Below are 101,338 nucleotides of genomic sequence, written 5' to 3' on the forward strand. Positions count from 1 at the left end.
AGTGGCATACGTGATACTGCTCGAGTACTTGGAATCAGTCGAAATACAGTAGTAAGCACAATAAAAAAAAGCCAAGCAGATTGTCAAGGTCAATCCTAATTTTCAAGGAAAAAATCTCTCAGTCAGAATGGTTACACTCCTCCTGGTAATGAGGGCTATGGCTCTGGAAGATAGCGTGATCTAAATAACTGATTATCTGGTATTGCTAATTTAAGGTGGCTTTAGATTTTTACCTATTTGATGAATAGTATAAAAAACCAATAAATCTATAGTTAATTACCAATACTGATTATCTTTTGGAGTAATCCTCCTCCTTAATACAAAAGCTTACACCGTATTTTGGAGGAGCGATTTATAACTCTCTTCCTTAATACAAAGCTTACATTTTGTAGATGTGGCGAAAGGTAAATTATGACGAATAAGTTATACCAATTTGCAGAACGGATTTCACATAACCCGTTAGAATTCTTTGTTGTAGTGTCAATATATTCAGCATCATTTATTTATGTGTTGTATGTATTTTTATTTGACGTTTATAGTGTTTTTTTAATTATGATTATTTTGATAACGCAGATACTTGCTGTTTTCATGTTCTATTCGTTGCGACATATTTATTTTAAAATACTTGAATATGGAAGTAATGCAATAGATGTAAAAAAAAGAAAATGGTACGATGCAACCTATATGCATTATAAAAGCGTAACAAATAAAAAGTCTTTTTATTTGTCAATTATTTTGACTCCTTTAATTCTTTTTCTCTATTCTATTTCAGTAGTTTTTTTTAATGTTACGGATATTTTTCTTACTGTTGTTCTTTGGTTTTTTGGGCTGAGCATATCTTCTCTTTACGATTTAAAAAGTGCATTTTTTCAACTTAATAAATATGAAAAATATAGTCTGACAGAGAAGTAATAAAATGTCCCTATTCCGCTCCGAAGTTAGCGATAAAAAGCGTGACGAGAATTTTTTTGGCGATGTGGTTCTGATTCGCCCCATCTCTTTTTCAATATATACCGCGCTGCTCGTAATATTTGTAGTCGCGCTGGGTCTGTTTTTATACTTTGGTAAGTACGCCAGTAAAGAGACCGTTCAAGGGGTAGTGAACCCTCAGTCAGGGTTAGTCAAAGTCTATGCGCCGCAGCGCGGCATTGTGCTGTCTCGTGCAATTAATGAAGGCGATGAAGTCAGTGAAGGTGATGTGATCTATTTTGTATCAACAGAGCGCCATCTGGGTGGCGGTGAAAAAGTTCAAGCTCTGGTGGCTGAAGAGACAGAAAAGTCCATTGGCATCATCGAATCCCAGATTTCAGAACAAAAAACCCTGTCAAAACTGCGTAAAACAGATATTCAAAATCAACTCAAATACACCCGCCAGGAAATTACTTCAATTAAAAATGAAATTTCCCTGCATGAAACGCGTGTGGCGCTTTATGGCGGAGATGTGGTTCGTCTGAAAAAAATAGCCAAAGAACAATTTGTTCCTAAAACAGAATATACCAAAAGCTATCAGGTGCATCTGGATAGCCAAGTGGCGCTGGAGCAGCTCCGGCGAAGCCTTACCAATAGTATTAATAGAAGATGGCAACTATCCACTGAGCTTAAAAAACTGCCGGTTGAGCTTGATCAAAACATATTATCCTATGAAAAATCACTATCTGATTTGCGGCAGCGCCTTGCCGAAATTCGCAGCAACCAAAGCTATACCATCATCGCCCCCGCCTCGGGTCGAGTGACATCACTCATCTATAAAGTCGGTGATACGATCAAGCCAGAGACTCCGTTGTTAACCATTTTGCCCGCAAATGTGGCACTCAAAGCAGACCTTTATGTGCCGACACGCGCGGCTGGATTTCTGGAGGTGGGGCAAGAGGTGAAAATTCGTTTTGATGCTTTTCCCTATCAAAAATTTGGACTGCACGGCGGCGTTGTTGAGCAGGTTTCCAAAAACATCATCATTCCAGGTGAAGTAATGTTGCCGGTTGATGTTACAGAGCCTGTTTATAAGGTGTCGGTTACGTTGAATAAACAAACCGTCACCGCGTTTGGCCGTGAACACTATCTGCAAGTGGGTATGTTATTGCAAGGCGATATTGTGCGGCATCGTAGCCGTATTATTGATTGGGTGTTAGAGCCTTTGTATAGTTTGCGAGGGCGCGGCTGATGAAAAATCCGGTTGAGTTACTGCAATTTTCATTTCCATCAAAACGCCTGCCCATAGTCTTGCAATCAGAGCTGGCCGAATGTGGCGCTGCCTGTTTAGCAATGGTCTCTTCTTATCATGGGCATAAGATGAGCATTGAGGCGATCAGGCAATATTTGCCCAGTTCACTCAAAGGTTTATCACTGAAAGATATGATGCAGGCGGCAGGCAAAGTTCATTTTATGCCGCGAGCGTTGCGACTGGAGGTTGATGAGCTTTGTAATTTAAAGTGCCCTGCAATATTGCATTGGAATCTGGATCACTTCGTGGTGCTTGAATCCGTGCGTGGCAATAGCGTGGTGATTCATGATCCGGCGCGTGGCCGCAGAGTTTTATCGCTAAAAGAGGTGTCTGAATCATTCACTGGGGTGGCACTAGAGCTGACTCCGACCAATGAGTTTGAAAAAAAATCAGATATTCAACGAGTCAAAGTCACCGAACTATTAAAAGGAGTGACGGGTTTAAAGCGGGCGCTGCTTCAGATTCTATTGCTGTCACTGGTGTTGCAAGTCTTTGTTCTGGTCTCGCCATTTTTTATGCAGATCACGGTGGATCATGTGATTGCATCATCGGATGAACATCTGTTGATGGCGCTGGCATTAGGTTTTGGCATGTTGGCTTTGATACAGATGGCGGCAACGACATTGCGTTCCTGGGTAATTCTCTATCTGAACTCAACGCTGGATGTGCAGCTTTTAGCGAATATGTTGCGGCATTTACTGAGCTTGCCACTGGATTATTTTCAGAAACGGCATCTGGGAGATATCATCTCGCGTTTTGGCTCACTGCGCAGTGTGATCGGTCTGTTTACTCAGGGGCTGATTGCCAGCATTGTCGATGGCATTATGGCCTTGACAACATTGGTGATGATGTTTATTTATAGCCCTAAACTGGCATTCATCGTACTCGTTGCAGTATTTATTTATATCGTTGTTCGTGTTGTCACCTATCGTTTAAACGAGCAATACAAACAGGAGCTCATCGTACTTTCTGCAAAGGAGAGTACCAATTTTATGGAGACGGTTCGCGCCGTTCAAACGATCAAGCTGTTTTCAAAAGAGAGTCAGCGTGAATCCCTGTGGTTAAACAATTACTCAGCGTCACTGAATGCGGGCATTAAACTGGGTAAGTTAGGAATTATTATATCGGCCATAAATCAAACTGTTTTTCCCGTTGCAGGCATATTGATTGTTTGGGTAGGCGCTCAGGAGATTATGGCATCTGTTTTTTCAGTGGGCATGTTGTATGCATTTTTCTCCTATCAAGGTCAGTTTACAGGAAAAATTTCGGCACTGATTAATATGATTGTTGAGTTTAAACTGGCGGGGGTTGATCTGGAGCGTGTCTCAGATATTGTGCATGCCAAGCCTGAGCAACATACCGGTGAGTTGCTGGATTCAAAAGTTGGCTTGAAAGGTGAAATTGAGGTTAAAAACCTCAGTTATCGCTACTCTGAAAATGAACCGTATGTGTTTGAAAACCTGAGTTTTAAAATAGATTCTGGTGAAACTGTGGTGATCGTCGGTGCATCCGGTTGCGGCAAATCAACGCTTCTCAAGGTGATGTTAGGGTTGCTCGACCCTGCTTCCGGTGAAGTCTGCTATGACGGCAAAAATATTTCACAGTTCGATAAGTCAGCACTTCGTTCACAAATCGCTGCTGTGATGCAGGAAGACTGTTTGGTGGCTGGTTCAATCGCTGAAAATATCGCATTTTCAGACCCGCAAATGGATCTTCAGCGCGTGCAACAAGTGGCGCAGATGGCTGCCATTCATAATGAAATTGCACAGATGCCGATGGCGTATAACAGTCTGGTTGGTGATATGGGGACAACGCTATCGGGCGGTCAGAAACAGCGGATTTTTCTGGCCAGAGCATTGTATGTGAAGCCTAAAATACTATTTTTGGATGAAGCCAGCAGTCACCTTGATACAAATACTGAAAGCATGATTAATGAAACGATCAAAAAGATGCCGATCACGCGAGTTATTATTGCGCACCGACGCGAGACCATTGCTTTGGCTGATCGGGTGATTGATTTATCAGCACAAAATTCACCGCCATTCACGTCACCGCCTGGAGCAGTATAGTGAGAATACTTCAGGGTTTATTGTTGCTGTCTGTTTCGATGCAGAGTTTTGCCGCCGAAAATATTTTGGATGTTTATACGCTGGCACTGGAATCTGACCCTGAATTAAAGCAGGTTGAAATTTCCTATGAAATTGCAGTGGAAATGAAGCGACAAGACCGCTCGCCCTTATTACCAAACATTAATGTTAGCGCCAATACGACAGATAATTCTCAAAAACGCAGGTATGGTCTCTCTCAGTTTGATGGAGAAGAAGACTACAATAGTTATGGTTATTCTGTGACCTTAAATCAATCACTGTTTCGCTTTGAAAACATCGTTGCCTTTAAACAAGCCAATGATCGTATCAATCAGGCAGATGCTGAGTTAATTGCAGCGCAGCAATCTTTAATCATTCGAGTCTCGGAGCGCTATTTTGATGTGCTGGCGGCGCAAGATAATTTGCGCTTTATGGCCGCAGAAAAACAGGCGATTCAAAGACAGCTTAAGCAGGTTGAAAGTCGATTAAATGCCGGGCTGTCTGCCATTACTGAGGTTTATGAAGCAAAGGCGCGGCTGGATTCGACCATTGCCTCAGAGATTGAAGCGCAAAATCAGCTAACGAATAGCCTGGAATCATTGCGTAAAATTACAGACCAGTATCATGAAAAACTTATCCCGTTAAAAGAATCACTTGTTATGGACGCGCCGACTCCTGTTGGCACTGAAAAATGGCAAGCGTTAGCACTCAGTGATAATTTGCAGGTGGTTGCATTGCGCCATAATAATAAAGTATTGAGGCGAGAAATACGCAAGCAAAGAGCGGGCCATTATCCTGCTCTGGATTTGGTGACAAGGTATTCAAAATCAATTTCAGGGGGCGGTAATTTTGGCGATAGTGAAACTGAAAATCGTACGGTAGGATTGCAATTGAATATGCCGATTTACCTGGGCGGCATGGTGAGTGCGCGTTCGCGCACAGCAGTGGCGCAATACGAGCAGAATTTAGCGAAAATGGAAGCGACGATTCGGGAAGTACGAGGTCAGGCTCGGGAAGCGTATCTGGGTGTGATGGCAAGTATTGCACGAGTGCAATCACTACGGCAGTCGGTTGTTTCTTATCAACAGGCGCATATTGCAATAGAGGCGAGTTATAACGCGGGTATGCGCACCACATTTGATGTTTTACAAGCCAATAGAGAGCTGTATCGCGGCCAGCGTGATTATCAGCGGGCACGTTATGATTATGTTTTGAATAGCCTCAGATTAAAAGAATCAGCTGGGCAACTGTCGCTGTCAGATGTGAAACAGGTTAATTTGTGGTTGGAGTAAAGAAAGGTGGAAAGTAGTTAAGTGTATTTAGTAAGCTGTCACCGTAATCCACAAATCATAAAGTTGTTAGATGAGAAGTATAGGAAAATATTGAAAAACTTATCAATACTATCTATAAAGATATATCAAAAATATCTTTCTCCTTATAAAGGCTATAAATGCGCATATTATATGCTGCATAAAACAGATTCTTGCTCGGCATCTGTGGTAAATATAATAGAAAAAAAAGGAGTGTTTAAGGGGTGGTCAAATATAAAAAATCAATTTAATTTATGTGCGTTAGCATACGAAAAAATAAAAGAAGAAGATGAAAAAAATAAAGATAAAAAAAAAGGAGGGTGTCATCCTGCTGATTGTTTAGGATGTACACCACCGAGTCCTGTTTTTCACGTTAAAGTGTTAAAGAATATAAGCACGAAGTTGATCGGCTTCAACATACGTTGGCATTGAATTTGGCTGAGCATTGCAAAAAATTAGAGAGCAAAAGAATGACCTCATATCAAAGGCGTGTATTTTTAGAAATGTGTGTAACCTTATTGTTGACAATAAGTGGTCTACTTTACATGTATGGAGTTTTTGATGAAGCTTCAACAAGAGTCGGTGTGATAGTTATTGCGCTTATAGCGTATTTTCTCTGCGTTATTCCAACTTATTTTTATGTGAAAACTACTATTAATGAAAATGAGTTAAAAAAAATATAAAAACTGGATGAATTTTAGTTTAGCGCCCTGACCAACCCCAAGAAGCAAACCAGCTCCAAAGAGACCACCAATCGGGGCGGCCTGTTTCACAATCAGTATTGGCGGATGCATCACCAAAAACACTATTGATGCGGATGTTGTCAACAGCACTTGATGCACAATCAGCAATAATTCTACTATCTGTCCAGGATTGAACATCGCACTGTTGCGATGTACCGATATCGACAACCCCGGTTCCAGAACCCACCACATCCAGATAGCGGCTAAAACCAGATCCATCAATGGTGACGGTGCCGCTATTACAACTGACAGAGTTTATATTCACGACAGGAGTTACTACCAGATTGAGTGGGGCACTTGCAGAAGTTCCGTTCGCAGCACTAACGTTATAGTTGCCTGGTAGCAAGGTTGAGGGAATCTGCACTTCCATGCTTGTAAAAGAGAGATTCGTCGGCGTGACCTCGATGGTTGGGTTTTCACTGTTTATTGGAGTTAAAACAATTCGAGTGGAAATACCTTTCCCAGCTGTTGCCTCCAGATACCCCGTACCTGAAAACAATAGTATTGGGGATGTTCCTTCAAGTATTTTCGCCGTATTTATCTGTTCAATTTCGGGAAGGATCGGACCGAACAAAGGTCTCTCATCCGTAGCCTCGGTAACCATGGTAGACCTTGCGATGTTGCTGCCGCCCTCATGGCAGCCCATGCAGTCCCAGGAAGAACCGATATGTCCAAAAAACCGCTGTTCGCCGTAGCTCCATACGGTTCCATTACCATCTGAATCAGCCTGGATAGTGTGCAGCGAGGTTGGGGCATGGCATCGAACACAGCCTTGTAATGTATGGTTTGGCGGCGTAGCGTCATGACACAGATTGCAGGTATGTACTGTGCCACTACCTGGCTGGCCAAGCCCAGTTCCATGATGAGTTAACATGTTAGCGTTAGGGCCAGGTACAACTCTGCCTGTGACATCATCTGTGCCACCATTATGGCAATAGCGACAGCCCCCAGTTCTATTTCCGGTTGCACCAAAACCTCCATCACCAAAACCTGGATTAGGACTCATGGAAGGGATGACTCTCAGTTCCCATAATTCACCATTGGGATCATTGATCAAACTGCCGTGACAGGCGTTACACTCTGCCGCTTGTGCTTTTTTAGTTAGATGATGAACCGATGTAATTCCCGGTACTTGTTTATGACAGCTTAGGCAGTCTCGAAATTCAGGCTCGGTTGGTTCAAGTGCAAACTTGAAATATCCACCCAAGGGTCGGGATGGGTCTTCAACCCAGTCCACTAAGTGGCAGGTGATGCATTTATGGTTACCATCTGTGGATTTCTCGGGAAAGGGGGAGGCTGAATACGCTTCAATAGGGGTATCTACCCGAAGGTGATGTCTATCGGGTAAGTAACCAAGCTTGACGGGGGCGGGTGCTGTGTCAGGGTTGAAATGACAGCCGCCACAATCATTGGCAGTCATATTGTTTGATATGGCATCAGGCATACCAAGGTTTTGGTTGACTGGAGGAGGTGGGCTACTGGCCCAAGATGTAACAGAAACTGATGATACCAACAGCAGTAGTGTGGCAAATAGTTTATTAATCATGTGAATCCCCATTTGAAACAACAAAAAACGAATGGAAAAAATTATTATTTTTTGGCTATCTTCATGTATCGGTCGCGTAAGCCAAAAGTTGAGTAATTAGTGAAAAAAAAAGGGGCAATATCAATATTGCCCCTTTTTGATGAGGTTATCAGCCGAAAAATTATGGTGTCGGCTTGATTTCATCACTTTGTTGAGAATCAGCTGGAATTTCAATTTCACTACCGCTCTCAGGGGCTTCAATAAGTGGTGTTTCAGCAGGTTGTACGATCTCCGTTGACTCTCCCTCTATACTTTGAGCATCATCTGTTTGCCCGCCAATTTTTTCGACCCATGATGGTGCAATGGGTTTCAGCCATTCTTGAAGCGTTCCATTTTGCCAAAGCACTGTTCCACCACCACCTAATAGAGCAAAAATCACAATCAAGGTTTTCCAAGGGCGCTTTTTCTCAGCAAATGGATCTTTCATTGAGCGTTTTGCGCCTGCAGGAAGTTCTGCAACTTTGGTGAGTGATTTACCAAATGGAATATTTAGTTTGGCTCGTGTATTCACTGCCCAGCCGTTAGCATCAAGTATAGGGGCTAAGTTACGTTGTCTTAACTTCAGCCATGCGAGAAGCATTGAAGGGCCAGAGATTAATAACATCACACCGATAAGTGCGAGTGGCATCTGCCACCAGCTAAGCCCTAAAAATCCTGATAATACTGCGGCCAATGCTGCAGCAAGTGCACCAAGAGCCAGACCGATTGCGGCAAAGATACCTGCAAACTTTCCAATATCAAAAGCAGCGGGTGCTTTACCTGCTCCCGCCGCTGTATCTGTAATGCCAGATGCCGCTTTTGAGTCAATGGCTTTATCTCTTGATGAGGCCATTTTTTCGATTTGAGAGCCAATCATTTTAGCGACACGTTTGTAAGGTGACCAAAATGCTTGGCGAATACTGATGGGTTGTTCGATAAGTTTTACAATCGTGGCATCCCAGTCTTTATTGTCACGGTCATAAAAAATACCGTTTCTGCCCACCATCAAATGATCAGAATCACCATCAGTAAAAGCGGCTGCAATCGTCATTTTTTCATCACTGCCAGGGCGAGTACATTCACAATAAGCGATATAGACACGACTTGATGAGGCCATTGCACTGTGTTTTGCAATGTCTTCAACGTGAACGCAAAGATCGCAACTGCGTCCATCAAGGTAGAGCGTTCCTGCTTGAAAAATTGCCTTTTTATCTGGGTTGTAAAAATCAGCAAAAGAGACATAGTTACGTAATAAAACACTTAAATCACGATGATAACGTACCAGTCTGTCAACAGATGCAATGGAGTCAGATTCAGGTTTAAGTTCGTTGTCTGTTGCAATCAGGCTATTAATAGCAACTTGGGCATTGCTACTTAAAATTTCACGAATACGTTCAATACCCAGAGATTCAACTTCTGCCCCTTTTTTCTCTTTTTCCCAAGACTCATAAGCAGAAAATTTCCCGCTTATCGTTTGCCATTCGTCAAAGCTTAGATGTGACTTTTCACCAAATAGAGGGGCAATAATGTCACTGTTTAATTGCGTAACAGTATTTGCCCATGCAGGGTTAACCCCTTCTTTGAGTGGCAGAGGGCTATTTATTTTAATTCGTGCTAATGGCAGCCCGGCAATTTCTTCCATAGAGGCTTGCAAATCAATTTCAGCTAAAGATTCATATTTTGATTGTGCCGGGTTGAGTGGGGATGTGGCTGTTTCATCAAACTGTGCGAGCTGGCTGCGTGTGAAATAGTCATCCACTTTATTTTTGATCTTTTCAAAGGTAGTGGCTGCGGCGGCTGTTTTATCACCAAAAGGCAGGATATTTTTGGCATCCTCCTCCGCGACTTTCCACCAGTCAGAAAAGGCTTGAGCCGATTCAAAAAATAGATCAGTTTTTTCTTGTGAAATGCCATCTGCGCCACTGAGGTCTTTTTCAGCTTCCAGACAATCAATAATATTTTGAATGACTGTTTGAATTTTTTCTTCTGTTGCGGCTTCAACAGGTATAATGCCGTCACCATTAAAGTGCGTACCGGCAAATATCTCTTCAGTGTTTGAGGTATCTTCAGCCGTGATCGACTCTGCATCCGCTTTGCCGAGATTGCTTAAAATCTGTTTGGCTGACTGTAGGAGTTTCTCTCCTTCTTCAGTTTCGGTGTTAATGGCGGAGAGTGGTAACTCTTCTCTATTATTGAGAAGGTCATCCGGGTTTTTAAGCACAGAGACGGCCCATTGTACAGCCGCAAGAATTTCCGGGGCGCGGATGTGGCCATCGCCATCGGTGTCAATGAGATCCAGTGTGTTTTCATCAAACTCGATGCCCCGTGTTGGGCAGCTTAGAGCCGCCCATAGTTTTTGATCAAGCTTATCAAGTGAGGCGAGGTCATTGCCGTCCTTTAGCTGTACTTGGTCAAAGCCACCTAATCGTAAAAAACTCCAACGGTTTGTGTTGGAAAAATTACCCATGATTTATCTCCCATGATGATTTGATTAATGATTGAACTCTATATAACGTGTTGTTGAAGAAGAATAAGGGTTGTTACTTATTTTTGGGCTAATCAAAGATCCATATCTAAAACCGTTTGTAGATTGTGTGCCCAGATCTCATTTTTTATTGGAAAAGAACGGTTAACTTGAGCAATAACAAATGCATGCTCGGGTAATATGACTTTTAACGCTTCAAAAAAACCTTTTGTTAGTGTGGGTGCAGAAGAGGATTTTATCTCTATTGCAACCCTCTTCTTTCCCTTTTCCAGAATAAGATCTATCTCCGCACCGCTTGAAGAGCGATAAAAACTGGCATTATAGCGAGGAAATTTTTCCAATATTGAAGAGATTACCATGGCTTCAAAAGAGTTTCCTAAAGCGGGGTGACCAAGAAGGTCATTATAGGTTTCAATTCCCAACAGGCAGTGAATAATACCGGTGTCTCGGATGTATATTTTTGGAGATTTAACCAATCTTTTTTTTGTATTGCTATAAAAAGGTTTGAGCCGCCGAATAACAAAGGTACCTTCTAAAATATCTAAATAGTTTTTTATAGTGGGTGAGCTTACGCCCATAGAGGAGGCCAGCGTTGAGGCATTTAAAACAGAACCATTCAGGTGAGCAAGCATAGTCCAGAATTTTTTTAAGGTTTCCGCCGGAATATTAAATCCCAGTTGAGGAATATCCCTCTCTAAAAATGTTCTAATGTAGTTAATTCGCCAGTCAAAACTAATTTCAGATTCTAAGTGGTAACTATCCGGGTATCCGCCTTGTAGCCATAGCCTTTTGAAATCTTTAACTTCATAGGCTGAAAATGGGGATATTTCAATATAGGAGATTCTTCCAGCCAGAGTTTCTGAACTCTGTTTGATTAAATCTCTAGAGGCAGAGCCGAGTAAAAGAAGCTGCCCTTTGCGACCGCTTTGATCCAGATAAGATCTGAAAAATCTAAAAAGATTGGGGTACATCTGTACCTCGTCAATACAGATAAGAGAGCGATTGTTGGCCTCTAAAAAGGTTAAGGGATCTTGTAGTTTTGCAAGATCTCGGGGGTCTTCAAGATCAAGATAAATTGAGTTGTCAATTTTAGAAATGATTTTTTTGGCGAGCGTAGATTTACCTACCTGTCGCGCACCAAGAAGTGCAACACATGGGAAAGAGAGCAGGTGTTTTTTGATTATATCTTCTTTTTGCCGAGTAACGTAACTTTGCATATTTAAAGTTTAACATTAAATATGCAAAGTTACAGTATTGTTACTTACGCTTTCTTTTGTATCAGGTTGTTGAGTGAGTCAGGTATTTTTAATAGTTCTATTTGATCGCTTTTTATTTGCTTGAGTTCTTCGAGTAAAGCACCATGCTCGGTGTTGGTATTGCTCCACAGGGTTTGTAGTGAGCTATTTAATTCTTCTATGCCTGAGTGAATGCCTTGGTGCAACCCACACCCAGCGGCTGAGGCAAGTGATGGGCGAAGTTTACGTTGCAAAAACCAGGGAATCAACCAGGCCAGACCAATTAATAAACCGCTGTGTACAGCAAAATCAACACCCAAAAAAATATTATCTCCCTGAGTACCGCTGTAAAAACCAGTGACAACGTGATAAACGGCCCATACGGCGGCGGTAAGAGGCAGCAGGCCACTCAGAAAACCTGTTAATTTGTATAGTATTCGTTGCAGCAGTGTGCCTGGTTTGGCGAGTGCGGCTGTGATGTGAATTTCTATGGATTCATTCAGTTGTTGATGAGCCGTTGCTGTAAAGTGATTGAGTGGAGCCTGAAATGGGTGGTCAGGCAAGTTTGATTGACGCAAGCTGTTTTGTAGTTCAACGGCGATATCACTCATCAAACGGTCACTTCGTGCGGTACGCAGCGCATCAGTGAGTGTTTGTACGGACGGCAAAGGTGGGCTGCTCTGGTTTTTGCCCAACAGGTTTTGCTGGGTGGCTTCCAGTAAAAGTGATTGTTTAACAATATTGGCTTGGGTTTCAAGCAACTCTTGCAGCTTGGATAGCTGTGCCTCGACCGTGTTTTGCCATTGCTTTTGGTGGGAGTCCCAAAGCTCTTTTGAACCCATAGCTTTATGGAGATGGGCGACATGATTTTTAAAATCATCGGCTCGAGCCTGTTGGCTAATTTGCTGTAATACCTCTAGGCCGTGTGTCTGCAAAGCTTGGTTAATTGTACTTTCTAAACGTTGAAAATCATCTTTGTTTTTACTGCTATTGTGAATGTCTGAGCAGTTTGTACGCAAAATGGTCGGGTTTGAAAAGCCTGAACTCTGCAAACGATCATTGAAATCATCAAACTGTTCGTTTGTCCCTTCATCCCAGTGGTTCATAACAAACAGCCAGGCATGGCGATGGCCGCGTTGCTGTAAAAAATGCCAGCCAACATCATCTTGATAGCGCTCAGGGCTGACGACGTACACCAACCAGTCGATATAAGGCAGCCAGCTGAGAACTAAATCACGATTTTGGGTCGCAGTGCTGTCAATATCTGGCATATCAAGCCACGCGATTAAACGGCGACTGTCATCCTGATGATAGCTGATACTGATTTGCTCGGTGGGGAGCTCTTCGGGCAGTGGTTTAAGCTGATAATCTTGATGCAGATACAGCGTGACTTCGTGAGAAGTGGGGCGCTCTACACCGGCTCGTGCAATCGGTGCGTTAGCCAAACGATTCAATAAACTGCTTTTGCCGACACCTGTGCCACCAAAAAGGGCGACAATGAGTGGCCGCTGATGGCCTGCTTCAAATAGCTGCTCTGCATGTTGTTGTTCAATTTTATCCAGCGATAGCGCGTCTGCTTGATTGATCCAGCCTGCTTGCTGTGCTTGAATTGCCCAGGCTTTTAATTTTTCCAGTGGTTGTTGTTTATCATCATCAGGGTTCATTGAGCCAGTTGCTCCATCGCTTGTTCCGCTTTTTCCAGCTCTTCTGCGCTGAATTGATATAGGCCATCATTGGGCATGTTGGTTGTTAACTCTATGAACTTGGGGTTGAGTAATTGATCAATGATGTGGTGTTCTACTGAGGTGAGTTGCTTCTGCTTTAACTCTTTTTCTACACTCTTCATGTAATTACCGACAGCGCTTTCAGTAAGAAAAGAGGTAAAAGAGAGCACCGCAGGTGCGATGGCAAGATCATAAACATTGATGCCACCACTTTTGACTGCGAGTACAACAGCAGCCGCGTCTGTGGTGATGCGTGTGGCCCGCAGGCTGTTAAGTGCAACAGGGTGATCTTGCAGGTAGAGATAAAGTTTTTCAGCCGCCGCATCTATTTCAGGTTCAAAAGCCGTTAGATGACTTTTAATGGCATGATCAGCCGTTTGAATGATGGCCGATTTTTCTTGTTGTAATTGTTGGGACAGTGCACGGTGCCATTGTGCGCTTTGATCTGTGCCTGACCGCTGCTCCATTAAGTTATTTTGCAGAGCTCTTAGTGTGTGCAGCACCGCTTCATTAATGACGGCTGTTTCATTGTCGGGTGTGTTGTCCGCTGATTTTGACTGACGTTGTTCTTGCCATAGCGAAAATATTTTCCTGCCGGGCCAGGTGACGATCTGCCTGGCCGTGGAGAGTGTGCTGGCGATACCGGGAACTTCAAGCAATGCCAACAGCTGTATAATTGCTTTTTGTAATGTCTCAGAGTAGTGCGGGTTTTGCAGATAATCCCGATTATAAATTTCCAGCGTATCATTCGTTGCTTGTTTGACTTCGCTTTGCCAAATTTTTTCTGCCTTCACTTCCTGGCGAATGGGCGTAAGCCAGCTTTCCCAGTCACGTTGCAGGCTGTTTTTTAATGCGACGGATGATGAAATTTGTGGTGTGTTTGGCAGTGCATCATGAGCCTGTTTTCTAAGGTTTTGGCTGGCATCGGCCAAGAGTAATTCATCTGTCTCTATATATGGCAGTGTGACAACGGCTTCATAATTAATCTGCGCTGTTTCCAGTCGTTTTTTAACCGAAGATACGAGAATATCTGCCGCATCAGGGGAGGTTTTATTGATGCATACGATCAGTGGCCGATTGATTGGTGCAATTAAATCTAATGTTTGCCAGACTGTCTGATCGGCATATTTTTCTTTGCTGACGACTAAAACAATAAGGTCAGCGATGGCGCAGAGTTGCGGTACGGTGGTGCGATATTCACGCGAGCTGACGGAATCAAAATCAGGTGTATCCCAAATAATAGAGGGTTGGTTTGAAAAAACAGTTTCGGATGCTATTTGAACTAATGAGTAGCTGTCGAGTTGCTGGTTGCTAAGTTGCTCGGGAGGTAAACATTTCCAGTTGGGAAAGAGTTTGCCAATTGATGAGCTAATGGCTTCAGTGAGGTGCTCTGTTGTGAAACCCTGAGCATGACGAGTAAAGCCCGCGAGAGGGTTGGCTTTTGCAGCCTCTATACCGGCCAAAAGATTAACAACCGTGCTTTTGCCTGATTGGGTCGGGCCAATCACAGCCACTTGCAGAGGCAGTGGTTTGAGTTGTGGCCGCAATAGACTGTGTCGGAGTAGAGCATCTGCATAGGCGAGTGATTGTATCGACAAGCCTGTGATCTCTTTATTGTTATTACCGCTTTGCAACACATATGGGTGACGTGCTTTCAGTTTTAAAATGAAATGATAGAGTGCTTCTGTTTGCATGAATTAAAGTATGACGCATATTGTGGCAGTTAGGCAATTATCATACGAATTCAGGATTTGAAAATCGACGATTCATCAGGTATAGGCACTTTCAGGATTTGGGGTATAATAAAGGTTGTACGTTTTATATACTGAAAGTTTAACCAGACCTCATGAGCCTCGACTACCAATCTCTCGATACCTTACGCCAAAACCATCCTGCATGGCGTTTGTTGGCAAGTCCTCATGCCCCCTTAATTGCCAGTTTTTTGCAAACGGCCTATATTGCACCTAATGTTCGTGTGCTTGCTCAAGCCGATTTAACCGAAGCGTTGGAAGATGAGCTGTTTGCCATCAGAGAATTACAAGGTCCCGACAGTTTTCCTAAATCGGCAGCGGATTATTTGAATGACTGGGCAGCGCCAGAAAAAGGATGGCTGAGAAAGTTTTATCGTCAGGATTCCGATGAGGTTCAGTTTGACCTGACACCTGCCACAGAAAAAGCCATTGGCTGGCTGGAGTCTTTAAACGAGCGCAGTTTTGTTGGCACCGAATCGCGCCTTTTAACGCTTTTTGATTTACTCAAACAACTTCAAAAAGGTAGCACCGATGACCCCGAGGCGCGTTTGCAAGAATTGCAAAAACGCCGTGATGAAATTGACCGTGAAATCGCCCAAGTCAAACAAGGCAATATTGCATTGCTTGACGATACGGCTTTGCGAGATCGTTTTATGCAGTTCACCCAGCAAGCCAAAGAGTTGCTTTCTGACTTTAGAGAAGTTGAGCACAACTTTCGTGGGCTAGATCGCAGTGTGCGCGAACGCATTGCGCAATGGCAGGGAGACAAGGGAGAATTGCTGGAAGAAATCATGGGCGAACGTGATGCTATTGCCGGTTCTGACCAAGGCAATAGCTTTCGTGCCTTCTGGGATTTTTTAATGTCACCCACACGGCAAGAGGAATTTAGCGAACTGCTCGAACAAGTCCTGATACTGCCAGCCATCACCCAGCTTAAACCGGATTCTCGTACCCGCCGGATTCACTATGACTGGCTGGAAGCTGGCGAACATACTCAGCGCACGGTTGCCCGCTTGTCACAGCAACTCAGGCGTTTTCTGGATGATCAGGCGTGGCTGGAAAATCGGCGCATCATGAACATTCTGCAAGGTATCGAAAGCAAAACATTAAGCTTACGCGAATCACTTTTTTCAACTCAGATCGGCAATGAATTTATGTTTATTGATTCAGGCTCAGCGACCATCGACATTCCCATGGAGCGTCCGCTTTATACGCCACCGTTAAAAACCCGCATCGCCAATATTCGCCTTGAAAGCGGTGATGAAAAACTCGATTCCAGTATACTATTTTCTCAAATTGTTATTAACAAAGCCGCCATTGCTGGGCATATTCGGCAATCACTGCAACTCAAATCTCAAATATCTTTAACCGATCTCTGTCTTTCACGCCCAATAAAACAGGGCTTGGCAGAGTTAGTTGCTTATCTTGAATTGGCGGGCGATGATTCCGATCACAATCGATTCAAGTTTATTGTTGATGAGTCTATTGAAGATAAAATCAGCTGGCAAACAGCGGATGACAGTGACATTTCAACAACGCACTGCGCACGTTTACCTCGCGTTATTTTTTTAAGGTAGTTTGCTATGAACACCGCAACAGACGTTAACACTGAAAACACAACTCACCCCGACACTGCCGACTTGTCCGTGTTGTTAATCGCACTTTTAAAAGGTGTCATTTACCAAGACACAGACTCGGCTCGCTGGAAACAATTACTTAGCCTTCAAGCTCGTGTTCGTGATTATGCCGTGGTGCTGGGCTTGGAATTGATTTTGGATGAGTCAGAGGGCTATGCGTTTTTCCGCTCTCGAAAAAATGAGATTAATGACACAGATGACAACCCAATAGAAAAAACCGTTCCACGCTTAATTGCGCGGCGGCCATTGTCTTTTCCCGTTAGCCTGTTGCTCGCCTTGTTACGAAAAAAACTAGCCGAATTTGATGCCAGTGGTGGTGAAACCCGATTGATTTTATCTCGCGACGACATCATCGATTTAATGCGCATATTTTTACCAGACAGCAGCAATGATGCAAAACTCGTGGACAAGATAGATCAACACATTAACAAGGTTGTTGACTTGGGATTTTTACGTCGACTGAAACAAAACTCGTCCGTTCAATTAAAACATTACGAAGTACGGCGCATATTAAAAGCCTTTGTCGATGCCCAGTGGCTGGCAGATTTTGATTTAAAACTCGAACAGTACAAACAACAACTCATTGAGAAAAATGATGCCTAGTAAAGTTACTATAGATAGCCCAGGATTTAATTTTGTCGATGATGATACCTTGTCGGGCTTTCGTTTAAAACGTCTGGAGGTTTTTAACTGGGGCACCTTTGATCAACGTGTCTGGTCAATGAATCTTAATGGTAAAAATAGCCTGTTAACCGGCGACATCGGCTCTGGTAAATCCACATTGGTGGATGCCGTAACCACCCTGTTAGTCCCCGCTAATCGCGTCGCCTATAACAAAGCTGCCGGCGCTGACCATAAAGAACGTTCACTGAAATCTTATGTGCTCGGTTATTACAAATCTGAACGCAATGATAACTCAAGTAAAGCCAAACCTGTTGCCTTGCGCGATCATAATAATTATTCGGTTATCTTAGGCGTTTTTTACAATCAAGGCTATGATCAAACAATTACCTTGGCACAAGTTTTTTGGATGAAAGAGCTGCAAGGACAACCCGAACGTTTTTTTATCGGGTCAGAAAAAGAGCTGGGGATTGCAAAAGATTTTTCACAATTTGGCAGTGAAATAAAAGCATTACGCAAACGACTTCGCCAAAACCGCGTGGAAGTCATGGATCGTTTTCCACAATACAGCGCTTGGTTCAGACGGCGTTTTGGCATCGAAAACGAGCAAGCCTTGGATCTTTTTCATCAAACGGTTTCCATGAAGTCCGTAGGTAACCTCACGGAGTTTGTACGCGGACACATGTTAGAACCCTTTGATACAGGCTCACGCATTAAAGCCTTGATTGAGCATTTTGACGACCTGAGCCGCGCTCATGCCGCTGTACTTAAAGCTCGCCGACAAATCAACCTGCTGACACCGCTGGTCGATGATTGCGATGTGTATCAACAGCAAACAAAAATCGTGGCCGAGTTGCGCCAATGTCGGGATTCACTAAACGTGTATTTTTCCCATAATAAATACACTCTCTTAGCCCGGCGTATTGAAAAGTTGATTATTGAACTGGAAAAACACAAGAACAAGGTCAAACGTCTGAGCGATGTTCATCAACAACAAGTGGGACAGCAAGCCGAACTTAAACAGCAAATCGCACAGAATGGTGGCGACCGCATTGAGCGCATCAAATTCGATATTTCACAAAAAGGGCAAAGCCTGCAACAACGCCGATCAAAGTCGAAAAGATATGCCGATCTACTTAAAGCATTAGATATTACGCCTCAAGAATCAGATGCGGGTTTTATTCAGCAGCAAACCGAGCTTCAGGAAAAATCACAAAATCTCAAGAAAAACGAAGCGGATCTGGAAAACAAATTACAGGATATCAGCTATGACTTTCGACATAAAAATGAACTGCATGAGGCTCAGAAAAGTGAAATTGCCAGTCTAAAATCCCGTCGCAGTAACATTGATCAAAATCAAATCATTATTCGCACGGCGTTATGTGAAGCGTTGCAACTGGACGAAGAAAAACTCCCCTTTGCGGGTGAACTCATTCAGGTAAGAGAAGAAGATAAAGCCTGGCAAGGCGCGGCAGAGCGTCTATTGCGAAATTTCGGCCTGTCTTTGCTTGTGCCTGACGAGCACTATAACCAAGTTGCCGTTTGGATAGACAAAACGCATCTACGAGGTCGCCTGGTTTATTACCGTGTCACTGAAGCGGCCAATCAATCATTGCCTTCGTTGCATCCTGATTCGCTCGTTAATAAATTATCCATAAAACCCGACTCACAATTTTATCTTTGGCTGGAGCAGGAAATTGCTCGACGGTTTAACATTGCTTGTTGCGCAAGTACCGAACAATTTCGTCGAGAAAAACGCGCCATCACTCAGAGCGGACAAATTAAAAGTGGCGGTGGGCGGCATGAAAAAGATGATCGACACAATATTAATGATCGTAGTCGTTACGTATTGGGTTGGAGTAACAAAGATAAAATTGCAGCCTTGGAAGCTCAGGCAAAGCAACTGCAAAATCAAATTGCTGATTTGGCGAACCAAATCGTACAACAGCAAAGTCAAATTAAATCCCTAAAAACAGCATTGGACACCCTGAGCAAACTGGAAGAGTACCGTGATTTTCAAGAGCTGGATTGGCAGCCCGTATCACTGTCGATAGAGCAACTTAAAGACGAATTGCGGCAGCTGGAATCCGCCTCAAATTTATTGCAAACACTCACCTCAAAACTTGAGCAACTGGAACAAGCACACGAAACAACAATAACGCAGTTAGATGCGGCAAAAGATAATCGCTCTCGAACAGAGCAGAAAAAACAGGACTCAGAAACTCTATACCAAGAAATTCAGGTGTTTTTAGACAGTCCGGAAAGTTTGGCCAGTAAAAACTATTTTGATGCGCTGGATAATTTTCGCCAACTGGCATTGGGTGAACACACGCTCAGCATTGAATCTTGCGATAACAAAGAACAGGATATGCGAAAATGGCTGCAAGAAAAAATCAATGCTGACGACCAAAAAATCAGTCGCCTGCGTGATCGCATTATCAAGGTCATGTCGGATTACATTACGGAGTACCCACTGGAAACGCAAGAAGCCGATGCGGCCATTGATAGCGCGGAAGATTTTCGACAAATGTTAGCAAATCTGGCCGCCGATGACTTGCCGCGTTTTGAATCTCGTTTTAAAGAGTTACTCAACGAAAACACGATTCGGGAAGTTGCCAACTTTCAATCACAATTAAATCGTGAGCGGGAAACTATCCGGGAGCGGATCGAACACATTAACGAATCACTGACTCAAATTGACTACAATTCAGGGCGTTACATTCTTTTGGAGGCTCAGCCGACGCAAGATGCCGATATTCGTGATTTTCAGACCGAGCTACGAACATGCACAGAAGGTAGCCTTACCGGCTCGGATGACGAGCAATATTCAGAAGCAAAATTTCTGCAAGTCAAAAACATCATTGAACGCTTTCGCGGGCGTGAAGGGCTGAGCGATCAAGACAAACGCTGGACAAATAAAGTCTGTGATGTACGAAACTGGTTCACCTTTGCCGCGTCAGAACGCTGGCGCGAAGATAACAGCGAACATGAGCATTACTCTGACTCCGGCGGCAAATCGGGTGGGCAAAAAGAAAAGCTGGCCTATACCATTTTAGCCGCCAGCCTCGCCTACCAGTTTGGTCTGGAGTGGGGCGCAGTTCGCTCTCGATCATTTCGATTCGTGGTCATTGACGAAGCATTTGGTCGTGGCTCTGACGAATCCGCACAATATGGCTTGAAGTTATTCGAGCAATTGAATCTTCAGCTTCTCATTGTAACGCCGCTGCAAAAAATTCACATCATCGAGCCGTATGTTTCCAGTGTGGGGTTTGTGCATAATGATGCGGGGCGTGATTCTAAAATCCGCAATTTAAGCATTGAGGCTTATCAAAAGGAAAAAACTCAAGCCGCGCAGCTTGAAACGTAAATCGAACCATGCTCTGGACTCAAGCCAAAGACTTGCAAAAACAAATACAGCGCCTTTGGGATCGGGGCATTATTCTTAACAGTTTATTGTGTGACAAACCTGTCTTTCCCATACGTTTGTTATTAAAAACGCCCACTAGCAAAGAGCTGTCGGAAAACTTTGATCAAGTCAGGCAGTGGATTTCATCATTACAAGACATAAAAAGTTTACGTCTAGAAATGAAGACAATACAACATCGCATTCTCGGTGAAAACCAGGTTCCCGCAGCCATTTGGTTAGACAGTCTGGACGATGCTATCAAGATACTCCGCGTGAAAAATGACGTTCAAACATTCTCTGAGCTTATTGCGCTGACGAAAAAAAATCACCCCGCACTCATTGACTGGATAAAAAATCACTGCATAAAAACCTGGCAACTTGCCGAGGCATGGCCAAAACTACTTGATGTTATTGACTGGATAAAAAGAAACCCAAATTCCGGAATTTATCTGAGACAAGTGGACATTCCTGGCATTGATAGTAAATTCATCGAACATCACCGAAAGATACTGACAACATTATTGGATTTATCGTTACCTGACAGCGCCATTAAGCAGCACGCTACTGGAGCACGTCACTTTGCTCAGCGATACGGCTTTCAGGGCAAGCCCACAAGAGTGCGTTTTCGTATACTCGACCCAGACATTCAACTGATCCCCGGCAATTGTCAAGACTTGACCGTCAGTCATGCAGCATTTAGTCAGTTAGATGAAAACCCTCAAATCAAAACTCAACTGAAAACATTAATTATTACTGAAAATGAAATCAACTTTCTGGTATTTCCAGAAATGCAACATAGCATGGTGATTTTTGGTGCAGGTTACGGTTTTGAATTTTTGAGTAATGTAAGCTGGTTATCCCAATTAAATATTTACTACTGGGGGGATATTGACACGCATGGCTTTGCAATCCTGGATCAACTAAGGGCTAAGTTGCCACACACGACAAGTATTTTGATGGATGAAAAAACGCTGCTAGATCATCGATCATTCTGGGAGTTGGAGCATAAACCTTCAATACGAGAATTGACAAAATTAAGTCCAAAAGAAAATCAGCTATATCATAATTTGATAAATAATACTTTTGCCGACAAATTGCGTTTGGAGCAAGAGAGAATTGGTTATGCCTATGTATTAGCGGCGTTGACGGAAAAAATCGGTTGCACGCTTTAGCCGATCGGTTGTTCCTGCTATTCATTTTTGGCTAAAAAAGTGGAGGTATAGCTTTTAATAGAATAGACTTGATACTTACTAATAACCTGCTCATAATAATATTTCTTACCGCTATTCTTACTGGGGAATTAATATATGCTAGCTGCCACAGTAAAGCTCTCAAGCAAGGGGCAAATCGTTATTCCGAAGGATGTTCGTGATTCACTACATTGGGGAGTGGGTGTAGAGCTGGTTTTGTTGACAACAGAACATGGTGTTATGTTGCAAACCAAATCACCTGAGAAGAAGAGACTCTCGGCAAAATCTCTACGTGGGTTTTTACAACATACTGGTGAGCCTGTTTCAACCAAACAATTATGTCAGCCAGTCGAGTATGACAATGATCGCTTTTGACACAAACTTATTAGTACGCATCGCTGTTAATGACGACCATCGACAAGCTGAAATAGCAGAACAATTACTTGATTTAAATGAAATATTTATTTCACGGACGGTGTTGCTAGAAACTGAGTGGGTATTACGCTCTGTTTACAAAAATTCATGTAATGATATTGCTACATTTTTTGAAAATGCCTTGATGACCAAGAATCTTATGATAGAAAATTCTCTAGAAGTTGGTCACGCCCTTGAGTGGTATAAATTAGGTGCTGATTTTGCAGATGCTATGCACCTTTGCATTTGTGGAGAAAACAGACTCCACACCTTTGATATTGGGTTCTGTAAGGCCGCTCATAATCTCCGTATAACACCAGAATTTAAAGTTTTGTAAATCGACTCAACCCGTTGTTTTTACTCCTATGAAAAATAATCCGTCGAAACGCACATCTTTTGAGCGTCGTGCTGCTTTGCAAGCATTGATGCTAGCCAGAATCGGAATATGTCGTTATTTATGACTGAGGGGATATGGTGTAGAATTCCATAAAAATTTTAAATATTTAATTCAGGCAGTAAATTAATGACAAAAAAGATAGCCGTGTTACCGGGTGATGGAATTGGCCCAGAGATTGTGAATGAAGCCATTAAGGTTTTGGAGTGCCTGAGAGGTGACTTTGGCTTTGCAATGGATATTGAGCATGGATTGGTCGGCGGCAGTGCTTTTGATGCATCCGGCTCACCTCTGCCTGAGGCGACTTTGACGCTGGCAAAATCAGCGGATGCTATTTTGTTAGGCGCAGTGGGTGGTCATCAGTGGGAGCATCTTGATATTGCGGTTCGCCCTGAAAAAGGGTTGCTTGGTTTGCGCGCCGAGCTTGAGCTTTTTTCTAATTTACGTCCCGCCATTTTATATAAACAATTGGCGAATGCGTCCACTCTAAAGGAAGAGGTGGTCGCTGGGCTGGATATCATGATTGTGCGTGAGTTAACCGGCGGAATCTATTTTGGACAGCCACGAGGAATACGTACGCTGGAGAATGGAGAGCGCCAAGGATTTAATACCTTGGTTTATTGTGAATCTGAAATCGAACGCATTGCCCATTCTGCGTTTGAAATTGCAATGAAGCGTGATAAACGTGTCTGCTCTATTGATAAAGCCAATGTATTGGAATGTACAGAGCTTTGGCGTGAAGTCATGGAGCGAGTTGCAAAAAATTATCCTGAAGTGGCTTTGAGTCATATGTATGTCGATAATGCAGCCATGCAGTTGGTTCGTGCGCCCAAGCAATTTGATGTGATGGTAACAACCAATATGTTTGGTGACATTCTCTCTGATTGTGCTGCCATGTTAACGGGTTCAATCGGCATGTTGCCATCGGCTTCGCTGGATGCCAATGGTAAAGGTATGTATGAGCCTATTCACGGCTCTGCACCAGATATTGCCGGGAAAAATGTCGCCAATCCATTGGCGACAATTTTATCAGTCGCGATGATGTTGCGTTACTCCTTGAATGAGCCTGAACTTGCGGATCGAATTGAAGCCGCAGTCAGTTCTGTGTTGGATCAAGGCTTGCGAACAGCGGATATTTATACAGATGGTTCACGAAAAGTGAGTACTTCTGAAATGGGCTTTGCTGTTGTTGCGGCATTAAAAGTTTAATTATAGGTCAGTTGAAAATGAGCAAAAAATTCGATGTTGTGATTGTGGGCGCAACAGGTGCCGTCGGTGAGGCACTGTTGTCTATTCTTGAGCAGCGTGACTTTCCCGTAAACAATTTATATTTGTTGGCAAGTAAACGTTCGGCTGGGCGTGAGCTCACTTTTAAAGGAAAACCCATTGTTGTAGAAGACTTGGCTGATTTTGACTTTTCAAAAGCAAAAATCGGGCTTTTTTCAGCAGGAGGCTCTATTTCTGAAGTGTATGCGCCAAAGGCCGCTGCGAAAGGGTGTATTGTCATTGATAATACCTCTCACTTTCGTTATGACGATGAAATTCCATTAGTTGTGCCTGAAGTAAATCCGCATGCTATCGGTGATTATAAAAACCATAATATTATTGCAAACCCAAACTGCTCGACCATTCAGATGTTGGTGGCTTTAAATCCAATCCATCAGGCGGTGGGTATTACACGGATTAATGTATGCACTTATCAAGCGGTGTCAGGCACAGGCATTGATGCGATTAAAGAGTTGAATCAGCAGTCGGCCGCTGTGCTCGCAGGTGATGCTGTCTCATGCGATGTTTACCCCAAACAAATCGCTTTTAATGTATTGCCTCAGATTGATGTGTTTCTGGAAAATGGCTACACCAAAGAAGAGATGAAAATGGTGTGGGAAACGAAAAAAATATTTGAAGATGATGCTATTTTGGTGAATCCGACGGCGGTACGCGTTCCTGTTATTTATGGGCACTCTGAAGCAATTCATATTGAAACGCGCGATCGAATTAGTGCTGATGAAGTGACTGAATTGCTAAAAAAAGCGCCTGGTGTTGTTGTGCTGGATGAGCGTAAAGCGGGTGGTTTTCCCACTGCGGTGAGTGAAGCAGCGGGGGAAGATCCGGTTTATGTTGGGCGAATTCGTGATGATATTTCACATTCCCATGGTATTGATTTGTGGGTTGTGGCCGATAATGTTCGCAAGGGTGCTGCATTGAATAGTGTGCAGATTGCTGAAACTCTTATCAAAGATTATCTTATTTAGGGCGCTATAGTAGATAGTGAGTCCATGTTTGAATGAAAACAAGAGATGAATAAATTAATCTGTCGTTGCTGAATTGGTGTGGTGACTGGTTTTTTCGTAGAATACTGTGAGTAGTGAACAGAGTTCTAAGTAAATTACAGGCTTATGTTTCAGGTTCATAATTATTATACAACGACTTTATAACGTTGAGGTTAGCTTAAAGGGATGCAAATTAAACGCTTATTTCCTTGTATTCTGAGTGCATCAGTCGCTCTGGGTATGCTGTCATCTTCCAATGCGGTTGCTTTGGGTTTGGGAGATATCGAGGTTCACTCATCATTAAATCAACCTCTGGATGCAGAAATTAAACTGTTTTCACTGGATGAAGGTGATTTTAAATCATTAAGTGTAGAGCTGGCTTCGCCAGAAATATTTGATCGCAAAGATCTGGATCGGTTGGCTGTTCTGGGTAAACTTCATTTTGAGGTCACTCATATTGATGGCGAGCCCTATGTCATAGTACGTAGTGATGAGCCTATTATCGAACCTTTCCTTGATTTTCTTGTTGAAGTGAACTGGAGTCGAGGTCGACTGATTCGTGAATATACGTTGCTGCTTGATCCGCCTGATTTGACTACAGAAAAACCTGCGCCAGTAAGTGCACCTGCAACAACTCATGCGATACCTGTCAGACCGAAAGAGCGTGCCGAGCCTGTCAACGACAGACTTGTTATAAACGATGATGGCTCAATCTCTTATGGCGCAACGGAACGACATGACACTTTATGGAAAATAGCACTGGAGATGCGCCCAGACTCTTCAGTGAGCGTGTTTCAAGCCATGATGGCGCTTTTAAAAGCCAATCCTGAGTCTTTTTACAAAAACAATATTAACAGCCTTAAAGCCGGCTATATATTGCGTATTGATGATGTTGCTCGTTTTACAGCGATCAATAAAAAACAGGCAAGCGAAGAGTACACAATTCAAAGTCAGCAATGGCAAGCGATTAAGCAAGGCAAAGCACAAATTTCTGGAGAAAATACTCATAAATTACAGGGTGAACCTGATAGCACAGTTATTGCTGAAGCACCGGCAGCAAGAAAACCAATACAGCCAGCCAGGCTTGAACTAGCAGCACCTGATGATGGCGCTCTGAATAAGGCTGGAGGGTCAGCAGATGAGTTGTCTGCAAATATTGAAAGATTACAAAATGATTTAGAGTTGGCATTGCAGAGTAATGCAGCGACTGAAAAAGAGAATGCTCTGTTACAGAGTCGTTTGGTTGAGCTTGAAAACCAGATCAGTGAATTGAAGCGCTTGCTCAGTATTGAGTCAGGTGTGTTGTCAAATTTGCAAAATAGAGAAGCAGATGTGATCGCTACCACGTCTGATAACGAACAGATTGCGCAAACTCCAACAGTGACCGGCGAACCGCAGCAAGCAGCGACCCCACCAGTCACTTCTGTAGCGCAAGTAGATCAACAAAAAGAAGACGCAAAGCCCGAATCTTTTATTGGTGGGCTACTTAAAGATCCAACAGCACTTGGTTTAGTGGCTGGGGTTGGTTTAGGTTTATTGGCGCTGGGTGCGATTGTGGTGCGTCGGCGTTCACGTGATAATGAGTCACTTGATGATGATAGTTATGCTGAATTCACAACGCCACTCACTGAAGAGCCTGAAACAGACTCACGTGATATTTCAGCCAATGATAAGGGCGACGCTGCTACTGAAACTGTAACAACGACTGAGAAAACGGTTGATGCAGAAGAGGATATGCAGCTTGATTATGAAATTGATCCCATTGATGAGGCTGATGTATATATCGCTTATCGACGTTACCCTCAAGCAGAAGATTTATTGAAAGAAGCGATTCAGATTGATCCCGATCGAAACGAACTGCATGTTAAATTATTAGAAATTTATGCGGCAACGGGTGAACAGGATGCATTCATTGTACAAGCGGAGCTACTCAACGAATCAATAAGGCCTGGAGAAGATCGCTTGTGGAGTGAAGTTTCATCAATGGCTTCCAAGGTCTGCCCTGGTCATGCGCTATTCCAGAATGGTGAGCAAGCCGAGTTGCAACAGGAGGATGAAGCAACTCAGATGTTTAACTTTGATGCTAATGCATTGAGTGAGTCGTCACTTCTATTGTCTGAAGAGATTGATCTAACGGGTGATGATAAATTGCTTGAAGGCACGCTGGTTACAGAAGATCTGAACCCACCAAAGAAAAAATCTTTAGAAAGTGAGCTTGAATCAGAGTCTAAAGATGATAACAGTATCGCTTTTGAAGGTGGCTTGGGCGAGGGTTTGGCACCTTTGGTTAAAAACTCAGAAGAGTTGGCCGAATCATTGAGTGATCTGGAGGAGTTGCCTCATGTAGAGGGTGAATTTTCGATTCCAGAGGCATCATTAGCCGATGCTGACTCAGGTGATGATTGGTTGTCTAAAATGGATGAGATAGGAACTCGGTTGGATCTGGCGCGCGCTTATATTGATATGGGGGATGATGGCGGAGCTGTAGAAATACTGAACGATGTTATGGAAAAAGGAGATGACCAGCAGAAAAAAGATGCCTTGGATTTGATGCAACAACTTTCATAACGGCCTCCTGCATTTTGTTATTCGTTCCCATGCGCCCGCGTGGGAATACCGTGCAACTCTCACCACTTAAAAAACTTCTCATTACAGATTTATTGAAATGCTTGGCATTTTTTTGTTAGTGTCTGGAATAAATGAGTATCTTCAATTCTTAGGAGTAATTGTGTCGGCGAACTCGAACTTACCAGATCAGCCTTTTGTAACAGTTAAGATTGGCGAGCAATGTATTACGTTGCTTGGAACGGCGCATGTCTCCAAGGTCAGTGCTGATGCAGTGAAGTCAATGTTGAGCAGTCAACAATATGATGCGGTTGCTGTTGAGCTTTGCCCCAGTCGTTATAACGCAATGATTGATCCAGATGCTTTAGCACAGATGGATCTTTTTCAGGTGGTGCGTGAGCGTAAAGTTTCAATGGTGGCAGCGAGTTTGGCATTGGGTGCTTTTCAGCAACGTATTGCTGAGCAGTTTGGCGTTAAGCCCGGTGCAGATATGTTTGCGGCTGTAGAGTATTCCCAGGATGAAAAAATACCTATATTCCTTGTGGATCGTGAAATGGGTATCACGCTGAAACGTATATATCATAATATCCCATGGTGGCAACGTTTTAATTTGGTGTCTGGGCTGTTGGCGAGTGTCGTTTCCAAAGAGAAGGTGAGTGAAGAAGATATTGAGCGTCTAAAGGAGGGGGACCTATTGGAGTCAACCTTTTCTCAGTTTGCTGAGGAATCCCAAACTCTTTTTTTACCATTAATTGATGAACGTGATCGCTATATGGCTGCTCGCCTGCTACAAGAAGTAGAGAAAAAATCATTTCGGAATCTATTGGTTGTTGTGGGTGCGGGGCATCTGAGTGGTATAGAAAAATATCTTTTACAATCACAGCAAAAACCAGAGCAAGTCATTGATGAACTAGAAGTTGTTCCTGTAAGCCGAGGCTGGTTGAAAATAGTGCCTTGGGTTATTGTTGGGTTGATTTTACTGGGTTTTGCTTTAGGTTTTTCACATAGTAGTGATTTGGGTTGGTCACTTGTTGCTGGGTGGGTTTTAATTAATGGTGGGCTATCGGCGCTCGGAGCCGCGATAGCAGGAGCTCATCCATTAACAGTTGTGGGCGCTTTTATTGCGGCACCTATAACCTCTTTGAACCCTATGGTGGGTGCAGGTATGGTGACTGCGATGATAGAGATCTATATACGCAAGCCCAAGGTGGCGGATTTTAACCAATTGAAGCACGACACGACTCACTTTAAAGGATGGTGGAAAAATCGTGTAACACGTACTTTGCTTATTTTTATATTGAGCACACTTGGGTCTGCGATAGGGACTTATGTTGCAGGTTTTTTTATTTTCGAGCGGTTGACTCGTTAAGGATCTGGACGCCACTCACCTGTAAATGTATCTATATCCTCTTGTTTGAGCCGGCCATTGACATAGAGGTCGTCAAGAGTTTTTCGAGTAATAATTTGTTGAGGGTTATTGCTGTATTTCCATTCATGTTGAATGGTCAGTTCAAATACAGTTGCCATAATATCATCAAAGCGAATCTTGTATCGGTGAGCCAGTTGGTTGAAATCCTTCGTTGTCAGTGGTGCTCCTTTATTTTTGAACTCTTCAGTTACTAATGCTGCTAATGCGATATCCCATTGATGTTCTTCCACTTTGAAATCCCTTTTTACCATTAAATTTCTCTATTATATAAATTATTTTGCCCGAATTATAGTAAAATTTTTTACTTTATTTGCGATCCTTGTTCTGATTTAGCAAGAAGTCTTTGGCCTGGTTGATTTGGGTGGCCAAGTGAGTTGAGCCACCACGGTCGGGGTGAAATTTTTGCATAAGCCGTTTGTGTGCAGTCACAATCTCTTTTTTTGATGCGCCAGGTGTAAGGCCGAGCGTTTTATAAGCTTCATCTATACTATGAGTACCTGCGCGGGTTTGATTGAATTGCTGGCCTGTTTGATTTTTTGCTTTGTGGCGATTAAATAAACGGCGCAGTAGTGGAAGGTTCATCAGTAGCATAGGAAGAAAGCGCTTCATGAGCGGCAGGAGTATTGCAATCATCGCGCTGATGGCTGCAAATAACCAATGTAGTCGTCCCGTGAGTGCTAACAATATAACAATGCCAATAACAAAAAGTAGTGCACTTTTACGTAGAGTTTGTGCAACTTCTTTGGCAGATGTGCGAGTGAACCAATTTAATAAAATCATCACTATGATCACAATGGCAGCGATGATGATGAGCATTCTCATTGAGTTACTTTACACTCCAGGTGTTGCAGGGAATAATGCTGTATATGTTATCATAGCTCTGTTTTTTCGAACATGATTCAGCGAATCGAAATATTGTTTTAAGTGTTTAGAGGTTTATGTTGTTATGCCAATTTATGAATATAAGTGCGGTGCTTGTGGGCACCAGCTGGAAAAGATACAAAAAATGAGTGATGAGTCATTGAAAGATTGCCCCGAATGTGAAAAGCCTGAATTGGCAAAAATGATATCAGCGGGAGGGTTTAGCTTGAAAGGCTCGGGTTGGTATGAGACTGATTTTAAAAATAGTGGTAAAAAAGAAGCGCCAAGCTCTGCATGTGGTACGAGTGCTTGCCCAGCTGAAAACAGTTAATAACGGGGCGCAGAGTTGCACCAAATGCTGTCAAACCGTACTATTTCCACCTTTATTGAATTATAGCTAATAGGAAAACAGGTCTTATGCGTACCCACTATTGTGGTCATGTTAATGAATCTCATCTGGATCAAGATGTTGATGTTTGTGGCTGGGTTCACAACCGTCGTGACCACGGCGGTGTGATCTTCATCGATTTACGTGACCGTGAAGGGGTCGTTCAGGTGGTTTTTGATCCTGATACCCGTGATAGTTTTGCAATGGCAGAGCGTGTTCGCGGTGAATATATTCTGAAAATAAGAGGTAAAGTCCGTGCTCGTCCTGACGGTACGGTCAATGAAAATATTCCGACAGGAAAAATTGAAATTCTAGGTAAGACTCTGGAAATTCTCAGCGTTGCTGAAACGCCTCCTTTTGTTGTTGATGATGATCTGGATGCAAATGAAGATATTCGTTTGCGTTATCGCTATGTTGATTTACGTCGCCCACAGATGCTGGCGCGCATTCAGTTTCGTTCGCGTGTAACGCACTATTTGCGTGATTTTCTGGATAGCCATGGCTTTCTTGATGTCGAGACACCGATTTTGACCAAATCAACTCCTGAAGGTGCACGAGATTATTTGGTACCAAGCCGTACTCATAACGGCGAGTTTTTTGCATTGCCGCAATCACCTCAGCTGTTTAAACAGTTACTGATGATGTCGGGTGTGGATCGCTATTACCAAGTGGCGCGTTGTTTTCGTGATGAAGATTTACGGGCGGATCGTCAGCCTGAATTTACTCAGCTGGATATCGAAACATCGTTCATGTCTGATGATCAGATTATGAACTTGATGGAGGAGATGATTCGCGGCGTATTCAAGCAAGAGCTTCAAGAAGCTTTGCCGAGTGAATTTCCTCGTATGACTTATGCTGAATCTATCAGTCGTTTCGGCATAGATCGCCCCGATTTACGCATTTCACTGGAACTGGTGGATGTCGGTGATTTGATGGCTGAGGTCGATTTTAAAGTATTTGCTGGGCCTGCGAATGACCCCAAAGGGCGCGTCGCTGCACTGCGTCTACCTAAAGGGTGTGAGCTGAGCCGCAAACAGATTGATACTTACACTAAATATGTCAGTATTTATGGTGCAAAAGGTCTGGCTTATATTAAGGTCAATAAATTGGCTGATGGCCGAGCGGGTTTGCAATCTCCGATTCTTAAATTCTTGCCGGATGAGGTTATTGAATCCATTATGAAGCGCGTGGCTGCAGAAGATGGAGATCTGGTCTTCTTCGGGGCTGATAAAGCAAAAATTGTAAATGAATCTTTGGGTGCGTTGCGTGTCAAGTTAGGCCATGAACATGATTTTATTGAGCATGGCTGGAAGCCTGTTTGGATCGTTGATTTTCCAATGTTCGACTGTGATGACAAAACGGGTCAACTCAATGCATTGCATCATCCATTCACTGCACCTAATGTGGACAGCGTTGAAGCGCTAGAGAGTGACCCAGAAAACTGCTTATCGATTGCTTATGATTTAGTGCTGAATGGCACAGAAGTCGGTGGTGGCTCGATTCGTATCAATAATGAAGGCATGCAGCAAAGCGTATTAAAGTTATTGGGTGTTGATGAAGAGGAGGCACGAGATAAATTTGGATTTTTGCTGGATGCGTTGAAGTATGGTTGTCCTCCTCATGGCGGGATTGCTTTTGGTCTGGATCGTCTGGTGATGTTGATGTGTGGTGCATCATCGATTCGTGATGTGATTGCGTTTCCAAAAACTCAATCAGCCGCGTGTTCGTTGACCTCAGCGCCTTCCGCTGTGGATGATACTCAACTAAAAGATTTGGGCATCCGTTTACGCAAGAAAATTTCAGAGCAGAACAACTAGCAGGTTTTTAGGTATGTCTGTAAACACAATTGAATTTCAAACGATCGCTCGCATGGATGAGGATGAGTGTCAGACGCGTATTGTTGCAGCCAAGGAAAAGCTGGGCGATCGCCTGGTGATATTAGGCCATCACTATCAGCGTGATGAAGTTTTTCAACATGCTGACTTTAGTGGCGACTCATTGAAACTGTCCCGTGATGCGGCGCAGTCGAGTGCTGAGTACATCATTTTTTGTGGTGTACATTTTATGGCTGAGGTTGCAGATATTCTATCGCGGCCTGATCAAATCGCTATTTTACCCGATTTGAATGCCGGCTGTTCGATGGCTGATATGGCTAATCGAGTTAATGTTGAACGTGCCTGGAAAGAGCTTTCAGAAGTGCTGGATCCTGATGTCAGCATTACACCGGTGACGTACATTAATTCAGCAGCAGATCTGAAGGCATTTTGTGGTCGTCATGGCGGCATTGTTTGCACTTCATCCAATGCTGAACGGGTATTAAAATGGTCTTTTCAACAGCGTGAAAAAATCTTATTTTTCCCCGATCAGCATTTGGGGCGAAATACTGCCTATAAAATGGGCATTCCATTAGATGAAATGGTCGAGTGGGATTTTGATAAACCTATGGGTGGCCTGACTCCAGATGCCATCCGTAACGCAAAAATGATCTTATGGAAAGGTTTTTGTTCGGTGCATCAGGTATTCCAAGTCACACATATTGAACAGTTTCTTGAAAAGTACCCTGAAACGAAAGTGATATCTCACCCAGAATGTTCTTTTGATGTGTGTCAAAAATCGGAATATGTGGGTTCCACTGAATTTATTATTAATACAATCAATGCGGCTCCTTCAGGAACGCGCTGGTTGGTAGGCACAGAGCTGAATCTGGTGAATCGTGTGGCTGAAAAGAACAGTGCAGCGGATAAAAATGTTCACTTTATGTCACCCACGCTTTGTATGTGTTCGACGATGTACCGTATTGATCCGCAGCATCTGTTATGGGTTCTGGAAAATTTGGTTGAAGGTCGTGTGGTGAACCGTATTCAAGTGCCGGAAGATGAGGCGGTCAATGCCAGGCTTGCTTTAGAGCGTATGTTTGAAGTGTCTGTTTAAAAGGTATAAGAGTTATGGCGGGTCACAGTAAATGGGCAAATATTCAACACCGTAAAGGCGCACAGGATGCCAAACGCGGTAAGTTGTTTACTCGATTAATACGTGAGATTACGATTGCTTCGCGAATGGGCGGATCCGATGTCGGCTCAAATCCGCGCCTACGTTTAGCTATTGATAAAGCACTTGCGGGCAATATGACTAAAGATACCATTGAGCGTGCAGTCAAACGTGGTGCTGGAGAGTTGGAAGGTCAGGATTTCGACGAAATACGTTACGAAGGTTATGGGCCGGGGGGCGTGGCGGTCATGGTTGATTGCATGACAGATAATAAAAATCGCACAGTCTCTGAGGTGCGTCATGCTTTTAGTAAACGCGGCGGCAATTTGGGTACAGATGGGTCAGTCTCTTATCTATTTAGCAAGCAGGGAATCATAAGTTACCCCGCTGGTACAGATGAAAACGTGATTATGGAAGCAGCATTAGATGCCGGTGCAGATGATGTGGTGAGTCATGATGATGGTTCAATTGAAGTGCTGACCACAGAAGAAACTTTTGTCGATATTAAAGAAGCATTGGTTGCAGCTGGGCTGAAACCTGAACATGCTGAAGTGACCATGAAAGCTTCAACAACTGTTGAGCTGGATTTTGATGGTGCACAAAAAATGTTGGCTTTGATTGATATGCTGGAAGAGCTGGATGATGTGCAGGATGTCTATTCAAATGTTGATATTTCTGATGAAGTGATGGCGCAGTTATAGCGGGTGCGCATTCTTGGTATTGATCCCGGCTCTCGTATTACGGGCTACGGGATCATTCAAATTGAAAACAGAAAAGCATGTTATGTTGCATGTGGTGCGATTCGCGCTGAAGGTGAAAACTTCCCTGATCGTCTGAAGACTATTTTTGAAGGTGTTCATAACGTTGTGTCATCTTATCAGCCTGACGAAATGGCAATTGAGAAGGTTTTTGTAAAATTGAATATTGATTCCGCTTTGAAATTGGGGCAAGCACGCGGCGCGGCTATCTGCGCCACAATCGGTGCGGAATTAAGTGTGGCTGAATATACGCCTACACAGATTAAAAAAGCAGTGGTGGGTCACGGTCATGCAACAAAAGCACAAGTGCAACACATGGTGCGTGTATTATTGAACCTGTCTGCAACGCCGCAATCCGATGCAGCGGATGCGTTAGCGATTGCATTATGTCACTTTAATACAAGTCAGACGATGGCACAGGTGGGGAGTGCGAAGAGTATGGTAAGAGGGCGGTGGCGATGATAGGGCGTTTACGAGGCCAGTTACTTGAAAAAAAGGTACCTGAATTATTAGTCGATGTGCAGGGTGTGGGTTACGAAGTTAATGCACCCATGACAACATTTTACGTCTTGCCTGAAGTGGGCAATGAAGTGGTACTTTATATTCACTTTGTGGTTCGGGAAGATGCACAGTTGCTTTATGGTTTTGCAAGCGAAGCAGAACGCACACTGTTTCGCCATCTGATTAAAGTCAATGGTGTCGGACCAAAACTGGGGCTGACTATTTTATCTGGAATTGCTGTAGATGACTTTGTTTGCTGTGTTCAGGAAGAAGATAGTGCGACACTGGTGCGCTTGCCAGGTATTGGTAAAAAAACGGCAGAGCGTCTGATTATTGAGATGCGTGACCGCTTGAAAGATTGGGGTCACACAGCCTCTTCGGATCTGGCTGGGCAGGCTACTCAATCTGTGCAGCAGGTCAAAAAAAGCCCAGTGTCTGATGCTGTCAGTGCATTGGTTGCATTGGGTTATAAACCACAAGAAGCCAGTCGTATGGTACGTAATATTGAAACTCAAGATTTGCCGAGTGAAGATATTATTCGTTTGGCACTGCAATCATCGGTTAAAAAATAATCTGAAATGATCGAACCTGAACGCTTAATAGCTGCACAAAATACGACCCCTGAAGAGGAGAGTATTGATCGTGCGATTCGCCCTAAGCGATTAGTCGATTATGTTGGGCAGCCAGTTGTTTGTGAACAGATGGAAATTTTTATTCATGCGGCCAAAAAGCGTGAAGAGGCGCTGGATCATGTGTTGATTTTTGGGCCGCCTGGGTTGGGTAAAACGACACTCGCTAATATTATTGCGACTGAAATGAGTGTGAACCTCAAGCAAACTTCCGGGCCTGTTTTGGAGCGCCCAGGTGATCTGGCGGCATTGTTAACCAATCTGGAAGCTCATGATGTTCTGTTTATTGATGAAATTCATCGTTTGAGCCCTGTGGTTGAAGAGGTGCTTTACCCCGCGCTGGAAGATTATCAATTGGATATTATGATTGGTGAAGGGCCGGCAGCGCGCTCTATCAAGCTTGATCTTCCGCCGTTTACGTTGGTGGGGGCAACGACTCGTGCAGGTTCGCTGACCTCTCCACTGCGTGATCGTTTTGGAATTGTGCAGCGATTGGAGTTTTATTCAGTGGCGGATCTGCTGACGATCGTGAAACGTTCTGCCAATATTTTAGGCTTGGATATGGAGCATGAAGGTGCCTTGGAAGTTGCACGCCGTGCGCGTGGAACACCACGTATTGCAAATCGCTTGTTGCGCCGTGTACGCGATTATGCAGAAGTTAAAGCCAATGGAAAAATCTGTGGTGACGTGGCAGTTAAAGCACTGGATCTGTTAAGCGTTGATAGTCATGGCTTTGATATGCTGGATCGAAAGTTACTACTGTCCATTATTGAGAAATTTGATGGCGGGCCTGTTGGGGTGGATAATTTGGCAGCAGCCATTGGCGAAGAGCGCGGTACAATAGAAGATGTTCTGGAGCCTTTTTTGATTCAACAAGGATTTATGATGCGCACGACACGAGGGCGCGTTGCAACGAACAGCACTTATCTGCATTTTGGGCTAAAACCACCGACATCTGATAATAAGCCGATAGCGCCAGATCTATTTGGTGAGCAAGGTGAGTAGTTTTAAATGGCCAGTACGTATTTATTACGAAGATACAGATAGCGGTGGGGTTGTCTATTATGCTAATTATCTGAAGTATATGGAGCGTGCACGTACCGAGTGGCTGCGCAGTTTCGGTATTGAACAGCCTCAATTGCAAGAGAAGCATGGCGTTGTTTTTGTAGTGCGTTCAGTTGCGCTAGAATATTTAAGACCCGCGCGATTTAATGATTTTTTACAAGTGACCGTTGTTTTGAAAAAATGCGGCAAAGCCAGTATGGTGATGGAGCAAACAGTCTATCGCGTGACCTGTTCCACAAATACCAAATTGGAATTGAATGATAATGGAGAGCTTTTGTGCCAAGGAAGGATTAAAATTGCTTGTGTTGATGCAATCACTTTTAAAGCTCGTTCTATACCACAATCTGTATTAGGAGAAATAACAGATGAATGTTGATCTATCACTGGTGCATTTAATCAGTAATGCCAGTTTGTTAGTGCAGTTAGTCATGGTGATTTTATTACTTGCATCACTCATTTCATGGGCCATGATTTTTCGTAAATGGTCTCTTCTGAAAAAAGCATCCAATGCAGCAGATGACTTTGAGGATCGTTTTTGGTCGGGTAAGGATTTGTCCAATCTCTATTCACAAGTGTATTCCGATCGACACAATGCCTCGGGTATGGAAAGTATTTTTATGGCTGGTTTCACTGAATTTGCACGAATGCGCAAACGCACTGGAGTTGAGCCTGCGGCGCAACTGGAAGGGCCACACCGAGCAATGCGCGTTGCATTGAATCGTGAAGTGGATTCTTTAGAGGTGAATTTATCATTTTTGGCAACGGTGGGTTCAATCAGCCCTTATATTGGTCTGTTTGGAACAGTGTGGGGCATCATGAATGCTTTTCGTGGTTTGAGTGGGGTGCAACAAGCAACGATTGCTATGGTGGCTCCCGGGATTTCTGAAGCATTGATTGCAACTGCAATGGGCTTGTTTGCCGCAATTCCAGCGGTGATTGCATATAATCGTTACTCTGCAGATGTTGAGCGCTTAGTGAATCGTTTTGATAATTTTTCAGATGAATTTTATACAATTTTACAGCGTAAAGTACATTCACCCAGTTAAATTAAAACAGAAATAGGTGAAGCCGATGGTTAATGGACGTATTAGAAAACGCCCCATAAGCGAAATTAATGTCGTACCGTACATTGATGTTATGTTGGTGCTACTGATTATTTTTATGGTCACAGCTCCTTTGATGACTCAGGGAGTACAGGTTGACTTGCCTCAGGCAAGTTCTGAAGCGATCGAATCCAATGAAAAAGAGCCTCTTCAGCTCACAGTTGATGCGAATGGTAATTATTATATGAATATAGGGGGTGATCCTGAAGAAGCAATTGATGCTGAAACAGTGGTGCTGCGAACATCTACGACTTTGCGTAATCAACCGGGTACACCTGTGTATGTTCGGGGTGATGTTGATGTTGATTATGGGTCTGTGATTCAGGCAATGGTGTTGTTGCAGCAAGCGGGAGCATCAAGTGTTGGATTGATCACCGCAGCGCCTGATAACAGCAAATAAATGTTTAAAGATCTTCCATACTTTTTACTTTCAGCATTGATTCATGGCGTTCTTATTGCCGTGTTGTTGTTTAGTTTTACTTGGGAAGTTGAGTTGCAAAAGCCAATCAGCATTGTAAAAGCGGTCGTCATTAATGATGAACAGTTGCAGGCTGAAATAGCAAGGATTAAAGAAGAAACCATACGTAAACAGGCGGAGGAAGCGCAACGCCAAGCGGAACTGGAGCAGAAGACTCTATTGGCTGAAGAGAAGAGGGAAGCTGAAAAACAACGCTTGATTGAGTTAGAAAAAGAGAAGCGAGCTGAAGAGAAACGATTGGTTGAACTGGAAAAGAAACAGCAAGAGGAGCTTAAACGCCAAGCAGAAGAGAAAATAAAGCAAGAGATTGAAGCAAAACGGCTTGCTGAGCTAAAAAAGAGAGAAGAGGAAGAGAGAAAAAAACAAGAGGCGCTTAAAGCTAAAAAAGCCGCTGAAGAAAAACGATTAGCTGAAGAGAAAAAGAAAAAAAAGGCCGAAAAGAAGCGGCGCGCTGAAGAGGCTAAACGTAAAAAAGAACAAGAAGCCAAAGAGGCTGCGGCTAAACAAAAAGCGGATGCTGAAGCACAAACAAAGCGTAATAAAGAATTAAAAGTATTGAGTGCAAAATATGTTGATACGATTAAGCAACATGTTGAGCGCTACTGGCGTAGACCTCCGAGCGCAGTAGAGGGTTTGTCTTGTACGGTGAAAGTAAAACAAGTTAAGGGTGGAGAGGTGGTGAGCGCGAAGGTTGGTGTTTGCAATGGTGATCTGGTTGTACAGCGCTCTATCGAGCATGCTGTGTTGCGAGCTTCGCCTCTGCCATCGCCACCAGATCCAGATGTGTTCGAGAGGAATCTGATATTTGTTTTTAAACCCGAGGATTAACTTCCTGTTAGCTTTTTAAAGGAGAATATAATGTTTTTAATAGATATGCATGGAAAAGTAATTCACAAGAGAATTAAATTAAAAATTAGCCTACCGATAGAAAAAAGGCCAATGAATAAGGTTCGTGGAATAATAGTACACCAAACTGGTGGAACAACGGCTAAATCAGCATTTAATAGTTATAATTCTGGGAAATCGGGCACACATCGAAGAGAAATGGCCAAAAATGTTCCAAACAGGTATCCCTCCAATCAAGATAGCATAGGAATTGAAATTGTTGGGCAAGCGTTCCCTGTTAATGAGCCTGATCATGATAAAAGAACATACGAAGCATTAACAAAAGAGCAAGGCGATTCTCTCAAATGGCTTATCCAAGAATTAAGGTTCTCTCTTAAAGTGCCGTTAACGGAAATATTTCGACACCCTACTGTTTCTTACAAAAATAAAACAGAAGCGGCTACAGCATCATGGTAAAACTTATACTGCCCTTTTTTATCACTGTAGCACTAGTAGGTTGTTCAATCACCAATAATACGGGACAAACTCAGCAGCCACTAGATTTTAAAACCATTCATATTGATAGCAATGGTTCCTATTCTGGTTACATCAGTTCTAATGAGACAGTGGAATCTTGTAAAACATTCATTCTGAATAAATCTGAAATTATAAAATTTTTCAAACATTCACGAACAGCAACATCAAGAGAATATGCACACGATTTAATTGCATCTAATTGCTATGCAAGTGGAAGTTTTACAATTTCAAATGGCATTGAGGGAACGTGGAAAATTGATCGTGCTCGAAGAGGGTTAATTAATTATAACAATAATGCAAATACAAAATACTATTATTGCGCTGAATGTAAGAGTGCATTATTTTATGAGTCATGTGACATAGAATGTATTCATGGTCAATAGAATAATAAGTGATACGAAGGACTATAATTAGCTCCATTGGGCATGGCGATATAAGTTGGATCTTTTATGAAAAAAATTGCTTTATATTTATTCAGTGTATGCCTGTGCTTCTTGATGGTTTCACAAGCACAGGCCGTGCTGAAAATTGAGATTACACAAGGTGTTTCCAGTGCGATACCGATCGCTGTTGTCCCTTTTGGCATGGAGGGGGTGGCCAACGTCCCAGAGGACTTCGCTAAAATTATTTCAGCAAACTTACATCGCAGTGGCCGTTTTAAGCCATTGCCCGAAAAAGATTTTCTTTCACGCCCGACAACCGCATCAAAAGTTCGGTTTAAAGAGTGGCGCATGTTGAAAGCTGAAAGTTTGGTGGTGGGAAAAGTACGCCATGTCAATAATGGTTATGTTGTTCAATTCCATCTTTTGGATGTGCTGAGTGGTAAACGCTTATTGGGTTATACGATTCCTGCAAGAGGTAAGGTGCTACGAGGACATGAGCTGCGTTATGCGGCGCATCAAATCAGTGATATTATTTATAAAGAGCTGACAGGAACCGCTGGTGCATTTGCGACACAAATAGCCTATGTAACTTCCGTATTGGAAGCCGATAACAAACCGCGTTATTCACTTTTAGTTGCGGATGCAGATGGTGAAAACCCACGTGCGGTTTTAACTTCAAAGTGGCCGATTATGTCACCTTCATGGTCTCCTGATGGGCAGCGTTTGGCTTATGTCTCTTTTGAAACGCAGCGCCCAGTTATTTATATACAGGAGCTGTTGACTGGGGAGCGGAAGCGTTTGAAGTCATTTAAAGGTTTAAACGGTGCTCCATCCTGGTCACCTGATGGTAAACAATTGGCTGTGGTTTTATCGCGTGATGGTAACCCGGAAGTGTATGTGTATGATCTTGCACGTGATAAGCTACGTCGCTTGACGCGTAATCGTGCCATAGATACTGAGCCCGTATGGGCACCGGATGGAAACAGTATTGTGTTTACTTCGTCTCGTAGTGGTGGTGCACAGCTTTATCAAATTCCTGTCGCAGGGGGGCGGCCAAAACGATTGACTTTTGAGGGCAAATATAATTCGCGTGCGGCTTTTTCTGCCGATGGCAAGTTATTAGCTATGGTGCATCGAGAGCAAGGTAAGTACTATATCGCTATAAAAGATTTGGAGAGAGGAGGGGTTCGCCTGCTATCCGAAGGGGGATTGGATGAATCCCCCAGTTTTTCACCGAATGGAAGCATGATTATTTACGCAACAAAAAGTAGAGGCAAGAGTGTTTTAGCTATTGTCTCCGTCGATGGCTATGTTCGACAGCGACTTTCACAAACAGGTGATGTTCGTGAACCAGCATGGTCTACATTCAAATTAAATTAATATCAAACAAATAGCAGAATCTAGGAGATTAAAATAATGAAACCACATTCAAAACTATTAGGGTTGGCTGCCCCCGCATTTATATTAATGGGCTGTAGTTCTACTGGAGAGGTGGTGGAGCCTGTTGAAGAGGTTCTTGCTCCTGTTGTTATTGAAGAGCGTGTAGAGCCGTCCGTCATAACGATGCCTGTTGAATCTATTGCTTCTGAAATAACGGAAGCCTACAGTGGTGATGAATTAGATGATCCTGATAGTATTTTGGCCGTTCGTGTGATCTATTTTGAATATGATTCCAGTGAAATTAAGGATGAATTTCATTCCGTTATTAGTGCTCATGCAGCGTACCTTATTGATAACCCCGATGCATTTTTAGTTCTTGAAGGCCATGCAGATGAACGTGGTACTCGTGAATACAATATGGCTCTGGGCGAGCGTCGTGCGAACTCAGTACAGAATACATTGTTGTTACAAGGGGTCTCAGCCAATCAACTGGAGGTCGTCAGTTACGGTGAAGAGCGCCCTGAAGAGGTGGGTTACGATGATAAAAATCGTCGTGTAGAGCTACGTTATCAAGGACGTTAATGAAAGTGAAAGGCTTTTCAGCACAGAATTTGTTTCAGCGACCTAGTGCAGGGACGGTGCTGTTTTTAGCGGTGTCAGTTGTGTTGCCTGTCAATGCTGAGTCGCTGGCACCTGTTGTGGAGGCGACATCAATACAGGCTAGGCAAAGTAACCTGATTGAAGAGCGCCTCAACAAGTTAGAGCGGTTACTGGATAGTCAGGTGCTAATGAATTTTTCATTGCGCCTGGATGAACTTGAAAACCAGCTGCAGCAGCTTCAGGGTGATACAGAGTTACAAATACATAATCAGGAAGGGATGAAACGAAGGCAGCAAGCGCTCTATCTGGATCTGGATCAGCGTCTGGAAGTGCTGGAAACAGGAGTTAAAGCAGATCAAGCCGAAAGCGTTGACTTGTCAATAGAGCCACCTGCTGAAGATTCCGAACCAATATTAGCGGTGTTTGATGATGAAAGAATACCCGATGCAACTTTAATCACGGCTGAAGGTTCAAGTGTGGTTGGATCTTCTAGCTCTGGAGATCCTGCACCGGACTACTCTGAAGCTTACTCGTTACTTAAAAATGGCCAGTATGATGAAGCAATTAATGCTTTCCAAAGTTTTTTGAAAAATCATTCAGAGACTGAATATGCAGATAATGCTCAATATTGGTTGGCTGAGGCTAATTATGTCACACGTCGTTTTAGTCAGGCGGTACGTGAATTTGGCTTGGTTATAAGTGATTACAGCAACAGTCAAAAAGTGCCTGGCGCTTTACTGAAAGTGGGTTACGCACATTATGAGCTAGAGGAGTGGCCACAAGCCCGCACATTTTTAGAAAAACTGGTCACTCAGTTTCCAGAAAGCAGTGCGGCACGCTTGGCAGAGAACCGTTTGAAGCGTATGGAAGAAGAAGGACGATAGGTTTTCTGTGTTTATTTTTTTATGTCGTTAGGTCATCGTTTACAACTTACAGAAATATTTTATTCTCTTCAGGGAGAGTCACGCAGTGTGGGTTGGCCAACGGTCTTTATCCGTCTGACGGGTTGTCCCTTACGCTGCAGTTATTGTGATACAAAATATGCTTATAAGGGTGGGCAGTGGCACTCTGTGCCGGATATCATGCAGCAAGTTGAAAGTTATAATACAACTTATGTGACCGTTACAGGAGGCGAGCCCTTAGCGCAAGACAACTGCCAGCCTTTGTTAGTTGAGCTATGTGATGCAGGTTATGAAGTCTCTCTGGAAACGAGTGGTGCGCTTGATATCTCCAAGGTTGACTCGCGTGTGATTCGTGTTGTAGATATTAAAACGCCAGGATCAGGCGAAGCCGATAAAAATCTGATTTCCAACTTCTCTTATCTATCTTCTAAAGATCAACTCAAGTTTGTTATATGCGATCAGGATGATTACCTTTGGTCGAAGGCATTGCTTGTTCAACATCAGCTTCCTGAACGCTGCGAAGTGTTATTCAGCACGTCACACGGTCAACTTGAAGATACAGTTTTAGCAAATTGGCTTCTTGAAGACCGCTTGCCTGTTCGTTTTCAAATACAACTTCATAAATACCTCTGGAATGACACACAAGGTAAGTAATGATCGTATGAGTATGCTTGATAAACCCGCCGCAGTTGTGCTTGTGTCGGGCGGTCTGGATTCAGCGACAACATTGGCAATAGCCAAAGAACAGGGATTCCGTTGTTACGCTTTAAGCTTTGATTATGGCCAAAGCCACAGCTCTGAGCTCTTAGCTGCAAAGCGGGTGGTGAGTTCAATTGGAGTTGAAAAACATAAGGTTGTTCATCTGGATATGCGTCAATTTGGTGGCTCGGCTCTCACGGATGATTCGATTGATATTCCAGAGCACTCTTGTGATGGTATTCCTGTCACATATGTTCCAGCACGTAATACTATTTTTTTGTCAATCGCACTGGGTTGGGCTGAAGTGCTGAATGCACAAGCGATATTTATCGGTGTCAATGCCGTTGATTATTCAGGTTATCCAGATTGCCGTTCAGAATATATCTCAGCATTCGAAAAAATGGCAAATCTGGCAACAAGAGCGGGCGTAGAAGGAGTTCCTTTCCATATTCATACACCATTAATTAATTTAACCAAGGCAGAAATTATAGCGAAAGGCTCTGCTCTAGGTGTGAATTTTTCTCAAACAATTTCTTGTTATGCTGCGGATAGTCAGGGACTAGCCTGTCGCGTCTGTGATTCATGTCGCTTGCGAGCTGTTGGGTTTCGAGATGCTGGGGTTTTAGATCCAACAAAATATCGGTAAAGGGGCTCTTTACGCCTATTTCAGAGTGGAAATATAGGGTGTGCTTTTCTCTTGTTTGTTGTAACGAGCAGGTGATAATTTTTTGAGTGCTTTGATGCTTTTCTTGACCCATTGATCATAAATTTTTGATTGAATTCGTCTGGCATTGATTGTGTGTGTGTCAATGGCTTTTTCTTCGAAAGGATACGCTTCTTCTTCCAGTAATATTTCATATTGCTCAAGTTCTTCAGCACTCAAACCTGAAGGGCGCTCTGAAGTCATCAGTGCATGACCAAATTCATTGTAAATTTCAGCAATCCGGTACGTTGATTCTGTTGCAATATCTGCGACGTTATAAGCGATTGCTTTTTGATAACCATTCAGTGCGGCTGTCATTTTCAGTTTCTTCTGCGTCAGGTTTTTCTTGAATGGTTTGACCAGTTTAATTTTATGAAAAGCAGCATTCTGTGGTTTTACCCGTGCCAAAGCCGCTTTTGCTGTAATGTATTTCATTCGGTCAGTTTTATTTATGTCAGCGGTGCTTCTTTCCGTATTAATAATATCTTCTAACCAATATTGTTGTTTTTTCTTGTTTCCCTGTTGTTGATAAAGTAGTGCTAGATGGTGGCGTGCTTCCATGGCTTGTGAAATTGGAAAAGGGTGGAGCGTTATATAGCGTTTATAGGCTTCGATAGCCTGCAAAGGTTGTTGACCTTTTTCGTAGAGCTTTGCAGCTTGCCAGGCCGCTTCACGCCGGATATCCGGGTTTTGTTCTTTTGTTGATAGAGCCTCGTATACACCTGCGGCTTTTGCGGGTTGGTTATTTTTAATATAGGTTTCCGATAAGCGTGCCAAGGCGTTGGGCTGCAATTTATGCCTTGGAAATTCTGTAATAAAATATTCGAGAACTTGAGTTGCTCGGTTCCAATGTCCCATGGTGATTAGCAGCGCTGCGGCATCGTAGGTTGCAACAGCCGCAACGGAGGAGGCAGACGCTTCTTTTTTAACACGTAAAAAACTCTCTACAGCAAGCGCTGCCTCTCCTTTGTTTTGCAGGGCTTCACCTTGTTTATAGATTGATGCGGCAAGTTGTTCTTGCCAGGCTTTGCGCTCAGGGTGCTTAAAAGGGGTGAGTTTCAGGGTGTTTTTGTAAGCCTCTTCTGCCTTGATGTAATTTTGTTGTTCAAAATAAGTATGAGCGATAATCGCCCAGGCTGTCCGCTCTATTTTTGCATCAATATTTTGTTTCTCTAGAGTTAGAATGCGTTCAGCAATAGATGCTGCGGCCTTGCTTTTTTTCTGTGCGAAAAGTTTTTCGGCGGAATTGATCAGGACGACAGGTGTTCTGGCATCATCAGGAAAGGCTTTTGTGAAGCGCAGGGCGCTTTTTATCATTTGGGCTTCAAGCGCAATATATTGGTTTGTCTGGGGTTTGCTGGGCTGTTCAAGGCGATTTTTGTAAGCGGTGAGAGCCGCATAAGCCGCTTCGTTGGAGTGTTTGTGTGGTGGGTAATTATAGGCCGTTTTTTCATATTCAATGGCGGCCTTCTGATACGATCTATTTTCAAATAAAATTTCTGCAAGCATAAAATTGATATTCGCTGCATCGTTATCTTTAGGAAATAGGGTTAGTAATTGACGATACAATAGGACTGCCTGAGCATATGAGGAGATGTTTTGAGTGGGATTTTTTTGGTACTGAGCATGGTGATGGCGCGCTAAATCACCCATTGTGCTGGCTAGATAAGGTTTCAGCTTTTTGCGTAGTGTGGGTGTGGTGGAAGCCCAGTATTTACTCTTTATGCCGAAGCGTTTGATAAACTCCTGTTTTGCATTGAGCGCGTGTTGTATCTGGTTATTTTGGCTATAAGCAAAAATAACTCTTAAGTAGAAAAAGGGAGATTGAGCGTGTTCAGGGTGTTGTTCTACAAAAGTCAAAAATGTATCTGTGGCATCATCAATGCGGTCATTATCCAGATAAAACTGTCCCAGAGAGTCGTAAATTAAAATTTCATAGTTACGTTTGTTTTTGGCAAAAAATTCTGACACAGAGTATGCGCCGTCCATATAACTGAATGAGAGTGAAATAACACGCAAGGTGTCATTTCTGAACTCTTTTTCACTGCTTTGCAAGCCCCGAGTCTGCTCCCATGGCCTGTTTTTTGTATTCAGCTTGATGTCTAGCAGGGCAAATAGAGAGTTGAGTGCTGTTGCATATTTTCCTTGCTTGTAAAGTGACCAGCCGTGTTTATAGATGGCTCGTTCATAAAATTTGGTTTTGTCTCCCAGATGAATAACAGCCGCATATGCGGCTTCTGCCGCAGCGTATGATTGACGGGTGAAATTTATTTCACCGCGACGAAATTGCACTTCACCCAGGTATTTTGAGGTGGTTTTCTTTTTTTGTGGGCGGCCAAAAGAGAGTTCGGGGATGCTCTGTTTTTTCCCAAGGTAGGGGGAGCCGGGGTAATCTTTTATTAAAGTATCCAGCGCCTTGAGGGTATTCTCCAGTTGTCCATTATGTTCGTAGGCTTTGGCTAACTGATACAAGACTCGGTCCTTGGCTGGCATGTCGGGATAGGTTTTTAACAGCTCTTCATAGTGTGCAATGACTTGCTTGTAGATTGCCTCTTCACTTTGCTGGTTGGTGTTGTTGAATGAGGAGATTAAATCATCAACACGTTCCATCTCCATATCTGCAAGGCGGCGCAAAGCTTCAATGTAATATGGGCTGCCTTTTGTGGCGCGTTCCAAAACAGTTTTATACGCATTAATCGTTTTATTGTGGTTGACCTCTGTGACTGGGTGCTGCTCAATGGTGACCGCGTTATCTTCAAGAGATTTGAGTGTAATGACCTTGGATTGTTGCTGATTCCAGGTTGTGCAACCACTGCTTAATAACATGAAAAAAATCACGATAAAAAATAGGTTTCTCACTGCTGGACACCCTTTTCTTCATCTGCCTGATCATAAATCTGGGCAATTGCAATGCTGGCTTGAGCGAGGTAATCAGAGATTCGTTGACTCTTTTTATTTAGTACGGTAATCGCCATCTGTTCGATATGATGAGACTGTTTATTCAATAGTTGCTCTATTTTTATCTGTAGATCGTGGGTGCGCTTTTGAAGCGATATGATCTGCTTTTGGTGAGATACAAATGTTTGTGCAACATCATGTTGTTTTTGTTTGATATTTTGTTGGTATTGATCGTACGCTTTTATATTGTCATCAAGTGACTGAATAGATTGTTTTTTTTCCTGTAAACGTTTATAAAATTGACTGTTGATATTCCATAAAACCAGGCCTTTAAGTAGTCGGTGGCGACCTTGGTAGTGATTGATGTTTGGGTGTGTAGCGAGTCGTTCAATGCGTTGTTCGATACGTTTGATTCTATCGAGTTGCTCCTTTTCCTGAGCATTGGCGAGTGACTGGCTGCTGTTATTTTTTTCAATCAGTGCAAACTGTTGGGTGAGTGTTGAGTACCGGGCGTTGACGGTGTTCAAGTGAGCCGCATCGAGCTGTTTATCTATGGCCGTACTGCGTTTCTTTAATATGTTACGGCGTACATCAATCATGTCGTAATAGAGTGTGAGATCGCTCTGTCTCTGTTGTAATTTAGTTTTCATGAACACCAGATCACGATAGCTTTTAAGGACTTCTTGAAAATCATTTTGTGAAAAAAGCACCTGAAGGTAATAGTTTTCAGTGATATTGGTCAGCTCTTGCAACTGCCAAGGTCCATCCGTTTCATTTTGATTGGGCTGGCCTAATAAGGTATTTGCAAGCTGACTGCCGGGAATGGATTCAATAAAATATTGAATCCGTTGTAACTGGGTCTTATAAATTTCGACGGCTTGCTGGTATTGTTGCAATGCTTGTTTATGCGCAAAGAGCTGATTCAGTGCATAAGGAGCGGCAAGCAGTGATTCTTGTACCGCATCATCCAGTTTGTTGTGTTGCTGGAGCTCTTGGGAGTAAACGAGTGCTTGATGAAATTGACTGAGGGCTGAGTGAGTCCAGCCGAGCCCCAGAAGTGCTTGACTGGCATAAGGGCCATCAAGTTGAATGCGTTCGAAATGTGTTTGTGCCTGATGCCCCTGATAGCGATCCAGATAGATAAACCCTAAGGTCAGGTTTGCACGGTCACGGAGCGCATTGAACTCTTCATTGCCATTTTTCATTTCAGCAACACGGTTGAGCGCATCAATACCTTGTTGAAACTGTTCACTTTTTATAAGTGTAACACCTAAGTTATAGCTGCCAAACATTCCCAAAATGGAGTCAGGTTGTATTGTTTTTAAAACGGTTGCAGCGTCTTCATAAGATTGATTTTTCGTGAGTATTGAAGCCTCTAACAGCAGCCGTTGTTGTTGTAATTCATTGTTCTTTAACGAGCCTTCAATCTTTATTAATGCCTGTTGAGATTTTTGGGTGTAGCCACGTTGGTGGTAAATTTTTGCTAAAAAAAACCAGGCTTGGTTAAGAGTCTCTACAGGTGTTTTATCTTTAATTAGACGTTCAAAAATTTTACTTGCTTGGTCATGTATTCCATAAGCGAGATATAGGCTTCCCAAGAGTATTTCAGCATCATGCTCATGTTGCTTCAGACGTTGTTGTTTCTGCGCGGCAAGCAGGTGAGTGATGGCGGTGTAATAGTTTTGCTGATAAAAGTGCAGTAGTGTTTCACCATAATGGGGCGTTTTGATGGACTCAATTGTTTGAGTGGGCATGATGTCACGACCATTAGCGACACTGCTCAGTAGTGCAAAAAGTAGAGCAGAAAAGAGTAACTGTATGCGCATTTTAAATTTCAGGTTCCCACACCCTGATATCAAATGAGGGTTGCTGTTTTTTCTCTAGATCGACTATTTTTAGTTCGACATATTTGGGCTCGTTTGTTTTATTAATCGAAGTAGTGGCTGCACGTGAATAGTCTCGTTCATTCGGACCTTTTCCGGTAAAAAAAGCGGTGAGTTTATGTGAGCCATGGCGGATATTGCCTATATGAAGCTGCTGAACACCCCCGCGCCGGAGGGCATCGGCTTCACTTTCAGTGTAAAGGTAGTTGGCGATTTGTGTATCATCGATTGTTAGCTGAACACTATCAAGGGTGAAAAACTCACCGACATCAACAGAGACAAAAACAGTGATTTGGGTGTTGACCGGAAAAAGCAACTCTTCTTCTAAAATAAAAAGATCCCTGTTGAGTTTTAATACTTCATCTTTAAGGGACTGAATTTCAGAGTCGAGCGCTTTGGGCGAAACACTATTTTCCGCCACCGTGATGGGTGACATCGCGATAAAAAAAAGTGAGATAAGAAAAAATAGAGTGAATTTATTTAACATTGTTATTGGCTCAAAATGGGGTCAGGGTTTAGGTGCTGTTTTTTGGTTCATCGGGGGGCGGTATCACTCTTTTTTTCGGCTTGGCCATGAAAATTGTTGGCGCGTCTTCTTCGTCTAACTGAATTTCTGGTTGCGGATTTGGTTTTGAGTCTGATTTTTTTCGTTGCGGTGCCATGTCAATGACAGTCGCGTCTTCTAATAGTGCTTCTGGTAATGCGCTTTTGGCTTTGTCGTTAACCTGCATTGCTGGGAGAATGAATATGAATTCATATTTATCCAGACGCACTTTATCAAGGTGGCTCAGACGCTGCCATTGGTTGATTTTTTGGTCATTAATGAATGTTCCGTTCGAGCTGTTTTTATCATTAATATAGAATGCATTATCACGGTATTCAATGACAGCATGTTCGCGGCTGATTGTATCTTGGTCAATTTCAATGTAATGAAATTCAGAAGAGTGATTGCCAATGGCACGTCCTATGATAGTGGATGAACGTCCAATATTTAAATGTTTTCGAAGTGTTATACGGTGAATATCTTCCAGATAGGCTTCTGGTACTGGGGTGATGATTGGCCGTACATTTCTTGATGAACCGCTGGAGTTATCTTTGCCTCTATTTTTGAAGTAAATCAGGAATAATAAACCTGCAACAAGAAACCCGATAACAAGTGCAACATTCGAAAACTGGATCGTGTTTTGTTCGCTGCTATTTTCTGGATTGACTGTTTTAATTGTGGGTTCATCTTCGGTAATAGGGCTGAGGCTTGCGTCATACTCGGTTAATGTATTAATCGAAATTCCGCTGGTTGGAGATATGGAAACGGATTGCCCAGTTATTTGTGCACTGACTTTTCTAAAAATGCCAAGCAGTTCCTGTGCGCTGTTTGCCGCGTAATATTGACCGGATGTATTTTTTGCCAAATCTTCTGCGAGTGTTTGATATGTATTGTTTGCCAAACTGTTTATCAGTGAAATAGCAAAAATTTTAATCCCTTCTTCTACTGCAGCAGATGAAAAAGTATTGGTTAACCAATGTTGTTTTTCTTGGTCTTGAACGGTGTCACCTGTGTTAACCGGTTGGTCGCTAAGGAAAATAATAGATTTTTGCACAGCAGTGTTTGTATCATTATCGTCGGTCAGTATTTCAAATGCTTTTTGCATCGCTTCAGGGCTGTTTGATTGCGTCAAGCCTGGTTCGAGTTGACCAATGTGAGCCAGCACAGTTTTTCGTGACTCACCAAGTGCTAGGAGTGGCGAGGCGATGGTGGTCTTTTCATCAAAATAAACCAATCCAAACTTGACACTATTTTCAAGTGATTCAATGAACTCAAGGGCTGCAACACGAGCCAGTTTGTCGGGATCATTCACCGACATGCTTTGTGAATTACTCATGACGAGCACAATTTCATGCTTCGTTTCAGACTGAGCTTGAATATTGGTCGATCCTAAAATAAAAAGGAGAGATAACAATATGTTTAGATAGGAGGTGATACTATTTTTATGCATGGTTTTGAAATGTAAATTGTTGTGAGCCAATGGTGATGATGTCACCGTGATTGAGCTTTTGTTCTTCAATCGGTTTGTCATTAATCAGTACACCATTGGCACTGCCATTGTCTCGAATAGTCGCCCGATTATTTTGCATCATTATTTCAGCATGGTAGCGGCTGACTTCCGGGCTAGAAATAACGATATCATTATTTTTTTTACGCCCCAGTCGAACCAGCGGAGTATCAAGCGGATACTCTGCAACATACTCTCCTTCCATCGTGAGGAGTAGTTTGGGTAGTTTTTTGGACAACTCCGGTATTTCAAAATCAGGTAAATATTCAGGTTGTTTTTTATGTATTTTTCGTTCGCTGTAAGGAACCCACCTAAGCTCGGCCACTGCAATTTTAACTAAATCTTTAGAGACTGTTTTAAGTTCCTCCGCATATGCACCAATAAGTGTCATGTCACATAATACGTTGATGAGCCTAGGGATGCCGCCCGTATAACGATGGATGATAGGGTATGCATCAGTTTCAAACAGTGATTGGTTTGGCAAACCTGCGACTTTCAGTCGGTGAGTGATATAAGGTTCTATATCATTCTCACTGAGTGCTGTGAGGTGAAAACGAAAGCGAACACGTTGTAGCAGTTGTTCCATCTCTGCGGTATCAAGCGTATCATTCAGTTCGGGTTGTCCGACCAAAACGATATTCAGAACTTTTTTGTTGTGTATCTCCAGTCCTGACAATAAGCGCACCTCTTCAAGCATTTTTTGATCGAGATTTTGCGCTTCATCAACAACTAAAAGAACACGTTTTCCCTGTTTATATTGGTGAGTTAAATATTTGTTAATAAGATCTAATAGTTCAACTTTTTTGCTATTGAAGGCATCAATTCCAAACTTCACTGCAACCGACTGTATAAACTCAGCTTCACTTAATCGTGTTTGGTGAATGTAAGCGACCACAGTAGATGAACCCAACCCTGAAACAGCATGGTCAACGAGTGTGGTTTTTCCTGAGCCAATTTCTCCAGTGACAATAATAGAGCTATCACCCATTAACAAAGCTAAATCCATGTAGGATTTGGCTTTTACGTGAATTTTACTCCAATAGATGAATCGAGGGTCTGTGGTTAAGCTAAAAGGAGGTTCCGTTAAGCCAAAATAGTCTGTATACATAGATTTTCAGATTGGTTATTTTGCATGTATCGAAGCGCTTCTTTATAACATTTAGCTATTGTAGGGGTCAAACGTAAGCGTACCTTGAGGTCATTGTAATGATGAAGTGTATATCAATTTTTTGTGGCAGTTTGTTTGTTTTCGCAAGCGGTTGCAGTCTGGTTCCTGCATATTACGACGTGTCGATGCGTTTTGGTTTTCATGCAGAAAAAATAGAAGGTGATCTGTTTCAACATGTGGTTTTTTCTAAAGCAGGTGTTGGGCGTGTGCTGCATGTATATATTGAAGGGGATGGCCGTCCCTGGTTGCATAAAAACCGGGTTTCACTTGACCCGACCCCACGTCATCTATTAATGATGGAGCTTATGGCGCTGGATGATGCGCCTGCTGTTTATTTAGGTCGTCCCTGTTATTTTGAGCAGCCCTCGCCGTGTTCACCGATCTGGTGGACACATCGGCGCTACTCTGAGCCTGTTGTGAATAGCATGGCTGTTGCGCTTAAGCACTATTCCAGTGGCTATGAGTCGGTGGTTTTAATGGGGCATAGTGGTGGGGGTGCATTGGCTATGTTATTGGCTGAGCGAATTGATAAAGTCCAGGCGGTTATAACACTTGCGGCAAATCTTGATATTAAAAAATGGACGCTATTTCATGGCTACAGCCCATTGGAAGGCTCTCTGAACCCTGCTTTACGCCCACCACTTTCAGCAAAAATAGAGCAGTGGCACTATGTGGCAGAAGATGATCACAATATTCAAGTGCAATGGCTTGATCCTGTAATAGATCGACAGCCGAATGCAAAATTAATCAGTATAAAGGGAGATCATAGCTGCTGCTGGAGGGCGCAGTGGAATAACATATTGCACACTATGAATCAGTGATCAAAAAGCTCGACATCTGTTGTGTTAATCGTTGTCGGGGCGAGTTTTCCATTCTTGACCAATTGCTCATATTCATAGGTGCTGTTACGCCCATGCTCTTTTGCATAATAGAGTGCGGCATCGGCTTTATCAATCGTGCTGGTGGGTGTATTCATAGGTTTTATTTGAGTGAAGCCCAAGCTTATTGTGATTTTTTCTATCTGCGGAAATTTGTAACTCTCAACTGCTTTTCTGAACTGCTCAAAAGCGCACTTGGCACCAAAAGCCTCTGTGGGAGATAAAATAATAACGAACTCTTCACCACCAAAACGATAGAGCATGTCACTATTTCTAAAAGTGCTCCCCATGACTTGGGTTAAAAGTATCAATACCTCATCGCCAAACAGATGACCGTATGTATCATTCACATGCTTGAAGTTATCAATATCCGCAATAGCAAGCCAATAGTAATTGGTTTCTTCTATTTTACGTCGTTTGTGACTTTTTTCTTCGATCGCTTTAGTTTCTAGAAGAATTTTGTAAAAATTAGAATCAAAGGTTTTTCTGTTGAGGAGGCCTGTGAGTGTATCGTGATTGCTTTCGTCTATAATACGCAAGTAATTGCGATATATTTTCATAAATGCAGTTACAAGTTTATTTTGAGCCTCATTAAATGATGAGGTCACGAGTTCAATAAAGCCAATCACACTATTTTGGTGATTAAATATTGGATAGATGGCTCGAGTAAACTGGTGATGGTAATCAGTATCTATGACCGGCTCGGTATGAGTGAGACACAGCTGCAAACTGTCATCCTGATCGATAGGGATTATCTCTAAAGTGGAGGTATCGACTGTTTTACTGTCTGAGTGATACGCCATGCTGACCAAAGCTTCTGCGTTGGTTTGTGTGTTGGTGATTTTTAACAGGCGAATGGAGGTGGGTTGGTAAAGTTCAGCGAGGGTCGTAACCAAACTGATTTCTAGTGAATCCTTGTCTTTGTGTTCTGTAACCTTGGCAACAGAGTCGAGTATGTCCATAATTTGGAGTTGTATGCCTTGTTTTAAGTGCGAAGGGTTGCAACTACCAGCCAATCCTTTGACTTTACAGATGCCATTACCATAGCCAATGTCGAATGTAAGGTCAATATGCCAAGTTGCTTGCGCGTAATAAACAAGGGTTCGAATAAGTGTGTTTAATTTCCTGTTTATGGAAAAAAAGGTTAGAATCGCGGCTTTGTTCAGGTTGGTCTTTCGTACTCGGATCAGTTGGATTTAATAGAATTAATACGAGGTTGTAGTCACCATATGTCTCATCTGTCAAAAATTCCTGATATTGATGCCGTTGAAACTCAGGAGTGGATTGACGCTCTTGAAGCTGTCATCGAAAACGAAGGTGTTGAACGAGCCCATTTTCTGTTAGAACAGATGATTGACAAGGCGCGCCGTTCGGGTGCTAACCTGCCTTACTCTGCGAATACAGCCTATGTAAATACCATCCCAACCCATATGGAAGCACTTCACCCAGGTGATCAAGCGATTGAACAGCGTATTCGTTCTTTTATACGTTGGAATGCAGTGGCGATGGTGGTGAAAGCCAATCGTAAGTCGGCAGAGCTGGGGGGGCATATTGCATCATTTGCTTCTGCGGCGGTGCTTTATGATATCGGGTTTAATCATTTTTGGCGTGCTCCCAGCCATGAGCACGGCGGGGATTTAATTTACTCTCAAGGCCACTCTTCGCCAGGGACTTATGCTCGCGCTTTTTTAGAGGGTCGCTTGAGCGAAGATCAGCTGGATAAGTTTCGTCAGGAGGTCGATGGTGGTGGGCTCTCTTCTTATCCTCATCCTTGGTTGATGCCTGATTTTTGGCAGTTTCCAACGGTCTCTATGGGGTTGGGGCCGATTATGTCGATCTATCAGGCTCGTTTCATGAAGTACCTTCAAGATCGTGGTTTGGCGGATACTAAACAGCGTAAAGTCTGGGCTTTTCTTGGCGATGGTGAGACGGATGAACCCGAATCTTTGGGTGCTATTTCACTCGCAGGCCGTGAAAATCTGGATAACCTGATCTGGGTCGTCAACTGTAATCTGCAGCGCCTGGATGGCCCTGTGCGCGGTAACGGAAAAATTATTCAAGAGCTTGAAGCTGGTTTTCGTGGTGCAGGCTGGAATGTCATTAAAGTATTGTGGGGTTCCTATTGGGATCCATTGCTTGCCAAGGATAAAAATGGTTTGCTGCAAAAACGTATGCTGGAGTGCGTAGATGGTGATTTCCAAAATTATAAAGCTAAAGATGGCGCTTATGTTCGTCAGCACTTTTTTGGTAAATATCCAGAACTGTTGGAGATGGTTTCCAAAATGTCAGACGATGATGTCTGGCGTTTGAATCGTGGTGGCCATGATCCCCATAAAGTTTATGCGGCTTACAAGGCTGCTGTTGATAGCGGTCAGGCGACGGTTATTTTGGCTCATACGGTAAAAGGTTACGGAATGGGCGCTGCGGGCGAAGCGCAGAATCGCACACACTCACAGAAGAAGTTGGCTGATGATGAAATGATCTACGTACGTGATCGTTTTAACATTCCTCTGAATGATGAAGATGCTGCTGCAGGTAAATATTACAAACCTTCAGAAGATAGCCCGGAAATGAAATACATGCATGCGCGTCGCAAGGAGCTGGGTGGTTATTTACCTGTGCGTCAGCAAGCCGCTGCACCGTTAGAAGTGCCTGGGCTCGAAGCATTCGATGCGTTGCTTAAAGGCAGTGGCAAAAAAGAGATGTCGACCACCATGGCTTATGTACGCATGTTGACGATTCTCTGTCGTGATAAAAAAATGGGTAAATATGTTGTCCCCATCGTGCCTGATGAAGCGCGTACTTTTGGTATGGAAGGCATGTTTCGCCAGTTGGGTATCTACTCTTCTGTAGGTCAGCTTTATACACCGCAGGATAAAGACGAGATCATGTTCTATAAAGAGGACAAGTCGGGTCAGATTCTGGAAGAGGGAATTAATGAAGCCGGCGCGATGTCTTCCTGGATTGCAGCCGCAACCTCTTATGCGAACCATGCGGTGAATATGGTTCCGTTCTATATCTATTACTCCATGTTCGGCTTTCAGCGCATTGGTGATCTGGCGTGGGCGGCGGGTGACATGCAGGCGCGTGGTTTTCTGATTGGTGCTACAGCAGGTCGTACCACATTGGCCGGTGAAGGTTTGCAACATCAGGATGGCCATGGACTGGTGACGGCAAACACAATCCCTAATTGTGTCAGTTACGACCCGACTTTCAACTATGAGCTGGCTGTTATTATTCAAGATGGTTTACGGCGCATGTACGTAGAGCAGGAGAATGTTTTCTACTACGTGACGACCATGAATGAAAATTACACACATCCAGCCATGCCGAAGGGTGCTGAAGAGGGTATTCTTAAAGGGATGTATGAATTCAGTTCAGGCGCACGATCAAAACTGAAAGTGCAACTGATGGGGTCGGGTACAATTTTGCGTGAAGTGATTGCCGCAGCTGATCTTCTCAAAACAGACTGGGGCGTGGAGTCTGATATTTTTAGTGCAACAAGCTTTAACGAGTTGACCCGCGAAGCGAACGGTTGCGAGCGCTGGAATCGTCTGCATCCGACTAAAAAGGCTCGCACCCCTTTTATTGCTCAAACATTGAAAGGTCGTAAAGGACCGTTTATTGCCGCAACTGATTACATTCGCAACTATGCCGATCAAATTCGTCAGTGGATACCTGGCCGTTATGTGGTGCTTGGAACCGATGGTTTTGGCCGTTCCGATACACGAGCACAATTGCGCAAACATTTTGAAGTGAATGCAGTGAATATTGTGGTTGCTGCTTTAAAAGCTCTGGTTGACGAAGGCCAGATGGATGCTTCAACCGTGGCTAAAGCCATAGACAAATATGGTATTGATGCTGAAAAAACAGATCCTCTGCACGCGTAACCAAGGTAGGCGATTAAATATGAGTAAAGAAATTTTAGTTCCAAATATTGGTGATTTTGATGGTGTTGAAGTCATTGAAATTCTGGTTTCCGTGGGCGACACAATTGCTGCGGAAGATTCGCTGATTTCAGTGGAATCTGATAAAGCTTCGATGGAAATTCCTGCGCCTGAAGCGGGCGTGGTAAAAGAGCTCAAAGTAAACATAGGGGATCAAATTTCAGAGGGGAGTTTGCTGCTGATTTTGGAGCCTGCTGGTGAAGCAGCAGCGCCAGTTGAGACAAAAGAGACTCCGAAAACAGAAGTATCGACACCAGAGCCCGCAAAGTCAGCGCCTCCAGTGCAAGCGCCAAAACCAGCGACACCTGCCTCTAAAACTTCACCCACGGCAAAGATCAACGAAGACTCTTTTGCCAAGGCGTATGCAACGCCTTCTGTTCGCAAGTTTGCTCGTGAACTGGGTGTTGATTTGGGTCAGGTTGATGGCTCGGGTCGTAAAGGTCGAATTACTAAAGATGATGTCCAGGGCTTTGTGAAACGTGCTCTGAGCCAATCCGCAGCTAGTGGTGGTTTAGGTGTTGCACCCATGCCTGACATTGACTTTAGTCAATGGGGTGAGATCGAAAGCAAGCCATTAACTAAAATCAACAAATTGACGGGTCAGTTTTTGCATCGTAACTGGGTGACTGTTCCTCACGTTACACAGTTCGACGAAGCCGATATCACCGATATGGAAGCTTTCCGCAAAGAGCTGGGCGCTGATTATAAAGAGCAAGGGATTCGTATTACACCGCTGGTGTTTATGATGAAAGCTGTTGTTTCTGCACTAAAAAAACTGCCTCGATTTAATGCTTCGCTGGATGCGACCGGTGAAAACCTGATTTTGAAGAGTTATTATAACGTGGGTATTGCAGTGGATACTCCAGATGGTCTGGTGGTTCCTGTGGTGCGTGATGTAGATCACAAGAGTATTGTCGATCTGGCAGTTGAGCTGGGTGAAATCAGCATCAAAGCTCGCGATAAAAAATTAAAGCCTTCGGATATGCAAGGTGGGTCTATCACAATCTCCAGCCTGGGTGGCATTGGTGGTACTAACTTTACACCAATTGTGAATGCGCCCGAAGTTGCGATTTTGGGTGTTTCACGCTCTAAAATACAGCCTGTCTGGAATGGTAAAGAGTTCGAGCCTCGTTTGATGTTGCCGTTGTCACTTTCATATGACCATCGTGTCATTGATGGCGCTGATGGCGCGCGTTTCACGAAATTTCTGAGCCGCGTGTTGTCTGATACACGTCGTCTATTATTATGATTGGTATTGTGATGGGGGCAAAATGATGAGCAATATTGATATCAGCACCGAAGTGGTTGTTCTGGGCTCGGGCCCTGGTGGATATACCGCAGCTTTTCGTGCGGCTGATCTAGGCAAAAAAGTCGTTTTGATCGAACGTTATCAAAGCATCGGTGGAGTTTGTCTGAATGTCGGTTGTATTCCTTCAAAAGCTCTGTTGCATACAGCGCAAGTGATTAACGAAGCCGCTGAATTTCACGAAATCGGTGTTGCATTTAATAAACCCGAAATTGATTTAAGCAAACTGCGTGGCTATAAAGAGAAAGTCGTTGGTAAATTGACGGGTGGTTTGAAGCACCTGGCCAAACAGCGCAAAGTTGAAATTGTTCACGGCTACGGCAAGTTTACTTCGCCTAATACCATTGAAGTTGAATCGACAGACGGCAGCAAAAAAATCGTTGGTTTTGAAAGTTGCATTATTGCCGCCGGTTCGCGTGTGACCAAACTGCCTTTTATTCCGTGGGATGATCCGCGTGTGATGGATTCTACTGATGCGCTAGAGATAGAAGAAGTGCCTAAACGTTTATTGGTGGTTGGTGGTGGCATTATCGGTCTGGAGATGGCGACTGTATATGATGCGTTGGGGTCAAAAGTGAGTGTAGTTGAATTATCGTCCGGTCTGATTCCGGGGGTTGATCGTGATGTGGTGCGTCCGCTGGAACGTCGCATCAAGAAAAAGTATGAAAATATCTTCCTGAATACCAAAGTCACTGCCATTGAACCGAGCGATAAAGGTCTTGTTTGCTCTTTTGAAGGTAAAGGCGCACCCGAAACGGATACCTTTGATCGTGTACTGGTCGCTATCGGTCGTACACCTAACGGTAAGCTGATTGATGCTGAAAAAGCAGGGGTTGCTGTTAACGACTGGGGTTTTATCGAAGTCGACAAACAACAGCATACTAACGTCGATCACATCTATGCAATCGGTGATGTTGTCGGTCAACCCATGTTGGCGCATAAAGCCACTCACGAAGGCAAAGTTGCCGCACAAAATATTGCCGGTGAAAAATCTTTCTTTGATGCTCGCACCATTCCGTCGGTGGCCTACACCGATCCAGAAGTCGCATGGATGGGCAAAACAGAAGATGAGTGTAAAAAAGAGGGCATCAAATACATAAAGGGCGTATTTCCATGGGCTGCTTCCGGTCGTTCATTGTCACTGGGACGTGATGAAGGAATGACAAAAGTTCTTTTTGGTGAAGACCACAAAATTATAGGGGCTGCGATGGTTGGCCCCAATGCTGGAGAGTTGATTGCCGAAGCGGTACTTGCATTGGAGATGGGTGCAGATATTGAAGATATTGCTCTGGCGATTCATCCTCATCCAACTCTTTCAGAAACCTTTAATTTTGCGGCTGAAATGGCCGAGGGTACGTGTACAGATCTGTATGTTCCGAAAAAAAAGTAAGCATCTTTTGAAGCAGGTTAAACCGCGATAGGTGCTTTGATGGCTGGATGGCACTGATAGTTTTTCAGCGTAAAATCATCATAACAAAAATCAAAAAGCGAATTGACCTCTGAATTAATCTCCATGGTGGGCAATGGAAAGGGCGCGCGTGCCAGCTGGGTATCCACTTGCTCAAGATGGTTTGAATAGAGGTGGGCATCACCCAATGTATGAATAAACTCTCCCGCTTGTAGGTTGGTGACTTGTGCAATCATCATGGTCAGCAAGGCATAGGATGCAATATTAAAAGGTATGCCGAGAAAAATATCGGCACTTCTCTGATAAAGTTGGCAAGATAATTTTCCATCAGCGACATAAAACTGGAACAGAGCGTGGCATGGAGGCAGCGCCATTTTATCAACCAGAGCAGGGTTCCAGGCACTAACAATCATTCGTCTTGAATCAGGATTGTTCTTGATTTGCTGGATGACATCACTGATTTGGTCAATGGCTTTGCCTTCTGGAGTCGGCCATGAGCGCCACTGAGAACCGTACACGGGCCCTAAATCACCATTTTCGTCCGCCCACTCATCCCAGATGGAAACGCCGTTCTCTTTAAGGTAACGGATATTGGTGTCACCCTTAAGAAACCACAAAAGCTCATGAATAATAGATCTGAAATGAAGTTTTTTAGTGGTGACGGCAGGAAAACCTTGCTGCAAATCAAAGCGCATTTGGTAGCCAAATGTACTGAGTGTGCCCGTGCCAGTTCGGTCTTCTTTTTTTACACCACTTTTTTTTACATGACGCATCAAATCTAGATATTGCTGCATGAATTTCCAAGCCTTATGTCTATTTTTCTATATTTTAAATGCTCAAGATTATAACACTCAAAAAAGGTATCATGCGTGGAGTTGCAAATAATGAAGCCTGCTTGATATAAATAAAATTCAATATGAAAAAACTAAAACGTAACGATATAAGAGAAGAGTGCGGTAATCGTCATTATCAACGTGGTTTAGACTACTTTGATGTCGGTTTAGTCGCTAGCTTAGAGTACGAAGAAATTGGTAATGGGTTAGTTGTGCACTCAGTGGTTAAAGGCAGTACACGAAATAGCTATAAACAAAGAATCGAGGTTACTTTATCTGATCTGTTTAATGTCAGTATTGATGGTGACTGTAGTTGCCCAGTCGGTTTTAACTGCAAACACGTTGTTGCAGCCTGTCTGCAGCTTCAAGAGACGCTGGAATTGAGTTCAAAAATAGAAAGAAAGCCTGATCTGCGTGCAGCACTCGGTTGGTTAGATAATATGGCCGCGAGCTGTGAAGAGAAGCAACCTCAAGATCCAAGCAGTGGTTTTATGGCTTATGTGCTCGACTTCAGTAATAAAAAAGGAATATTAGAGGTTAGATTGCTTTCAACAAAGCCACTTAAAAAAGGCGGCCTAAGCAAGGGGCGTGCTATTCAGCTTTATGCACTTACTTACAGTTATTATAGTAGTGGCTATGTTATACAGGATGTCGACAGAGAAATTTCCAAACTATTGGATGCCATACAAAGTGCATCAATGTATAACAATCTTGCACTCTATGGTGAACTCGGCTTTGTTGCTCTGAGTAAAATCTTGCAGACAGGTCGTTGTTTTTGGCAATCAACCCAAGGCACACCGCTTCAATTGAGTGATGCACGATCACTTAAATTGCAGTGGAAGGAAAAAAATAACACGGCTGTTTTACAAACATTAATTGAGCCGGCAGGCCAGCTATTATTGACAGAACCGCCACTCTATCTTGATGCAAATGATGGTGTGGTCGGTGCCTTGTTCGATGTGCCTTATTCACTGGAACAGCTAGAAAAACTACAGCAAGTTCCCGCTGTTCCGCTTGAATTGGCGGATGAATTTAGCCGCAAGTTGATCACTTCTCTTCCGGGTTTACCACTGCCATCACCGGGGAAAGTGGAGCTTCTCACAATTGAAAATGAGCAACCACAACCTGTATTAATGTTGATGGGGGTAGAGGCATCACCGGATCGACATGTTCATATGATGCAATTGCGTTTTTCTTACAGCGGCTATGAGCTATCAATACATCCACAAACAGAGTGGCGCAATCTGGAGGTTGATAACAAATTATTACGTGTGCACCGTGATCTCATGGTGGAAGAGGAGGCGATTGGTCTATTGCTTTCGCATGGCTTTGATCCGATGAGCAATGAAGAAGGTGATGTTGCTTTTGCCAGTATTAGTGAAAACAGGTCAGAGTCAGCAGGGCGCTGGCAGCAATTTCTTGAAGAAGTCGTACCAGATCTTGAGCAACAAGGGTGGCAAATAAAAATCAATGAAAGCTTTCATCTCAAGTTTCACCAGTCGCAAGATTGGGATGTAGAAATTGAGGGTGAAAATGACTGGTTTGATCTGCGTTTTGACATTGAAGTCAATGGTAAAAAAATACCACTGCTGCCTTTGGTGGTTCAATTGCTATCTGAATACGACCAGCAAGAGCTGCCTGAAACTCTGACACTTCCTTTGGGTGGCCATGAATATTTGACACTGCCCAGCGAGCAGATAAAGCCTGTGCTTGATACACTTTATGAGCTTTACAACGGTGATAGTCTCAGTGATGATGGCTCTTTGCGTATGTCTCGTTTCGATGCTGCTCGTTTAGCCGAACTGGATGAAAATAGTGAAGCCTTGTTGCGTTGGCAAGGGGGTGAAGCGCTGCGTGAACTGGGTCGTAAACTCAAGGATTTTAAAGGAATTGCAACAGCTAAGGTTCCCGATGGACTAAGGGCGACCCTTCGAGACTACCAGAAAAATGGTTTGAATTGGTTGCAGTTCTTACGTGAATATCGCTTTGGCGGCATACTTGCGGATGACATGGGGTTGGGTAAAACAGTACAAACACTGGCACACCTACTGCTTGAAAAAAGCGAAGGACGTATGGATAAACCATGCCTGATTATCGCGCCTACCAGCTTGATGAGTAACTGGCGACGTGAGGCTGAGCAATTTACCCCTGAACTGAAGGTATTAGTGCTACAAGGGTCGGATCGTCACCATAAATTTGATCAAATTAAAAATCACGATTTGATACTCAGCACTTACCCATTGTTGGTGCGTGATGAAGAACATCTGCTGGCTCATGAGTACCATTATGTAGTGCTGGATGAAGCGCAAATTATTAAAAATCCCCGTGCCAAAGCCGCAAGAATTATACGTCAGTTCAAGACGCAAAATCGTCTCTGCCTCACAGGCACGCCGATGGAAAATCATCTGGGTGAACTATGGGCACTGTTTGATTTTGCCATGCCGGGTTTGCTCGGCAGTGAAAAACAGTTCAAACAGCTATTTCGTACACCGATTGAAAAGCACGGAAATGATGAGCAACGAGCACGCCTAGTAAAACGTATTGCACCCTTTATGTTGCGTCGTACCAAAACAGAAGTTGTCACCGAGTTGCCAGAGAAAACTGAAATTATTCGCACAGTGAGCCTGGGTAAAAAACAGGCAACGCTTTACGAAAGCATTCGTTTGACGATGGAGAAAAAGGTGCGTGACAGCATCGCCAGCAAAGGTTTGGCTCGCAGCCACATTATGATTCTCGATGCGTTACTCAAACTGCGCCAAACTTGTTGTGATCCCGCGATACTCTCGCTCAAACAGGCACAAGCAGTGAAAGAGTCGGCTAAAATGGAGTTGCTGATGGATATGGTGCCTGAAATGCTTGAAGAAGGAAGGCGTATTTTGCTGTTTTCCGGGTTCACTAAAATGCTCGCCATTATTGAAGATGCTTTGAAAGATCGTGGCATTGCCTACAGCAAGCTTACGGGCCAGACTCGCAAGCGCGATGAGGCGATTGAGATGTTTAAAAGTGGTCAAGCCAATATTTTTCTTATTAGCCTGAAAGCGGGCGGTGTTGGTCTGAATCTTGCCGAAGCAGATACCGTGATTCATTACGATCCGTGGTGGAACCCCGCAGCAGAAAATCAGGCCACCGACCGCGCGCATCGTATTGGCCAAAAGAACGCTGTTTTCGTCTATAAGCTGATTACAGAAAATACATTGGAAGAAAAAATACTTGCGATGCAAGCAAAAAAACAGTCTTTGGCTCAAGGTATTTATGGCGGTGGTAAAAAAGAAGCGGATGCAAAACTTTCAGCCGATGATCTCAAAGCACTATTTGAGCCGCTACAATGATGATATTATCAATAGGTTAAACGAGATCCGCCCTTTTTATGAAATTTCCGGATTAAAATTATAGATATGTATCGAATTCAGAAACATTACGTTCCAAAACCATATGCATTTTTATTTGTTCTTGAGCTGGTAGTTCTTCTGCTTTCTCTTTATCTGGGTGCTTTTCTGCGCTTTTGGGGGGATGATTATATTGTGCGGACAAGCCATGGTGAACTGCTTCTAAGGGCCGCCATATTTGCTGCGGTCATTATGGCTTTTATTGTTGGTATGGGATTATATCAACGCCATATGAGGGCAAATAAAAGAGAACTGATCTGGCGTGTTTGTATGAGTTTTTTGTTGGGCGCGATTTTTCTTATATTTATTTATTACCTGTTTCCAGATCTATTGATTGGGCGTGGTGTATTCGTATTTGCTCTGCTTATTTCATTGACTATTATAGTTTTTTTAAGAGTTATGACTTTCAGTGCTGTGAATGAAAATGGTGGTGCGATAAAGGTTTTAGTTTTAGGAGCAGGTAAAAAGGCGGCGACAATAGGCGCACGACTTCGACGTAAAACAGATCTTATTGGTATGGAAATTGTGGGTTATATTGTAGTGGGGGATGAGAAACCTCATGTGCCGGAAGATAGATTAATCAAGGAGAGTTCAGATCTATTATCACTAGTGCAGTTATATCAGGCTGATGAAATTATCGTTGCGGTTGATGAGCAACGAGGTGTGTTGTCAGTCAATGAGTTGCTTGACTGTAAAATGAGCGGCTGCAAGGTTGTTGAACTGATTGCTTTCTTTGAAAGGCAGGTGGGAAAGGTCATGTTGGATATCGTCACACCGAGCTGGCTGGTTTTTTCAGATGGCTTTAATCATAGTCAGGTGAATTTTTATGGTAAACGAATTTTCGATATTATTATTAGTTTGTTGTTATTGAGCCTGGCATGGCCTGTCATGTTGCTGGTGGCGTGTGCTATTAAGCTGGATGATCGTGGGCCTGTATTTTATCAACAGGTGCGTGTGGGTTGTAATTGGCGGTTGATCAATGTGTTTAAGTTTCGCAGCATGCGAGTCGATGCAGAAAAAAATGGTAAGGCACAGTGGGCTTCAGACAATGATGACCGTGTGACTCGTATCGGTGCGGTCATTCGTAAACTGCGAATTGATGAACTGCCCCAAATATTGAATGTACTGAAAGGTGATATGAGCTTTGTAGGGCCGCGTCCAGAAAGACCCGAGTTTGTAGAGCAGTTTTCTGAAAATATTCCATATTACGCAGAGCGGCATTGTGTAAAGCCCGGCATTACCGGTTGGGCTCAAATTTGTTATCCCTATGGTGATTCAGAAAAAGATGCCAGAGAAAAATTGCAATATGATCTCTATTACGTAAAAAATTATGGAGTGTTGTTTGATCTGATGATTATCGCGCAAACGTTTGCAGCGGTATTTTGGAATAAAGGTGGGCGCTGATGCAATATGCTTGACGGTATGAATATCGGGGCGTTAAGTTATTCGCTGGCCGCTATTTTATATTTAGCTTTTGCGGGTTTTTTGATAATTCGTTGGCAAGGTCGCTTGCAGGGTGCGATTATTTTATTGGCAACGCTTGCGACCGTTGTGTGGGCCGCTTTCGCTGGATATGCTGCAACAACATCTAATAATCAAGTGTACATGTTTGTGCTGCTACTGGAGTGCATGCGAGATCTGTTATGGTTAACTTTTTTGTTGCAATTATTGGGCGCGGCTGATAGTGATAATGACTTTAACATAAAGTACCGCACGATTATAATAGGCATGTTTGCTCTGGTGTTTTTTCAGAGTTTTGTATTGCTTTATTATGTCTTGTGGGGAGGAATTGTCAGTGAGTGGTTGTGGGTACATTTTTTAGTCTTTGTTCTATTGGCGATTGCGGGACTTGTGCTTGTTGAGAATCTTTTCCGTGCAGCACGAAACGAACGTCTTTGGGCCATTAAATACCTCTGTTTTGGTTTGGGTGGGTTGTTTGCATTCGACTTTTTATTGTATACAGATGCTTTACTTTTCAGGCAAGTTGATCAAGAGTTCTGGAGCGCTCGGGGCGTCATCAGCGCTCTGATAGTTCCCTGCTTTTTTGTGGCGGCATTTCGTAACCCTGAGTGGTCATTTAAGGTTTTTGTTTCCAGGCGAGTTATTTTTCATGGTACGGCACTGCTGGGCACTGCGGGTTACCTTGTCGTTATGGTGGTGGGTGGTTATTATGTTCGCGACTATGGCGGTGATTGGGGAAGGGTGGCTCAGGTTGTTTTTTTATTTTGTGCCATGCTCTTTTTTCTATTTCTTATATTTTCAAAACATTTACGAGCCCACCTGAAGGTATTGTACGGCAAACATCTTTTTTCACATAAATATGATTATCGTGAGGAGTGGTTGCGCTTTAATCGCAACCTCTCCATGGGAAGAGAGAAGGGCTTGCGCGAACGAGCGATTAAAGCAATGGTTGATAGTGTCATGTGTCGCGGTGGAGTACTGTGGATGAGGCGAGCCTCCAAAAGAGGCTACTCGCCAGTGACTGTCTGGAAAGCGGGTACAGATTATACATTAAAAGAGCCGAATGACAGTGCGTTGATTACGTTTTTGCGAGATAAACAGTGGGTGGTCAACTTAAAAGAATATCGAGATAACCATTCGCTGTATGCAGACTTGATTTTACCGTCTTGGCTAAAAAAAACTCAAAGTGCATGGTTGGTCGTGCCATTAATTCAACACAGTGATCTGTTAGGGTTTGTTGTGCTTGAAGGGGCTCAGACGGATAGTGATTTTAATTGGGAAGATATTGATTTATTAAGAGTGGCGGGTCGGGAAGTCGCAAGTTATCTGGCGCTGGATGATGTGAACAGAGCATTGATTGATGCACGACAATTTGAAGCATTCAATCAACTTTCAGCCTTTGTAATGCATGACTTGAAAAATGTTATCGCTCAGTTATCATTAGTTGTCAGTAATGCTGAAAAACATAAAGGTAACCCGGCATTTGTGGATGATGCCATTCAAACAGTTGATCACTCTGTCGCTAAAATGAACAAACTGTTAACGCAGTTGAAATCAGGTCATAGACAGGTTAAAGACAGTCTATCAGAAAAGGTCTCACTGTCAGATTTGCTGGTAAAAGTTGTTGCTTTGAGGCGAGTGTCCAAACCCATTCCAAAGCTTCACTGCCATAAAAGTGCGAATGTGTTGGCGGTGCAGGCCGATAGTGATCGGTTGGCTGCTGTATTTGAACACCTTGTTCAAAATGCTCAGGAAGCGACTCCTGAAACTGGAAACATTGAAATCCGATTGAAGCAAAAAGGTGGAATGGCTTTGATTGAAATTGAGGATAATGGTACGGGTATGGATACTCTGTTTGTACGTGATCGTTTGTTTCGCCCCTTTGATTCAACCAAGGGTGACGTGGGGATGGGGATAGGTGTCTATGAAAGTCGTGTTTATATTCAAGAGTTAGGTGGAGAAGTTGATGTTGTGAGCACGCTGGGCAGTGGTACACTATTTTCTATTCATCTACCTGTCTCTATTCAATAAAAGGAATTCTTTTGAAAAAAAGTAAAAAACAGTTACTTGTTGTAGAGGATGACCCCGGTTTGCAACGTCAGTTGCGTTGGTGTTTCGATGGTTTTGACGTACAGGTTGTGGGTAAGCGAGAGGATGCGCTTGCATGTTTGAGGCGTTATGAACCACAAGTTGTAACATTGGATTTAGGGTTGCCACCTGATGCAGGAGGTTCAACTGAAGGTTTTGCAACGTTAGAGCAAATACTTGCCTTGGCACCTGATACAAAAGTCATTATGGTGACCGGTAACGAGGAGCGGGATAGTGCGGTGCGTGCAATTGGTATGGGTGCTTATGACTTTTACCAAAAACCGATCGACTCTGAAGTGCTCTCCTTAATTGTGGCGCGAGCCCATCAGTTGCATCAATTGGAGCAAGAAAATCGCCAGTTAATACAAAAAAGTGGGGGGGCGTTACAAAATGTAATATCGAACAGCCCTCAGATGCTTAAAGTATGTCGTACGGTTGAAAAAATTGCACCATGCGATATTACAACGCTTATTCTTGGTGCAAGCGGCACTGGAAAAGAGTTAATAGCGCGTGCATTACATGATTTGAGTACACGATCTGAAAACAGGTTTGTGACCATTAATTGCGCTGCAATCCCTGATGCTTTATTGGAAAGTGAGCTGTTTGGCTATGAAAAAGGCGCATTTACCGGTGCAACAAAACAGACCATCGGTAAAATTGAACACGCAAATGGCGGCACACTGTTTCTGGATGAAGTGGGTGATTTGCCACTGCCATTGCAGGCTAAATTATTACGTTTCTTGCAAGAGCGCGTTATCGAGCGCCTAGGAGGGAACTCTGAAATTTCTGTTGATGTACGAGTTGTATGTGCGACACATCAAAATATTACCTCCATGATTGAGAAAGAGACATTTCGAGAGGATTTGTATTACCGTATCAGTGAAGTTACTATAAATGTACCCCCTCTCAATGAGCGGCAAGGTGATGCAGTTCTTATTGCCCGCACTACTCTTGAAAAGTTCAGTACACAATACAGTCGGAAATTACGTGGTTTTAGTCAAGATGCTTTAAGCGCAATTGATGCATATCGCTGGCCAGGTAATGTGCGTGAATTAGAGAACCGAATCAAACGTGCAGTGATCATGTGTGATGGAAATCAGGTCACTGCTGATGATCTTGAGTTGTCTATAGAGGAGAGTCCAGCTCCTTTTAATTTGCGAGAAGTGCGTGATAATGCGGAGCGTCAAGCTGTGCTTCGAGTGTTAGGGTTGTGTCAAGATAATATCTCTCAAGCCGCAGAGATGTTAGGCGTTAGTCGCCCAACAGTGTATACATTAATGGATAAATTTTCGTTGAAAGAGTAATTTTATTTAAGTGCCTATCGCCGTTACAAACATATTTTTAAAACCAGTTAATATAGTATTTTTGCTCTTTGCATGGGCCGTCTGGCTTTATTGGTCGACATTAAGCCCACTGCAAGAGACATGGGCTATGACTCTGGACACACCTTACTCGCATGGTTTTTTCATGTTAGGCCTGGCTATTGTTATATTTGTGCAGCAATGGCGAAGTCTCGGCCACAAGATCATCTTAAAGCTGAGTTTATGGGGTGTTTTGCTGGTTTTCCTGGTCTCTTTTTTATGGCTTTTAGCAAAGCTGGGGCATGTTCAAATTGTTCAGTTATTGAGTTTTTTAATGTTGTTGGGCTCTATCTTATATAGTTTGCTGGGATGGAAGAGTGCCTCTTTTTTTCTTGTTCCCCTTTTATTGCTGCTGTTGGTGATGCCAATTTTTGGAGAGGTTGGAAATTTGCTTCAAATTGGAACTGCTCTGGCAGTCGATACTTTGCTTAACTCAACAGGTTTACCTGCTTTTTTAGATGGATTTTTGATTACGATTCCGGCAGGGGTATTTGAAATTGCACCAGGGTGTAGTGGGGTAAATCAGTTTGTAGTCGGTGTGACATTAGCGGTTTTGATGTCATGGTTTAACCGAATGGTGCCGGTTGCGTGGGTGATTAATATTGTTTGTATTGCCTTGATTGCTTTTGCTGCAAACATATTACGGGTTTATATTATTATCTGGATGGGTCAGAAAACGGCCATGCAGCACTACTTTATTACCGTAGAGCATGTTTCTCTGGGGTGGGTGCTTTTTATGGCAGGTTTTTTTGCCTATTTATTTGTAACTAACCGGCTGTTTCCCGATCGTTTTTATAATTATCTGTCGCCTCAGCGTAAGGCACTTTTACAGCAGATCAAAGAACCCGTATCGAAAAAAAAATCGGATAAGTTTGTTTTACCCTTATTGTTTATTGCTGTTGCGATAGGGCCGGCTGTATTTGCATATGCAGATATACAAAGTAAGAGCCATACGTTTGATGCAATAGAGTTTGAGGCTTTATCTTCTGATTGGAGTGAAGTGACGGCAGATGCAAATGAAAGCTGGCAACCTGTCATTCAGCAAGGAGATGTCGTTTTTTCAAAGGTATACAGAGCGGGTGATAATCAAAAAATTGCTCTTCATCTTTCATTTTTTGCCCAGCAAGCGCAAGGCAAAGAAGCTGTGAGTGATGATAACAAGGTTTATGATGGTAAGCAGTGGAAAATATTTTCCCAAAAAAAATCCAGAGTTGTTTTGTCACAAGAGATCTATTTAGATGTGGAAGAGAGTCTCATCAAATCACTTAATGGGAAAGAAAAAATTGTATGGCGGTGGTATTACGTGCAAGATCAACGGCTTATTAATCCCTATGTTGCAAAAGTTTTAAACATTGTGGGAGTGCTTTTAGGGAGGCCTGAAATTACAGTGTTTGTGGTTGCTACAGATCAAAATATGGTATACGAAGAGAGCATTGATCGTTTGAAGAAATTTCTTGTTGATAACCTGGCGCTGTATGAAAGCACAATTAATGGAATGAAAAATGTTAAAGAAAATAGTCAATAATTATCAGTTTAAAGTTTACTCTCTCTTGATTGTAAGTGTGTTGTTATTGGCAGGTTGTGGGCCTTCAATGACTGATGTGGAGCATATTCGAAAAGCGAAGGAGTCTCAGTCAAAAAGTGACTGGAATTCTGCCATTATCAGCTTTAAAAATGCATTGCGTCACAACCCTGATAATGCGGAGGCAAGATTTTTATTAGGTGAAACTTATCTCTCTGTTCGCCAGGGTGAAAATGCAGAAAAAGAGTTACGCCACGCATTGAAAGGAGGTTTTTCGAATGAATTGTTGCCTGTTTATTTAGGAAAGTCTCTTCTCTATCAAGGCGCGTTCAAAAAAGTTCTTGATGAAATTAATACATCAAATGATGACTCAAAAGAGATTAATGCAAAGTTATTGGCGGTTCGAGGGAGTGCTTTTTTAGGCTTGAATAATAGTGAATCTGCTCTTCAGGCATATCAAAAAGCACTTGAACAGTCTGAAAACTTAAGTGAAGCACTGTTGGGTTTGGCTAAGCTGGAGATTAAAAAAAACAGTCATGCTGAAGCAAAAAGGCAGGTCGAACATGCAATAAAATCGGATGAAACCAATTGGGAGGCCTGGTTGATAAAAGGTGAACTGGCTTTTTCAGGGGCAGATTATGTGGTGGCTGAGCAAGCATTTAAAACTGTTTCAGATCGTGGGGACGGTATTTTATGGAAGCTTCAGGGGCGTTTGGGATGGGTTAAAACGCTGATTTCACAAAAGCAGGAAAGCAGAGCGTTAAGTGAAGTTGAGGCACTTCTGAAGGAGTTTCCGACTCACCCTATCCCTAAATTTTTTCGCGCACAAATTGCCTATGATCAAGGCGATTTTGATACTGCAAAGGAGCAACTATTACAGGTTGTTAAATTATTTCCAGGCCACAATCCCAGTTTGTTATTGTTGGGTGCGATTGATTTATCAAAAAACAATCTGGAACAGGCGGAGAATTATTTAAACCGTTTTATAGCAGCTAGCCCCGACCATATTCCAGCACTTAAACTATTGGCAGAAATACAAATGAAACGAGGCCAACCTAAGTTGGCTGTGGAGGCTTTAAGTCATGCATTGCTGCAAGCGCCGGATGATATGCGGTTGTTGGCAATGGTTGGGCAGGCTCAATTTGCTGCGGGGGATGCTAAGGCAGCAGTTTCGACCTATCGTCAACTGACTAAAAAGAGCCCTGATTCAGCAGTGGCATGGTTGCATTTAGGGCGTATGCAATTGCAACAAAAGAGTTTGAGTGATGCCAGACGTTCACTGAAAACGGCGTTGGAGGTCGAACCTAAACTTCTTCTTGCTGCGTCAATGCTGGTGCGTTTAGAGCTTTTTGAAAATCGACCGAGTGCTGCATTAGCTGTCGTGCAAAAATTAAAAAAAAGCGCGCCTGATATGATTGCTGCGAATGTGCTTGAAGGTGATTTGTTGATGGCTCGACAGGAGTTTTCAACTGCCGCAAAAATTTTTCAGAAGGCTTTTAATAAAGAAAAAAACAAGCCGTTAGCTTTGAAAACATTTATTGCTTTAAATAAGTCGCAACAGAAAGAGACTGCCATTAAAATGATGGAGGAGTGGCTCAAAATAGATTCGAGTGATATGCGTGGACGATTTGAACTGGCAAGTGTTTATCAGCAAATGGCTGAATATGATTTGGCACAACCACATTACGAATATATTTTGAAAGAGAATGAAAATAACGCATTCGTATTGAATGATCTGGCCTGGTTGTTACATAAAAAAGGTGATTCCAAAGCATTGGAATATGCAGAAAAAGCGGCAGGGCTTCAGCCTGAAAATGGTGCGGTTCTCGATACTTTGGGCTGGATTCTGGTTCAAAAAGGTGAAATTGATCGGGGCGAAAAAATATTACAAAAAGCTTTGGTGTTGACACCAAATATACCCGAAATTCGTTACCATCTAGCGGTCGCTTTAGCCAAATCAGGTCGAACTGATGATGCTCGAAAAGCATTGCAGGAATTAATTAACTCGCCTTCAAGTTTGGCGTTTAGTGAAATTGACAAAGCTAAAGCGTTTTTAGAGCAGTTGTAATGTGATTTTTTGCCTTGAAATAATTCGGCGATATATGTAAAGATTAAAACTGATTTTTTTGCTATTATTCGTAAAGTTTTACAGAGTATTCTTAAGGAATTTATAAATGAAAAAAATACCGTGGGTTGTTTTGTGTTTGTTAATGGTTTTTGTGACTGGCTGTGTGGGCAAGAGTATTCCATTAGCGCCCCAAAAACTTGGAAAAACAGCCGTAGATATGGACTACTTGATTGGCCCTGGTGATGTGATTGATATTTTCGTATGGCGTAATCCAGATGTCTCTGTCACCTTGCCCGTAAGGCCCGATGGTCGAATTTCGACCCCGCTGGTTGAGGATATGATGGCAAGTGATAAAACACCGACGCAGTTAGGACGAGATATTGAAAAAGAACTGTCGACTTACATTAAAGAGCCGATAGTGACTGTTATTGTAACGGAGTTTTTTGGGCCTGATTCACAGAATATTCGGATTGTAGGCGAAGCAGCCCAGCCTGGGGCGCTTCCTTATCGAAATAATATGACTGTGTTGGATGTGATGATTGCTGTGGGAGGGCTTACCGAATTTGCAGCAGGGAATAAAGCGCGTATTGTGCGTAAAGTGAATGGCCAGTCAAAAGAGTTTCAGGTATTTCTTGAAGATTTGATGCGTGGTGGTCACATTGATGCCAATGTAGAGATGCAAGCGGGTGATATTTTGATTATTCCTGAGTCATGGTTTTAATATCACCAGAACTTAACGAAAAATGGAAGAGAGAAGTGAAGGGTTTAAAGCATAATGCGTGAAAATATCGAACAAATCTACCAGTATGCATGGAAAATATGGCGGTGGCGGTGGATTGCTTTGGGTGTTGCTGCCGTTGTATGTGCTGCTGGTTGGGCTTTTGTCGCACAGATGCCTGATAAATATGAGTCAATGGCTCGAGTTTTTTTTGATTCACAGTCGATGTTGAAGCCTGTTTTGGATGACATAGTCGTTGATGATGAAGACGTTAGGGAAAGAATTATACAGACATCACGTCAGACTCTGTTAAGTCGGCCTAATATGGAAAAGGTTGTTCGTGATACTGATCTTGATTTGGAGACGCACACTCCGGCAGAAAAAGAGCGTTTACTTGCGGGGCTGGCAAAGCAAATTGAGGTCACAGGTACTGTCAAAGATAGTATTTACACGATACGATATAAAAACAGTGACCCTATCTTGGCGAAAGAAGTTGTTGAGTCAGTGCTCAATATTTTTGTTGAAGATCTTGTAGGTACAATACGTGGGGGCAGTAAAGGGGCAGAAGAGTTTATTGAAAAGCAAATTAAAGAATCTGAGGTTAAGCTGCGTGACGCAGAAGATCGTTTGAAAGAGTTTAAGCGTGCCAATATTGGGCTGATGCCAACAGAAGCGGGTGGCTATTTCACAAGAATGCAGAATGCTACAGATAATCTGGATCAATCAAGGCTCGTGCTGAATGAAGCCATCCAGCGTCGGCAAGCGCTTGAGTCCCAGTTATCCGATGCTTCATCAATAAAACAAAAAAATACTGACGTAACAGTTAATATGTTGATGGAGAAAATTTCAAACATGGAAAGTAATCGAGATGCTCTCATGTTGCAATTTACTAATAGACATCCCGATGTGATTTCTGTTAAGCAAAAAATTATTACCTTGGAAAAGCAGCTAGAAGATGAGTTGTTAAACACTAAAGAAAGCAACTATGTTGATGTAGAAAACCCGATCTATCAGGAGTTAACAATCGAGCTTGGCAAAGTTGAAGCTGAGGTCGCGGCATTGGGAGCGCGCAAAAGGGAGTGGCAGCGTAAAGTGTCTAATTTGAAGCGGTCAGTGGATACAGTGCCACAGGTGGAAGCTGATCTGTCGAGGCTCAATCGTGATTATGATGTCATCAATGCAAATTATAAAGTACTTGTAAGTCGGCGGGAAGCTGCAAAAATTTCAATTGCGGCTGATGAGAGTCAGTTCAGGGTTATTGACCCCCCTTTTGTTCCGCTTGTGCCTGCCGGGCCGGGTCGGCCTATACTGATGTCGCTGGTTCTACTGGCGGGTTTAGGTGTTGGTATTGCTTTTGCATTTCTGTTATCTCAATTCAAGCCAACTTTTGACAATACCAATGAGTTATCCAATGGTTCGGGTTTTCCTGTGTACGGCAATATTTCAACAGTGTGGAAAGAGTCAGAGTTGTTAAATAAAAAATCTAATTTCATAGTTTTTTCATTGGCTGTATCGGCTCTGTTTGTTGCGTATGGGATTGTCGTTGGAATACAAGTTTTTTCTTAGAGTATTAGGGTAATGAGTATTATTGAACGTGCAATCGACAGGTTAACAGAAGGCAATATGGAGTTGACAAAAAAACCAATGACTGAAAGTGGCAGGTCTGAGCAATTTGAAGTAGAGCAATTAACAGGTGAACAACTAAGCATCAACAGCCATAAGCACGTTAAAATTCTGAATAAACTAAAAGAGTCTGGAATGATTACCACGAACTCTGGCCGGAGTTTGATTTCTGAAGAGTTTAGGCGGATCAAGCGTCATGTGTTGATGAATGTAGCGGGGCGCGGTGAGAAGCGAGTCGATAATTCTAATGTTATTATGGTGACGAGCTCCTTGCCTAATGAAGGTAAAACATTTTCAGCAATTAATCTGGCGATGAGTTTCGCAATGGAGCAGAATAAAACGGTTCTATTGGTTGATGCTGATGTTGCAAATCCCTCAGTCACAAGGGACTTGGGTATCGAGAATTTTGATGCTGGATTAGTGGAGTTTTTAACAGGCGAAGTGCCTATGCTCTCAGATTTAATTTTAAATACAGATGTGCCCAACTTAAGAATTTTACCTGCAGGGCGCACTCACCAACATGCAACCGAGTTGTTTTCAAGCACCAAAATGGATGATTTGATTGATGAGTTGGCAAAACGGTTTCCAGATAGAATTGTTGTTTTTGACTCGCCCCCTTTGCTGGTGACCACTGAATCTGCCGTTCTATCTGAAAAAATGAGCCAGATATTAATGGTTGTTGAGGCAGAAAAAACCCCTCAATCCGCCATTAAAGATGCGCTGTCATTACTTGATTCATCCAAAATAATAGGGCTAATCTTAAATAAAAGTAACATTAAATCGAAAGGTTCAAACTATGGTTATGGGCCGTATAGTTATGGCTACGATTATGCAAAACAAAACTAAAGTCGTTCCTGAGTCGGAGTTTTAAAATTGAAGGCTATTGTTGTTTGTTTGCTTTTTTTAGGTATGGCCAGTGTTCAGGCCAGTACAACTTTTACCCCTCAACTTTCGGGCGGGGTGGGTTATTCCGATAATATTGAGTTAGCGTTAAAAGGGAGTGAACAATCCGAATCAATTTTTGAAGTGAATCCAGGCTTTTTGCTTTTGAGTGAAGGTAGAGCGCATACACTTATGGCAAGGTATCGCATGCGAAATATTTTTTACTCTGAAGATCGAGAGCGTAATATAAGATTTAACCAGCTCCAGGCCGATGTAACAAAAGAACTTCTAGGTGAAACCTTTTTTATTGATGGTTCAATACTGCATACACAGGGTGCTATTTCTCCTGAGAATTTCTATAATGTAAATAGTGCCGCTTCTCCAGGCTCTGTTAGAAACGAAACTTATAGCAATATCAGTCCATACATAAAATATATATTTGATTCTTCAATCAGTAGCGAATTGCGTTATGAATTTGGCAATGCTTTGTATGAAGACTCTTCACTTGATAATGTCAATAAAACTGTGTTGCTGCATTTTGATTCAATGCTGAATGAAAGTGAGTTTAATTGGGCGTTTGATTATTCCAGAAGTGATATAGAGTATGATGCAGGTAATGCTTTTGATATTCGCCAAGAGAAGACGAATGTCACGCTTCAATACAGGCTTTCCAGAAGTTTTGCAATGTATAGTGATATAGGTTACGACAATAATAGCTATGCTTATTCTGAGGGTGAGCGGCCTGTAGGCTCTTTATGGATGGCTGGTTTTATATGGGCACCCAGTAGTCGTACACTACTAAAAATAGGTGCAGGAGAGAGATTTTATGGCAGTACTTATTTTCTTGATATTCAGCATCGTTCTCGAAGGCTGGAGCAGACTTTTAGATACAGTGAAGATATTGTGACAGTATCGCAGGTTCAAAGTGCAGTCAGAGCTTTTAATGCGAGCGGAAGAGTGGAACCCCCATCATTTAATACACTGGCTTTAAGTGCAGATGCCTTTATCAGAAAAAGAGCCGACTTCAATATAGGCTATGATGTGGCTGGAAACCGTATTGGAATTGAGGGTGTTGTTGAAAAAATGGAGAACCAAACCAATATTGGCAATACAGGTTCTCAGGAATCTAAAAATGCAGGAGTGTATTGGGAAAAACGTTTAACAAAACATGCAGAACTTAGACTCTCTTCTCGGCTTGAAAGAAGAACGAATTCATTTCAAAGCGGAGAGAGTCAAATAAATTATAGTGAACTCTCAATCAGACAGAATCTGGCTCAGAATGCATCACTGTCGGTCAGCTATTTTTATTCAGATAGTAAAGGGCCACAAGAAAGACAGAATTATATTGAAAACTATATAAACAGCAGTATAAATCTGGAGTGGTAGTGATCCTCAGGGAATTTCAAATGAAAAACAGCAAAACAATTTTTTGTATAGTAGGTGCACGTCCGAATTTTATGAAAATTGCACCGATTATGGCGGCTCTTGAAACTACAGAAGGCTTGCATGCCAAGCTGGTGCATACTGGTCAGCACTATGATGTCGCAATGAATTTACAATTTTTTGAGCAGCTGGGAATTCCTACGCCAGATGTTGACCTGGAAGTGGGTTCAGGAAGCCATGCGGTACAGACTGCTGAAGTGATGAAGCGCTTTGAACCGCTCATTGATGATGAAAAAGATCTGGCAGCAATATTGGTGGTCGGAGATGTGAATTCAACAATTGCCTGTGCGTTAGTGGCTGCGAAAAAAGGTGTGCCGGTGATTCATGTTGAAGCCGGACTGCGTAGTTATGATCGAGCTATGCCTGAAGAGATTAACCGTGTATTGACGGATCAACTTTCTGATTTGCTCTTTATTACTGAGCGAAGTGCAATAGATAATTTGAAGCGTGAAGGAATTGATAGTTCTCGGGTTCACTTCACGGGTAATGTCATGATTGATACACTCATGCGCAATCTACCGCAAGCCACAGCTTTAGATAAAATACTGGAAAATGTTGATAATAAGTCGGCAGTTTTAGATAGTGAAGAAGGTTACGCTGTGCTCACCTTGCATCGACCATCCAACGTCGATGATCCGGTTGTTTTGAAAAGTTTGCTGGAAGCAGTGGCTGAAATAAGCCAAAAGCTACCTGTTATTTTTCCTGTACATCCTCGTACATTGAGTTGCATAAAAGAGTTTTCTTATGGCAGTCTGATTAATTCAGAGCGAATTATACAGCTACCCCCCTTGGGATATCTGGATATGCTGGGTTTGATGGCTAAAGCACGTATGGTTTTGTCTGACTCAGGGGGAATACAAGAGGAAACAACGGCATTGGGGGTTCCTTGTGTCACGCTTCGGGAAAATACAGAACGACCGATTACGGTAGAAGAAGGGACCAATATTGTTGTAGGCTCTGATCATGATAAAATCATTAAGGCCGTTAATGATATTTTTACGACAGGTGGAAAAACAGGCCGTATTCCAGAGTATTGGGATGGGAAATCAGCACTGCGGATTGCAAAAATAATTAAAGAATTTGTCGAATTGTAATGAAAGAAATAACCAATGCAATGACCATAGACGTGGAAGATTACTTTCACGTCTCTGCTTTTGAAAAATATATAAAACGTGAAGATTGGGATAAGTTACCCTGTCAGATAGAAAAAAATACGTATCGCATACTGGATCTGTTTGATGCGCACAATATCAAGGCGACTTTTTTCGTTTTGGGTTGGGTTGCGGAGCGTTACCCAGCGATTGTTCATCGTATCGTTGCTGACGGACATGAATTGGCAAGCCATGGTTACAGTCATGCTCGTGTTACAACGCTGCAACCAGATGAATTTCGTGAGGATATTCAACGAACAAAAAAAATGTTGGAAGATATGGGTGGATGCGTGGTACGAGGTTATCGAGCACCGAGCTATTCAATTGTTGAGTCAAATTTATGGGCACTGGATGTTTTAGAAGAAGTTGGCTATGAATACAGCTCCAGCATTTATCCTGTAAAACATGATCTATATGGAATTCCACATGCGCCCCGTTTTGCATTTTATCCAAAAGAGAATAAAAAATTATTGGAAATCCCAATAACGACAGTTAAACTATTTGGGCATAATTTCCCAGGCGGTGGGGGCGGGTTTTTCAGATTATTTCCATACCCTGTTTCACGCTGGTTGATTAATCGTGTTAATAAGCAAGACGATGCTTCTGGTGTTTTTTACTTGCACCCATGGGAAATTGAGCCTGATCAATCCAGGCAGAAAGGTCTGGATGCTAGAACACGTTTTCGGCACTACCTGAATCTTGGGAAAACGGAACAACGTTTGGAAAAATTATTGAAAGATTTTAAATGGGGGCGCATGGATGAAATATTTCTTTTTGGTGAGTCGAAAAATTCATTTCCATATTGTAGATTATTATCTAATTAGTAGCCCTTTATAGTATGTTTTACACACTTAAAAAAATTCCAGTTTTGATAGCAAATCACAGGCCAATAAAACCCTTGCTTCAAAGAATGGGTGAAGGGGTGATTCCTATTTTCATGCTTCATCGAATCGAAGATAAAGAGCGTGGGATAGAAGGAACTCCTGTAGAGGAAATCGAGTTATTCCTGAAAAAACTAAAAAAACAGGGTTATACCCCAATGGGTATGGATGAGCTGTGTCAGCAAATTAAGTTTCCTTATGGGGTCGTAAAGAATAGGTTTATCTTTACAATGGATGATGGCTATCTTGACCAAATTGAAAAAGGTGTGCCGGTATTTCAGAGAAACAATTGTCCTGTTTCAGTTGCTTTAATAACAGATTTTGTGTCAGAAAAAAGTTGGCCATGGGATGCAAAAGTACGCTATTTGTTTGAAACAACTGAAGAGACAAAGTTGTTTTTTATTTCCAGCAACAGTGTCAAACAAAGATTTAACTTATCAGGCATTGAAAATAAATTTTCTGCAATGAGGGATGTGCGTGAATTATTAAAAAATCAAGAAGAAGGTCAGGCCAATAAAAGCTTAAGGTTGCTAGAAGAAAAATTAAAAGTTCAATTGCCAGAAAACGCCCCCGATCATTATAGGCCTTGTAGCTGGAATGATGTAAAGAGACTGGAAGGCCAGGGAGTGAGCTTTATTCCTCACACTAAAAACCACTGTATTTTGTCCAATTTAACAGATGAACGTGCAAAAGAAGAGATTCAAGGCTCAATAAAAGAGATAAACAAGCATATTAATGCGCTTCCTCTGTTTGTTTATCCAAATGGTGCGCAAGATGATTATAATCCATATCATTTTCAGGTATTGCGTGAAAATGGAATTGAACTCGCTTTTACAACGGAGAGTGCTTACCTTTCTCTCAACGATCTTAGTCGTGATAACAATGAATCATTGACTTTGCCTCGGTTAGGCATGCCAAGTGATTGTTTTGAGCAAGAAAAAATTATTACTAAAATTGATTACATTGTTGATCGTCATAATTCTGGTAAGATAAAACGTACAATTAACACAGCTTATGGAATTCGACGAAATGCTGCTTTGAAGATGATCGAAAGTCTGACTAGGCGCCGCTATTTAAAACAGTCGAAAGAGTTGGATATTGATAAAATAAGTCGAATCGTTTTTGTGTGTATCGGTAATATTTGCAGAAGCCCTTTTGCTGAGATTATAGCGCTATCAAATAATCTGGATATTCCAGTTATTTCTGCAGGTATAGAAGCATCTGGAGTCGATAAACCTACTCCTACAGCAATAAAAATAGCAAAAGAGTTTGGCTACAGTATGGATCACCTGTGCTCCACAAGGCTTAAAGATATAGAATTTTTGGATACTGACTTGCTTGTTGTGATGGAGCCTGCACATTTGGATAGACTTAGTGAAATAACAAACAAAGCAAACTATCAGACTACTTTGCTAGGTGTCTGGGATGATACTCCTATGCTGTCGATTAGTGATCCATACGGAGGAACTGAGGCGCGATTTAGAGTGATATTTTCTCATATACAGGTGAGTATGGGGAATTTTCTTAAAAAATTACCCGTACATTAATTATAGCTCATAAGTTATTGCTTCATGCGTGCACACCCACTTTGGAGTTCACAGAAAGAAATAAAATTTTGGATATTCAACTCAAAAAAGTATCAATGAATAAATCAGGGGTAATCAGTGTCAGCAATTATTGTTATATTTCATACCCCATCTAATGCTGGGTACGCAATGACACCGTTAGAAAAGGTGTTTTTTCAGGTAGCATGTAGTTTGTATGGCAGTCAAAAGAACGTACACTTTGCATTTAAAGATCTCGATAATGGTATGCCAAAAAGCTTACCTAAAGGATTTTGTAATGTTATTGAAATAGATTCAGAAAATCAGAGTCAAGAAATGTTTTCTCAGGCGAATTCTTACATTAAAAGAAATAATATTTCTTCAGCTTTTGTATTTGATTTGCAGGTGAAATCCTCAATATGTAGCATGTTGAGGCATGCAGGTATAAAAACTATTATATCATATTGGGGGTCGCCGATAAGCAGTCTTAATAGTAAGTATGTGTTGCTTTTAAAGAGAATTGAGGTTGCTTTGACTCAGAATAAACCCGATTTATTTATATTTGAATCTGAGGCAATGAGAGAATTAGCAGTATATGGTAGAGGGATTTTTAAAAAAAATACTTGTGTCATTCCAACAGGTGTAGATACGGATAGATTTCAACCAAACTCGAGTGCAAAAAATTACTTGAATGAAAGCTTTGATATTCCAAAAACTAAAAAAATTGCACTCTATACTGGTCATATGGAAGAAAGAAAAGGTGTTAAGGTTATTATAAATGCTGCGATTAAACTTAAAGAGGTGCATGGCCTTGATAACTGGCATTTTCTTATATGTGGTAACCGCCCTGGTGAAGAAAAACAATATTTAGAAATTTTAGATGGTACTCAGGCGAAAAATAGTGTTACTTTTGCAGGTTACAGAAGTGATATTGATAAAATTTCACCAGGATGTGAAATTGGAATTATTGCCTCTACTGGTTGGGACTCATTTCCGATGTCATCTTTAGAAATGGCCGCGTGTGGGCTACCAATTTTCGTATCAGAATTGCAAGGACTGACAGAAACAATTGATGAAGGAAAAACAGGTCAATCTTTTGAGCCAGGTAATAGTGCCAGGTTAGCAAAAATGATTTTTCATATAGATCAAAATGAACCGCTGCGTAAGCAGTATTCAGAAGCAGCGCGTAAAAGAATACTTGGCTGCTATAGTTTGACTGCGCATAAAAAGAAACTATTGCGTTGTATTTCTAGTGTATTGAAAAAAACAAATAATATGCCCGTGTAGGCTTATTACGAGTAAACTTAAAGAGTATTAATATATGTCAATCAGCATAGTTAAGCAGGTTTTGAATTCCCTGCCAAAAGATGAAGTTATATTTTATAGAGCAAACCCTGGAAATGCAGGGGACTCGTTAATAGCATCGGGCGCTTTTAAGCTATTTAAAGAGAGTGGGTTGAATATCAAAATATTGGATCCATCAAATTTTGATGCTGCTGGTAAAATAGTAATATATGCTGGTGGAGGGAACCTTGTTGGTATATACCCTGAAACTCGTGATTTTTTTTTTCAGCACCATAAGTCTGCCAAACAACTCATTCTCTTACCTCATACTATTGCTAAAAATGAAGATTTACTTAAAGAGCTAGGCAGTAATGTCACTTTATTTGCTAGAGAGAACGTTTCATATGAATACATAAAAACATATGCATCTAAAGCTAATTTTTTTTTGGATCATGATTTAGCACTACAATTAGATCCGGATATAATTTTGAACTCACCAAGAATTAGTTTCCCATCTGCACTGTATTTCAAAATTATTTATAAATTACGTAAAGACCCTAGAGCAACACATATTCCTTCCATTCATAAAATGCTTAATAATACTTTGTTTGAAATTAACTCTTATTTGACTGGAAATAAAGAAAATGCAAATTTCTTTAGAAATGATGTTGAGAGCCTTTCAGGTAATATTCCAGAAAAAAATGCCGATCTTTCAAAAATATATGAGTATGGCACTAAAAATGAATACCTTACTCAATACACCACAAGTAGATTAATGAAATATATCAATCAGTTTGCTAAGGTTCGTACTGACCGCCTTCATGTATGCATTGCAGCAGCGCTGTTGAATAAACAGGTCGAGTTTTATCCCAACTCATATTTTAAATGTCGTGCTGTATATGAATACTCCCTAAAAGATAGATTTAAAAATATTAAATGGATGGGAGAGGTAGGGTAGGTGTTGTGGAAGTTAACGACTATTATTGAAAATTAAATCCAGTAATTTTTTGATTTATGTTTAGGTCAATAGTAAAAAAGAATATACAGTCTGTGGCATCTTTAATTGGGCGACATAGGTGGCCATTTTTAAAAGGCCAGTTATTAATTTTAGGTTACCACCGCATATTGCCTTCGAATCATCCAGAGTATAAAAAAATGCAACCTGGTATGCGGGTAGAGCCTGAAATATTAAAAATGCATATTCAAACGTTAAAAAAATACTTTGAAGTAGTTGATTTGAATGAATGGGTTGAACGAGTAAAAGCAGGTAAACCGGTTCCTAAAAAAGCTTGCTCTTTAACTTTTGATGATGGGTGGGTAGATAATTACGAATATGCTTTTCCTGTTTTAAAAAAAGAAAATGTACCTGCAACAATATTTCTGGTTTCTTCCATGATTGGTACAACACAAAACTTTTGGCCGGAACGGGTCACTGATATCTTGATTCAGTTAAAAGAAAAGCAGTTTTCAGAGGTTGGAGAAGAGCAGCAAAAATGGTTAACAGACTTTGGGTTGACTGAAACAGAAATGAGTCATTTGGATGAAAGTATGATTGATGAGTTTATCAATCAACTTAAAGTATTGCCTGATGAAAAAATATACAAAATACTTGACGGGTTTGATGAAAACCAAAATATAGACTTAGCGGCTACAGTGAATGAACCCACTCATATTCTTAATGCATTACAAATAAAAGAGATGATGAGTTCAGGATTAGTAAGCTTTGCATCACATACTCAGCAGCATTTGCGTTTAACAATGATTGAGTCAGAAAAAAATTTGGAGCATGAAATTGCCCAATCTAAAACAGTGCTAGAAAACATGTTAGAAAATAAAATTACAGGCTTTTGTTATCCTAATGGTGATTTTGATGATCGAAGCGTATCACTTGTAAAAACGACCTATGACTATGCTTGTACTACTAGAAAAGGTTGGAATTCATCTAAATCTGATGCTTTTCTGCTTAATCGAATGTTAGTGCATAACGATGTGTCCAATACCCCTGTTAAATTCGAGTCAAGGATCTCCAACCTATTATGATGGGCTACATACTTCGGGTTTTAGTATCAACCTCCAATTTATTGTTATGGGCTATTTTAACAACACTACAGATTAACAGGCCATTAGAAAAAAGTGAATAATTGGACTTTTCGTGAAAATAGTCTGGATTTCATTCGCTTGTTAGCTGCGCTGCAAGTCGCAGTACTTCATTCTGCTGAATTTATGTTCGCAGAAAAAACAGGTACTTTATTTTTTGAAATTCTAAGGCTTTTCCCCGGTGTTCCAATTTTCTTTTTTATAAGCGGTTACTTGATAAGTAAATCATACGAAGTTTCACCTACACTAAGTGTTTACACTCGAAACCGTACCTTACGTATATTTCCAGCACTAATAGTTGTGGTTTTTATTAATATTTTAATGGTTTGGTCTACAGGATACTTTTCTGAGTCTGGCGCAACCTTTAAAGATATTACTCTACTTTTTTTTGCAAAAATATCTTTTCTTCAGTTTTACAATCCAGATTTTATGAGGGCATTTGGTGATGGAGTACTCAATGGAAGTCTATGGACCATTTGTGTGGAACTCCAATTTTATATTCTAACACCCATACTCTATCTAGTATTTGGCAAAGATCGTCATTTAAAAAATTTAACACTCATTGTTCTTATCATTATTTTTATGGTGCTTAATCGACTTCTTTATAATCTAGCTGACGAGCACTCGAATGAAGTGTGGTGGAAACTATTTAGGGTTAGTTTTTTACCTTGGTTTTATATGTTTTTAACGGGTGTATTTATTCAAAGAAACTTTAAAGTAATTTCAAAATATGTGGCAAAAATACCTTTTTTCCCGCTATTACTACTCTATATATTTATAGCTTATTTTATTTTCAACGCCGGTACAGGTTTTGGAAATTCAATTTCCCCACTTATTTTCTTTTCAGTCGTACTCATTGTTTTTAGAATGGCATATTTTAAACCTTCAATTTTTGGAAAATTTTTAAAAGGCAATGATATCTCATACGGCATATATATTTGGCACATGGTAATTGTGAATCAGTTTCTTTACTATGGTATGCACGATGAGTATTGGCATTTCTTTGTTGCCATTACTTTAACGTTATTGCTTGCCATAACATCATGGTTTCTTATTGAAAATCCTAGCCTCGGATTTAAAAAATTCACAATAAAAAAATGAACGTTAATTCAGCTATCTGGCCAATTATTTGAAGTGAATTGGAAAATTAAAATTAATAAGAGTAGCTGTTTATATGTTGTCAATTAACGGGGTATTTAAAGACTTTAAAGACTTTTATACCGCATGTAAGGCGCAGGACTTTGCATTCTATATGCTCGCTGCGTACCTCGTATTTTCTTACATGCGTCCACATGTAATTTATCCTACTATTGATTTTTTACCTTGGACTCAGCTGAGCATACTCTTTGGGCTGGCTTATGTATCTTTAAAAGGCCAAATTCGATTTCAGTTAGTTCACTTTGTGATGATTCTGTTTTTTTTAGTCATTCTTGCCTCTTCATATCAGTCTTATTATCCTGACCTTTCATTTAAACACCTTGACTCCTATTACATATGGATCATCGAGGTATTGTTTTTTACCAGTTGCGTAAGGTCATTAAAAGAGTATCGCTTGTTAACTCTCTTATTTTTTCTTATTTTGTTTAAAATGTCACTGTTTGGAGCAAAAACTTGGGCAGAGAGAGGTTTTGGGTTTAGAGATTGGGGAATTGCAGGCCCGAGTGGATTTTTTGCAAATTCAGGTGAGTTTTCTCTATTAATGGCTATGCTGGCAGTGATGAGTTTGGCGTTTATTTTAGGACATAAAGAAGTTAAGAAGATTTATTATTTATTGCCTATCACTGCTACAATGACGGTTATGGGCGCAAGCTCTAGGGGTGGACAGTTGGCACTTATTGTTGGTTTACTGATCATAGCAGTTGCCATAGGGAAGCTTCGTATAAAAAATATTTTAATTGTCGCTATAGCTGCGTTTACTATTATTAGTTTGGTGCCCGAAGAACAGAAGACAAGGTTCTCTAGTGCCGGTGAGGATGGTACCTCCGAAAGCAGGCTTGAGTACTGGAGTGCCGGACTAGAAATGATTGATCAAAACAAGCTGCTGGGAGTTGGTTTTAATGGATTTGCGCAATATTTTCATGATAATTATAAAGAAGAACAACCAGATAACTATCTTTCTAGTCGTAAGGAGGTTGCACACAACACATTTATTCAAGTAGGTAGTACGTTAGGGTATCTGGGATTAATATGTTATCTCTGGCTACTATACCTGTGTTATGCGCTTAACAGAGGGACGCGCAAGCTACTCAAACCAAATAATAAAAACCATTGGGCTTATCGATATGCTATCGGATTAGATGCCGCACTTATCACATATTTGGTCGGTTCTTTTTTCATGTCACTGCTTCTTTATCCATATATCTATCTGATGCTCATGATGTCTCTGTCATTAAAAAATTGCATAGAGTCAGAAGTAGCAAGTGGCTCTATGGAAGACATCGATAGCACTCCAGATGATAAGAACTTGAACGACCCTATTATAAAGTAACAAAAATAGTTTGAATGGAAGAATCTCTGTTATTAAAGGTAATAATTAACACGTTATGTATATATTAGAAGTGATCAAAACTCTATTTCGCTTATTGGATAGGGCAACAAAAAAAAAATACATATTGCTACAACTGTTTTTTCTTGTGTCCGCACTGGTTCAAGTTCTTGGAGTGGCGAGTATCGCTCCTTTTATTGGTATCCTCTCAAACCCTGATATTATCCAATCAAATAAAGTTTTGGTTGTGGTGTATGAATATTATAATTTCTCTAGCAATACAGAATTCATTACTGCTTTTGCCATAGCCTCACTGGCACTTATTGTAATATCCAACTTACTTGCAGGAATAACGATGTGGTTGTCATTTCAATTTTCAATACACTTTGGGAATAAATTACAAAATAATTTATTCCACAATTTACTTGGCAGAGATTATATTTATCATAAAGTTAATGATCACTCTGATGCCATTGCATTGATTAATCAGGAAGCACCGCGGTTTGTCTACATGGTGTTGCATCCATTTTTAATTTTAACTAGTCAGTTATTTATAGCTTTCATTGTATTGTTAGGCCTAATAATACTTGATCCATTTATTGCAAGCATGGCAGGGCTGGTTGTTGGAGGTGCATATTTAGTTACCTATATGTTACTTAAACGGTCTCTGTCGTATCATGGGAAAATTGTATCTGAACGTAACACTGGTGTTCAATCTGTGTTGTCAGAAGCATTTGTTGGTATAAAAGAGATCATAATTGGTAGCAAAGAATATACTTACAAGAAAAAATTTGAATATTATAATCGTCGTGGGCTAGTTTCGCAGTCTTCTATAGCTTTGGCGGGTGACTTGCCAAAGCTAATTATCGAAACCATCTCATTTGGAGCAATACTCTTGCTTGCTATTAGTTTGCTGCTATCTAAGTCAGACTCTGCTCAAATCGTATCAATATTAAGCTTATATGGGTTAGCGGGTTATAAATTATTGCCAGCAATGCAACAAGTTTACAAATCTTTGTCTAGCATTAGTGCCAATGGTGCAGTAGTTATGAAGCTTGGTCGTGAGCTTGAGTATCAAGTTAATATCAAGTCAAAGAAAGTGCTAAAATATGATGAAGATCTCAAATCTATTGAGTTGCGTGGAGTATCATTCACATATCCAAATAGTAGTATGGAAGCTTTGAGTTCGATTAATGCGATATTTGAAAAGGGTTGCATTAATGTTCTTGCTGGTTTATCCGGCTCTGGTAAATCAACAGCGGCCGATATTACCCTTGGGTTGTTGGTTCCCAGTATCGGTGAATTTATAGTGAATGGTTCTGTAATGGATCAAAAAAAATTGACAAGTTACCAAAGTATTATTGGTTACGTACCTCAAAATATTTTTCTGACAAATGAAAGTGTGTTGGCGAATGTTGCTTTTGGTATTGAATCATCAACTATTAACAAGGAAAAAGTGATACGTGCTTTAGAGTTAGCGAATGCTTATGAATTTTCCCTGAAATTACCTCAAGGAATTAATACCATATTAGGGCAAGATGGTAAGCTCCTTAGTGGCGGGCAGAGGCAGCGCATTGGTATCGCACGAGCGCTTTACCATGATACAAAAGTATTGGTGCTTGATGAACCAACTAGTGCATTAGATATGCATTCAGAGCATGAATTTATGAAATGTTTACATGAACTGAAGCATGAGTATTTAATTGTTTTGATCTCACATAGCCCTTCTGTAATCAAAATGTCAGATCACATATATGTAATGGATGCCGGTAAATTAAAAGCAAATGGAAGTTATGGTGAGCTTATAGAGAGCTCACCTGATTTTTTTGAAATGATGAATAAAGCATATAGTAGTTTAGGTGAAAATAATAGCAATCAATTATAATGTGATGTATTGAAGGAATAATTTATGATGGTTAAAAGTGTGAAAAAATTTATTTTTCTTGGTTTAATGTTTATACCCACTGCAAGTAATGCATGGGTCATAAATTTTAATTTCGATGAGGGTGAAGAGGGAGTTAAAGTTACAGAATTTTCAGATGCCGCTGGATACACAGTTTATGATAAAAATATTGTCTATAGTGGTAACGGTTCAGCACAATTAAATATTAAAAAAGGTTCTGATGGCTGGGGTGTTTGGGGCGGACGTAAAAAACTTCCTACAGACCTTGGTGAAGGTGATGAAGTTTGGGTGAAAATTCGTACATTTATGCCAGAGAATTTCGACTATACGACTAACTTTACATTGAAATTTTTAAGGTTTCATATAGCAACAGCGGGTGGGGGTCATTTAGGTTATACCGATATTTATATTAACAATGATGGTACATATAGATATCAAAATGAACTGTATACAACTGATAATAGCGTGGCTATTTTTGGTTCTGAAAACCCAGTGAAAAAAGGGGTTTGGGAAACATATGTTTATCATGTAAGATATAGCACAGTTAATCCTTTGGTTCAGCTTTATAAACATATAGGGGAGTCTGGATTTACTGACGATGGAAAGCCTATTGGTGGGAGCTTGAAACTTATATTTGAAGAAAAATCTGATTACACATTAAAAAAACCGACTGATAAAGTGAAGCATTTCTTACTTTTCACATACTGGAATGGGAATTCACCTAAAACGCAGAGTATGTATGTTGATGATCTACAGGTCTCTACAGTTCCTCCTGAGGAGTTAAAGATCCCTGAAACACCTACTAACCTTATAGTTAACTGATCAGAGGGATAGTAAATTTTACTTTGATTATTTCCAGTAATATCATTACTTGAATAGTACTGTTGTCACTGTTTTTTTTTAACTTTATAGGTTCAATATGGGTGCTACATTATCAATAATTATACCTGCGTATAATGAGAGTAAACATATTGAAAATCTCTTGGTATCAATTAGGGAGTGCTTTGAAGGATTTTCTTTAGATTACGAAACAATTGTAGTTAACAATGGTTCAACTGATGCTACAAAAGCAATAGCACTAAAATATCAGTGTACAGTTCTTGATATAGAGCGCAGCAGTATTTCTTATGCCAGAAATTATGGTGTGCTTCATTCATCAGGAAAAGTGATTGCTTTTATAGATGCCGATGTTCGTCTTACAAAGATTTGGGTAAAAGAATGTCTTAAAAAACTAAATACAATTGAGCATGAAAGTATTGTACTAGGTGCCCGTTATATTGTAAGAGAAAATCCATCTTGGATTGAAATAAATTGGTTTAAACCGTTATCGACTAAAATTGTTGATTATATTAATGGTGGCAATTTGGTTTTAAGCCGAGTTATGTTTGAAAAAATTGGGGGTTTTGACCAGACGCTGGAAACCGGCGAAGATTATGAGTTTTCTATGAGAGCGAAGGCGAAAGGTATTAATGTTATTGTAAACAAAAAATTAAAGGCAATACACGATGGTTATCCCTCAACGATCAAAGCATTTTTTAAAAGAGAAGCTTGGCATGGAAAAGGGGATTTTAGTAGCTTTATGGCATTTAAAGCATCAAACGTTGCCAAGATAGCATTGCTCTTTGGTTGTTTGCATATATTTTTATTAATGAGTTTGTTATTTTTATCGAATATTTACGTTATCTTGGTTATATCTCTCATAATTACTCTAACAATTATGATGTCCGCAAGAATTTTTCATAGTTATGGGCTAGGTTTTATCGTTAGGAATATACCTATTTGCTATATATATTTGCTTGGTCGCAGCTATTCATTAGTAGCAGTGCTGTTAACAAGATAAATTTTTATTTAGCAAAATTGTACCTGATTAGAAAGAATCTTCCGCTTCATGATAGAAACCCTTTAAAACTAGGAATTCAAGAAAATAACTGCAAAGCTCTTAACCAAGGCTTAAAGTAAAAATTTACTGAACTCATAGCCTAGACATCCCTTTTAGATGTTTAATCGGAAGTCCATAGTCTAAATTTAAAGCATTTTTAGCATGTGGCGGAAGATTCTTTCTAATCAGGAAATTGTATGAAAGTGTGCTGGTCAAAAAATAGGGTTCATCAGGAGCGACGCTCTTTTCTTCATGGATGATGAGTTGACTTTGACTGCCTTTTAAGGCCAACCAATATACCCCTCTTCGCGAAGCGAATTTGAGCTCAAGTGAGAAGGCTTTCCGTGGGGTTGTTGATTAAAATAGTAGGTAAGAGTATATGCGAATTATATATGCGGACGCTCATGGTTCAGTACTAGGGAAAGATCAACCTAGTCCCAACTTAAGTTTACTGTATCTTGCCGGCTTTATTCGAAAACACTTGCCCAATACAGAGCAACACTATATTTCTCAAAAACATCCCTTCAGTTACCATATTGATCTGCTGTCTGAATCTCACACAGACATATATGCAATATCTTTTACTTCGTACTCCGCAAAAGTTTCTTTCAACATGATTAGAGAAATTAAAGCAAAGTTTAAAAATCTAACTGTTGTAATTGGTGGATCACATGTCATGACACATGCCGAACAATCTCTTCGTGAAACGGGGGCTGATATTTGTGCCATCGGCGAAGGTGAAAATACTTTTTTAGAGATAGTTAAGCACTACAATGAACTCCCAAATTTTTTACCAAAAATAAACGGTATTGCATATCTGCAAAATAATGTTTTTTTCAAAACAGCGCCTCGAAATCTTATTGATGACTTAGATTCTATTCCATTCCCTGCTCGTGATTTAATGAACCCTGATGATTTTACAGGTGTTAGTTATAGCAAAAGTAGCAAGAATACTGAAATTGTTATTACACGAGGCTGCCCTTTAAGGTGTGTATTTTGTGCTAACCCCGTGTTTAGAGTAGAAGGGGGGCCATTATTTAGAACAAGAACTCCAAAAAGTGTCGCAGATGAAGTTGATCAACTTTACAATATGGGCTATCGAGAAATTTATTTTCATTCTGACGAACTTAATGTTCGTCTTGGATGGTCTATAGAATTATGCAAGGCGCTAGCAGCATTAAACCATAAAGATATGTTTTTTCAATGTAATATGCGGGTTATGCCAATGAATGAAGAACTTGCCTACTGGATGAAAAAGGCCAATTTTTGGTTAGTACGAGTAGGGATTGAAAGTACTAGCCAACGAGTGCTGAAAGGTATTAAAAAGCGTATGTCACTCGAAAAGACGGTACGCGCATGTGAATTATGGTCTAAAGAAGGTATTAAAGTATTTGGCTTTTTAATGATGTATAACTACTGGGAAGAAAATGGAAAAATTGAAATAGAGACCCCTGAGGAAATCAATTCAACCATTAGTTTTGCCTACAAACTGTGGCGTAAAGGGATACTCGACTATACCAGTTGGTGTACTGCAATGCCTGTACCTGGTTCTGAGCTATACGATATATCTGTTAAATATGGTTTTATTGATAATATATATTTGCCGAGTGAGGAATGGAAACCATACGAACATATATCAAGCATTGATAAAAAAGATTTTAATAAACTATATCGGAAAGCTAGATTGCAAACTGCAATTATGGCTATACGTTCTGGAAATATTGAACTACAAAACTGGAAATCAATTTTGAACAAAGTTAAAGTGATGGCTTTTGGTAAACCGAGCAATAAAGCTGATAGAGGTAATTAAGTAAATTTGGGTAAAATCTCTCAGCTTCAATTGCTCTTAGGGAGTCTCTGAACAAGCCCGCGAAATAATGAATAACTAAATATAAATGACAAAAAATAGAAAAAATATTCTTTGGCTATCACACCTTATTCCGTACCCACCATTCGGTGGGGTGCTTCAACGTAGTTACAATCTTGTGAAAGAGTTATCTCGTTATCATAATGTTTACATTTTAGCATTTAACCAGAAGGCATTACTGAAACCATTTTATTCTGATATCGAAAGTGGGTTAATTGAATGTGAGTTGGAGTTAAAAACATTGTGTTATGCATTTGAATATATTGATATACCAATAGACAACCAGATGTTGGGGAAGCCCTTATTAGCACTAAAAAGCTTGTTTGGTAGAACGCCTTATACATTAAATTGGCTGCGCTCAAAAGAATATGAGAAAAAAATTGAAAATTGGTTGGAAGTGTATAATTTTGATGTGGTTCATTTTGACACTATTAGCCTTGATATTTTTAGAAAGTTCTTTAAAGGTATTCTTTTGACTCTTGATCATCATAATATTGAGTCAGACATGATGTTGCGTAGAGCAAATAATGAACGTAATGTTTTAAAAAAAATATACTATTTTCTAGAAGGAAAGAAGCTACTCTCATATGAAAAAGAGAATTGTAAATATTATTCTAAAAATATAGTTTGCTCTTACTTGGATAAAGAGCGCTTAGTGAACTCTGTTGATGTACCTTTAGATGTTGATGTAATCCCAAATGGTGTTGATTTAGATTATTTTTTATATAACCATCATATTGTGGTAAATAAAAAACGGGTGGTATTTGCTGGTCTCTTGAGTGCTTATTGGAACAAAGAAGCAGTGGATTACTTAATGGATAATATATATTTTAATATGTTAAAAAAAGTGCCAGATATTATTTTTGATATCATTGGCCCAAATCCATCACCGAAAATGCTTGAGTTTGCTAAGTCTGAGGCTGGTTTTATTGTTCATGGCGCTGTTCCTGATGTCCGTCCTTATTTAGAGCAGGCATCAGTATATTTGTGCCCAATAATGGATGGTGGTGGTACGAAGTTAAAAATACTTGATGCAATGGCTTTAGGCAAGGCTATTGTTGCTCATCCTATTGCATGTGAGGGTATTGATGTTAAGCATAATGAAAGTATCATGTTTGCAAAAACAGCACAGCAATTTATAGAGTACACGTATATGTTACTGAATACACCATCAAAAATTAAAGAGTTAGGAGAGAATGCTAGAGCCATTATCGAAAAAAAGTATGCTTACAGTGCTATAGGTGAAAATTTTCAGAAAATATTTTCACACTTGGGGTAGATTGTTGTAAATCTGTAATTTAACGCGCCCTAGAGGCATTCCACAAGAGGAAGTAAGAGTATTCTAACCATTTCCCCTTTGTATCAATCCCAGAGGAGTAATGACTTTAATTAGACTGCTACACTCACTGAAATCAGTACAAATGATTTAATCGGTTATGCACTTATGAATTGAACTTAGGTAATTCATAAATCTCTAAATAAGAAGAGCACATAGCATTTAATGTAAATTTTTCTTTAGCTTTATAGAAAGCGTTTTGTCCAATAGTTTTAGCCAAACCATCATCATTAAGAAGTGATATGATTGCACTTGCTAAATCTGTGGGTGTCATTGAATCTGCTATCAGAGCTTCTTTTTTATCTATGGCAATTAATTCTACTCCAGACTTTGTTGATACGATGGGCAGTTCATTTGCCATGGCTTGTGTCAACGCCAGTGGATGCCCTTCTGAAGAGGAACTCATTAAGAAAATATCAATCGAGGAAAGGAATGATTGGGTTTTTTCTGTGAATCCTAAAAGGTGCATATAATCGTTTAGGTCAAGTTCATCAATTAACTTTATAAGCGGAGCCATCTGCTTGTCATTGCCTTGTCCAGCAATAGCATAATGAACTTTCCACCCTTGTTTATGGATTTCTTTAATTGTTTTAATTGCCAGCGGATAGTTTTTTGGGGTGCGTATATTGCCCAGCGAACCAATTAAGATATCCCCCTTGTTAATGTTTAGCTTATCACGATATTCTTGAGTAGCGATTTTCTTATATAAACTAATATCAATGCCATTGCAGATAGTTGTGATTTTTGAACTTGGGATGGTTCCTAAGTCACATATCATTTTGTATAATATATCCGTAACAGCTACGATCTTACTACTTCCAAGTCGCAATGCCAGAAGTTTTATTTTTCGAAAACGTTCGTTTGGCGATATATCGACTATTCCATGAAATGTAGAAATGACACGGGTTTTTGTAATTATGCCAGCCATGCTGCAATAGACGCTGGAGCCAAGCAAATGAGACTGAATAATGTCTACTTTTTCTGCTCGGATCAGTTTGACGAGTGATAATAGATATTTAAGGTTGAAGGAGCCTTTGCAGTCGATAACGTAAAAGGGAATGTTAAGTTGTTCCAGTTGAGATTGAACCCAGCCACTTCCTCGAATCAAGGCGATGCTTTTGTGCCCATTTTCAGCGACCTTTTTTGCGAGTTGAAGAAAAATTGTTTCAGCACCCCCTGGTCCAGTGGTATCTATAACGTGAAGTACAGTCTTCATTTCTATCGGTGTTCCCTCATAGGTGGCGGTTGGCAGCTTAAAAATTTTTGTGTATTGTAAAAATTCAGCACCTGATATCTTTAACTTTATTATGTTAACTTCAAAATCATCTCGTGTTTTTATGTGTAGTAATGATAGGCTATAATTTATAGCCTTCACAGTATACTTAGAATCACATTTTGATGTTCATTTATAAAGTCTCTGCTATAATGTTTATTGTAGTGGTAAGTTGAAACTTTACAAATAAGACCTAAATTAATGCGTGGCGTGGCTAGCGGCGGTATTACTGTTATATGAAAAATAAATCACGATGAAGTTGCTTTATATGATTCTCAGTAATGGGAATCTCGTTCCATGACTGAAAAATCATTTCCATAGAATCAGCATAACCAACAACTTCCTGCTCATCTCGTGTTTCAAACTTTTTAATTTCTAATTTGCCCAGCAGCTTCTCCACTTCACGATCACTGAGCTTACTCCCTTCAATGCGTGTTGAAGAACCAATACTCTCAATAGTCGCCACACGGCGCAAAGCAATCAAATGGTCGGGTGCTAAAGTGCCAAGGGCACGCCAAGCTCCCTTAAACTCATCTATTTCAGAGATAAAAGCTAATAATTCAGATGTGATTTTTATAGTGTCTGTTCTAATCAGACCCGAATATACCCGATTGTCAATCTAAATAATCGATTCGATATAAACTGAAAAAATAATGAAAATATCTCCTTATAGTCATATTGCCAGGTTATCAAGATTAATTACATGTTGACGCATTAGTTTGTGTGAAGTATTGTGTGGAAAAGGAGGTGTCAAAATGGCGACAAATTTAGCAATCGACGATGAGTTATTGCAGGAAGCCTTACTTATTAGCGGGTTAAAAACCAAAAAAGATACTGTTAACTATGCTTTAAAAGAGTTTGTAAACCGACGTAAACAGTTAGAAATACTATCTTTATTTGGTAAGTTGGAGCCAGATTCAGATTATGATTATAAAAAGGCCAGAGAGCATTGAAAGTTATCGTAGATACTCCAATATGGTCATATGCTTTAAGATCAAAACGACAACTATATGAGTTGCATGTCAAAGAGTTAGAGGGCCTTATTTCTGATCAAAGAGTGGTTATAATTGGATCAATTAGGCAAGAAGTCTTGTCGGGCTATAGCGACAAATCCCGATTCGAAAAACTTAATGATAAGTTAAGATATTTTGAAAATACGCAGATTACTGATGACGACTATGTTCAGGCAGCAATATTTTCAAATACATGCCGCTCAAAAGGTGTTCAAGGTTCTCACATTGATTTTCTGATTTGTGCTGTGGCATTTCGATTAAAGTCAGAAATATTCACAACTGACAATGACTTTTCTTATTATGGAAAACACATACCAATACAGCTATTCAAAATGTAAAAGCAGCTAAAAAATGTTCTATTGGATGTGCCAAAGCGTCATGCTTTTATAATGTTGTTTGACTTGTGTTACTAACAACCACTGTGTAATTAACCACTCAATAAATTGATTCTTAATTTTATGCCTTTAAAAGATACAAACAAAACAGTTGTATTGGTGTTAGATGCCAACCAACGAAGCGCGTTAGCAGTTTCTCGCTCAATTGGTGCATTAGAAAATACCCGTGTCATTACCGCTGACTCTATGGAAGATGCGTTAGCGGCAAATTCTCGATTCTCTCATTTATATTTGCAATGTCCATCGGCAAAAAACAGCCCTGATGCCTTTATAAATTGGTTATCAGAGGTAATTTTAAAATATTCGATAAATTTACTACTGCCTGTCACGGAAATTACAAGTCAATTGATATTGATTTATAAAGATAAAATTCCCAACGTAGAATTACCATTCGCATCCTATCAACAAGTAATGAATATTGCGAATAAAGTAAAAATTACTAAAGTAGCGCCTGAATTAAACATTCCTGTGCCAGGGTCAAAGTTTTATGCATGTGCTGAAGAGTTAGACGTTAATAATCAAATTTATCCTTGTGTGCTCAAACCTGCACTTTCACATATTTTTGAAAATAACAGGTGGGTGAGTACGCAAGTGCGAATATTGCAATCTGTTCTGGACTTAAAAAAAGCACTTGATAATGATAAATATCTTGTTACCCATGAATTTATGATTCAAGAGTTTATCCCGGGGCATGGGGCTGGAATATTTTGTTTTTATGATAAAGGAGAGCCCAAAGCATTTTTTGCACACAGGCGCATTCGAGAAAAGCCACCTTGGGGTGGGGTGAGCGTGCTGAGTGAAAGCATTGAGATAGATGAACGTTTAAAGGATTATGCACAAAGTTTGTTAAACAAAGTGAAGTGGCATGGTGTCGCGATGGTTGAATTTAGAATAGACCCAGCAGGCCAGCCCTATTTGATGGAAGTAAATACACGTTTTTGGGGATCCCTGCAATTATCAATTGATTCAGGCGTTAACTTTCCTCGCTGGGTGTATTCATCCCAAATGAAAACCGCACCTCCAATTGAGGAAGAGTATCGTAAGGGAGTTCGATTAAGGTGGTTGTTAGGTGATGTTGATGGGCTGTATATTTATTTGAAGTCAGGGCGTTATACTGTCGTTGAAAAAATCACTCGCTGTATACAGTTTGTCATGATTCGACCGTTCAAAACAAAGCATGAAATTAATCGTTTCCTTGATATTAAACCAGCGTTATTTGAATTTAAAGCATATATTAGGCAGTTTGTTAATGAATAGCGCGGAAGCTCTCCAGGTAGAGTGTAAAATTCTTTATAGTGAAGATCTACAACATCAGCAGCAAATAGAAGGTTTGATCATAGTCAATCCATTTTCAGAAATTTAAAACAAAACAAATACAGATCGGATACCGAATGGAATTTATATTTTGGATTGTCTTTATCGGAACAATCTACAGCTATTTTATCTACCCTGTTCTTCTTTTTTTAATGAAAAAGAGAGCGTTGCCTCCTTCCTCCTTAAATAAGGATGATGTACAGAGTGTGACGCTGATTATTACTGTGCATAACGAAGAAGCACGAATAGCACAAAAGCTCGATAATGCGCTGGCAATTGATTATCCCTCTAGCCAGTTTGAAATTATTGTTGCCTCTGATGCGTCTACTGATAACACACATGAAATTATCTCTCGATATGAAAATGAGGGCGTTCGTTTAATGCGTGTGGATGAACATAAAGGTAAAGAATATGCGCAGTGGAAAGCGATTAATGAAGCAACAGGTGATATTTTAATATTTTCTGATGCCGCGACAGATATTCCAAAAGATGCCATTGGCAAGATGGTTCGGTACTTTGATGATCCGGCTGTAGGTGCAGTTTCCAGTGAAGATCGCTTCATTAGTGGGGATGGTAAAGTCGTTGGCGAAGGCCTTTATGTGCGCTATGAAATGTGGTTGCGCCGTATGGAAACAGAGGTTTGTAGTTTGGTTGGGCTGAGCGGCTCTTTTTTTGCTGCAAGAAAAAGTATTTGTGACGAGTGGGATGTTGACGTGCCCAGTGACTTTAATACGGCGTTAAGCTGTGTAAAAAAAGGTTATTTTGCTATCTCTGCGGCGGATGTTCATGGTTACTATAAAGATGTTAAAGATAATAAAAAAGAATTTCAGCGTAAAGTTCGCACTGTATTGCGAGGTATTTCTGCCCTTGCAAAAAAAGTGGAAGTGCTTAACCCGCTAAAGTTCGGTATTTTTTCTTTTTTTGTATGGAGTCATAAAATCATGCGTTGGCTGGTTCCTTTTTTTATGGTCATGACGCTGTTGATATCTGCCATTTTAGCAGTCAGTAGTGTTTTTTATGCCATGATCTTTGGTTTGCAGCTCATATTCTATGGTTTGGTGTTGGTGGGCTTTATGTCTGAGTCGATACGAAATAATACTTTCATCAAAATTCCTTTCTTTTTTGTTGAATCAAACATTGCTATTGCTTATGCCATATTTCTTTTCTTGTCAGGAACACGTATGACAACCTGGCAACCATCAAAGAGATAATATGTTTTATCAGGAAGCGGTTGTTGGTGAATTAATCAGGTTTAAAGGCGTTGAAAATGCAAACGCTGTTTTAGAATCTGTATTTGGTGATTTCAAAGTCCATTATTACAACTCAGGAACCGCCGCTCTGGCTTCGGCTGTATTGGCCGCTGTTCGTCGCAAAAAAGAGATTCATACACCAGAAGTTTTAATACCTGCGTATGCATGTCCTGATCTGGTAAGTGCCGTTGTTTATGCGGGAGCACGTCCTGTGCTTGTTGATTTTCGTGAAGATCAACCTCGGATGGCGCTGGAAAAAATAGCTGAAAAAATTACTGTAAATAGTGTCGCAGTGATTGCCGTTAATTTTTTGGGTATTCCGGAAGACCTTATTGCTATTCGGCAACTCACAAAAAAAAACAAGCTTCTTTTAATCGAAGATAGTGCGCAGGCATTTCGGGATCCAGGTGCGACCAATATTTGGTTGGGTGACTTGGTTGTATTGAGTTTTGGGCGTGGTAAACCTGTTAATTTGATGGGCGGTGGTGCAGTTTTATGCCGAGATGATTCTCTTGACGATTATTTGGAACAGCCATTATTGACTGGAAAAAAATCAAAACGTGCTTTTTTGAAGCGAAAAATAAAAGTTTTACTTTATAATCGGCTCATTAATCCGAAAGTCTATTGGTGGATTGAAAAAGCGCCCTTTTTGCAATTAGGTGAAACAAAATATAAAGAGCTTTTATTTATAGGGGGAATGGATTGGAATACGTTTTATGATTTGCCTGCAAACCTGATCGAATATAACGCTCGTGGCGCTGTTGTTGAAAATCGATACAGGCAACTCATGGCAACATTTGATTGTAAAAGTGTGGTTGATGTTGTGGGGTTATGTGATTCTGACGGTGCTTCAAGGTTGCTACGTTATCCGTTACTACTTAAAGATCATGATGATAGAGAGCGTGTTTTGAACGCCTTGCATCAGTCTGGAGTGGGTGTTTCAAAAATGTACGATAAACCGTTACCAAAAATTGATGGCGTGGATATTTTCCTTGAAAAAAAAGGCGATTACCCTAATGCAACTTGCTTTGCAGATAGATTAATAACGCTTCCTGTTCACTCGTATGTGTGTGGTCGCTCATTGAATGCGATCAAGCGTATTTTTAAAAAATAGATCTCTATGCCTCATTCGAAAAAAATAATTAAAGTGATTCATATCGCATCTGGAGATTTATGGGCGGGTGCTGAAGTTCAGTTATACAATCTGGCAAAAGAACTGGATCAGTATTCTGATATTTCACTATCCGTGATTCTTTTAAATCATGGTTTACTCGAACAAAACTTACTTGAACAAAATATAAGCGTAACTGTTTTTGATGAAACCAGGCTCAATACAGTTCAGATTTTATTTAAAATTATAAAGCAGGTTTATAGTCAGAAACCTGATCTGATACACACGCATCGATTTAAAGAAAATATCATTGGTTCTATAGCAACATTGCTTTCTTTGCGTACACTTTCTATTCGAACGTGTCACGGAGCACCAGAATTCACTTTCAATTTTTGGCAGATGCATAAAACTATTATGCAGCGGCTGGATGTGATGTGTGGTAAATATATACAAAAATGTGTGATCTCTGTTTCAGATGAACTGACTCAAAAGTTACAGAAAATTTTTCATAAAAATAGCATTGTGACAATAGAGAATGGCATTGATATTGATGAGGTCGTAAAAAAATCGAAAGCAACTATAGATGCGAATTTTTTTGATGATCGAATAAAAATAGCATTTGTGGGAAGGCTTGTACCTGTCAAACAAATTGATCTTTTCATAGAGATAGCTGCCCACCTGGTAAAAAAGGATCCATCGTTATATGAATTCTATATTTTTGGCGAGGGACCATTGCTTGATGACACAAAAAATCTCATATCACATTACAATATTGGAAATAATGTTTTTTTGATGGGTTTTAAACGAAATGTGTCAGCTTATCTTGCAAAATTAGATTTATTACTGATTACTTCCATGCATGAGGGTCTACCTATGACGCTGTTAGAGGCGCTTGCACTTAAAATTCCAGTGATTTCTACCGCCGTTGGTGGAATACCGGCAGCTTTAGGCACAGGTAAATTCGGTACAATTATTGATCCAGACAACCCAAAACCAAAGTTCATAGAAGAGATCAATTATTTTGCGAACAACAGGACTCCTTTTATTTTCAAGTCAGAAGCAGGGCTTCAGTTTTTGCGGAGTAAGTTGTCATCAAGACACATGGCGGAGAAATATAGGGCAACATACAGTGCAGTGCTACGCTAATATTTCTCCTCCAAAAAGATTAATCAACTTGTTTGTTAACGCTCTTTGAGTATTCACTTTCATTACCAAGAGTATCAATAGCTGTCATTGAGAAAAAGTACTCAGGTAACTGTAAATTTTCAATCATGTAGGAATCAATTCCTATTCCGAATTGTTCGGTTTTATTTTCATATTGTCTTGCTTTAGTCGGTCCGTAATAAATTCTATAACCGTCCAAATCGTTCAGTTCCGATCCGTCAGCATTTTTGGTCGGTGCAGTCCAGCTAATGGTTGCTGTTTTTATGCCTGCTTGCACAGAAAGAGTGAAGGGTTTCAGAGATCTTTTATTTCCAGCGTTATCTGAGACAGAAATAGTCACTTCATATCGAGTAGGGCTAATATCATTGATTGTTGGTTGAGCCGATATTTCCCCTGTATTTTCATTGAAATTGAGCCAGTCAGGAGCACCCTCAATAGAAAACGTTAACTTATCTTTTTCAGGGTCATTAGTAGTGGGTTTGAAGGTGTACTTACGTGTGGCATAAAAAGTAGTTTTACTCGGTGTTCCACCGATTGTTGGTGGAAGGTTTTTCTTATTTACCATAATAGAAAAAGGTGTAGATGCTGTGAGTTTGCTGTTGTCTGATACAGAAAGGGTCA

General features: G+C 41.3%; 81 protein-coding genes and 1 pseudogene. 65 read left to right on the forward strand and 17 right to left on the reverse strand.

Annotated features, from left to right (window positions below; translation table 11 throughout):
- Positions 1 to 916 precede the first annotated feature (916 nt).
- From L3J70_08710 to yidD, 4 genes are all read left to right on the forward strand, one after another.
- A complete protein-coding gene (locus L3J70_08710) occupies positions 917 to 2,161 on the forward strand; it encodes an HlyD family efflux transporter periplasmic adaptor subunit (protein MCF6236430.1) in 1,245 nt (414 codons plus the stop codon).
- Positions 2,161 to 4,290, forward strand: coding sequence for a peptidase domain-containing ABC transporter (locus L3J70_08715; protein MCF6236431.1), 2,130 nt, complete (start codon positions 2,161 to 2,163; stop codon positions 4,288 to 4,290). The genes L3J70_08710 and L3J70_08715 overlap by 1 nt, the downstream gene beginning before the upstream one ends.
- A complete protein-coding gene (locus L3J70_08720) occupies positions 4,290 to 5,600 on the forward strand; it encodes a TolC family outer membrane protein (GenBank protein ID MCF6236432.1) in 1,311 nt (436 codons plus the stop codon). Before L3J70_08715 ends, L3J70_08720 begins: the two co-directional genes overlap by 1 nt.
- 90 nt (positions 5,601 to 5,690) lie before the next feature.
- A complete protein-coding gene (gene yidD, locus L3J70_08725) occupies positions 5,691 to 6,050 on the forward strand; it encodes a membrane protein insertion efficiency factor YidD (GenBank protein ID MCF6236433.1) in 360 nt (119 codons plus the stop codon).
- 270 nt (positions 6,051 to 6,320) lie between these two features.
- Here yidD and L3J70_08730 read toward each other — a convergent pair whose 3' ends face one another.
- The 5 genes from L3J70_08730 to L3J70_08750 form a co-directional block, all read right to left on the reverse strand.
- A complete protein-coding gene (locus L3J70_08730; protein ID MCF6236434.1) occupies positions 6,321 to 7,907 on the reverse strand; it encodes a hypothetical protein in 1,587 nt (528 codons plus the stop codon).
- A 160-nt stretch (positions 7,908 to 8,067) separates the two neighbouring features.
- Positions 8,068 to 10,392 carry a hypothetical protein gene (locus tag L3J70_08735; GenBank protein MCF6236435.1) on the reverse strand — a complete coding sequence of 775 codons (2,325 nt, stop codon included), beginning with the start codon at positions 10,390 to 10,392 and terminating at the stop codon, positions 8,068 to 8,070.
- Between the two features lie 92 nt (positions 10,393 to 10,484).
- A complete protein-coding gene (locus L3J70_08740; GenBank protein MCF6236436.1) occupies positions 10,485 to 11,627 on the reverse strand; it encodes an ATP-binding protein in 1,143 nt (380 codons plus the stop codon).
- A gap of 44 nt (positions 11,628 to 11,671) precedes the next feature.
- Positions 11,672 to 13,309 (reverse strand): 50S ribosome-binding GTPase, encoded by a 1,638-nt coding sequence (locus tag L3J70_08745; GenBank protein MCF6236437.1) that lies wholly within the window; start codon positions 13,307 to 13,309, stop codon positions 11,672 to 11,674.
- Positions 13,306 to 15,063 (reverse strand): 50S ribosome-binding GTPase, encoded by a 1,758-nt coding sequence (locus L3J70_08750; protein MCF6236438.1) that lies wholly within the window; start codon positions 15,061 to 15,063, stop codon positions 13,306 to 13,308. The genes L3J70_08745 and L3J70_08750 overlap by 4 nt, the downstream gene beginning before the upstream one ends.
- 152 nt (positions 15,064 to 15,215) lie before the next feature.
- Here L3J70_08750 and L3J70_08755 point away from each other — a divergent pair, with 152 nt between their 5' ends.
- From L3J70_08755 to L3J70_08800, 10 genes are all read left to right on the forward strand, one after another.
- A complete protein-coding gene (locus L3J70_08755; GenBank protein ID MCF6236439.1) occupies positions 15,216 to 16,697 on the forward strand; it encodes a DUF3375 domain-containing protein in 1,482 nt (493 codons plus the stop codon).
- Positions 16,698 to 16,703: 6 nt separating this feature from the next.
- On the forward strand, positions 16,704 to 17,360 hold the full coding sequence (locus L3J70_08760) for a DUF4194 domain-containing protein (GenBank protein MCF6236440.1): 657 nt from the start codon (positions 16,704 to 16,706) through the stop codon (positions 17,358 to 17,360).
- Positions 17,350 to 20,745: an ATP-dependent exonuclease SbcCD, C subunit-like protein gene (locus L3J70_08765; GenBank protein MCF6236441.1), complete on the forward strand. Its 3,396-nt coding sequence runs from the start codon at positions 17,350 to 17,352 to the stop codon at positions 20,743 to 20,745. The genes L3J70_08760 and L3J70_08765 overlap by 11 nt, the downstream gene beginning before the upstream one ends.
- Positions 20,746 to 20,753: 8 nt before the next feature.
- Positions 20,754 to 21,956: a DUF2220 family protein gene (locus L3J70_08770; protein MCF6236442.1), complete on the forward strand. Its 1,203-nt coding sequence runs from the start codon at positions 20,754 to 20,756 to the stop codon at positions 21,954 to 21,956.
- Positions 21,957 to 22,091: 135 nt separating this feature from the next.
- Positions 22,092 to 22,349: an AbrB/MazE/SpoVT family DNA-binding domain-containing protein gene (locus tag L3J70_08775; GenBank protein MCF6236443.1), complete on the forward strand. Its 258-nt coding sequence runs from the start codon at positions 22,092 to 22,094 to the stop codon at positions 22,347 to 22,349.
- The gene (locus L3J70_08780; protein MCF6236444.1) at positions 22,336 to 22,725 is read left to right on the forward strand and encodes a type II toxin-antitoxin system VapC family toxin; all 390 of its coding nucleotides are present in this window, start codon (positions 22,336 to 22,338) and stop codon (positions 22,723 to 22,725) included. Before L3J70_08775 ends, L3J70_08780 begins: the two co-directional genes overlap by 14 nt.
- Before the next feature lie 186 nt (positions 22,726 to 22,911).
- Positions 22,912 to 23,991 carry a 3-isopropylmalate dehydrogenase gene (gene leuB, locus L3J70_08785; GenBank protein MCF6236445.1) on the forward strand — a complete coding sequence of 360 codons (1,080 nt, stop codon included), beginning with the start codon at positions 22,912 to 22,914 and terminating at the stop codon, positions 23,989 to 23,991.
- A 17-nt stretch (positions 23,992 to 24,008) separates the two neighbouring features.
- Entirely contained in the window at positions 24,009 to 25,034 is a 1,026-nt protein-coding gene (locus L3J70_08790; GenBank protein MCF6236446.1) for an aspartate-semialdehyde dehydrogenase, read from the forward strand.
- A 204-nt stretch (positions 25,035 to 25,238) separates the two neighbouring features.
- Positions 25,239 to 27,620 carry a hypothetical protein gene (locus tag L3J70_08795; protein ID MCF6236447.1) on the forward strand — a complete coding sequence of 794 codons (2,382 nt, stop codon included), beginning with the start codon at positions 25,239 to 25,241 and terminating at the stop codon, positions 27,618 to 27,620.
- A 160-nt stretch (positions 27,621 to 27,780) separates the two neighbouring features.
- Positions 27,781 to 28,986: a TraB/GumN family protein gene (locus tag L3J70_08800; GenBank protein ID MCF6236448.1), complete on the forward strand. Its 1,206-nt coding sequence runs from the start codon at positions 27,781 to 27,783 to the stop codon at positions 28,984 to 28,986.
- Here L3J70_08800 and L3J70_08805 read toward each other — a convergent pair.
- Entirely contained in the window at positions 28,983 to 29,297 is a 315-nt protein-coding gene (locus L3J70_08805) for a hypothetical protein (protein ID MCF6236449.1), read from the reverse strand. The two genes, L3J70_08800 and L3J70_08805, sit on opposite strands and share 4 nt — an antisense overlap.
- A 55-nt stretch (positions 29,298 to 29,352) precedes the next feature.
- Positions 29,353 to 29,868 (reverse strand): DnaJ domain-containing protein, encoded by a 516-nt coding sequence (locus tag L3J70_08810; GenBank protein ID MCF6236450.1) that lies wholly within the window; start codon positions 29,866 to 29,868, stop codon positions 29,353 to 29,355.
- A gap of 124 nt (positions 29,869 to 29,992) precedes the next feature.
- On the opposite strand from L3J70_08810, the gene L3J70_08815 reads away from it, so the two are divergent.
- The 18 genes from L3J70_08815 (at position 29,993) to queC (ending at position 43,789) form a co-directional block, all read left to right on the forward strand.
- Positions 29,993 to 30,238: a zinc ribbon domain-containing protein gene (locus L3J70_08815; GenBank protein MCF6236451.1), complete on the forward strand. Its 246-nt coding sequence runs from the start codon at positions 29,993 to 29,995 to the stop codon at positions 30,236 to 30,238.
- Positions 30,239 to 30,324: 86 nt separating this feature from the next.
- Entirely contained in the window at positions 30,325 to 32,112 is a 1,788-nt protein-coding gene (gene aspS, locus L3J70_08820) for an aspartate--tRNA ligase (GenBank protein ID MCF6236452.1), read from the forward strand.
- Between the two features lie 13 nt (positions 32,113 to 32,125).
- A complete protein-coding gene (nadA, locus tag L3J70_08825; GenBank protein ID MCF6236453.1) occupies positions 32,126 to 33,226 on the forward strand; it encodes a quinolinate synthase NadA in 1,101 nt (366 codons plus the stop codon).
- A gap of 14 nt (positions 33,227 to 33,240) precedes the next feature.
- On the forward strand, positions 33,241 to 33,984 hold the full coding sequence (locus L3J70_08830; GenBank protein MCF6236454.1) for a YebC/PmpR family DNA-binding transcriptional regulator: 744 nt from the start codon (positions 33,241 to 33,243) through the stop codon (positions 33,982 to 33,984).
- A gap of 3 nt (positions 33,985 to 33,987) precedes the next feature.
- Positions 33,988 to 34,503: a crossover junction endodeoxyribonuclease RuvC gene (gene ruvC / locus L3J70_08835; protein MCF6236455.1), complete on the forward strand. Its 516-nt coding sequence runs from the start codon at positions 33,988 to 33,990 to the stop codon at positions 34,501 to 34,503.
- Positions 34,500 to 35,114, forward strand: a complete 615-nt coding sequence (ruvA, locus tag L3J70_08840) for a Holliday junction branch migration protein RuvA (protein ID MCF6236456.1) — start codon at positions 34,500 to 34,502, stop codon at positions 35,112 to 35,114. The genes ruvC and ruvA overlap by 4 nt, the downstream gene beginning before the upstream one ends.
- A gap of 6 nt (positions 35,115 to 35,120) precedes the next feature.
- Positions 35,121 to 36,176: a Holliday junction branch migration DNA helicase RuvB gene (gene ruvB, locus L3J70_08845; protein ID MCF6236457.1), complete on the forward strand. Its 1,056-nt coding sequence runs from the start codon at positions 35,121 to 35,123 to the stop codon at positions 36,174 to 36,176.
- Positions 36,169 to 36,612 (forward strand): tol-pal system-associated acyl-CoA thioesterase, encoded by a 444-nt coding sequence (ybgC, locus tag L3J70_08850; GenBank protein ID MCF6236458.1) that lies wholly within the window; start codon positions 36,169 to 36,171, stop codon positions 36,610 to 36,612. Before ruvB ends, ybgC begins: the two co-directional genes overlap by 8 nt.
- The gene (tolQ, locus tag L3J70_08855; GenBank protein MCF6236459.1) at positions 36,602 to 37,282 is read left to right on the forward strand and encodes a protein TolQ; all 681 of its coding nucleotides are present in this window, start codon (positions 36,602 to 36,604) and stop codon (positions 37,280 to 37,282) included. Before ybgC ends, tolQ begins: the two co-directional genes overlap by 11 nt.
- Before the next feature lie 25 nt (positions 37,283 to 37,307).
- Positions 37,308 to 37,739, forward strand: a complete 432-nt coding sequence (tolR, locus tag L3J70_08860; protein ID MCF6236460.1) for a protein TolR — start codon at positions 37,308 to 37,310, stop codon at positions 37,737 to 37,739.
- Entirely contained in the window at positions 37,740 to 38,645 is a 906-nt protein-coding gene (gene tolA, locus L3J70_08865; GenBank protein ID MCF6236461.1) for a cell envelope integrity protein TolA, read from the forward strand. It begins immediately after the preceding gene.
- 30 nt (positions 38,646 to 38,675) lie between these two features.
- Positions 38,676 to 39,119: an N-acetylmuramoyl-L-alanine amidase gene (locus L3J70_08870; protein MCF6236462.1), complete on the forward strand. Its 444-nt coding sequence runs from the start codon at positions 38,676 to 38,678 to the stop codon at positions 39,117 to 39,119.
- A complete protein-coding gene (locus L3J70_08875) occupies positions 39,113 to 39,562 on the forward strand; it encodes a hypothetical protein (GenBank protein ID MCF6236463.1) in 450 nt (149 codons plus the stop codon). Before L3J70_08870 ends, L3J70_08875 begins: the two co-directional genes overlap by 7 nt.
- A 114-nt stretch (positions 39,563 to 39,676) precedes the next feature.
- Positions 39,677 to 40,942 carry a Tol-Pal system beta propeller repeat protein TolB gene (gene tolB, locus L3J70_08880; protein ID MCF6236464.1) on the forward strand — a complete coding sequence of 422 codons (1,266 nt, stop codon included), beginning with the start codon at positions 39,677 to 39,679 and terminating at the stop codon, positions 40,940 to 40,942.
- Between the two features lie 36 nt (positions 40,943 to 40,978).
- Positions 40,979 to 41,524, forward strand: coding sequence for a peptidoglycan-associated lipoprotein Pal (gene pal, locus L3J70_08885; GenBank protein MCF6236465.1), 546 nt, complete (start codon positions 40,979 to 40,981; stop codon positions 41,522 to 41,524).
- On the forward strand, positions 41,524 to 42,426 hold the full coding sequence (gene ybgF / locus L3J70_08890) for a tol-pal system protein YbgF (protein ID MCF6236466.1): 903 nt from the start codon (positions 41,524 to 41,526) through the stop codon (positions 42,424 to 42,426). The genes pal and ybgF overlap by 1 nt, the downstream gene beginning before the upstream one ends.
- 21 nt (positions 42,427 to 42,447) lie before the next feature.
- Positions 42,448 to 43,098, forward strand: a complete 651-nt coding sequence (gene queE, locus L3J70_08895) for a 7-carboxy-7-deazaguanine synthase QueE (protein MCF6236467.1) — start codon at positions 42,448 to 42,450, stop codon at positions 43,096 to 43,098.
- A 13-nt stretch (positions 43,099 to 43,111) separates the two neighbouring features.
- Entirely contained in the window at positions 43,112 to 43,789 is a 678-nt protein-coding gene (queC, locus tag L3J70_08900; protein MCF6236468.1) for a 7-cyano-7-deazaguanine synthase QueC, read from the forward strand.
- 15 nt (positions 43,790 to 43,804) lie between these two features.
- On the opposite strand, the gene L3J70_08905 is transcribed toward queC, so the two are convergent.
- Genes L3J70_08905 through L3J70_08925 form a run of 5 tightly spaced genes read right to left on the reverse strand, consistent with a single transcriptional unit; the run spans position 43,805 to position 51,786 of the window.
- Positions 43,805 to 46,705, reverse strand: coding sequence for a tetratricopeptide repeat protein (locus L3J70_08905; protein MCF6236469.1), 2,901 nt, complete (start codon positions 46,703 to 46,705; stop codon positions 43,805 to 43,807).
- Complete coding sequence (locus tag L3J70_08910) at positions 46,702 to 48,570, reverse strand: hypothetical protein (protein ID MCF6236470.1); 1,869 nt, start codon at positions 48,568 to 48,570, stop codon at positions 46,702 to 46,704. The genes L3J70_08905 and L3J70_08910 overlap by 4 nt, the downstream gene beginning before the upstream one ends.
- Position 48,571: 1 nt before the next feature.
- Entirely contained in the window at positions 48,572 to 49,114 is a 543-nt protein-coding gene (locus tag L3J70_08915; protein ID MCF6236471.1) for an AraC family transcriptional regulator, read from the reverse strand.
- Positions 49,115 to 49,142: 28 nt separating this feature from the next.
- Complete coding sequence (locus L3J70_08920) at positions 49,143 to 50,702, reverse strand: FHA domain-containing protein (GenBank protein ID MCF6236472.1); 1,560 nt, start codon at positions 50,700 to 50,702, stop codon at positions 49,143 to 49,145.
- The gene (locus L3J70_08925; GenBank protein MCF6236473.1) at positions 50,614 to 51,786 is read right to left on the reverse strand and encodes an AAA family ATPase; all 1,173 of its coding nucleotides are present in this window, start codon (positions 51,784 to 51,786) and stop codon (positions 50,614 to 50,616) included. The genes L3J70_08920 and L3J70_08925 overlap by 89 nt, the downstream gene beginning before the upstream one ends.
- A 98-nt stretch (positions 51,787 to 51,884) precedes the next feature.
- On the opposite strand from L3J70_08925, the gene L3J70_08930 reads away from it, so the two are divergent.
- The gene (locus L3J70_08930) at positions 51,885 to 52,667 is read left to right on the forward strand and encodes an alpha/beta hydrolase (GenBank protein MCF6236474.1); all 783 of its coding nucleotides are present in this window, start codon (positions 51,885 to 51,887) and stop codon (positions 52,665 to 52,667) included.
- Here the strand turns inward: L3J70_08930 and L3J70_08935 are convergent.
- Positions 52,661 to 53,686, reverse strand: coding sequence for a GGDEF domain-containing protein (locus tag L3J70_08935; GenBank protein MCF6236475.1), 1,026 nt, complete (start codon positions 53,684 to 53,686; stop codon positions 52,661 to 52,663). The genes L3J70_08930 and L3J70_08935 overlap by 7 nt on opposite strands.
- A 267-nt stretch (positions 53,687 to 53,953) precedes the next feature.
- Here L3J70_08935 and aceE point away from each other — a divergent pair, with 267 nt between their 5' ends.
- Genes aceE through lpdA form a run of 3 tightly spaced genes read left to right on the forward strand, consistent with a single transcriptional unit; the run spans position 53,954 to position 59,367 of the window.
- Positions 53,954 to 56,614: a pyruvate dehydrogenase (acetyl-transferring), homodimeric type gene (gene aceE, locus L3J70_08940; GenBank protein ID MCF6236476.1), complete on the forward strand. Its 2,661-nt coding sequence runs from the start codon at positions 53,954 to 53,956 to the stop codon at positions 56,612 to 56,614.
- A gap of 19 nt (positions 56,615 to 56,633) precedes the next feature.
- Complete coding sequence (gene aceF, locus L3J70_08945) at positions 56,634 to 57,920, forward strand: dihydrolipoyllysine-residue acetyltransferase (protein MCF6236477.1); 1,287 nt, start codon at positions 56,634 to 56,636, stop codon at positions 57,918 to 57,920.
- A 22-nt stretch (positions 57,921 to 57,942) separates the two neighbouring features.
- The gene (gene lpdA / locus L3J70_08950) at positions 57,943 to 59,367 is read left to right on the forward strand and encodes a dihydrolipoyl dehydrogenase (protein ID MCF6236478.1); all 1,425 of its coding nucleotides are present in this window, start codon (positions 57,943 to 57,945) and stop codon (positions 59,365 to 59,367) included.
- Positions 59,368 to 59,384: 17 nt separating this feature from the next.
- On the opposite strand, the gene L3J70_08955 is transcribed toward lpdA, so the two are convergent.
- Entirely contained in the window at positions 59,385 to 60,179 is a 795-nt protein-coding gene (locus L3J70_08955) for a thymidylate synthase (GenBank protein MCF6236479.1), read from the reverse strand.
- Positions 60,180 to 60,301: 122 nt separating this feature from the next.
- On the opposite strand from L3J70_08955, the gene L3J70_08960 reads away from it, so the two are divergent.
- From L3J70_08960 to L3J70_09070, 23 genes are all read left to right on the forward strand, one after another.
- Entirely contained in the window at positions 60,302 to 63,547 is a 3,246-nt protein-coding gene (locus tag L3J70_08960; protein ID MCF6236480.1) for a DEAD/DEAH box helicase, read from the forward strand.
- A gap of 66 nt (positions 63,548 to 63,613) precedes the next feature.
- Entirely contained in the window at positions 63,614 to 65,008 is a 1,395-nt protein-coding gene (locus L3J70_08965) for a TIGR03013 family PEP-CTERM/XrtA system glycosyltransferase (GenBank protein MCF6236481.1), read from the forward strand.
- A 6-nt stretch (positions 65,009 to 65,014) separates the two neighbouring features.
- Positions 65,015 to 67,096, forward strand: coding sequence for a PEP-CTERM system histidine kinase PrsK (prsK, locus tag L3J70_08970; GenBank protein ID MCF6236482.1), 2,082 nt, complete (start codon positions 65,015 to 65,017; stop codon positions 67,094 to 67,096).
- A gap of 11 nt (positions 67,097 to 67,107) precedes the next feature.
- The gene (gene prsR, locus L3J70_08975) at positions 67,108 to 68,457 is read left to right on the forward strand and encodes a PEP-CTERM-box response regulator transcription factor (GenBank protein MCF6236483.1); all 1,350 of its coding nucleotides are present in this window, start codon (positions 67,108 to 67,110) and stop codon (positions 68,455 to 68,457) included.
- Between the two features lie 10 nt (positions 68,458 to 68,467).
- On the forward strand, positions 68,468 to 70,039 hold the full coding sequence (locus L3J70_08980; GenBank protein ID MCF6236484.1) for an EpsI family protein: 1,572 nt from the start codon (positions 68,468 to 68,470) through the stop codon (positions 70,037 to 70,039).
- Positions 70,017 to 72,104, forward strand: coding sequence for a tetratricopeptide repeat protein (locus tag L3J70_08985; protein ID MCF6236485.1), 2,088 nt, complete (start codon positions 70,017 to 70,019; stop codon positions 72,102 to 72,104). The genes L3J70_08980 and L3J70_08985 overlap by 23 nt, the downstream gene beginning before the upstream one ends.
- Positions 72,105 to 72,210: 106 nt before the next feature.
- Positions 72,211 to 72,825 carry a polysaccharide export protein gene (locus L3J70_08990; protein ID MCF6236486.1) on the forward strand — a complete coding sequence of 205 codons (615 nt, stop codon included), beginning with the start codon at positions 72,211 to 72,213 and terminating at the stop codon, positions 72,823 to 72,825.
- A gap of 54 nt (positions 72,826 to 72,879) precedes the next feature.
- A complete protein-coding gene (locus L3J70_08995) occupies positions 72,880 to 74,388 on the forward strand; it encodes a chain-length determining protein (protein MCF6236487.1) in 1,509 nt (502 codons plus the stop codon).
- A gap of 12 nt (positions 74,389 to 74,400) precedes the next feature.
- Positions 74,401 to 75,291 carry an XrtA-associated tyrosine autokinase gene (locus L3J70_09000; protein ID MCF6236488.1) on the forward strand — a complete coding sequence of 297 codons (891 nt, stop codon included), beginning with the start codon at positions 74,401 to 74,403 and terminating at the stop codon, positions 75,289 to 75,291.
- Between the two features lie 27 nt (positions 75,292 to 75,318).
- Positions 75,319 to 76,713, forward strand: a complete 1,395-nt coding sequence (locus L3J70_09005) for a TIGR03016 family PEP-CTERM system-associated outer membrane protein (GenBank protein MCF6236489.1) — start codon at positions 75,319 to 75,321, stop codon at positions 76,711 to 76,713.
- Between the two features lie 20 nt (positions 76,714 to 76,733).
- Positions 76,734 to 77,864, forward strand: coding sequence for a UDP-N-acetylglucosamine 2-epimerase (non-hydrolyzing) (gene wecB, locus L3J70_09010; GenBank protein MCF6236490.1), 1,131 nt, complete (start codon positions 76,734 to 76,736; stop codon positions 77,862 to 77,864).
- Positions 77,864 to 78,745 carry a DUF3473 domain-containing protein gene (locus L3J70_09015; protein MCF6236491.1) on the forward strand — a complete coding sequence of 294 codons (882 nt, stop codon included), beginning with the start codon at positions 77,864 to 77,866 and terminating at the stop codon, positions 78,743 to 78,745. The genes wecB and L3J70_09015 overlap by 1 nt, the downstream gene beginning before the upstream one ends.
- Before the next feature lie 14 nt (positions 78,746 to 78,759).
- On the forward strand, positions 78,760 to 80,349 hold the full coding sequence (locus tag L3J70_09020) for a polysaccharide deacetylase family protein (protein ID MCF6236492.1): 1,590 nt from the start codon (positions 78,760 to 78,762) through the stop codon (positions 80,347 to 80,349).
- Positions 80,350 to 80,466: 117 nt separating this feature from the next.
- Positions 80,467 to 81,633, forward strand: a complete 1,167-nt coding sequence (locus L3J70_09025; GenBank protein MCF6236493.1) for a glycosyltransferase family 4 protein — start codon at positions 80,467 to 80,469, stop codon at positions 81,631 to 81,633.
- A gap of 34 nt (positions 81,634 to 81,667) precedes the next feature.
- A complete protein-coding gene (locus tag L3J70_09030) occupies positions 81,668 to 82,588 on the forward strand; it encodes a polysaccharide pyruvyl transferase family protein (protein ID MCF6236494.1) in 921 nt (306 codons plus the stop codon).
- 92 nt (positions 82,589 to 82,680) lie between these two features.
- On the forward strand, positions 82,681 to 83,670 hold the full coding sequence (locus tag L3J70_09035; GenBank protein MCF6236495.1) for a polysaccharide deacetylase family protein: 990 nt from the start codon (positions 82,681 to 82,683) through the stop codon (positions 83,668 to 83,670).
- A 93-nt stretch (positions 83,671 to 83,763) separates the two neighbouring features.
- The gene (locus tag L3J70_09040; GenBank protein MCF6236496.1) at positions 83,764 to 84,828 is read left to right on the forward strand and encodes an acyltransferase; all 1,065 of its coding nucleotides are present in this window, start codon (positions 83,764 to 83,766) and stop codon (positions 84,826 to 84,828) included.
- 73 nt (positions 84,829 to 84,901) lie between these two features.
- Positions 84,902 to 86,215 carry an O-antigen ligase family protein gene (locus tag L3J70_09045; protein ID MCF6236497.1) on the forward strand — a complete coding sequence of 438 codons (1,314 nt, stop codon included), beginning with the start codon at positions 84,902 to 84,904 and terminating at the stop codon, positions 86,213 to 86,215.
- A 55-nt stretch (positions 86,216 to 86,270) separates the two neighbouring features.
- The gene (locus L3J70_09050) at positions 86,271 to 88,097 is read left to right on the forward strand and encodes an ABC transporter ATP-binding protein/permease (protein ID MCF6236498.1); all 1,827 of its coding nucleotides are present in this window, start codon (positions 86,271 to 86,273) and stop codon (positions 88,095 to 88,097) included.
- Positions 88,098 to 88,121: 24 nt separating this feature from the next.
- Positions 88,122 to 88,937: a polysaccharide lyase gene (locus L3J70_09055; protein MCF6236499.1), complete on the forward strand. Its 816-nt coding sequence runs from the start codon at positions 88,122 to 88,124 to the stop codon at positions 88,935 to 88,937.
- 97 nt (positions 88,938 to 89,034) lie between these two features.
- Positions 89,035 to 89,955, forward strand: coding sequence for a glycosyltransferase (locus tag L3J70_09060; protein MCF6236500.1), 921 nt, complete (start codon positions 89,035 to 89,037; stop codon positions 89,953 to 89,955).
- 418 nt (positions 89,956 to 90,373) lie between these two features.
- Positions 90,374 to 91,804, forward strand: a complete 1,431-nt coding sequence (locus L3J70_09065) for a B12-binding domain-containing radical SAM protein (protein ID MCF6236501.1) — start codon at positions 90,374 to 90,376, stop codon at positions 91,802 to 91,804.
- 85 nt (positions 91,805 to 91,889) lie between these two features.
- Positions 91,890 to 93,140 carry a glycosyltransferase family 4 protein gene (locus L3J70_09070; GenBank protein MCF6236502.1) on the forward strand — a complete coding sequence of 417 codons (1,251 nt, stop codon included), beginning with the start codon at positions 91,890 to 91,892 and terminating at the stop codon, positions 93,138 to 93,140.
- A gap of 163 nt (positions 93,141 to 93,303) precedes the next feature.
- Here L3J70_09070 and L3J70_09075 read toward each other — a convergent pair whose 3' ends face one another.
- Both L3J70_09075 and L3J70_09080 read right to left on the reverse strand, forming a co-directional pair.
- Positions 93,304 to 94,572 (reverse strand): glycosyltransferase family 4 protein, encoded by a 1,269-nt coding sequence (locus L3J70_09075; GenBank protein MCF6236503.1) that lies wholly within the window; start codon positions 94,570 to 94,572, stop codon positions 93,304 to 93,306.
- Positions 94,573 to 94,714: 142 nt separating this feature from the next.
- Positions 94,715 to 95,065 (reverse strand): annotated as a pseudogene (locus L3J70_09080) (Fic family protein).
- A gap of 160 nt (positions 95,066 to 95,225) precedes the next feature.
- Here L3J70_09080 and L3J70_09085 point away from each other — a divergent pair.
- The 6 genes from L3J70_09085 (at position 95,226) to L3J70_09110 (ending at position 100,699) form a co-directional block, all read left to right on the forward strand.
- Positions 95,226 to 95,423: a type II toxin-antitoxin system VapB family antitoxin gene (locus tag L3J70_09085; protein MCF6236504.1), complete on the forward strand. Its 198-nt coding sequence runs from the start codon at positions 95,226 to 95,228 to the stop codon at positions 95,421 to 95,423.
- 62 nt (positions 95,424 to 95,485) lie between these two features.
- A complete protein-coding gene (locus tag L3J70_09090) occupies positions 95,486 to 95,821 on the forward strand; it encodes a PIN domain-containing protein (protein MCF6236505.1) in 336 nt (111 codons plus the stop codon).
- A gap of 120 nt (positions 95,822 to 95,941) precedes the next feature.
- The gene (locus tag L3J70_09095; protein ID MCF6236506.1) at positions 95,942 to 97,135 is read left to right on the forward strand and encodes an ATP-grasp domain-containing protein; all 1,194 of its coding nucleotides are present in this window, start codon (positions 95,942 to 95,944) and stop codon (positions 97,133 to 97,135) included.
- A 134-nt stretch (positions 97,136 to 97,269) separates the two neighbouring features.
- Entirely contained in the window at positions 97,270 to 98,403 is a 1,134-nt protein-coding gene (locus L3J70_09100; protein MCF6236507.1) for a glycosyltransferase family 2 protein, read from the forward strand.
- 1 nt (position 98,404) lies between these two features.
- Entirely contained in the window at positions 98,405 to 99,556 is a 1,152-nt protein-coding gene (locus L3J70_09105; GenBank protein MCF6236508.1) for a DegT/DnrJ/EryC1/StrS family aminotransferase, read from the forward strand.
- Between the two features lie 33 nt (positions 99,557 to 99,589).
- Positions 99,590 to 100,699 (forward strand): glycosyltransferase, encoded by a 1,110-nt coding sequence (locus L3J70_09110; GenBank protein MCF6236509.1) that lies wholly within the window; start codon positions 99,590 to 99,592, stop codon positions 100,697 to 100,699.
- Between the two features lie 19 nt (positions 100,700 to 100,718).
- Here the strand turns inward: L3J70_09110 and L3J70_09115 are convergent.
- A partial coding sequence (locus L3J70_09115) for a putative Ig domain-containing protein (protein ID MCF6236510.1) occupies positions 100,719 to 101,338 on the reverse strand: 620 nt, incomplete at its 5' end.

The organism is Gammaproteobacteria bacterium (genome assembly GCA_021648145.1).
Classification (GTDB): Bacteria; Pseudomonadota; Gammaproteobacteria; order JAADGQ01; family JAADGQ01; genus S141-38.

Bases quoted from the DNA above. Each gene is read 5' to 3' on its own strand.
- L3J70_09095 (MCF6236506.1), top strand. From the start codon at position 95,942: ATGCCTTTAAAAGATACAAACAAAACAGTTGTATTGGTGTTAGATGCC.
- ruvB (MCF6236457.1), top strand. From the start codon at position 35,121: ATGATCGAACCTGAACGCTTAATAGCTGCACAAAATACGACCCCTGAA.
- L3J70_09045 (MCF6236497.1), top strand. From the start codon at position 84,902: ATGTTGTCAATTAACGGGGTATTTAAAGACTTTAAAGACTTTTATACC.
- L3J70_08935 (MCF6236475.1), bottom strand. From the start codon at position 53,686: ATGGACATACTCGACTCTGTTGCCAAGGTTACAGAACACAAAGACAAG.
- L3J70_08995 (MCF6236487.1), top strand. From the start codon at position 72,880: ATGCGTGAAAATATCGAACAAATCTACCAGTATGCATGGAAAATATGG.
- pal (MCF6236465.1), top strand. From the start codon at position 40,979: ATGAAACCACATTCAAAACTATTAGGGTTGGCTGCCCCCGCATTTATA.
- L3J70_08920 (MCF6236472.1), bottom strand. From the start codon at position 50,702: ATGACAAACCGATTGAAGAACAAAAGCTCAATCACGGTGACATCATCA.
- L3J70_08830 (MCF6236454.1), top strand. From the start codon at position 33,241: ATGGCGGGTCACAGTAAATGGGCAAATATTCAACACCGTAAAGGCGCA.
- L3J70_09015 (MCF6236491.1), top strand. From the start codon at position 77,864: ATGAAAGAAATAACCAATGCAATGACCATAGACGTGGAAGATTACTTT.
- L3J70_08985 (MCF6236485.1), top strand. From the start codon at position 70,017: ATGTTAAAGAAAATAGTCAATAATTATCAGTTTAAAGTTTACTCTCTC.
- leuB (MCF6236445.1), top strand. From the start codon at position 22,912: ATGACAAAAAAGATAGCCGTGTTACCGGGTGATGGAATTGGCCCAGAG.
- tolB (MCF6236464.1), top strand. From the start codon at position 39,677: ATGGTTTCACAAGCACAGGCCGTGCTGAAAATTGAGATTACACAAGGT.
- L3J70_09100 (MCF6236507.1), top strand. From the start codon at position 97,270: ATGGAATTTATATTTTGGATTGTCTTTATCGGAACAATCTACAGCTAT.
- L3J70_08870 (MCF6236462.1), top strand. From the start codon at position 38,676: ATGTTTTTAATAGATATGCATGGAAAAGTAATTCACAAGAGAATTAAA.
- L3J70_08815 (MCF6236451.1), top strand. From the start codon at position 29,993: ATGCCAATTTATGAATATAAGTGCGGTGCTTGTGGGCACCAGCTGGAA.
- L3J70_08915 (MCF6236471.1), bottom strand. From the start codon at position 49,114: ATGTTAAATAAATTCACTCTATTTTTTCTTATCTCACTTTTTTTTATC.
- L3J70_08960 (MCF6236480.1), top strand. From the start codon at position 60,302: ATGAAAAAACTAAAACGTAACGATATAAGAGAAGAGTGCGGTAATCGT.
- L3J70_09000 (MCF6236488.1), top strand. From the start codon at position 74,401: ATGAGTATTATTGAACGTGCAATCGACAGGTTAACAGAAGGCAATATG.
- L3J70_08910 (MCF6236470.1), bottom strand. From the start codon at position 48,570: ATGCGCATACAGTTACTCTTTTCTGCTCTACTTTTTGCACTACTGAGC.
- L3J70_08735 (MCF6236435.1), bottom strand. From the start codon at position 10,392: ATGGGTAATTTTTCCAACACAAACCGTTGGAGTTTTTTACGATTAGGT.
- aspS (MCF6236452.1), top strand. From the start codon at position 30,325: ATGCGTACCCACTATTGTGGTCATGTTAATGAATCTCATCTGGATCAA.
- L3J70_09070 (MCF6236502.1), top strand. From the start codon at position 91,890: ATGACAAAAAATAGAAAAAATATTCTTTGGCTATCACACCTTATTCCG.
- L3J70_08765 (MCF6236441.1), top strand. From the start codon at position 17,350: ATGATGCCTAGTAAAGTTACTATAGATAGCCCAGGATTTAATTTTGTC.
- L3J70_08730 (MCF6236434.1), bottom strand. From the start codon at position 7,907: ATGATTAATAAACTATTTGCCACACTACTGCTGTTGGTATCATCAGTT.
- L3J70_09065 (MCF6236501.1), top strand. From the start codon at position 90,374: ATGCGAATTATATATGCGGACGCTCATGGTTCAGTACTAGGGAAAGAT.
- L3J70_08745 (MCF6236437.1), bottom strand. From the start codon at position 13,309: ATGAACCCTGATGATGATAAACAACAACCACTGGAAAAATTAAAAGCC.
- queE (MCF6236467.1), top strand. From the start codon at position 42,448: ATGTCGTTAGGTCATCGTTTACAACTTACAGAAATATTTTATTCTCTT.
- L3J70_09085 (MCF6236504.1), top strand. From the start codon at position 95,226: ATGGCGACAAATTTAGCAATCGACGATGAGTTATTGCAGGAAGCCTTA.
- L3J70_08805 (MCF6236449.1), bottom strand. From the start codon at position 29,297: ATGGTAAAAAGGGATTTCAAAGTGGAAGAACATCAATGGGATATCGCA.
- L3J70_08965 (MCF6236481.1), top strand. From the start codon at position 63,614: ATGTATCGAATTCAGAAACATTACGTTCCAAAACCATATGCATTTTTA.
- ruvA (MCF6236456.1), top strand. From the start codon at position 34,500: ATGATAGGGCGTTTACGAGGCCAGTTACTTGAAAAAAAGGTACCTGAA.
- lpdA (MCF6236478.1), top strand. From the start codon at position 57,943: ATGATGAGCAATATTGATATCAGCACCGAAGTGGTTGTTCTGGGCTCG.
- tolA (MCF6236461.1), top strand. From the start codon at position 37,740: ATGTTTAAAGATCTTCCATACTTTTTACTTTCAGCATTGATTCATGGC.
- L3J70_08780 (MCF6236444.1), top strand. From the start codon at position 22,336: ATGATCGCTTTTGACACAAACTTATTAGTACGCATCGCTGTTAATGAC.
- tolQ (MCF6236459.1), top strand. From the start codon at position 36,602: ATGAATGTTGATCTATCACTGGTGCATTTAATCAGTAATGCCAGTTTG.
- prsK (MCF6236482.1), top strand. From the start codon at position 65,015: ATGCTTGACGGTATGAATATCGGGGCGTTAAGTTATTCGCTGGCCGCT.
- L3J70_08930 (MCF6236474.1), top strand. From the start codon at position 51,885: ATGATGAAGTGTATATCAATTTTTTGTGGCAGTTTGTTTGTTTTCGCA.
- L3J70_08925 (MCF6236473.1), bottom strand. From the start codon at position 51,786: ATGTATACAGACTATTTTGGCTTAACGGAACCTCCTTTTAGCTTAACC.
- L3J70_09055 (MCF6236499.1), top strand. From the start codon at position 88,122: ATGATGGTTAAAAGTGTGAAAAAATTTATTTTTCTTGGTTTAATGTTT.
- aceE (MCF6236476.1), top strand. From the start codon at position 53,954: ATGTCTCATCTGTCAAAAATTCCTGATATTGATGCCGTTGAAACTCAG.
- nadA (MCF6236453.1), top strand. From the start codon at position 32,126: ATGTCTGTAAACACAATTGAATTTCAAACGATCGCTCGCATGGATGAG.
- L3J70_08775 (MCF6236443.1), top strand. From the start codon at position 22,092: ATGCTAGCTGCCACAGTAAAGCTCTCAAGCAAGGGGCAAATCGTTATT.
- tolR (MCF6236460.1), top strand. From the start codon at position 37,308: ATGGTTAATGGACGTATTAGAAAACGCCCCATAAGCGAAATTAATGTC.
- L3J70_08955 (MCF6236479.1), bottom strand. From the start codon at position 60,179: ATGCAGCAATATCTAGATTTGATGCGTCATGTAAAAAAAAGTGGTGTA.
- L3J70_08990 (MCF6236486.1), top strand. From the start codon at position 72,211: ATGAAAAAAATACCGTGGGTTGTTTTGTGTTTGTTAATGGTTTTTGTG.
- L3J70_09105 (MCF6236508.1), top strand. From the start codon at position 98,405: ATGTTTTATCAGGAAGCGGTTGTTGGTGAATTAATCAGGTTTAAAGGC.
- L3J70_08875 (MCF6236463.1), top strand. From the start codon at position 39,113: ATGGTAAAACTTATACTGCCCTTTTTTATCACTGTAGCACTAGTAGGT.
- ybgF (MCF6236466.1), top strand. From the start codon at position 41,524: ATGAAAGTGAAAGGCTTTTCAGCACAGAATTTGTTTCAGCGACCTAGT.
- aceF (MCF6236477.1), top strand. From the start codon at position 56,634: ATGAGTAAAGAAATTTTAGTTCCAAATATTGGTGATTTTGATGGTGTT.
- L3J70_08750 (MCF6236438.1), bottom strand. From the start codon at position 15,063: ATGCAAACAGAAGCACTCTATCATTTCATTTTAAAACTGAAAGCACGT.
- L3J70_08790 (MCF6236446.1), top strand. From the start codon at position 24,009: ATGAGCAAAAAATTCGATGTTGTGATTGTGGGCGCAACAGGTGCCGTC.
- L3J70_08770 (MCF6236442.1), top strand. From the start codon at position 20,754: ATGCTCTGGACTCAAGCCAAAGACTTGCAAAAACAAATACAGCGCCTT.
- L3J70_08760 (MCF6236440.1), top strand. From the start codon at position 16,704: ATGAACACCGCAACAGACGTTAACACTGAAAACACAACTCACCCCGAC.
- L3J70_09020 (MCF6236492.1), top strand. From the start codon at position 78,760: ATGTTTTACACACTTAAAAAAATTCCAGTTTTGATAGCAAATCACAGG.
- L3J70_09050 (MCF6236498.1), top strand. From the start codon at position 86,271: ATGTATATATTAGAAGTGATCAAAACTCTATTTCGCTTATTGGATAGG.
- L3J70_08715 (MCF6236431.1), top strand. From the start codon at position 2,161: ATGAAAAATCCGGTTGAGTTACTGCAATTTTCATTTCCATCAAAACGC.
- wecB (MCF6236490.1), top strand. From the start codon at position 76,734: ATGAAAAACAGCAAAACAATTTTTTGTATAGTAGGTGCACGTCCGAAT.
- L3J70_09060 (MCF6236500.1), top strand. From the start codon at position 89,035: ATGGGTGCTACATTATCAATAATTATACCTGCGTATAATGAGAGTAAA.
- L3J70_08810 (MCF6236450.1), bottom strand. From the start codon at position 29,868: ATGAGAATGCTCATCATCATCGCTGCCATTGTGATCATAGTGATGATT.
- L3J70_09030 (MCF6236494.1), top strand. From the start codon at position 81,668: ATGTCAATCAGCATAGTTAAGCAGGTTTTGAATTCCCTGCCAAAAGAT.
- queC (MCF6236468.1), top strand. From the start codon at position 43,112: ATGCTTGATAAACCCGCCGCAGTTGTGCTTGTGTCGGGCGGTCTGGAT.
- L3J70_08795 (MCF6236447.1), top strand. From the start codon at position 25,239: ATGCAAATTAAACGCTTATTTCCTTGTATTCTGAGTGCATCAGTCGCT.
- L3J70_08755 (MCF6236439.1), top strand. From the start codon at position 15,216: ATGAGCCTCGACTACCAATCTCTCGATACCTTACGCCAAAACCATCCT.
- L3J70_08710 (MCF6236430.1), top strand. From the start codon at position 917: ATGTCCCTATTCCGCTCCGAAGTTAGCGATAAAAAGCGTGACGAGAAT.
- L3J70_08740 (MCF6236436.1), bottom strand. From the start codon at position 11,627: ATGCAAAGTTACGTTACTCGGCAAAAAGAAGATATAATCAAAAAACAC.